92 protein-coding genes, 1 tRNA gene, 1 other RNA gene and 1 riboswitch (1 of these 95 cut by a window edge) are annotated in these 99,210 nt (G+C 64.4%); of the genes, 53 read left to right on the forward strand and 41 right to left on the reverse strand.

Annotated elements, in window-relative coordinates; translation table 11 throughout:
* The 3 genes from QRN45_RS01920 to ssrA form a co-directional block, all read left to right on the forward strand.
* Window positions 1-548 carry the 3' end of a M23 family metallopeptidase gene (locus QRN45_RS01920; RefSeq protein ID WP_284762372.1) on the forward strand. Its footprint begins 808 nt before the window's first position, so the window shows 548 of its 1,356 coding nt (coding positions 809-1,356); its start codon lies beyond the left edge, outside the window; it ends in the stop codon at window positions 546-548.
* A gap of 64 nt (window positions 549-612) precedes the next feature.
* A complete protein-coding gene (smpB, locus tag QRN45_RS01925) occupies window positions 613-1,083 on the forward strand; it encodes an SsrA-binding protein SmpB (protein WP_028264808.1) in 471 nt (156 codons plus the stop codon).
* Between the two features lie 142 nt (window positions 1,084-1,225).
* Window positions 1,226-1,594: a transfer-messenger RNA gene (gene ssrA / locus QRN45_RS01930) on the forward strand.
* A 690-nt stretch (window positions 1,595-2,284) separates the two neighbouring features.
* Here the strand turns inward: ssrA and QRN45_RS01935 are convergent.
* The 3 genes from QRN45_RS01935 to QRN45_RS01945 form a co-directional block, all read right to left on the reverse strand.
* A complete protein-coding gene (locus QRN45_RS01935) occupies window positions 2,285-2,758 on the reverse strand; it encodes a DUF3237 domain-containing protein (RefSeq protein ID WP_284762299.1) in 474 nt (157 codons plus the stop codon).
* Complete coding sequence (locus QRN45_RS01940) at window positions 2,755-4,506, reverse strand: CocE/NonD family hydrolase (protein WP_284762302.1); 1,752 nt, start codon at window positions 4,504-4,506, stop codon at window positions 2,755-2,757. The genes QRN45_RS01935 and QRN45_RS01940 overlap by 4 nt, the downstream gene beginning before the upstream one ends.
* A 72-nt stretch (window positions 4,507-4,578) precedes the next feature.
* On the reverse strand, window positions 4,579-5,949 hold the full coding sequence (locus QRN45_RS01945) for an MFS transporter (protein WP_078108422.1): 1,371 nt from the start codon (window positions 5,947-5,949) through the stop codon (window positions 4,579-4,581).
* A 175-nt stretch (window positions 5,950-6,124) separates the two neighbouring features.
* Here QRN45_RS01945 and QRN45_RS01950 point away from each other — a divergent pair, with 175 nt between their 5' ends.
* Window positions 6,125-7,051 (forward strand): PaaX family transcriptional regulator, encoded by a 927-nt coding sequence (locus QRN45_RS01950; protein ID WP_284762304.1) that lies wholly within the window; start codon window positions 6,125-6,127, stop codon window positions 7,049-7,051.
* Between the two features lie 42 nt (window positions 7,052-7,093).
* Here QRN45_RS01950 and menE read toward each other — a convergent pair whose 3' ends face one another.
* Genes menE through QRN45_RS01980 form a run of 6 tightly spaced genes read right to left on the reverse strand, consistent with a single transcriptional unit; the run spans window position 7,094 to window position 13,658 of the window.
* Window positions 7,094-8,653: an o-succinylbenzoate--CoA ligase gene (menE, locus tag QRN45_RS01955; RefSeq protein WP_284762305.1), complete on the reverse strand. Its 1,560-nt coding sequence runs from the start codon at window positions 8,651-8,653 to the stop codon at window positions 7,094-7,096.
* Between the two features lie 40 nt (window positions 8,654-8,693).
* A complete protein-coding gene (locus QRN45_RS01960; protein ID WP_284762306.1) occupies window positions 8,694-10,058 on the reverse strand; it encodes an MFS transporter in 1,365 nt (454 codons plus the stop codon).
* Between the two features lie 44 nt (window positions 10,059-10,102).
* On the reverse strand, window positions 10,103-10,558 hold the full coding sequence (locus QRN45_RS01965; RefSeq protein ID WP_241709263.1) for a MaoC family dehydratase: 456 nt from the start codon (window positions 10,556-10,558) through the stop codon (window positions 10,103-10,105).
* 35 nt (window positions 10,559-10,593) lie between these two features.
* On the reverse strand, window positions 10,594-11,817 hold the full coding sequence (locus QRN45_RS01970; RefSeq protein WP_284762307.1) for an acyl-CoA dehydrogenase family protein: 1,224 nt from the start codon (window positions 11,815-11,817) through the stop codon (window positions 10,594-10,596).
* Window position 11,818: 1 nt separating this feature from the next.
* Window positions 11,819-12,712, reverse strand: coding sequence for an amidohydrolase family protein (locus QRN45_RS01975; RefSeq protein WP_284762309.1), 894 nt, complete (start codon window positions 12,710-12,712; stop codon window positions 11,819-11,821).
* 1 nt (window position 12,713) lies between these two features.
* Complete coding sequence (locus QRN45_RS01980) at window positions 12,714-13,658, reverse strand: SDR family NAD(P)-dependent oxidoreductase (RefSeq protein ID WP_284762311.1); 945 nt, start codon at window positions 13,656-13,658, stop codon at window positions 12,714-12,716.
* A 122-nt stretch (window positions 13,659-13,780) separates the two neighbouring features.
* On the opposite strand from QRN45_RS01980, the gene QRN45_RS01985 reads away from it, so the two are divergent.
* Together QRN45_RS01985 and QRN45_RS01990 are read left to right on the forward strand one after the other, a co-directional pair.
* Window positions 13,781-14,251, forward strand: a complete 471-nt coding sequence (locus QRN45_RS01985) for a MarR family winged helix-turn-helix transcriptional regulator (protein WP_284762314.1) — start codon at window positions 13,781-13,783, stop codon at window positions 14,249-14,251.
* Window positions 14,252-14,377: 126 nt separating this feature from the next.
* Window positions 14,378-15,376 carry a S1C family serine protease gene (locus tag QRN45_RS01990; RefSeq protein ID WP_284762316.1) on the forward strand — a complete coding sequence of 333 codons (999 nt, stop codon included), beginning with the start codon at window positions 14,378-14,380 and terminating at the stop codon, window positions 15,374-15,376.
* 65 nt (window positions 15,377-15,441) lie between these two features.
* On the opposite strand, the gene QRN45_RS01995 is transcribed toward QRN45_RS01990, so the two are convergent.
* Together QRN45_RS01995 and QRN45_RS02000 are read right to left on the reverse strand one after the other, a co-directional pair.
* On the reverse strand, window positions 15,442-15,582 hold the full coding sequence (locus QRN45_RS01995) for a hypothetical protein (protein WP_171983543.1): 141 nt from the start codon (window positions 15,580-15,582) through the stop codon (window positions 15,442-15,444).
* A gap of 120 nt (window positions 15,583-15,702) precedes the next feature.
* A complete protein-coding gene (locus QRN45_RS02000; RefSeq protein WP_241707371.1) occupies window positions 15,703-16,077 on the reverse strand; it encodes a hypothetical protein in 375 nt (124 codons plus the stop codon).
* A 102-nt stretch (window positions 16,078-16,179) separates the two neighbouring features.
* On the opposite strand from QRN45_RS02000, the gene QRN45_RS02005 reads away from it, so the two are divergent.
* The gene (locus QRN45_RS02005; protein WP_241707372.1) at window positions 16,180-17,625 is read left to right on the forward strand and encodes an MFS transporter; all 1,446 of its coding nucleotides are present in this window, start codon (window positions 16,180-16,182) and stop codon (window positions 17,623-17,625) included.
* Window positions 17,626-17,657: 32 nt separating this feature from the next.
* On the opposite strand, the gene QRN45_RS02010 is transcribed toward QRN45_RS02005, so the two are convergent.
* The 7 genes from QRN45_RS02010 to QRN45_RS02040 all read right to left on the reverse strand — a co-directional run bounded on the left by QRN45_RS02010 (window position 17,658) and on the right by QRN45_RS02040 (window position 24,866).
* Window positions 17,658-18,371 carry a metal-dependent transcriptional regulator gene (locus QRN45_RS02010; protein WP_078108433.1) on the reverse strand — a complete coding sequence of 238 codons (714 nt, stop codon included), beginning with the start codon at window positions 18,369-18,371 and terminating at the stop codon, window positions 17,658-17,660.
* A gap of 29 nt (window positions 18,372-18,400) precedes the next feature.
* Entirely contained in the window at window positions 18,401-19,177 is a 777-nt protein-coding gene (locus QRN45_RS02015; RefSeq protein WP_284762319.1) for a class I SAM-dependent methyltransferase, read from the reverse strand.
* A 50-nt stretch (window positions 19,178-19,227) separates the two neighbouring features.
* On the reverse strand, window positions 19,228-20,652 hold the full coding sequence (locus QRN45_RS02020) for an aminotransferase class V-fold PLP-dependent enzyme (protein ID WP_241707375.1): 1,425 nt from the start codon (window positions 20,650-20,652) through the stop codon (window positions 19,228-19,230).
* A 35-nt stretch (window positions 20,653-20,687) separates the two neighbouring features.
* A riboswitch (SAM riboswitch) is annotated at window positions 20,688-20,800 on the reverse strand.
* Between the two features lie 159 nt (window positions 20,801-20,959).
* The gene (gene hisN, locus QRN45_RS02025; protein WP_078108436.1) at window positions 20,960-21,772 is read right to left on the reverse strand and encodes a histidinol-phosphatase; all 813 of its coding nucleotides are present in this window, start codon (window positions 21,770-21,772) and stop codon (window positions 20,960-20,962) included.
* Between the two features lie 59 nt (window positions 21,773-21,831).
* Window positions 21,832-22,947 carry a ribosome small subunit-dependent GTPase A gene (gene rsgA, locus QRN45_RS02030; protein WP_284762322.1) on the reverse strand — a complete coding sequence of 372 codons (1,116 nt, stop codon included), beginning with the start codon at window positions 22,945-22,947 and terminating at the stop codon, window positions 21,832-21,834.
* Between the two features lie 2 nt (window positions 22,948-22,949).
* Complete coding sequence (gene aroA, locus QRN45_RS02035) at window positions 22,950-24,344, reverse strand: 3-phosphoshikimate 1-carboxyvinyltransferase (protein ID WP_284762323.1); 1,395 nt, start codon at window positions 24,342-24,344, stop codon at window positions 22,950-22,952.
* A 6-nt stretch (window positions 24,345-24,350) separates the two neighbouring features.
* Window positions 24,351-24,866, reverse strand: a complete 516-nt coding sequence (locus QRN45_RS02040; RefSeq protein WP_284762325.1) for a DoxX family protein — start codon at window positions 24,864-24,866, stop codon at window positions 24,351-24,353.
* Window positions 24,867-25,084: 218 nt separating this feature from the next.
* On the opposite strand from QRN45_RS02040, the gene QRN45_RS02045 reads away from it, so the two are divergent.
* Entirely contained in the window at window positions 25,085-25,924 is an 840-nt protein-coding gene (locus QRN45_RS02045; protein ID WP_502870688.1) for a sigma-70 family RNA polymerase sigma factor, read from the forward strand.
* A complete protein-coding gene (gene rsrA, locus QRN45_RS02050) occupies window positions 25,921-26,178 on the forward strand; it encodes a mycothiol system anti-sigma-R factor (RefSeq protein ID WP_028264789.1) in 258 nt (85 codons plus the stop codon). The genes QRN45_RS02045 and rsrA overlap by 4 nt, the downstream gene beginning before the upstream one ends.
* A 79-nt stretch (window positions 26,179-26,257) precedes the next feature.
* Here rsrA and QRN45_RS20985 read toward each other — a convergent pair whose 3' ends face one another.
* From QRN45_RS20985 to QRN45_RS02070, 5 genes are all read right to left on the reverse strand, one after another.
* Entirely contained in the window at window positions 26,258-26,332 is a 75-nt protein-coding gene (locus tag QRN45_RS20985; RefSeq protein ID WP_369299106.1) for a 50S ribosomal protein bL37, read from the reverse strand.
* Between the two features lie 127 nt (window positions 26,333-26,459).
* Window positions 26,460-27,074 carry a PadR family transcriptional regulator gene (locus tag QRN45_RS02055; RefSeq protein ID WP_284762328.1) on the reverse strand — a complete coding sequence of 205 codons (615 nt, stop codon included), beginning with the start codon at window positions 27,072-27,074 and terminating at the stop codon, window positions 26,460-26,462.
* Window positions 27,074-27,922 carry a DUF4097 family beta strand repeat-containing protein gene (locus tag QRN45_RS02060; RefSeq protein ID WP_284762329.1) on the reverse strand — a complete coding sequence of 283 codons (849 nt, stop codon included), beginning with the start codon at window positions 27,920-27,922 and terminating at the stop codon, window positions 27,074-27,076. Before QRN45_RS02060 ends, QRN45_RS02055 begins: the two co-directional genes overlap by 1 nt.
* Before the next feature lie 116 nt (window positions 27,923-28,038).
* Window positions 28,039-28,638: a GDSL-type esterase/lipase family protein gene (locus QRN45_RS02065; RefSeq protein WP_241707379.1), complete on the reverse strand. Its 600-nt coding sequence runs from the start codon at window positions 28,636-28,638 to the stop codon at window positions 28,039-28,041.
* Window positions 28,639-28,773: 135 nt separating this feature from the next.
* The gene (locus QRN45_RS02070; RefSeq protein WP_241707380.1) at window positions 28,774-32,571 is read right to left on the reverse strand and encodes a multifunctional oxoglutarate decarboxylase/oxoglutarate dehydrogenase thiamine pyrophosphate-binding subunit/dihydrolipoyllysine-residue succinyltransferase subunit; all 3,798 of its coding nucleotides are present in this window, start codon (window positions 32,569-32,571) and stop codon (window positions 28,774-28,776) included.
* 543 nt (window positions 32,572-33,114) lie between these two features.
* Here QRN45_RS02070 and QRN45_RS02075 point away from each other — a divergent pair.
* The 5 genes from QRN45_RS02075 (at window position 33,115) to QRN45_RS02095 (ending at window position 38,598) form a co-directional block, all read left to right on the forward strand.
* A complete protein-coding gene (locus QRN45_RS02075) occupies window positions 33,115-34,578 on the forward strand; it encodes a hemolysin family protein (protein WP_241707381.1) in 1,464 nt (487 codons plus the stop codon).
* Complete coding sequence (locus QRN45_RS02080) at window positions 34,575-35,645, forward strand: hemolysin family protein (RefSeq protein WP_241707382.1); 1,071 nt, start codon at window positions 34,575-34,577, stop codon at window positions 35,643-35,645. The genes QRN45_RS02075 and QRN45_RS02080 overlap by 4 nt, the downstream gene beginning before the upstream one ends.
* A gap of 66 nt (window positions 35,646-35,711) precedes the next feature.
* Window positions 35,712-36,725: a metal ABC transporter solute-binding protein, Zn/Mn family gene (locus tag QRN45_RS02085; protein ID WP_284762331.1), complete on the forward strand. Its 1,014-nt coding sequence runs from the start codon at window positions 35,712-35,714 to the stop codon at window positions 36,723-36,725.
* Between the two features lie 121 nt (window positions 36,726-36,846).
* Window positions 36,847-37,680, forward strand: coding sequence for a metal ABC transporter ATP-binding protein (locus QRN45_RS02090; RefSeq protein WP_372489614.1), 834 nt, complete (start codon window positions 36,847-36,849; stop codon window positions 37,678-37,680).
* Window positions 37,681-38,598: a metal ABC transporter permease gene (locus tag QRN45_RS02095; protein WP_284762333.1), complete on the forward strand. Its 918-nt coding sequence runs from the start codon at window positions 37,681-37,683 to the stop codon at window positions 38,596-38,598.
* On the opposite strand, the gene QRN45_RS02100 is transcribed toward QRN45_RS02095, so the two are convergent.
* Window positions 38,595-39,077, reverse strand: coding sequence for a Fur family transcriptional regulator (locus tag QRN45_RS02100; RefSeq protein ID WP_284762334.1), 483 nt, complete (start codon window positions 39,075-39,077; stop codon window positions 38,595-38,597). The genes QRN45_RS02095 and QRN45_RS02100 overlap by 4 nt on opposite strands.
* 108 nt (window positions 39,078-39,185) lie before the next feature.
* Here QRN45_RS02100 and QRN45_RS02105 point away from each other — a divergent pair, with 108 nt between their 5' ends.
* Window positions 39,186-39,842: an MBL fold metallo-hydrolase gene (locus tag QRN45_RS02105; RefSeq protein WP_241707387.1), complete on the forward strand. Its 657-nt coding sequence runs from the start codon at window positions 39,186-39,188 to the stop codon at window positions 39,840-39,842.
* Window positions 39,843-39,860: 18 nt separating this feature from the next.
* Here the strand turns inward: QRN45_RS02105 and cds1 are convergent, their stop codons facing one another.
* Window positions 39,861-40,949 carry an L-cysteine desulfhydrase Cds1 gene (gene cds1 / locus QRN45_RS02110; protein ID WP_241707388.1) on the reverse strand — a complete coding sequence of 363 codons (1,089 nt, stop codon included), beginning with the start codon at window positions 40,947-40,949 and terminating at the stop codon, window positions 39,861-39,863.
* 115 nt (window positions 40,950-41,064) lie between these two features.
* Here cds1 and QRN45_RS02115 point away from each other — a divergent pair, with 115 nt between their 5' ends.
* The 3 genes from QRN45_RS02115 (at window position 41,065) to QRN45_RS02125 (ending at window position 43,604) form a co-directional block, all read left to right on the forward strand.
* Window positions 41,065-41,919: a sulfurtransferase gene (locus QRN45_RS02115; protein ID WP_284762335.1), complete on the forward strand. Its 855-nt coding sequence runs from the start codon at window positions 41,065-41,067 to the stop codon at window positions 41,917-41,919.
* A 78-nt stretch (window positions 41,920-41,997) separates the two neighbouring features.
* Window positions 41,998-43,179 (forward strand): NAD(P)-dependent alcohol dehydrogenase, encoded by a 1,182-nt coding sequence (locus QRN45_RS02120; protein WP_284762336.1) that lies wholly within the window; start codon window positions 41,998-42,000, stop codon window positions 43,177-43,179.
* Window positions 43,176-43,604 carry an HIT family protein gene (locus tag QRN45_RS02125; RefSeq protein WP_284762337.1) on the forward strand — a complete coding sequence of 143 codons (429 nt, stop codon included), beginning with the start codon at window positions 43,176-43,178 and terminating at the stop codon, window positions 43,602-43,604. Before QRN45_RS02120 ends, QRN45_RS02125 begins: the two co-directional genes overlap by 4 nt.
* Before the next feature lie 136 nt (window positions 43,605-43,740).
* On the opposite strand, the gene hrpA is transcribed toward QRN45_RS02125, so the two are convergent.
* From hrpA to QRN45_RS02140, 3 genes are read right to left on the reverse strand one after another with little or no spacing between them, the layout of a single operon-like run.
* Entirely contained in the window at window positions 43,741-47,739 is a 3,999-nt protein-coding gene (hrpA, locus tag QRN45_RS02130; RefSeq protein ID WP_284762338.1) for an ATP-dependent RNA helicase HrpA, read from the reverse strand.
* A gap of 13 nt (window positions 47,740-47,752) precedes the next feature.
* Window positions 47,753-48,739 (reverse strand): helix-turn-helix transcriptional regulator, encoded by a 987-nt coding sequence (locus QRN45_RS02135; protein WP_284762339.1) that lies wholly within the window; start codon window positions 48,737-48,739, stop codon window positions 47,753-47,755.
* A 60-nt stretch (window positions 48,740-48,799) separates the two neighbouring features.
* The gene (locus QRN45_RS02140; RefSeq protein ID WP_241707394.1) at window positions 48,800-48,967 is read right to left on the reverse strand and encodes a hypothetical protein; all 168 of its coding nucleotides are present in this window, start codon (window positions 48,965-48,967) and stop codon (window positions 48,800-48,802) included.
* 81 nt (window positions 48,968-49,048) lie between these two features.
* On the opposite strand from QRN45_RS02140, the gene QRN45_RS02145 reads away from it, so the two are divergent.
* Complete coding sequence (locus QRN45_RS02145; protein ID WP_284762341.1) at window positions 49,049-50,017, forward strand: GlxA family transcriptional regulator; 969 nt, start codon at window positions 49,049-49,051, stop codon at window positions 50,015-50,017.
* On the opposite strand, the gene QRN45_RS02150 is transcribed toward QRN45_RS02145, so the two are convergent.
* From QRN45_RS02150 to QRN45_RS02175, 6 genes are all read right to left on the reverse strand, one after another.
* Window positions 50,014-50,337: a protealysin inhibitor emfourin gene (locus QRN45_RS02150; protein ID WP_078108459.1), complete on the reverse strand. Its 324-nt coding sequence runs from the start codon at window positions 50,335-50,337 to the stop codon at window positions 50,014-50,016. The two genes, QRN45_RS02145 and QRN45_RS02150, sit on opposite strands and share 4 nt — an antisense overlap.
* A 33-nt stretch (window positions 50,338-50,370) precedes the next feature.
* Complete coding sequence (locus tag QRN45_RS02155; RefSeq protein ID WP_284762373.1) at window positions 50,371-51,387, reverse strand: M4 family metallopeptidase; 1,017 nt, start codon at window positions 51,385-51,387, stop codon at window positions 50,371-50,373.
* 235 nt (window positions 51,388-51,622) lie between these two features.
* Window positions 51,623-51,695 (reverse strand) — tRNA-Arg (locus QRN45_RS02160).
* Window positions 51,696-51,782: 87 nt separating this feature from the next.
* Window positions 51,783-53,303, reverse strand: a complete 1,521-nt coding sequence (locus QRN45_RS02165; RefSeq protein ID WP_284762344.1) for an FAD-dependent oxidoreductase — start codon at window positions 53,301-53,303, stop codon at window positions 51,783-51,785.
* Window positions 53,300-54,172 (reverse strand): FAD:protein FMN transferase, encoded by an 873-nt coding sequence (locus QRN45_RS02170; RefSeq protein ID WP_284762345.1) that lies wholly within the window; start codon window positions 54,170-54,172, stop codon window positions 53,300-53,302. The genes QRN45_RS02165 and QRN45_RS02170 overlap by 4 nt, the downstream gene beginning before the upstream one ends.
* 4 nt (window positions 54,173-54,176) lie before the next feature.
* Window positions 54,177-54,596, reverse strand: a complete 420-nt coding sequence (locus QRN45_RS02175) for an FMN-binding protein (protein WP_078108462.1) — start codon at window positions 54,594-54,596, stop codon at window positions 54,177-54,179.
* A gap of 219 nt (window positions 54,597-54,815) precedes the next feature.
* On the opposite strand from QRN45_RS02175, the gene argS reads away from it, so the two are divergent.
* From argS to QRN45_RS02225, 10 genes are all read left to right on the forward strand, one after another.
* Window positions 54,816-56,465, forward strand: a complete 1,650-nt coding sequence (gene argS / locus QRN45_RS02180; RefSeq protein ID WP_241707399.1) for an arginine--tRNA ligase — start codon at window positions 54,816-54,818, stop codon at window positions 56,463-56,465.
* A 5-nt stretch (window positions 56,466-56,470) separates the two neighbouring features.
* On the forward strand, window positions 56,471-57,940 hold the full coding sequence (lysA, locus tag QRN45_RS02185) for a diaminopimelate decarboxylase (RefSeq protein WP_284762348.1): 1,470 nt from the start codon (window positions 56,471-56,473) through the stop codon (window positions 57,938-57,940).
* A complete protein-coding gene (locus QRN45_RS02190; RefSeq protein ID WP_241707401.1) occupies window positions 57,933-59,249 on the forward strand; it encodes a homoserine dehydrogenase in 1,317 nt (438 codons plus the stop codon). Before lysA ends, QRN45_RS02190 begins: the two co-directional genes overlap by 8 nt.
* Entirely contained in the window at window positions 59,250-60,356 is a 1,107-nt protein-coding gene (gene thrC / locus QRN45_RS02195) for a threonine synthase (protein ID WP_078108465.1), read from the forward strand. It abuts the gene before it with no gap.
* Between the two features lie 2 nt (window positions 60,357-60,358).
* Window positions 60,359-61,333 (forward strand): homoserine kinase, encoded by a 975-nt coding sequence (gene thrB / locus QRN45_RS02200; protein WP_241707402.1) that lies wholly within the window; start codon window positions 60,359-60,361, stop codon window positions 61,331-61,333.
* Window positions 61,334-61,634: 301 nt separating this feature from the next.
* Window positions 61,635-63,749, forward strand: a complete 2,115-nt coding sequence (gene rho / locus QRN45_RS02205) for a transcription termination factor Rho (RefSeq protein WP_241707403.1) — start codon at window positions 61,635-61,637, stop codon at window positions 63,747-63,749.
* Window positions 63,750-63,926: 177 nt separating this feature from the next.
* Window positions 63,927-65,000: a peptide chain release factor 1 gene (prfA, locus tag QRN45_RS02210; protein WP_028264759.1), complete on the forward strand. Its 1,074-nt coding sequence runs from the start codon at window positions 63,927-63,929 to the stop codon at window positions 64,998-65,000.
* 18 nt (window positions 65,001-65,018) lie between these two features.
* Window positions 65,019-65,891, forward strand: coding sequence for a peptide chain release factor N(5)-glutamine methyltransferase (gene prmC / locus QRN45_RS02215; RefSeq protein WP_284762349.1), 873 nt, complete (start codon window positions 65,019-65,021; stop codon window positions 65,889-65,891).
* A 12-nt stretch (window positions 65,892-65,903) separates the two neighbouring features.
* Window positions 65,904-66,731 carry an L-threonylcarbamoyladenylate synthase gene (locus QRN45_RS02220; protein WP_284762350.1) on the forward strand — a complete coding sequence of 276 codons (828 nt, stop codon included), beginning with the start codon at window positions 65,904-65,906 and terminating at the stop codon, window positions 66,729-66,731.
* Entirely contained in the window at window positions 66,728-67,525 is a 798-nt protein-coding gene (locus QRN45_RS02225) for a WecB/TagA/CpsF family glycosyltransferase (RefSeq protein WP_284762351.1), read from the forward strand. Before QRN45_RS02220 ends, QRN45_RS02225 begins: the two co-directional genes overlap by 4 nt.
* Here the strand turns inward: QRN45_RS02225 and QRN45_RS02230 are convergent.
* Entirely contained in the window at window positions 67,522-68,418 is an 897-nt protein-coding gene (locus tag QRN45_RS02230; protein WP_078108471.1) for a glycosyltransferase, read from the reverse strand. The genes QRN45_RS02225 and QRN45_RS02230 overlap by 4 nt on opposite strands.
* 213 nt (window positions 68,419-68,631) lie before the next feature.
* Here QRN45_RS02230 and QRN45_RS02235 point away from each other — a divergent pair, with 213 nt between their 5' ends.
* The 14 genes from QRN45_RS02235 to QRN45_RS02300 all read left to right on the forward strand — a co-directional run bounded on the left by QRN45_RS02235 (window position 68,632) and on the right by QRN45_RS02300 (window position 82,116).
* Window positions 68,632-69,741, forward strand: a complete 1,110-nt coding sequence (locus QRN45_RS02235; protein ID WP_078108472.1) for an MraY family glycosyltransferase — start codon at window positions 68,632-68,634, stop codon at window positions 69,739-69,741.
* A 128-nt stretch (window positions 69,742-69,869) separates the two neighbouring features.
* Complete coding sequence (locus tag QRN45_RS02240) at window positions 69,870-70,358, forward strand: Cg1360 family ATP-synthase-associated protein (protein WP_284762352.1); 489 nt, start codon at window positions 69,870-69,872, stop codon at window positions 70,356-70,358.
* On the forward strand, window positions 70,345-70,683 hold the full coding sequence (locus tag QRN45_RS02245; RefSeq protein WP_241707406.1) for a hypothetical protein: 339 nt from the start codon (window positions 70,345-70,347) through the stop codon (window positions 70,681-70,683). The genes QRN45_RS02240 and QRN45_RS02245 overlap by 14 nt, the downstream gene beginning before the upstream one ends.
* Before the next feature lie 81 nt (window positions 70,684-70,764).
* On the forward strand, window positions 70,765-71,565 hold the full coding sequence (gene atpB / locus QRN45_RS02250) for a F0F1 ATP synthase subunit A (protein WP_078108475.1): 801 nt from the start codon (window positions 70,765-70,767) through the stop codon (window positions 71,563-71,565).
* 81 nt (window positions 71,566-71,646) lie between these two features.
* Complete coding sequence (atpE, locus tag QRN45_RS02255; RefSeq protein ID WP_028264751.1) at window positions 71,647-71,865, forward strand: ATP synthase F0 subunit C; 219 nt, start codon at window positions 71,647-71,649, stop codon at window positions 71,863-71,865.
* 54 nt (window positions 71,866-71,919) lie between these two features.
* On the forward strand, window positions 71,920-72,480 hold the full coding sequence (locus QRN45_RS02260; RefSeq protein ID WP_241707407.1) for a F0F1 ATP synthase subunit B: 561 nt from the start codon (window positions 71,920-71,922) through the stop codon (window positions 72,478-72,480).
* On the forward strand, window positions 72,480-73,307 hold the full coding sequence (locus tag QRN45_RS02265; protein ID WP_241707408.1) for a F0F1 ATP synthase subunit delta: 828 nt from the start codon (window positions 72,480-72,482) through the stop codon (window positions 73,305-73,307). Before QRN45_RS02260 ends, QRN45_RS02265 begins: the two co-directional genes overlap by 1 nt.
* An 83-nt stretch (window positions 73,308-73,390) precedes the next feature.
* Complete coding sequence (gene atpA / locus QRN45_RS02270) at window positions 73,391-75,028, forward strand: F0F1 ATP synthase subunit alpha (protein WP_078108478.1); 1,638 nt, start codon at window positions 73,391-73,393, stop codon at window positions 75,026-75,028.
* Between the two features lie 93 nt (window positions 75,029-75,121).
* Window positions 75,122-76,009 carry a F0F1 ATP synthase subunit gamma gene (locus QRN45_RS02275; RefSeq protein ID WP_078108479.1) on the forward strand — a complete coding sequence of 296 codons (888 nt, stop codon included), beginning with the start codon at window positions 75,122-75,124 and terminating at the stop codon, window positions 76,007-76,009.
* Between the two features lie 86 nt (window positions 76,010-76,095).
* Window positions 76,096-77,550 carry a F0F1 ATP synthase subunit beta gene (gene atpD / locus QRN45_RS02280; RefSeq protein ID WP_078108480.1) on the forward strand — a complete coding sequence of 485 codons (1,455 nt, stop codon included), beginning with the start codon at window positions 76,096-76,098 and terminating at the stop codon, window positions 77,548-77,550.
* A 1-nt stretch (window position 77,551) separates the two neighbouring features.
* Entirely contained in the window at window positions 77,552-77,836 is a 285-nt protein-coding gene (locus QRN45_RS02285; protein ID WP_059387616.1) for a F0F1 ATP synthase subunit epsilon, read from the forward strand.
* 10 nt (window positions 77,837-77,846) lie between these two features.
* Window positions 77,847-78,278, forward strand: a complete 432-nt coding sequence (locus QRN45_RS02290) for a DUF2550 domain-containing protein (protein ID WP_078108481.1) — start codon at window positions 77,847-77,849, stop codon at window positions 78,276-78,278.
* A 5-nt stretch (window positions 78,279-78,283) separates the two neighbouring features.
* Window positions 78,284-79,555, forward strand: a complete 1,272-nt coding sequence (locus QRN45_RS02295; protein ID WP_284762356.1) for an alpha/beta hydrolase — start codon at window positions 78,284-78,286, stop codon at window positions 79,553-79,555.
* Between the two features lie 68 nt (window positions 79,556-79,623).
* A complete protein-coding gene (locus QRN45_RS02300) occupies window positions 79,624-82,116 on the forward strand; it encodes a bifunctional lysylphosphatidylglycerol flippase/synthetase MprF (protein ID WP_502870690.1) in 2,493 nt (830 codons plus the stop codon).
* A gap of 142 nt (window positions 82,117-82,258) precedes the next feature.
* Here the strand turns inward: QRN45_RS02300 and QRN45_RS02305 are convergent, their stop codons facing one another.
* The 3 genes from QRN45_RS02305 to nucS all read right to left on the reverse strand — a co-directional run bounded on the left by QRN45_RS02305 (window position 82,259) and on the right by nucS (window position 84,791).
* Window positions 82,259-82,462 carry a cold-shock protein gene (locus QRN45_RS02305; protein ID WP_028264741.1) on the reverse strand — a complete coding sequence of 68 codons (204 nt, stop codon included), beginning with the start codon at window positions 82,460-82,462 and terminating at the stop codon, window positions 82,259-82,261.
* A gap of 321 nt (window positions 82,463-82,783) precedes the next feature.
* The gene (gene nagA / locus QRN45_RS02310) at window positions 82,784-84,031 is read right to left on the reverse strand and encodes an N-acetylglucosamine-6-phosphate deacetylase (RefSeq protein ID WP_284762358.1); all 1,248 of its coding nucleotides are present in this window, start codon (window positions 84,029-84,031) and stop codon (window positions 82,784-82,786) included.
* Window positions 84,032-84,095: 64 nt separating this feature from the next.
* A complete protein-coding gene (nucS, locus tag QRN45_RS02315) occupies window positions 84,096-84,791 on the reverse strand; it encodes an endonuclease NucS (protein ID WP_059387620.1) in 696 nt (231 codons plus the stop codon).
* A gap of 57 nt (window positions 84,792-84,848) precedes the next feature.
* Here nucS and QRN45_RS02320 point away from each other — a divergent pair, with 57 nt between their 5' ends.
* Window positions 84,849-85,181 (forward strand): Rv1322 family protein, encoded by a 333-nt coding sequence (locus QRN45_RS02320; protein WP_078108485.1) that lies wholly within the window; start codon window positions 84,849-84,851, stop codon window positions 85,179-85,181.
* Window positions 85,182-85,249: 68 nt separating this feature from the next.
* Window positions 85,250-86,044 (forward strand): alpha/beta hydrolase, encoded by a 795-nt coding sequence (locus QRN45_RS02325; RefSeq protein ID WP_284762359.1) that lies wholly within the window; start codon window positions 85,250-85,252, stop codon window positions 86,042-86,044.
* Window positions 86,045-86,079: 35 nt separating this feature from the next.
* On the opposite strand, the gene QRN45_RS02330 is transcribed toward QRN45_RS02325, so the two are convergent.
* A complete protein-coding gene (locus QRN45_RS02330) occupies window positions 86,080-87,270 on the reverse strand; it encodes an AI-2E family transporter (RefSeq protein ID WP_242598481.1) in 1,191 nt (396 codons plus the stop codon).
* A gap of 299 nt (window positions 87,271-87,569) precedes the next feature.
* Here QRN45_RS02330 and QRN45_RS02335 point away from each other — a divergent pair, with 299 nt between their 5' ends.
* The 8 genes from QRN45_RS02335 to QRN45_RS02370 all read left to right on the forward strand — a co-directional run bounded on the left by QRN45_RS02335 (window position 87,570) and on the right by QRN45_RS02370 (window position 97,155).
* Window positions 87,570-89,381 (forward strand): DUF8094 domain-containing protein, encoded by a 1,812-nt coding sequence (locus QRN45_RS02335; protein WP_284762360.1) that lies wholly within the window; start codon window positions 87,570-87,572, stop codon window positions 89,379-89,381.
* Between the two features lie 36 nt (window positions 89,382-89,417).
* The gene (locus QRN45_RS02340; protein WP_284762361.1) at window positions 89,418-90,383 is read left to right on the forward strand and encodes a tetratricopeptide repeat protein; all 966 of its coding nucleotides are present in this window, start codon (window positions 89,418-89,420) and stop codon (window positions 90,381-90,383) included.
* Entirely contained in the window at window positions 90,383-91,486 is a 1,104-nt protein-coding gene (locus tag QRN45_RS02345; RefSeq protein WP_284762362.1) for an NADH:flavin oxidoreductase/NADH oxidase, read from the forward strand. The genes QRN45_RS02340 and QRN45_RS02345 overlap by 1 nt, the downstream gene beginning before the upstream one ends.
* Window positions 91,487-91,583: 97 nt before the next feature.
* A complete protein-coding gene (locus QRN45_RS02350) occupies window positions 91,584-92,375 on the forward strand; it encodes an ABC transporter ATP-binding protein (RefSeq protein WP_264636593.1) in 792 nt (263 codons plus the stop codon).
* Window positions 92,357-93,928: a transporter gene (locus QRN45_RS02355; RefSeq protein WP_284762363.1), complete on the forward strand. Its 1,572-nt coding sequence runs from the start codon at window positions 92,357-92,359 to the stop codon at window positions 93,926-93,928. The genes QRN45_RS02350 and QRN45_RS02355 overlap by 19 nt, the downstream gene beginning before the upstream one ends.
* A gap of 93 nt (window positions 93,929-94,021) precedes the next feature.
* Window positions 94,022-94,804: a glucosamine-6-phosphate deaminase gene (gene nagB / locus QRN45_RS02360; RefSeq protein WP_284762364.1), complete on the forward strand. Its 783-nt coding sequence runs from the start codon at window positions 94,022-94,024 to the stop codon at window positions 94,802-94,804.
* A 36-nt stretch (window positions 94,805-94,840) separates the two neighbouring features.
* Window positions 94,841-95,179: a DUF3039 domain-containing protein gene (locus QRN45_RS02365; protein ID WP_059387622.1), complete on the forward strand. Its 339-nt coding sequence runs from the start codon at window positions 94,841-94,843 to the stop codon at window positions 95,177-95,179.
* Between the two features lie 197 nt (window positions 95,180-95,376).
* Entirely contained in the window at window positions 95,377-97,155 is a 1,779-nt protein-coding gene (locus QRN45_RS02370) for a DEAD/DEAH box helicase (RefSeq protein WP_264636590.1), read from the forward strand.
* 25 nt (window positions 97,156-97,180) lie between these two features.
* Here QRN45_RS02370 and QRN45_RS02375 read toward each other — a convergent pair whose 3' ends face one another.
* Together QRN45_RS02375 and QRN45_RS02380 are read right to left on the reverse strand one after the other, a co-directional pair.
* The gene (locus QRN45_RS02375; protein WP_078108495.1) at window positions 97,181-97,807 is read right to left on the reverse strand and encodes an isochorismatase family protein; all 627 of its coding nucleotides are present in this window, start codon (window positions 97,805-97,807) and stop codon (window positions 97,181-97,183) included.
* Window positions 97,808-99,136 carry a nicotinate phosphoribosyltransferase gene (locus QRN45_RS02380; RefSeq protein WP_264636589.1) on the reverse strand — a complete coding sequence of 443 codons (1,329 nt, stop codon included), beginning with the start codon at window positions 99,134-99,136 and terminating at the stop codon, window positions 97,808-97,810.
* Window positions 99,137-99,210: the final 74 nt, after the last annotated feature.

The raw sequence follows: 99,210 nt of genomic DNA on the forward strand, positions 1-99,210 counted from the left end.
GCAAGCTCCGTGAAGCCTGGTTGGCTGAGCAGCAGCGAATCGCCGCGGCCGCTGCGGCATCCGCGCAGGCGCAAAACCAGGCACCCCCGCAACCTTTTGTCCCACCAGCGAGCAACCCGCGCTCCAACTTCGGCTTGATCCACCCGGTACCTGCGAACATCCCGATCACCTCAGGCTTCGGTTGGCGTGCGACGCCGCCAGGAACCATCGATTTCTACGGCCAAGGCGGTTACATGCACACTGGCATCGACTTCGGTGCCCCTTGTGGAACGCCCGTATATGCAGCGGCCGCCGGCACCGTATTTTCCGCCGGTTGGGGCAACGACGGCGGTGGCAACCGTGTCAAAATATCGCACGGAGTCATCAACGGGGATTCCCTGACCACGGTCTACTACCACAACACGAGCGTGGTGGTTTCTTCCGGACAGCAGGTGAGCCAGGGCCAGCTCATCGCATATTCGGGCACCACGGGTAACTCCACTGGTTGTCACGTGCACTTTGAAACCTGGGTGAACGGGCAGGCTGTTGACCCGATGAACCTTCTGTAGCCCGCCGGACAGTGTTCTACTGGCGTAGACTAGTGTGATTCTTCGACAACCAAGGAGTTCTACCGTGCCCAAGGAAAGTGGCCGTAAGGTAGTGGCCACCAATCGCAAGGCTCGGCATGACTACCACATATTGGATACCTATGAGGCTGGCATTGCCCTTATGGGAACCGAAGTAAAGTCCCTGCGTGAAGGCCACGCCTCGATGGTCGATGGCTTCTGCACGTTCTACAACGACGAGTTGTGGATGGAGGGCATCCATATCCCCGAGTACAACCAGGGGAGCTGGACCAACCACGCCGCACGCCGCCGTCGGAAGTTGTTGCTTCACCGCGAGGAACTCAACAAAATCTCCGGCAAGATCCGCGAGACGGGGCTGACGGTAGTGCCGCTCCAGCTGTACTTCCTGGACGGGCGTGCCAAGGTGGAGATCGCCTTGGCCCGAGGCAAGAAGGATTACGACAAGCGGCAGACCTTGCGCGAGCAGCAGGACAAGCGCGAATCGCTGCGTGAACTGCGCGAACGCAACCGCCGCTAAGCTGCGTCGTCAAGGACGTCCGCAGCCAAGCGTGTCCCGGAATGTTCGGGTGCTGCGATGCGTTATGATGATTAACCCGGCAGGTTTTTAGGGTGATCGTTTTCGGGCGACCATCGTGCTGCGGGGATTAATAACAAAATACGGGGATGATCGGTTTCGACGATGTTAGTCGCGACAGGTGAAGCGGGCCGAGGATGCAGAATTATCTCGTTAACGCTGTCTGCAAACCAATAAGTGCCAATTCTAAGCGCACTGACTTCGCTCTTGCTGCCTAAGCAGTAAGACAGTCCGTCAGCCCGAGGTTGCTATTGCCCCGGATCCTGGCGTCATTTAGATAGCCACTGCTGCTTGCCTTCGTCATCGAGGCGAGCGGGACTCTTAGATGACTGGGCCCGGATCAGCTACTTGTTCGTACGATAGCTGGGGCCGAGAAAGTCCGACGCGAACTGCGCCCGGAGAAGCCCTGACAACACGACATCGGACGGGGGTTCAATTCCCCCCATCTCCACTTTTGTGATGAGTCGAGACATCCTTCACGGATTGCTCGGCTCATCGGGAACACCCCGGTCTTCGGACCGGGGTGTTTTTCTTTGTCCGGGTGGGTAACCGCGGGCGGGGTCAGTGGTTCGGACTCCGTGCTGCCGGCTCGCCATCCGCACTGTCGACGCCGTCAGGAGGGTTCCCAGGTTCCCCCTCGCGGTGTTTGGCCACGGGTTTGCGGTCAACCAGCCTTCTTCGCTGGTGTCCAAAGACCATCACAACGGCTACCAGTGCGGCTCCGACAAGGACCATCACGACCCATATCCATTGTTGCCCGTCCACGTTCGCCCCAATCTCAGCCCGTCGGCTGGGTCCTGCGTTGTGCTACGAAAGGCCCTCGTTCCGTCGGCCTAGGCTTGGAGGACAGGACCGGTAAGGAGTCAGTCTTTCTCCTGGTGGTTTGCGTAGGCGATGCACCGACCCCGGTTTTCGGAAGGTGGGTTGTCCATTGAGCAAGGCTCCCTGCATATTTTTTCGCTGCGGCCCCTCGCCGGTCTGGACCCAGTCGTGGCCATCCGCCCATCTTTTTTGGCATGAACGCTGTCCGACACGATAGGACTGCGGGCGGTTGCTTTCTTGAGTACCCCCTACTTGTTTTCGGGGACCCCTACGCAAGGACTGCGCCTGTCCCCACAGCGTGATTGTTAACCAGTGGGCGCCGCTAGTCGATCAAAAAGATCCGCACGACCACCTGATCCGGATGGCGTTCGCCGGTTCCGACAGCCAGCCGGTTGTTGAGGTAGGCGAGTCCGGGCGCAGAACTGGTCAGACGCGGCCAGCAGCGAAAGTAGATGCGGTCCGCCGCGACATCTTCGCCGCGGTTCAGCCGTTCGATGTCCTCTGCCGTACCGTGGCGGAGCGCCGTGTTGTGGACGTAGATGCGTTGTCCCGCATCTGTTTCGAGGGCATATCGGGCATCCAGTTCCGTCAGCTCCCGGCTGCGCAGTATCTGGTAGTCGGCGCCGCCGGGGAGGACCTTGCCTGTGACATGGGGGCCGTCGAAAGTGCCTCCGATGATTGGCACTATCCGGCGGTGCCCCTCCGGTGTCGTCCCGACGTCGACCGGCATCCCGACGTCGACGGCCACTTCGGCGAAGAAGGACAGCCCCGGCGCCGCCGTCCGGCCGGTATTCACAGGACGCCAGCGGTCAGGCGGCTCGGGTGCAGCTCGCCGAAGCGGATGCTTTGCCGGGCAACGACTGAGTGGTCGGAGTCGTAGGCGCGCTTGCCGGTGTTCAGGTTCCTGTCCCAGCGCGGGTGGCAACTGGAAGTCACTTGCACACGGAGCCGTTCGCCGGGCGCGAAGGTATATGCCGTCTGCCAGAGGCTCACGGTGTATTCATGGACGCTGCCGGGTTCGACCAGTGAAGGCTGGTGGCCGGGAGAGTACCGTCCGGTGCCCGCGTAGCTATCCCGCCAGGAGGCGCGGACGATCCCGTCCGCCAACGACAAGGATGTTCCGTCGGGTGCTACGCGGCAAAGACGAATGACGAAATCCGTGTCCACGGCGGAAGTCGAGGCGAAGAAGCTTGCGCGCACTTCCCCGAACACTGTCAAGGACTCGGTGAATGCTTCGCTGGTGAACACGAGCACGTCTTCCCGCTCCTCAACGGCTTCCTGCCGGGCCGGTCCTGCGGGGAAGGTGCCGTGGATCATCGTGGCTCCTCCCACCGTGGGCACTGGGTCCAGGGGATCGTAGTCGAATTCGGCAATGCCGTCCGCTTCGGGTTCGTGGGAGAGGGATCCGTCCCGTCCGAAATACCAGGACCGTTCGCCGCTTGGAACCGGGAGTTCTTCGAAGCCGCGCCACTGGTTCTCACCCATGAAGTAGAGCAACACCGGGGGAACGCGGCGCAGGCGCTCCGGGTGGTTCTTGAGGACGGCGTCGAACCAGTCGGTGTGGATCCGGGACAAATCCCCCAGGCCGTTCATCATCCCTGACGCCGCGGCGATCCCGAAGTTGATGTCCGGATAGGCGCCAGTGAAGTTCGTGTGGGTCCAGGGGCCGACGATCAGGCGAGGCGCGGGGGAGCCCTGGGCCTTGCTCAAGTCGAGCTGCTTTTCGTACTGTTCGAAGGTGTTGGGTGCGAAGATGTCGAACCAGCCCCCGATGTGCAGGGTCGGCAGCGTGACCGCTTGTGCTGACGCAGCATCCCACAGTTTGGTGAAGCGGCTGCCCGGATCTTCACCCGCGGAGGGCAGCACATGGGAATTCATGAAAGTTCCGAGTTTCGGGGAGAGCCTGCGCAACGGAAGGGTGTCGAAGAGCGATCCGTCGGCGAATCCGCGGTCAAGGTCGAGCCAGGACCCGAGCTCCTTTTCCCTGCGCTCGGGGTCGTCGTGGAACTCGCGCATCAGTTCGTTCACGGAGATTGAGGCGTGGCCCCAGCCGAGCCGGCTGCCGAGTTCGTGGGCTCCACCCCGGTAGAGCGCGCCGTTGTTCGCATTCCCGCCTGCTGAAATGCCGAGGGCGAGGGCACAAAGGGCGGCTGGCGACAAAGATGCGGCCCGCCATTGTGTCTCGGCGAAATAGGATCGACCCCACATCGCGACGCTGCCGTCGGACCAGGGCAGCCCGGCGGCCCAGGCAACGGTGTCGGCGCCGTCGGAGGCTTCGTGGACGGACGGGGTGAACACGCCGTCCGAGCCGAACCGGCCGCGGCAGTCCTGGAGAATCACTCCATAGCCTGCGGCCGCTACGGTTGCGGGGTTGAAATAGGCGGAATTTACCGAGAGGTCCCTGCCATAGGGAGTCCTGGTGAGCAGGACCGGAAACCGTCCGCCGCCGTCGTCCGCAGGGCGATAGACGGTTGACCGCAGGACGGTGCCATCGGTCATATGGGTTTCGACGTCGGTCTCAATGAGTACGGGGAGCGGGCTCACGTGGGCGGTCCTTTAGCTTGGGGGAGTTCGGTCCGCGGAGAAGGCACGAAGCCGCGCCTCCTCCGCGGAAGCCTAAGACGGGCTGGAGGTCTTCGTGCCCAGGGCTTCAGTAGGTACTTTGTAGGTCTCTTTGACCCAGATGGCTGTCACTGCGGCGGAAACGAGGCAGCAACCCGCGGTGAAGGCCGCGACGGGTACCCACCCGGTGGGGCCCGGCTGTACGATTGCCGCTGCGATGGTCGGCGCGAACCCGGTGACAATCAACCCGAGCTGCGAGGCTGTGGCGGCGCCCGTGTAGCGGATACGGGTTTCGAACATCTCCGCTGTCATGGAGGGGCCGAGCGGATTGACCAAGCCATAGCCGACCGTCATGAACATGATGGCCGTGACGAAGATCAGCAGGATCGAGCCGGCGCTGATGGACCAGAAGAATGCGAAGGCCGAAGCGGCACAGATGATGTTGCCGGCAATGAATACGGGCTTGCGACCGATTCTGTCGGCCAGGACGCCCGCGTATGGCTGGACGACAATCGCGAGGGCCGCGGTCACGATGGTGACGGTGAGCATGACGGCGGCGGGGATCCCGAACTTTCCGGAGTAGGCAAGGGCGAAGGCGGCGAAGACCGAGGACACGACGCTCCACAGGCCAAAGAAGATGACCTTGATGATGGTGGTCCAGTGGTCCCGCAGGACGACTTTCAGCGGCAGTTCCGTGGAGCCATCGGATTCCTTTGCCGATTCGAACACCTCGGACTCGGGAAGGCGAAGCCGGATGTACAGGCCCACCGCCACGACAATGATGCTCGCGAGGAACGGCAAGCGCCAGCCCCAGCTCAGCAGTTCGGCCTGTGGAAGGAGGGACACCGCGAGGAACGCCAGGGAGGCGAGCATGATTCCGGCGACGGCTCCGGTGTTGACCCAGCTCCCATAGAACGCCCTCTTGTTGCTGGGGGCGTGCTCCAACGTCATGGTGACCGCGCCCACCGATTCTCCGGCGGCGGAAGCGCCCTGCAGGGCGCGAAGCAGGACCAGGAGAACAGGGGCTGCGGCGCCGATCGCTGCAGTGGGCGGCAGGCACCCGATGAGGAAGGTGGCAACCCCCATCATGACCAAGGTGAGAACCAGCATCTGGCGCCGGCCAATGCGGTCACCGAAATGCCCGATGACACTCGCGGCCAGCGGGCGGACGAAATATCCGACTCCAATGGTCGCCATGGAAAGAAGGGTGCCCAGTGCCGGGTCGATTCCGGGGAAGAAGAGCTTGTTGAAGATCAGGGCCGACGCCGAGCCGTAGATGAAGAAATCGTAGTACTCGAGCGTGCTGCCGATGAAGCTGGCGGCGGCAGCGCGGCGGGCATGTCCGGTGCCGGCGTGGCTGGGTGAAGGGGCGATGTCAGCGGACGGCGTCAGTGCCGTCGGCGGAACGGTGGGACCAGCGGTCATTGCGGATCTCCTGAGTGTGAAGGGGGCTTGGGGCTCGCAGTGCGGCAGGGACTGAGTTCCGCTGAGAATTGTGGTCTGCATCACTCGTAGAAAAATGGTATGCGACTTCTTCCACGTCCGTCAACACAAGTGCATAATAAATTAATTGCGGCGGGAGGACTGAGAGAATGGGTAGGTGACACCAGCTGCTTCCTCCGCTCCGGGGTTGGTCCCAGATGCCCCTGTGGACTTTCCGCGCCCCTTGAAGGGTTCCTCCACCCAGCACCTGATCACCACGATGCTGGGCGATTTCTGGCAAAACACGGACGAGTGGATTCCCGCAAAGCTGATCGCTGCCCTGGCAGTACCGCTTGGCGTGTCGCCGTCGGCCTGCGCGACGGGCCTCAGCCGCTTGGCGAGCAGGGGTGTTTTGGAGCAGTCCAGCGCTGGAAGGACCTCGCGGTACCGGTTCACCCACCGCGCCCGGGTGCGGCTGCGGATCGGATTCGAGCAAGTGCGCTTGTTCGGCAGCCAAAGCAACGCTTGGGATGGGTCCTGGACCGTGATCGCTTTTTCTGTCCCCGAGTCCTCCAGGGAAATCCGGGACATGTTCCGCTCCCGGCTTCGATGGCGCGGATTCGCCCCTCTTTACGGCGCACTGTGGGTATCGCCGCGCGACCATGCCGAGGAGCTGGAAGAAAACTGCGCGTCTTTTGGCGTCGAGGACTACGTCATCTTCCGGACGGCGGATCGGAGCCTGCGCGGAAAAAGCCTGATCGCGGCGTGGTCGCCCGAGGAGCTGGCTGAGCAGTATGCGCCGTTCATCGAGAGCTACAGTCCGTGGGTGGAGAAGGCGAATTCCGGCCTTGTTACCGCCGCAGAGGCCTTCCGCGTCCGCACGATGGCCATGGACGCCTGGCGCGCCTTTCCCTGGAACGACCCCGATCTGCCCGCAGAGCTCCTCCCCGAGAAATGGCCGTTGGCCGAAGCCCGCAAGGTCTTCGTGCAGGTATACGACGGCCTGGCTGCTTCGGCACTGGCCCACGTGGACGCGATCGTTGCCGACGCCGCACCGTCCCTCGCTGGGTCTGCGTCATGCCTCCCTATCGAGACCGGTCGCTGACCAAGCACCGCGGATACGGCACGCAACGTACCAACCGGTCCCTCAGGAAACGGTGCTTCGGCGAAGCTCGCTCTTGCGGATCTTTCCACTGGCCGTCCGCGGCATGTCGTCCACGAACACCACAGTCTTCGGGATTTTGTAGCGGGCCAGCCTGCCGGCCAAGTGTGCCCTGAGTTCGTCCTCGGTCAAAGTGGCGCCTTCGCGGAGCACCACCACGGCGCGTGGTACCTCTCCCCACTTCTCATCCGGCACGCCGATGACTGCCACGCTCCCTACGGCGTCGAGTTCACTGATCGCTTGTTCCACCTCGGCAGGGTAGATGTTCTCGCCGCCCGAAATGATCATGTCCTTGAGCCTGTCCGAGACGAAGACGAATCCGTCTGCGTCCTTGTAACCCATGTCTCCAGACTTGAACCAGCCGCCGTCTGCATAAGATTCGGCAGTGGCGTCGTGCCGATTCCAGTATTCGTGGATGACGTTGGGGCCTTTGATCTGGATTTCGCCCACCGTGCCCTGCTCAGCAAGGCCTCCGGCGACGTCGGCGATCCGGACGTCGCTGAAAAAGTGCGGGAGCCCGGAAGATCCCGCTTTGTCGCGGGACCTGGCGGCGGGCAGCGTGGTGGCGCCCGGCGCCGTCTCGGTCATTCCGTAGCCGTTGGAGAAGTGCAGTCCGCGCGCCTCGTACGCCTCCAGGACGCGCATCGGAACTGCCGATCCGCCGCAGGTCAGCTTGTTGAGGGATCCTAGGTCCGACGTCGGCCAGGCCGGGTGCTCGCAGAGCATCTGGTAGGTGGTGGGCACCCCGCTGATGGTGGTGGCCCGGTGCTGCTCGATGAGCTCCAGGGTGCGTCGGGGATCGAACCTGGACTCGAGAACCACGGTCCCGCCCTTGAGCAGCGTAGGCAACACCCCCATGTCGAGCGACGCGACGTGGAACATCGGCGAGATCATGAGGGCTACGTCGGTGGAGGAGAAATCAAAGTCGACAATCACGTTGATGCAATTCCAAGTGATGTTGCCGTGGGTCAGGAGCGCTCCTTTGGGGCGTCCCGTCGTTCCGGACGTGTAGAGGATCATGGCCCCGTCATCGAGTCCGACTTCCTCGTCCAGATGCCGGGCCGCTCCGGAGGCGACGACGTCCTCATAGTCTTCCGCCGCCGTCGGGGTTTCGCTACCGGAAGCCGCGCTACTCTCGCCCGGGAGGGAATCGCCGACGACGATCCGCCGGCTCACGCGGGTGCCTTCCGCGCCGCCGGCCCCAAGGCCGTTGAGGCCCGCCGAGTGGATCAGCGCAACGGCACCGCAGTCCGCAAGCTGGAAGTTGATCTCCGGCGGGGCCAACCGCGTGTTGAGGGGTACGAAGATCGCCCCGAGCTGCCCACAGGCAAAAAGCGTTTCCAGGAAAGCCGGATGGTTGTCACCGAGATACGCCACCCTGTCGCCCTTGGCAACGCCCCCGGCCTTGAGGGCGTTGGCCAGCCTGTCGGATCGTTCCGCAAATTCCGCGTAGCTGAGTTGGCGGTCTCCGGAGATCAGCGCGATCTTGCTTCCGGACTTCGGGCGGCGACGCTGCAGCCACGAACCGATGCCAAAATTCTCCATGTCGGTCCTTTCTTCTTTCCAAGCTAGACCCTTCCCGGGCTCAAGGCCGGACGGTCTGCAAATCGTTGTTCTTCGGTTCCCTGGTCAACAGGATGAAGATGATGGAGACGACGGACATCGCGGCAAGGTAGAAGACCACCGAGCCGGTGTCCTGGCCGGAGTCCTTGAAGATCTGGGCCACGATCCCAGGAGTGAAGCCCGCACCGAGGAGCGTCGCGAGCTGGTAACCCAGTGAGGCTCCGGTGTAGCGGGACGTGGTGCCGAACTGCTCGGACACGAATGCCGCCAGCGGCCCGAAGAGGGTTGAGTGGATCATCAAGCCGATGGTGAAGGCGACGAAGACCAAGAGGATGTTGTTCGAGGACAGCAACTGGAACATCGGAATCAGATAGGCGATGAAGAGCACGAGCCCGCCGATCATGACGGGCCTCCGGCCCAACTTGTCGGACAGCCTGCCGCCCAGGATCACGAAGGCGATGGAGATGAAGGAAGCAGCGGCGAAGGCGTACAGCACGCCCTGGCGGTCGGCGCCCTTGGAGACGGCAAAGGTGACCGCGAACGTTGCCAGCACCACTTGGAGGGCGAAGCCGGCAGCCCCGGCGAGCATGGTGAAGATCAAGGTCTTGGGCCGGCGCAGCACCTGGAGGAGCGGGATAACGGCCTTCCCGGCACTGTTGTTCCCGGCGAGGCCGGAGTCCGCGTTCCGGGCCGCCCTTTCCTGTTCGATGGCAGCTTTGAAAATGGGGCTCTCCGAAACCTTGAGCCGGACGAACATGCCCACTGCAAGCAAGACAAACGAGAGCAGGAAGGGAACGCGCCAGCCCCAGGCAAGGAACTGGGAGTTTGGCAGGGCCGAGAAGGCGCCCATGATCAGTGTGCCCAGCACGGCGCCCGACGGCGCGCCCGCATTCACGAACGAGGCAGCGAAGCCGCGTTTCCCCGATTCGGAATGCTCCAACGCCATCAAGGCGGCTCCGCCCCACTCGCCACCCACCGCGATGCCCTGGAAAACCCGGAGCACAACAAGCATCACGGCGCCCCACGGACCGGCCACGGACGCGCCCGGGACCAGGCCGATCAGCGCGGACGCCAAGCCCATGACCAACATGGAGACGATGAGCATCCCCTTGCGGCCCAGCTTGTCGCCGAAGTGCCCGAAGATGACGCCACCCAGCGGGCGCGCCACGTATCCTGCGGCGAAGGTTCCGTAGGCGGCCACGACGCCCACCCAATCATCCATTCCCGAGAAGAAGACTTTGGGGAAGACCACGGCCGCAGCTGTGGCATACAGCAGGAAGTCGTAGTACTCGATGGTGCTGCCGAGGTAGCTGGAAGCAATGACAGTGCGGGCTTCCTTGCGCTTGGTGGCCACGTCCATGGATTGAAGCTGCGATATTTGGGACATCGTTGTTCCTTAAAGCAGGGGTGGGGGAGGGCGGGGTGTAGCGGCTATTTGTAGAAGCGGGCGAGGAATTCGGCCACGACTGCGGGGCGTTCCTGGCCTTCGATTTCGATGGTGTTGGCGACCTTGATCTGGGCGCCGCCCTTGACCTCGGTGACTTCGGCGATGGTGGCTTGCATGCGGATACGCGCGCCCACCTTGACCGGGGAAGTGAAGCGGACTTTGTCCAGGCCGTAGTTCACTTTCGTGGTGACGCCTTCGACGTCGAACAGCTCGCCCCAGAACGGGATGATGAGCGAGAGCGTGAGGAAGCCGTGGGCGATCGGGGCGCCGAACGGGCCGTCCTTGGCGCGTTCCGGATCGACGTGGATCCATTGGTCATCCCCGGTGGCGTCTGCGAACTTGTTGATCTGTTCCTGGCTGATTTCGCGGTATTCGGTGGCGCCGAGATCGGTTCCGGCGAGGGTGAGCAATTTGTCGAAGTCGACGACGAGATTGGGCATTGTTGCCTCCTGTGGTGGTTTTGGATTGTGGCGGGTTAGCGCGCGAAGGCGCTTTCGCCCGCAAGTGCGCGCCCGACGATCAGGGCGTTGATTTCGTGCGTTCCTTCGTAGGAATAGACGGCTTCGGCGTCGGCGTGGAACCGGGCAACATCACTCTCGAGAGTGATTCCATTGCCGCCCGCCAACTCACGGGCCAGGGCGACTGTTTCCCGCATGGCCAGGCAGCTTTCCATCTTGGCGAGCGCGGAATCCTGGTCGCGGTAGATCCCGCGGGCCTGCTGTTCGGTCAGCCTGACCACGAGGGACAAGCTTGCGGTGAGGTTGCCAAGCATGCGGGCCAGCTTCTCCTGCACCAATTGAAAGGAACCCAGCGGGCGGCCGAACTGTTGGCGCTCGCGGACGTAGCGGAGGGCCGCGTCGAAGGCGCCGGCCTGGATGCCGGTGGCGATCCAGGCGACGTCGGAGCGCATGGCCCGGAGCATCGCCGCTACGTCCTTGAAGGAGTTCACCTTGTGCAGGCGCATGGATTCAGGGACCCGCACGCCGTCGAGCGTGATGTGGGCGTTCTGCATCATTCGCAAGGAAGTTTTCCGGTGGATCTTCTCCAAGGTCACCCCGGGCGCTTCGCGGTCCACGAGGAAGGCCTTGACCTGTCCGTCCGCGAGGTCGCGGGCGAAAACGCACAGCACGTCCGCGGTTGAGGCGCCCCCGATCCACCGCTTGGCGCCGTCCAGGACCCAGGTTCCACCGTCGTGGTCTGCTTCAAAGCGTGCCGTAGTAGAGAGACCGCCGGCGATGTCCGAGCCGTGCTCGGGTTCGGTCAGGGAGAACACGCCTTTCAGCGAGAAATCGATCACCCGCGGCATCCACCCGCGCTGCTGTTCCTCGGAAGCACCGACGCGGATTGCGGTGCGGAAGAGGCCGGCTTGCGCCGTGTACCAGGTGGCCAGCGAAGCGTCCGTGCGGGCGAGTTCGAAGATCCTGAAGCCTTGGTAGATGCCCCGGGCGGGACCGTGAACAGTCAGTTCCGCCGGTTCCATCAGGTCCAGGTCGATGAGTGGCCGGGCCAACTGTGCAGGGAACTCGCCGCGCTCCCAGTAGTCGGCCAACAATGGTTTCGCTTCACCGTCCAGGAAGTCGCGCAAGCGGCCCAGGACCCGGCGCTCGTCCTCGGTGAGGAGGGACTCGGCGTCGTAATAGTCGCAGACGCCGTAGAGGCGCTCCTCCGCCGCTGTCTCCACACGGATCTCCAGGCTCATCTCAGCCGTCCAATCCGAGCAGGCGGACGGCGTTGTCCTTGAGGATCTTGGGCCGGACTTCGTCCTTGAGCGGGAGGTCGGCGAAGGCGCCCAGCCATTTCTGCGGGGTGATGAGCGGGAAGTCCGTGCCGAAGAGGACCTTGTCCTGCAGCACCGAGTTGGACATGCGTACCAGTGACTCCGGGAAGTACTTGGGGGACCAGCCGGAGAGGTCGATGAACACGTTGGATTTGTGGGTGGCGATGGAGTTGGCCTCGTCCTGCCAGGGCACGGAGGGGTGGGCCATGATGATCTGCAGATCGGGGAAGTCAGCGGCCACGGCGTCGAGCAGGAGCGGGTTGGAGTAGGCCAGCTTGATGCCGTAGCCGCCGGGAAGGCCGGCGCCCATGCCGTTCTGGCCGGTGTGGAAGATGGCCGGGAGGCCCAGTTCCTGCAGGGTCTCCCAGAGCGGGTAGAACTGTTCGTTCGAGGGGTCGAAGCCCTGCAGGCTCGGGTGGAACTTGAAGCCGCGGGCGCCCAGGTCGATGGCTTGGTGCTTGGCACCCTGGATGGCTTCGGTACCGGTGCGGGGATCCACGCTGCCGAATGGGATCAGCACGTCGTTGTTCCTGGCGGCTCCGGCGATCAGCTCGGGGATACTGTTGGGCTCGTGCTTGAGTTGCGTGCGGGCGTCCACAGTGAAGACGACGGCGGCAATATTCAGTTCGCGGTAGACCTCGGCGATCCGGTCCAGTGAGGGTGTGCGGTCCTCGGCCTTGAAGTACTTGGCTGAAGCTTCCGTCAACGCATGGGGAAGGGATTCGTGGCCGTGGCCGTCGACTTCGAGGTGGACGTGCATATCGATCGCGTCAAGCTTTGAGGCATCGATGCCCAGCTCGTAACGCCGCAGGGCCATGTCAGCGGACCTCTGCAGCCGAGGCGGCTTCGGGCTGCAGTTCCTCGGGCAACGGCAGGAATTCCTCGCCGACGCTTTGCAGCTTGTCGCCGAACAAGAGGCCGAAGTTCTCCAGAAGGTCCTGGTAGCCCCAGCCGCCCTCGCGGTACTCGGTGACGGCTGCTTCGGGGTGGGTCCAGAGCTGCAGGCGGTCTCCGCCGGCGCCGATGGCCTGTCCGGTAATGCCGGCCGCTTCGTCGGAGGCGAGGAAGGCAATGAGCCCGGAGACGTCGTCGGCCGTTCCAAAGCCGAGCTCGTGGCGGAAGAAGTGCGGCATGGCCTCGCCGCGCTCGTCCGCCTCCACAGCTTTTCGGAAGTACGGGATGGTCTTGGTCATCGCCGTAGCGGCTACGGGGATGACGGCGTTGGCTGTGACGCCCGCTTTCTTCATTTCCAGTGCCCAGGTCCGGACCATGCCCACGATTCCGGCCTTGGCTGCGGCGTAGTTTGTTTGCCCGAAGTTGCCGCGCTGCCCGGTCGGGGAGCCGATGGCGATGATACGGCCTGCGATCCCGTTTTCCTTGAAGTAGCCGAAGGCCTCGCGGGCGCACGTGAAGGTGCCGCGGAGGTGGACGTTGATGACCAGGTCGAAGTCCTCGTCCGTCATCTTCAGCAGGCTCTTGTCCCGCAGGATCCCGGCATTGGTGACCAGGATATCCAGGCGGCCAAATTCCGTGACAGCCGCTTCCACCAACTGCTTCGCTACTTCGGTGCTGCCGACGGGAGCGACGAAGGCGACGGCCCGGCCGCCGTCGGCTTCGATGGTCCGGACCGCTTCGCCGGCCACCTCGGCGTCGACGTCGTTGATGACCACCGCCGCGCCCTGACGGGCGAGTTCCCGCGCGTAAGCAAGCCCCAGTCCCCGGCCGCTTCCGGTGACAATCGCTACTTTTCCTGACAGGCTCATCGCTGCTCCTTTGCTCGATCCCGTGCATCCAGGCCCTCGGCGTGGGATGCTGTTCTGTATCCATGAGAATACGTATAGTTGAAAATGTCAACGATTGATTTTGAAGATTATTGGAGTTTGTTATGACGATCGAGGCGCAGGACGAGCAACAGGCTGCCACGAAGGACCGGCTGGTCGCCGCTCCGATCAGCCAGGACGTGGGTTTCCTGCTGGCAAAGCTCCATGCCGGCGGCTCGGTCCTGAACAACCGGGCGCTGGCCGAGTTCGACCTCAAGGAGAGGTCTTACTCGGTCCTGATCCTGGCCAACAGCGGCCTGGAGCCCACCCAGCGGGAATTGGCGGACTTCCTCAGCCTTGACCCCAGCCAGATCGTCGCCTTGGTGGACGAGCTTGAAAAGCGGAAGCTCGTGGCCAGGGCACCAGGCAAGCAGGACCGCCGGGCCAAGACGGTGACTGCGACGTCGAAGGGGAGCCAATTGCTCGACCAAGCAGCCATTGCGGCCCGTCTTGCGGAATCCGAAGTGCTGGCGGCGTTGGACGACGGGGAAGCCGCCCAACTCAAGGCGCTGCTGCGAAAAGCGTTGTGGGGTTGAGCGTCGAGGAGTTGGGTTCCCAATCATCAGTGGCGTGTCAGAGTTCACCCATGGCGTAGGGCGGAACGGACTAACCGAAGCAGTGTATTCGTTGATATAGACACCACCGGTTACAGGAGGTGCACGATGAGTACGTTGCCGGAACAAGTTTTTCCCGAGGACATTCCTGACGCCCCGTCGGATGACGAAGCCTTGGACGCCTACTCACGGACAGTGATGCACGTAGCAGAGACGGTCACGCCGCATGTTGCAGCATTGGAGATGAGAAGCGCACGCAGGAACGGCCAGGTCAGCATCGGAAGCGGGTCCGCCGTCGTGTTCACGGGCGACGGCTATTTGCTGACCAACGCCCATGTGGTTTCGGGCCTGCGCTCCGGGCGGGCGATCTTCGTCGACGGAACCCAGACCGACGTCGAACTCGTCGGAGCGGATCCCTTGTCCGATCTCGCCATTGTCCGCGGGCACCACACGCCGCCGCCTGCCATCCTTGGCAACGCGGAGTCGCTGCACGTCGGCCAATTGGTGATCGCCGTCGGTAATCCGCTGGGGCTGGCCGGATCGGTGACGGCAGGCGTGGTCAGCGGACTCGGGCGCTCCATCCCGGTCAGGTCCGGCCGGCACAGCAGGGTGATCGAGGATGTCATCCAGACCGACGCCGCGCTGAACCCGGGCAATTCCGGGGGAGCCCTGGCCGACACCAAGGGTCGGATCGTGGGAATCAACACTGCAGTGGCCGGCTTGGGCCTCGGACTCGCAGTGCCGATCAACACCACCACTCAACGGATCATCGCCGCCCTGCTGAAGGACGGCAGGGTCCGGCGGGCATACCTTGGCTTGGTGAGCACACCTATTCCGTTGGACGCGAGTGCGGTGGTCCGGACGGGCCAGAAGGAAGCGCTCCGCGTCGTGGAGGTCATCGCGGGATCTCCCGCGGAGCGGGCAGGAATGCTCGCGGGCGACCTGGTCCTGAGTGCGCAGTCGCGGGCAGTATCCAGTGCCGAGAGCCTGCAAAAGCTCTTGTTTTCGCAGGCCATCGGTGAGCCGTTCCTCCTGACGGTCCTGCGCGACGGAAAGATCCACGCGATTGTCGCAGTGCCCAGCGAAATGACCGACGCGGATTCATGAGGAAGCACCCCACGGTGGAACCAGTCCGCTAAAAAGCCGGGGCCACAATGGCTCCGGCTTTTTTGCTACTTCTTCCTCATCCTCAAGTGGGCCACCGGATCGGCAGCGGCGTCGGATTCGTGCTTGGCACGCTTCACTGCCCGTTTCTCCTTGATGGACTTCATACTCTTCTTCGCCTCGTGCTGGTGCGGCGCTTTGTCAGGCATGTCATGCTCCCTAACTACGGATCTTCCGTGAAGATCCTGCAAAGAGGGTCCTGAAGGGCCCTCTCTTTGTAAGCTACGCCTGTTTCAGGCGAAATCAACCGGCCCCCAAACGCCCAGTATTTAGGCTTCGGACGCCGGAACGTCAACGATACCCACGAACCGGGAGCCGATTCCCTCGTACTCGCTCCGGACCTCTCCAGGCAGGATTCCGGGAACCTCGCTGTTCCGGTGGTGGCCACAGAAGACGTAGGTGAACTCGGGCCACCATTTCTTGGGACGCGCGGCCTCGGTGTAGCCGCACACCACGCAGCTGAGGTGCACCCACACGGGACGCTTGCCGGTGCGGTTGGCGCGGGATTGGACGAGCCATGGCGGTGGATTGTCTTGCAGCTCCCTCAGCTCGGCTTGTGAAAGCCTGGAGGGGATGCCGTGGCGTTGGGCCATTTCCATCGGGATATCAAGGGCCAGTGCGGCGTCACGTCTGCTAATCACCATTCAACGATACGGGACTTTCGCCGTGGCAGAACTGCGGCAGAACCGCCGCAGGACCGGGCAGGAATCCGGACGGCGAAGGACAAGCAGGCGTAGGCTGTGCTCATGACCGACGCAGCGGCCCTGCTGCCAAGCACCCCGCTTCAAAAGCGGGTCCTTGTTGTGGCTATTGTGGCTTCCTTCATCGCCATTTTGGATGGCTTCGTGGTGAACCTCGCGCTCCCCGCGATCGGCCGCGAACTGGGTGGCGGCCTCGTTATCCAGCAATGGGTGGTGGATGCCTACCTGCTGACCCTGGGCGCGCTGATCCTGGTGGCCGGATCCCTGTCCGACCACTTCGGCCGCGCCCGCATCCTGGAATGGGGACTCGCCGGCTTCACCCTTACCTCCGTCACGTGCGGCCTCGCCTGGAACGGCGAGGTGCTGGTGGTTTCGCGGGCTCTCCAGGGGATTGCCGGGGCCTTGCTCGTCCCGAGTTCGCTTGCCATGATCGTCACGTTCTTCTCCGGGCCCGCGCAGTCCAAGGCAATCGGCCAATGGTCCGGTTGGACCAGCGCGGCCGCCATCGTCGCTCCGCTGATCGGCGGCGCGTCGGTCGATCTGCTGTCCTGGCGCGTGATCTTCTTCATCAATGTGATTCCTGCCGTTGCAGTCTGGCCGATCCTCGCCGGGCTGCGGAAGTCCGATGCCGCCGTGGACAGGAGCAAGAAGATCGACTACCTCGGCGCGTTCCTGGCCATGGTGGGCCTGGGCGGTCCGGTCTACGCCTTCATCGAACAGGGGCGCATGGGCTGGAGCAACATGGTCGTCTGGATGCCGCTCGCCCTCGGGGCCGTAGGGTTGGCCCTCTTCCTGGTCCACGAAGCCAGGACCCCGGAACCGATGCTTCCCCTGCGGCTCTTCGGCATCCGCAATTTCGGCTGGGGAAACATCGCCACGCTCGCCATTTACGGCGCCCTGTCATTGGGCTTCTTCGCCGTAGGCATCTACTTGCAGCAAGTGGGAGGGATGAAAGCCACCACCGCGGGCATCGCGTTGCTTCCCGCGACTGTCCTCCTGATGCTCACGGCTTCATTCTTCGGGGGACTGGCGGGCAAGTACGGTCCGCGGTGGTTCATGACGGCCGGTCCGTTCATCTGCGGGGTCGGGTTCCTCATGACCTTGGCCGTCCAGGAGCCCTTGAACTACTGGACCCAAGTGTTGCCCGGGCAGATCGTCTTCGGGATCGGCCTCAGCACCTTGGTGGCGCCCCTGACCGCGGCCATCCTCGGCGCGGTACCGACTCAAGAGGCGGGGATCGGTTCCGCTGTGAACAACGCCGTTGCAAGGATCGCAGGCTTGATCTGCATCGCGTTTGCCGGGCTCATCATCGGTCCTGTCTTCAGCCGCCAAGGCCTCATGAATGCCGTGGTGGTCACCGCCTCGCTGTTCTTCCTCGGCGCGGTGGCATCCGCCGTCGGGATCCGGAACCCGGTGGTGGGCGCGGCGGTAGTGGACTCGTCGCAAGGTCCAGCCCCCGACGACGGCGGGACGGCTGCCCAGCGCGCCTGAACAGTGCGCTCCAAGACGCTGTGACGGTTCCGTCAGCTTTCCGCGAGGACGCAGCCTTCGTGTTCGACGTCGGTGGCCACCCAGAGCGCGGAAGCGACCTCGTCCGCGAGATCGTAATCGCGGCTTCCCGGGCCCTTCCCGATCCGGACCACCAGCGCACCGCCGAACGGCTTGCGGCCAATCACCTCGATGCTGGCGTCGAGGTCGATTTCCTCGGCTGAAAGGTAGCGCAACAGCTCAGGGTTTTCGTCGCTGATCCGGGTGATCTTGCCGGAATGGCCGTCGTCGAGCTCGATCATCCGGTGCGCGTGCGGCAGGCTCACCGAACCGTCCGCGGCGGGGATGGGGTCACCATGGGGATCGCGTCCCGGGTTGCCCAATTTGGCGGCCATGCGATCGATGAAGGTGTCCGAGACAGCGTGCTCGAGCATTTCGGCCTCGTCATGGACTTCATCCCAGCTGTAGCCCAACTCCCTCACCAGGTAGGTTTCGATCAGGCGGTGCCGGCGGACCATGCCCAAGGCAAGATGCATTCCTTGGGGGGTCAAAGTGATGGCGCTGTACGGCTGGTGGTCCACCAGGCCTTGGTCCTTGAGCTTGCGGACCATCTCCGAGACGGAGGAGTTGGCGACACCGAGCCGCTGCGCGAGCTGTGAGGACGTGATGGGTTTGTCCTGCCACTCCGTAAAGGAGTAGATGACCTTGACGTAGTCCTCGATGGAGGAGGAGGGCGCACTGGTCTTCACGGTTCCAAGCCTATCGTGTGCCGGCGGCATCAGGCTTTGCGCGCCCGCCAGCTCTGCGTGAGATAGGGCAGGGGGATGACCTTGTCCTCTGCATGGCCCAGATGTTCGAAGAGATACCACCGGAGATTGCCCATGACCTTCGCCCGGGTGGCATCGTTCGCCCTGAGATAATAGCTGCGCGACTTCACGAGTTCGAGGATGTCTGCCGGAGCCAAGGGATCCTCCCAGCGCGTGACGTGGTTTTCGAGGCCGGTGAACTCGGGGCCCACCACAGGCCGGAAGTCCGGTTTGTGGACATCGCCGGCATGCATGATGCGGGACAGGCGATGGACCCAGGGCACCGAAGTGTCCAATTGGTTCCAGATCAAGCCGATGACGCCGTGGGGTCGGAGGATCCGGGCGATCTCAGTGCTCGCGGCGAGCGGATCGCACCAGTGCCAGGCTTGGGCAACGCTGACGACGTCGAATGCTGAGTCCGCCAGCCCGGTTGCCTCTGCCGTGCCCTCCAGGGCGATCACCTGTGGATACGCTGTGCGCAGCTGGGTGAGCATGTCCGTGGAGGGGTCCACTGCCGACACTGCCAGCCCCCGCTCGACGAGCAGCGAGGTGAACTTTCCGGTGCCTGCGCCGATGTCTGCCGCGTCCCGAGCCCCCTCCGGCAGCAGCCAGTCAGCTGAGTCCGCCGGGTAGCCCGGCCGGACCCGCTCATAGTGTTCTCCGCCGTCCTGGAAACTCCGACCGAGTTCGAGTCGGCGTTCCTGATAAAGCTTGGGGCCGGCTGAGGTGCCTTTGGGTCGCGGGGCCACGCGGGGACTCCTTCGTAGGACAGGAAAAATACCCTACGAATCTATCGCAATCAGTCGGTGCTGCAGGGTGCGGCGCCTGCGGTCCCGGGAGTATTGGGAGCCCACTCCGGGTAGCTGCGGTGATCGTTCGCGGGCACCCAACGGCCGGCATCCACCACGTAGTCCCAGCCGAGGCCGTTGCTTTTGAGGGCCTGGATGCCCGCGATGAGCCGGGTGGCGTCTTCCAAACGCGACCCCACGCCGAAGCTGGCTCGCAGCGATCCGGAGGGAAGGCCAAGGCGCTTGAGCAGGGGGTGGGCGCAAAAGCGTCCGTCCCGCAGGCCGATGCCGTGCTCGGCCGCGAGATAGGCCGCGACGAGTCCGGCGTCGTAGCCCTGGAGCGAGAAGTTCACGACGCCGATCGTGTCCTGGGGATCCGTGTCGCTGAAGATCTGGTGCACGGTCACGCCGTCGATTTGCTTGAGGCCCTCGACCAGGTGCGAGCGGATGGCGGCCTCGTGGGCGTGCCATTCTTCGTGGTCGAGGCTGGCAATGACCTGTGTGGCCCGGGCCAGGGTGGCCGCGCCGAGCACGTTCGGAGAGCCCCCTTCGTGCCTTGCCGGCCCCGTGGCCCAGCTGACGGAATCAAGGCGTGCCTCGCGGACGGCGCCGCCTCCTGCCAGGTGCGGTGTGCCGGCGTCGAGCCAGTCGGGGCGCCCCACCAGGACGCCGGCACCGAACGGTGCATAGAGCTTGTGCCCCGAGAAGACCAGGTAGTCCACCTCCGCGGCGGCGATATCGATCCGGCGATGAGGGGCGAGTTGCGCCGCGTCCACCACGATCCGCGCCCCGAATTCGTGGGCCAAGGCTGCGAGGTCCTTGATGGGCAGGATCTCGCCGGTCACGTTCGACGCGCCGGTGACCGCCAGAAGGCTGACGCCACCCTGGGAGAGTGCCGTGCGGACAGCGGCAACAGTCTCGGACAATGTTCCGGCGGCAACGATGCTGCGATGGGGGACACCTTGCCATGGGAGCAGATTGGCGTGGTGCTCGATGTCCAGGTACAGGACTTCGCCGGTATGCCTTCCGTCCTCAACCGGCAAGCAACCCGCCAGCAGGTTGAGGGAATCGGTGGTGTTGCGCGTGAAAATGACGGAATCGTCCGGCCTGCCGCCAACGAAGTCACGGACGATGTTACGGGCGTTCTCGTAGACCGAGGTGCTGATTTGCGAGGCATAGCCGGCGCCGCGGTGGACGCTCGCATAGTACGGCAGGATTTCGTTGAGGTATGCGGAGACCACGGTCAGTGCAGGCGCGGAAGCGCCGTAGTCGAGGTTTGCGTAGCGGATCTGGCCGCCCTGGATCAAGGGCGCCTGCAGCTCCGCTCCAGTGACGGCGGCCAATGGGCGCGATGCCGGAGTCCGGGACTCACCGTGCCGCTGCGCAGGATCATGGTGCTGCGAAAGAGCCGTGGAAGAAATTGTGGCTGTGCTCATGGGACCTCACTCAAGAGGGACCCCTGCGTGCAGGGGGTCCGCGCTTGCCGCATCCGTTCCGGACCGGCCCGGTCGTCACCCGGGGCACCCCGCCGCGATGGAGGGTTGCCGGCCAGCAAACCGGGGTTTCGCGCTGGCACTCGTGACCTGTAAAGAGAGTAGGACACCGGCAAGGCCGGTTCCAATGTGACCGCGATTGTTAAGCGGATTGTTACACCGCCCGAAAAATGTGCCTTCCGCCGAAGAAAAAGCAGCGGACGCCCCGGAAAGGGGGCGTCCGCCGTCGTTTGTTCAGTGAATGGGCGGATTAGAGGAGGTCGTCGAGTTCGGGGTTGAGCCTCTTGAGGACCTCGGAGTGCAGGATCGAGTTAGTGGCGACGGCGTTTCCGCCGAAGGGGCCATCCGCGCCATCCAGGGACGTGAAGCGTCCGCCGGCCTCGGTCACGATCGGCACCAAGGCGGCCATGTCGTAGACCTGGAGTTCCGGTTCGGCGGCGATGTCCACGGCGCCCTCGGCCACGAGGCAGTAGGACCAGAAATCCCCGTACGCACGGCTGCGCCAGACATCGTTCTCGAGGCCCAGGAAGTTGTCCAGCTTCCCGTGCTGCTTCCACTCGGAAAGCTCGGAGTAGGAGAGCGAGGCGTCTTCGAGCCGGGACACGTTGGAAACTTTCAAGCGGGTGGCCGCGGCCAGCGACCGGCCCATGTAGGCGCCCGAGCCCTTGGCCGCCCACCAACGCTTGCCGAGCGCCGGAGCGCTCACGAGCCCCACCACTACCTCGCCCTCGTCCACGAGGGCGATCAGCGTTGCCCAGACGGGTACGCCACGCACGAAGTTCTTGGTCCCGTCGATGGGATCGATGATCCAACGCCTCGAGCCGTGGCCCGTGCTGCCGAATTCCTCCCCGAGGACGGCGTCACGGGGGCGGGAACGGGAAAGCTGCCCGCGGATCGCTTCCTCGGCGGCTTTGTCGGCATCGGTGACGGGGCTCAGGTCGGGTTTGGTCTCCACCTGAAGGTCCAGCGCCTTGAACCGCTCCATTGTCAGGGAATCGACGGAGTCGGCCAGGACATGTGCCAGCCGCAGGTCGTCGTTGTAGCTCGAATCGGGTTGGGTCATGGTTCCAAACTACCGTCTCTTCGCCGGTGAGCCGGGGAGGTAGGACGGCAGCGGCGCAGTTAGTTGACTGTACCCAGTTCCTTGGTTTCCTGTGCTTCCATGCGCGGGTCCGCGCCGAGGAGCCGGCGCAACGATGCCAAACGGGCCGGGCCCGACTCGCCAGCGTGGCCATCGGCGACCCACGAATCCAGGCCGCACCGAACAGCGTTGGCATCGTGCTTGCAGCCCCGCTCGCACATTTCGGTCCCGGGTTCGAGGTCCGGGAAGGCATGCAGGATGCGGTCCGGGTTCACGTGGGCGAGGCCGAAGGAACGGATGCCGGGCGTATCGATGATCCAGCTTCCGCCGGGGGCGTCGCTGAGCTTCAGGGCAAGGGCAGACGACGAGGTGTGCCGTCCGCGCCCCGTCACCGCGTTGACCCCGCCGGTGGCGCGCTCGGCACCGGTCAGGGCATTCACCATGGTGGATTTCCCGACGCCGGAATGGCCCAGGAGCACGGTGACCTTGCCGTCGAGGTAGTCCCGCAGCTGGCCGACGGCGTCACTGTCGAGGCGTGCCGACAAACCGTCGTCCGAACGGGCGTCGATGCCGGAGGCGCCTGCGTCGGCCGTCCGGCTGATGATGATGGGAAAGCCAAGGCTCACGTAGTTGGCGAGCAGTTCCGTCGGATCCTTGACATCCGCTTTGGTGACGAGCAGCAGCGGCTCGATTCCGGCGTCGTACGCTGCCACGAGGGCACGGTCGATGAATCCGGTACGGGGTTCCGGGTTGGCGGCCGCCACCACCACCACGAGCTGGTCGGCGTTGGCGACGACGGCGCGTTCGATCGGATCGGTGTCGTCGGCACTTCGACGCAGGAGTGTCTTGCGCACCTCGACCCGCACGAGGCGGGCGAGGGTGTCCGGGGCTCCTGAAACGTCGCCGACGAGGGCGACGAAATCCCCTGGGACCACGGGGGAGCGCCTCAGTTCCCGGGCACGGGCCGCAATGACAATGCGCTCGTTGTCCGAGCTTTCATCCACGATCGCGGTGTAGCGGCCGCGGTCGACGGTGACGATGCGCCCGATCACGGCGTCGTCGTGGCTGGGGCGGTCCTTCGTGCGGGGGCGTGTGCCCTTCTTGTTGGGGCGGATCCGGACGTCGGACTCATCCCAGGAGCGTGCGTCGCGGGCCATCGTCAGTTGCTTGTCTCCGTTGAACCGGTGTCCGCGGCCGCTGGCCCTGCACTGAGCATCGACGTCCAGATCTGCGGGAATTCGGGCATGGTCTTGGACGTCGTCGCGATGTCTTCGACCTGGACACCCTCGACGGCGAGCCCAAGGATGGCGCCCGCGGTAGCCATGCGGTGGTCGGCGTAGCTATGCACGACGCCGGAGTGCAGCGCTGCGGGCCGGATTACCAGGCCGTCGCTGGTTTCCTCGGCGTCGCCGCCAAGCCGGTTGATTTCGGCGACGAGCGCGGCCAGCCTGTCCGTCTCGTGTCCGCGCAGGTGCGCGATGCCGGTGAGCCGGGAAGGGCTGGTTGCCAAGGCGCACAATGCCGCTACCGTGGGGGCGAGTTCGCTCGTTTCGTCGAAGTCCGCGCCCAGGATTTCGGAACCGCCGGTGACTGTCAGGGTCCCGTTGTCCAGCGTGACGGTAGCGCCCATGGTGGCAAGAATGTTCCGCCAGAGATCTCCGACTTGCGTGGTGCTGGCAGGCCAGTTGGGGATCCGCACGGTTCCCTTCGTGGCGAGCGCCGCGGCGAGGAAGGGACCCGCGTTGGAGAGGTCCTGTTCGATTCGCTCGTCGAACGCCTGGATGGCGCCGGGGGAGACTCGCCAATGGTTCGGCACGGAGTCATCTACCTGGACTCCAACCCCGCGCAGGACCGCCACCGTCATGTTGATGTGGTCGAGGCTCGGCACGGGCTTGCCGACATGCTCGAGGTGCAGGCCCTCTTCGAAACCGGCACCGACGAGCAGCAGGGCGGAGACGAACTGCGAGGAAGCGCTCGCGTCGATCACCAAGTGGCCACCGCGCACGGAGCCCGTGCCGGAGACCTTGAACGGCAAGGAGCCCGGCGCCTTCCCGTCCATGGCGCTGACGTCCACTCCGAGGGTCCGGAGGGCTTCGATGATGGTGTCCATGGGACGCTGGCGTGCGTGCGGATCGCCGTCAAACACCGAAGCGCCGTTGCGCAGTGCCGCAAGCGGCGGCACGAAGCGCATGACCGTGCCGGCCAGGCCGCAGTCGATGGCGGTCTCCGATGCCGCCGCCGCAGGGTCGATCGGGGTGACTTCAAGGTCCGGTCCGTACTGTCCATCGCCGGGAACCTCTGTAATGGTGGCGCCAAGCCGGCGCAGGGCCTCGACCATCAGCGCCGAATCGCGCGAATGCAAGGGTGCACGCAACCTGCTGGGGCCGTTGGCCAATGCCGCCAGGACCAGATAGCGGTTGGTCAGCGACTTCGAACCAGGAACCGTGACCGTGGCATCCACAGGGTGGCTGGCGAAGGGTGCGGGCCACAGGGGAAAAGCGGAAGCTGTGCTCGTCCCTGAATCGTCTGTCTGCGTGGCGGGGGTTCCTGGCATGCTTCCTTATGCTCCAACTGCGTTGTCTACGGCCTTGCGGACGGCCCGGTCTGTCTTCTTGAACTGCTTGCCTGCGGCCTTCTTGGCGTCGATGGCGAGGTGTTCGGCGCGCCATGCGAGGCTCGGTTTGCCGGCAGTGTCGACGGCGGCAAGGAGAACCCCGCCGGTCAGGGAAATGTTCTTGAGCAACTGGGCGCGACGGGCGAGCCGGCCTTCCTTCGTGCTGATGTCGGCAGAACGCCACTCAACAAAGGTGTTCAGCACCGAGATCCCCGCAAGCAGCGTTGCCGAGAACCGGGAGCACTTGCCGAGGGCGAGCAGGGCGCCTGCCCCCACCTGGGTGCCGCCAATGAGCCGCGCCAGCATCTTCTCGTTCGCCGGGAAAGGTAGCGACTCGGAAGCGCGGCGGAGCAGCGGAGAGAGCTGCTTGGCTGTGTCATCCGCATTCTTGAGCTTGTCCAGCCCTGCGACGACAAAACTGGAAGCCAACATTGGCCTGGCGAGAAAACGGACGAGGGACATGTCTTTGCCTCCTGGATGGCTTGCCACGGTGTTCAGGTGGTGCTGCGTTGAAGTGGTGCGGTGTTCACGGGGTGCAGTCGGATCTAGTCTTGCATCTTTGCGGAATATTTGCCCGGAGCTTGCCGTTGTCAGAAGAAGGTGCGGTTTGGGCCGGACCTTGGATTGTGGCGTGTGCGTTGTGCCGCGCTTAGTCGTGTCGTTTGAGTGGAGATGGTTTTTTGGCCTTGGTTAAGGACCGCGAAGGACGCTTCGCGCGTGCGCGGGAGCTGCCACTGGACTCCCGGCGGGTGACAGTAGACTTGGATGCAATGAGCACCATGGATCCGGCCGCAGCGGCCATGTACAAAGCAGCGACGGAAGTCACGGACGCAACGTCCGACGGCGACGCAACTGTTGAGGCCGACGTCGAGATGGCAGTGGACTTCGCAAGCGAGACGCCCGAACAGCGGAGGGCCCGCTTCGAACGGGACGCCATGCAATATGTCGACCAGCTCTATTCGGCTGCCATGCGCATGGCCAGGAATCCGTCAGACGCCGAGGACCTGGTCCAGGAGGCCTACACCAAGGCATTCTCGGCCTTCCACCAGTACAAGCCGGGTACCAACCTCAAGGCGTGGCTGTACCGCATCCTGACCAACACGTACATCAACCTGTACCGGAAGCGGCAGCGCGAACCGTTGCAGTCGAATTCGGACTCGATCGAAGACTGGCAGCTGGCGCGGGCGGAGTCCCATACATCCGCGGGGCTGCGCTCTGCGGAGGCGGAAGCTCTGGATCATTTGCCCGACTCGGACGTGAAGAGCGCGCTGCAGTCCATTCCGGAGGAATTCCGGCTCGCGGTGTACTTCGCTGACGTCGAGGGCTTCGCATACAAAGAAATATCAGACATCATGAATACCCCGATCGGCACGGTCATGTCCCGGCTTCATCGCGGCAGGAAGATGTTGCGCGATCTGCTGGCGGATTACGCCGCAGAACGGGGAATCAACGCCGGCGCGGAAGAAAAGGCCTTGGCCGTGGGCGCGGCCACAAGCAAAAAACAGGAGAAAAGGAAATGAGCTGCCAAGGATTGGGCGACTGCGACGATGCTCGGATGCAGCGTATCTACGAGTACCTCGATGGTGCGTTGACCCGCGAGGACATCGCGGAGATCAAAGTTCATCTGGAAGACTGCCCGGAGTGCACCGAGCAATACGACCTTGAGTGCGTCATCCGTACTGTGGTGAAGCGCTCCTGTACGGAAGCGGCTCCTGAGAATCTCAAGAACTCGATCCTGGACAGGATCCACGCTATGAAGTCCGTGGACGTCTAAGAGCCTGGAACGGCAAGGGCCCCGGAAACCTGATGGTTTCCGGGGCCCTCCGCATTAAGTCTTACGCTAAGCCGCTGGCTTAGGTGTTGGGACGCTTGCCGTGGTTTGCGCCGCCGCGCTTACGGTCACGACGCTTACGTGCACGCTTGCTCATAGCTGGCCTCCTTAGATTCTTGATACTCAATAAAGCTGCCCTCCAGTCTCCCACATCCGGGGGCCGCCCCGCGAACCGCGGGCTGGGACCCAAGGGAAAGAGGGCTGCCCCAGCAGAAAGCCCGGGCCTAGCCCCGCAGGGAATTCCGGATGGAGATCCTGGCCTGGTCCAGGACCGTCCGCACGGTCTCAAGGGCGATCGGAGTCAAGGCCTTGGAGCCGGCGTGCTGTCGCAACTCCACGCGGATGTCGTCGCGGAAGGACTGGACCATCATTTCGGCTTCCTTCAGGATGCGGTGTCCCTCCGGAGAGTAGCTTCCGGCCCACGACTGGAATTCCGCGGACTTCGCGTTGGCTCTGGCGGTTTCGGCGGTCGCGGCGAGGTCTGCGCGCAGGCCGCGCATGTTGCTGCGGATGTCGTCGCGGAGGTTATCGGCCAACCGTCGCACGGAGGCCGAGATGTTGTCCTCGACGTCGGCGAGTTCCTGCCGCCGGCTGTTGAGTTCCGCCAGTCCCGCCGCGGTGATGGAGTAGTTGGTGCGGCGCCCGTCGCTGCTCGTCGCTACCAGTCCCTCCTCCTCGAGTTTGCCAAGGCGCGGGTAGATGGTTCCGGCGCTGGGGGAGTAGGTCCCCCCGAAGCGTTCGCCGAGGGCCTTGATGAGCTCGTAGCCGTGCTTGGGGCCCGATTCCAGGAGCGCCAGCAGATAGAGCCGCAGGGCTCCGTGGGCGAAGACGGGCGGCATCAGACTTCCTCTTCTCCGGAGACCGAGTGCGTTGTTCCGGGTGTTGGCGCACCGCCATGGATGATGGAGGTCTTTCCGGATACCGAATTGGTGCGGGCCACCATGAGCCGCTGGTCGGGGCCGGCGATGGTCTGGACCTTTCCGCCGGACTGGGCGTACAGCTGGTCGTCGATCATCACGGTGCCGCTCGCCGTTTTGGCGACGATATCCACGCCGACGTCATGCGGGAGGCGGATGGTGAGGTCGCCTGAAACGGAATTGGCTCCGAAATCCTGGGTATAGCCGTGAAGGTCGAAGCTGAGGTCTCCGCTGACAGTATTGGCCCGGATGTTCTTGAAGCGGCCCGACGCCGTGACTTCGCCCGAGACGCTCTTGGCTGTCATGACGCCGTCGTGGTTGCGGGCGATGACTTCGCCGCTGACAGTGTTGACGTGAAGCTCGCCCCGCGTACCGTCCGCGAGGACGGACCCGGACACCGTGTTGAGGCGGATATGGCCGCTGACGCCGGAGACCATGCCGTCACCGCCCACGGTTCCCGCTTCGACATCGACGCCGGCGGGCAGTGCGATGCTGATGGCGATCGTGTTGGTGCTGGTGTTGTTGACGGTCCCCATGAGGTTGCGGAACCAGCCCTGCGGGCCGTGCAATTGGTGGCGGACTTCGAGCCGGCCGTCAACGAGGCTGACGCTCAATGGGTCGCCGGCGATTTCCGAGACTTCGATCCGGGTGATTGCTTCGTCGTGCGTGACGACGTCGAAACGGCCCTTGACGATCCCCAGCTTGAGTGAGCGGACGCCGTCGACGTCGATGGTCTGCGGACCGGTAACGGTCCAATTCTCTTCTGTCATGACCCCTCCAATGGTGCGCCACTAGTTGCGATATATCGCGTATGGAAATCAAGATATATCGCGAATCCCATCGTGGCAATGGGTTCTGCTGGAGGAGGGGTGTTTCTTCGTCCCGGTTATTCCGGCTGGGCGATCCTCAGCCATTGGAACCAGCCGCGGTGCAACACAAGCCACGCCATGAGCCCGTAGCCGGCTTGGCCCGGCGTGCCGCCATTCGCGGCGAGGTCGGTGCGCCATTGTTCGTGGTTGATCAACGGCGAGAACGTGTCGACATACTGGTGGTTGCGGCGGGTGGTGACGTCGGCGAAAGCGGCATTGAGTTCCGCGATCCGGCGGTTCTTGGCCGGGTCCAGCGTAGGCGGCGGGCCGACCACGAATACTTCGATGTTGCTTTGGGACGCCCCATCCAGGATGTTGGCCAGATTGAGGCGGCTGCGCGCGGTGGAAAGGCCGAATTCGATGTCGCGGCCGGATAGGCCGATCACGAGGCGGTTTTCGTGGACGTTGCTGAATCGCCTTCCGGCTTCGTCGAGCCAGCGCGCCGCAAGGCCTTCCGTTCCCTCCATGGGGCAGGGAAGAGAGTAGCTCTCCACGAGGACGGAGTCCTGGGGAGTCCGCGCGAGAACCCTTCCGAGCCAGCCCAAGGCCCTGGGGTCACCGAGCCCGGCGAGTAGTTCATCACCAACAGCTGCGATGCGCAGCTTCCTGTCTTCCACGGTTACCTCTTCACCAAACGTTGCGGTCCTTGCACTGTGTCCGGCCGGGCGGCTTGATCACCGGACACTTGTTCCATTAAACAGAACTGCCCGGCTGGAAGCGGGTATTGAACCTCCAGCCGGGCAGCCGCCGTCTTACTTGCGTTCGAATGCCTGCTTGAGCAAGGTGGCCTGCTCGGCGCTGTGGCGCTTCATGGAACCGGCCGCCGTGGAGGCCGATGCCGGACGCGAGACGAGCCGGACCGTGCGGTCCAGTGCCTGCGGCAGGTTCAGGCCGATGAACGGCCACGGACCCTGGTTGGCGGGTTCGTCCTGCGCCCAGACGATATCGGCGTTCGGGTACTTGGCCAGTTCCGCCTCGAGCTGGGCCTGGGGCAGCGGGTACAGCTGCTCCAGGCGGATGATCGCCGTCGAGGTGTCGCCGGTCTTCTGGCGGTTGGCCAGAAGATCGTAGTAGAGCCGGCCGGAAACCAGGATCACGCGATCGACGCTCTGGGCTTGAAGGGACTCGTGCTCGCCGATGACCGGCTTGAACCCGCCCGTGGTGAAGTCCTCCACCGCAGAAGCCGCACCCTTGAGGCGCAGAAGCTGTTTCGGGGTGAAGATGATGAGCGGCTTGCGGGGACGGCTGTAGGCCTGCCGGCGCAGCAAGTGGAAGTGCGAGGCAGCGGTGGTCGGGTTCGCCACGATCATGTTGTCTTCGGCACAAAGCTGCAGGAACCGCTCGATGCGTGCGGACGAGTGGTCCGGTCCCTGGCCTTCGTAGCCGTGGGGCAGCATGAGCACGAGCGAGGAACGCTGGCCCCACTTCTGCTCGGCAGAGGAGATGAATTCGTCGATAATGGTCTGCGCACCGTTGACGAAGTCACCGAACTGGGCCTCCCACAACACCAAGGCGTCCGGGCGTTCCACGGAGTATCCGTATTCGAAGCCCATGGCTGCGTATTCCGACAACAAGGAGTCGTAGATCCACAGCTTGGCCTGATCGTTGCTCAGGTTGCCCAGCGGCATCCATTCGCTGCCGTTCGCGCGGTCGTGGAAGACGGCGTGACGCTGCACGAAGGTGCCGCGACGGGAGTCCTGGCCGGCGAGGCGGACGGGGACGCCCTCCATGACGAGCGAACCAAAGGCTGCGATCTCGCCGAAGCCCCAGTCGATGCCGCCTTCGCGGGACATCTGCTCACGCTTCTCAAGGAGCTGCTTGAGCTTGGAGTGGACCGTGAAGCCTTCCGGAATATCGAGGTGTGCCTGGCCGATCCGCTGCAGCATTTCGGCTGAGATGGCGGTGGTGGCAGGCGCGTTGGTGCCGAAGTCCGCCTGCTGGGCGATGGGACGCTCGATGTCCGAGACCGCAGCGGAGTCCGCCGTGATGATCGGGATAGGCGAAGTCTGTGCGGCATGGGTCTCCGCGAAGACGCGCTCGAGGCGTTCCTGGTAGTCGCGCAGCAACTGTTCGGCTTCGTCCTCGGTGATGTCGCCACGGCCGATGAGGGATTCCGTGTAGAGCTTGCGGACGGAGCGCTTGGCTTCGATGAGGTTGTACATGAGCGGCTGCGTCATCGAGGGGTCGTCGCCCTCGTTGTGTCCACGGCGGCGGTAGCACACCATGTCCACGATGACGTCCTTGTGGAAGCGCTGGCGGAACTCGTAGGCCAGCTGCGCGATGCGCACGACGGCCTCGGGGTCGTCGCCGTTCACATGGAAGATCGGGGCCTGGATCATCTTGGCCACGTCGGTGGAGTACGTCGAGGAACGCGACGACGACGGCGCGGTGGTGAAACCGACCTGGTTGTTCACGATGATGTGGATGGTTCCACCGGTGCGGTAACCACGCAGCTGGGACAGGTTGAGCGTCTCCGCCACAACGCCCTGGCCGGCAAAGGCAGCGTCGCCGTGGACCATGATGGGCAGCACGGGGAAGTCCTCGCCCTGGTCCAGGCGGTCCTGCTTGGCCCGGACGATGCCCTCGAGCACGGAGTCCACCGCTTCAAGGTGGGACGGGTTGGCGGCGAGGTAGACCTTGGTCTCATTGCCGTTGTCCGAAGTGAAGGTGCCCTCGGTGCCGAGGTGGTACTTGACGTCGCCCGAACCCTGCACGGAGCGGGGGTCCTGGGTGCCTTCGAATTCGCGGAACACCTGGGCGTACGTCTTGCCCGCGATATTGGTGAGCACGTTGAGGCGGCCGCGGTGGGCCATGCCGATCGCGACCTCGTCGAGTCCGTCGTCGGCGGCGTCGGAGATGATGGTGTCCAGCAACGGAATCAGGGATTCCCCGCCTTCGAGGGAGAAGCGCTTCTGGCCCACGAACTTGGTCTGCAGGAAGGTCTCGAAGGCCTCTGCAGCGTTGAGCTTGGAGACGATGCGCAGCTGCTCTTCGCGGCTCGGCTTGGAGTACGGGTGCTCCACCTGGTCCTGGAACCACTTGCGTTCTTCAGGCTCCTGGATGTGCATGTATTCAATGCCGGTGGTCCGGCAGTAAGCGTCGCGGAGAACGCCCAGGATGTCGCGGAACTTGAGCATCGGCCTGCCGCCGAAGCCGCCGGTGGGCCACTCGCGGTCCAGGTCCCACAGGGTGAGGCCATACGTCAGAACGTCGAGGTCCGGGTGCTTGCGCTGCACGTACTCAAGCGGGTTCGTGTCTGCCATGAGGTGGCCACGGACCCGGTAGGAGTGGATCAGCTGCTGGATGCGGGCAACCTTGTTGATCTCGTCAGCCGGGTCGACCTGGAGGTCGGGGCTCCAGCGGACGGGCTCGTAAGGAATGCGCAGCGCTTCGAAGATCTCGTCGTAGAAGTTCTGGGCGCCCAGGAGGAGCTGGTGGACGAGCTTGAGGAACTCGCCGCTTCCGGCGCCCTGGATGACGCGGTGATCGTAGGTGGAAGTCAGCGTGAGGATCTTGCTGATGGCGTTCTGGGCGATGATCTTCTCGCTGGCGCCTTGCCATTCAGCCGGGTAGTCGAGGGCTCCGACGCCGATGATGGCGGCCTGGCCCTTGGAGAGCCGGGGCACGGAGTGCACGGTGCCGATGCCACCCGGGTTTGTGAGGGAAACGGTAGTGCCTGCGTGGTCGTCCGCCGTGAGCTTGCCGTTGCGCGCACGCTTGATGAGGTCTTCGTAGGTGTGCCAGAACTCCGCGAAGTTCATGGTCTCGGCCTTCTTGATGTTGGGAACCATCAGGAGGCGCGTGCCGTCGGGCTTGGGCATGTCAATGGCGATGCCGAAGTTGACGTGTGCGGGCTGCACGGCAACCGGCTTGCCGTCTACTTCGTCGTAGTACACGTTCATCGACGGGAACTGGGACAGGGCGCGGACCACTGCGTAGCCAATGAGGTGGGTGAAGGAGACCTTGCCGCCACGGGCGCGGGCAAGGTTGGAATTGATGACGACGCGGTTGTCGATCAGGAGTTTGGCAGGAACGGCCCGGACGCTCGTGGCGGTGGGAACCTCAAGGCTCATGACCATGTTGGAAGCGATGGCCTTGGCCGGACCGCGGAGGACGGACACGACGTCCTCTTCCGGGGGAGTGGGGGCCTTGGTGCTCTTGGGAAGCTGCGCCGGGATCGGCCGGGACTGGCTGCCGTCCGATGGTTTCTGCGCGCCGTCCTTGGCGACAGTGGCCGGAGCCTTCTTGACCGGCACCGCAGGAGCGGCCGGAGCAGGGGCAGCTGCCGGGGCAACCACGGGAGCAACCGGCGTCATTGCCGATGCGGCGGCCTGTGCCACGACAGGAAGTTCGCGAGTGGGAGGGTTTGCAGGGGCTGCGGATGTTCCGTTGGAGGAAGTGCCGTCAGCGGTATCGAAGGACTCGAAAAGCGGCCACCACTTGGCGTCGACCGAATTCTTGTCCTGCTGGTACCGCTCGTACAGTTCGTCAACGAGCCACTCGTTTCCGCCAAATTCCTCGGGTAGACGGTGGCTTGGCTGCTCTGGCACTTGAAATACGCCTCTTCCGTGAGTGTTGATTTCCAGCTGGCCCGGGAAACTGCAAGGGGTGCAAAGGCGAGCCAGGGTCTGGGTCCCGCGAACTCAGACCCTAGCCAGTCTAGTGACGAGCGGCGGCTATCTGCCAATAGTGGTGACCTAAATCATGTTGATCCCGATATGGCTCGGCCGCCGCTCGCTGAGAGGGTTCTTCTTCCCCGGGTTCTTCCAGCCGTTTGACGCCTCGGGAACCTTGCCTCCGCGGGGTGAAGCCGCGTGAAGTCGCGCCGCGGCCGGACTGTAGACTTGAATTCTTATGGACAGTAATTCTAGGTGCCGGCCTGGGAGCTGCAGGGGACGCCGTTCGGCAATCTCCGCGCAGCGCACCCGCCGAGCCGGCAATGCCCGTACACATGCCCATCGCACACCGGAGCTCCAGGCCGGCCGGTCGGCGGATCGCTCATCCGCAGCGTCCGACCAACCCCCGCCGGGTCAACCAGCCCATAGCCCTTCCGGTGCCTTGCGCCAGCCGTTCGCTCCATCCGGCGGCCTCTGATGGAGTGGCTCTTCCTTCTCGCCGGCGTGCTCCTGATTCTGGGCACCGGCTTCTTTGTCGCCGTCGAGTTCTCCCTCGTGGCGCTCGACCAGTCAACGGTCCAAAGAGCGGTCGACGGCGGCGACCACGCCGCCGCGGCGTTGCTCAAATGCCTGAAATCCCTTTCCACCCAGCTCTCGAGCTGCCAATTGGGTATCACCCTCACGACCTTGCTGACCGGCTTCGTCATGGAGCCGTCCGTCGGTGCCCTCTTGCACGGACCGCTGCTCTGGGCAGGACTGCCTGAGGCTGCCGCGCAGTCCGTGTCGCTCGTCCTGGCCATGACGTTCGCCACCGCCCTGTCGATGCTCATCGGTGAACTCGTCCCCAAGAACATGGCCCTGGCCTTGGCATTTCCGCTCGGCCGCGCGCTGGCGCGTCCGCAACTGGTGTTCACTGCCGTGTTCAAGCCCGCAATCGTGGTGCTCAACGGCTTCTCCAACAAAATGCTCAACCTCGTGGGGCTGGAGGCCAAGGAGGAGATCTCCGGTGCCCGCTCGCCTTCTGAACTGGCGTCCCTGGTGCGCCGTTCCGCGGAGCTGGGAACCCTCGACGCCGGGACGGCCAACTTTGTCGCCCGGACGCTGAACTTCTCCGCGCGTACGGCGGCCGACGTGATGACCCCGCGCATCCGCATGGAGACCATAGATGCCGATCAGCCGGTGTCGGACATCATCGAAGCAGCCCGGCGGACCGGCTATTCGCGCTTCCCGGTCATCGGCGAATCGGCGGACGACATCCGGGGCGTGGTGCACATCAAGAAAGCCGTGTCCGTCCCGTCGGAACGCAGGAGCCGTCTTGAGGCCGGAGCCATCATGTCCGAGGTCCTGAGCGTTCCCGAGACCATCCACCTTGACGCACTGCTTCTGGAACTCCGGGAGGGCAACCTGCAACTCGCCGTCGTGCTTGATGAGTACGGCGGAACCGCGGGGATCGCCACCCTTGAGGACCTCGTGGAGGAGATCGTCGGCGAGGTGGCGGACGAGCACGACAAGGTCCGGCCTGGATTGCTGCAGAGCGCCTCGGGGGACTGGTACTTCCCTGGACTATTGCGTCCGGACGAGGTCAGCGAACAGATCCCGGGCCTCACCGTTCCCGACGACCCCGCCTACGAAACCGTGGGCGGTTACGTCATGAGCCAACTTGGGCGGATCGCGATTGTGGGCGACGTCGTCGAGGCCGGCGGCGGCACCCTGGCCGTCACCCGCATGGACGGCCGCCGGATCGACCGGATTTGCTTCCACCCCGCGGCGCCCGACACACATGATGATGAAGACGATAAAGGCACTGCCGAAAGCGACTCAAGCGGATGGCAAAGCAGGAAGCAGGCCAACAAGCGGCTGAGCAAGGGCTCGGGCGGTTCGGCAGGCGATGCAGTCGGCAACCCCGTGGCCAAAACCAGCCGTAGAGGACGTGCGGCATGAGCGACTGGGCAGGAATCCTGTGGCTCGTGGTGCTGTTGATCGGCAACGCCTTCTTTGTCGGCGCCGAGTTCGCTGTCATGTCTGCGCGCCGCAGCCAGATAGAGCCTTTGGCCCAAAGCGGGTCCAAGCGCGCGCAGACCACCCTGTATGCGATGGAGCACGTCTCGCTGATGCTGGCGTGTGCCCAGCTCGGCATTACCGTGTGTTCCTTGCTGATTCTCCTCGTGGCCGAGCCCGCCATCCACCATTTGCTGGGGGCGCCGCTGGAGTCCGTGGGCATCCCGGTCGAATTGTCGGACGTCATCGCGTTTGCGGTTGCCTTGCTGGCGGTCACGTTCCTGCATGTGACCTTCGGCGAGATGGTGCCCAAGAACATCTCTGTTTCCGTGGCGGACAAGGCGGCCTTGCTGCTGGCGCCGCCGTTGGTCCACGTCGCCCGTTTCGTGAAGCCCGTCATCTGGACGTTGAACTGGCTGGCCAACCGCATCCTGCGCTTGATGAAGATCGAGCCCAAGGATGAGGTCACCTCTTCCTTCACGCTTGAAGAGGTGCAGTCCATCGTCCAGGAATCGACCCGCCACGGGCTGGTGGACGACGACGCCGGCCTGCTGAGCGGCGCGTTGGAGTTTTCCGAGCACACCGCGGCGCACATCATGGTGCCGCTCGGCAAGCTCGTGATGCTCAAGTCCGGTTCCACACCTCGCGAACTGGAGAAAGCGGTCAGCCGCACCGGATACTCCCGGTTCCCGGTGTTGGACGACGACGGCGAGTTGACCGGGTACCTGCACATCAAGGACGTGCTTTCCATCCCGGAGGAAGGCCGACGCTATCCGATCGCGGAAAGCCGGATCCGGTCCCTCGTGAACCTCGCACCCGAGGACGAGATCGAGGATGCCATGGCCGTGATGCAGCGGACCGGCTCGCATCTCGGCCGGGTTGTGGGAACGGACGGCGCGACCCTGGGTGTGTTGTTCCTGGAGGATGTTATCGAGCAGCTTGTGGGCGAGATCCGTGACGCCACCCAGGCGCGGGGAATCCGGCGGCTGGGCGGACCCGAATCGGTGTGACCTCTTGCCGGTCCCGCGGGGCCGGCAAGAGCCGCCGGGAATTCTAAATAGGAATCATTCCCATTTATGGATACACTCATTGAGTCCCCTGTTGTGCTTGATTCGGTAGATCCGAGGTTTCCCGTGCGTCGTAGTGCCGCCCGTCCTTCCCTGACCGCTTTGCCGGCCGCGTGCGCGGCGTTCGCCGTCCTGCTTGCCGGGTGCGCGGCACCCGCAGCGACGGCGCCGTCGTCGTCCTCCGGGGTGATCGACGTGGTCGCCTCCACCAGCGTGTATGGCGATATCGCCAAGAGCGTCGGCGGTGACAAGGTGTCCGTCACCTCCATCATCAGCAAGACGAACCAGGATCCGCACTCCTACGAGGCAAGCACCCAGGACAAGCTGGCAGTCTCCAAGGCCCAGCTGGTGATCGACAATGGTGCGGGCTACGACGACTTCTTCAACAAACTGGCCGATGACAGCAAGGTTGCCGCGGATAAGACCATCACGGCCGTCAGTGTGTCCGGGCTCCTTCCTGCGGCGACCACGGGTGCATCTCCCTCCGCGGTGCCGGAAGGGTTCAACGAGCATGTTTGGTACAACTTCGGTGCGATGGCGAAAGTGGCCGATGCCGTGGCTGCGAAGCTTGGAAACCTGAACCCTGCCGATGCCAAGACCTTTGCGGCCAACGCTGACAAGTTCAAGTCCTCGCTGACCGGGCTCAGCGCCAAAGTGGCCGAAATCAAGGCCTCCAAGGCTTCCGCTCCCGTAGCCATCACGGAGCCCGTCCCTGGCTACCTGCTTGAAGCCGCCGGCCTGGAGAACAAGACCCCCGAGGAATTCAGCCACGCCATTGAGGTCGGCTCGGATGTTCCGCCCGCAGCCGTCAAGGAAACGAGCGATCTGATTACCTCGAAGTCCGTCCGCTTCCTCGCCTACAACGAGCAGACCGCGAGCGCCGAGACCGAAAAGCTGAAGTCCGAGGCAACCGCAGCCGGTGTCCCGGTGATCGGGTTCACCGAGACACTTCCCGAGGGCAAGGACTACGTCGCCTGGATGACGGACAACGTGGGCAACGTTTCTGCTGCCCTGAACAAGTAAGCGGACCCAAAAGGCGAAGAACAGGCGGGCCCCGCAATCGTCCTAAGATGTACAGGGCGGCTGCGGGGCCCTCTCCGTTCATCCAAGCGCCGGCCGCCAGCTTCATAGCTTCGCGAACCCCATGGATCGAGGAATCTTTTTGACACCGGTAGTGAGCCTTCGCGGCGCGGGCCTCCAGTTCGGCCAACGGGCCCTCTGGAAGGACCTCGACGTGGACATCCAGGCGGGTGAGTTCTTCGCTGTGCTCGGTCCGAATGGCAGCGGCAAGACCAGCTTCCTCAAAGTCCTCCTTGGACTGCAGCAGCTTCACTCGGGGACGGTGACCGTGGCCGGACATCCCGTGGAACGCGGCAGCCGGAAGATCGGTTACATACCGCAACAGAAGTCGTTTGCCCCGGACACGCCCCTGCGTGCCAGGGACCTGGTTTCCCTCGGCGTCGACGGTCACCGCTGGGGTCTGCGTATCAAGGCGAAAGCCGTCAATGAGCGCGTCGACGCGCTCCTGGACTTAGTGGGGGCGAGTGACTATGCCCGCGTGCCGGTTGGTCAATTGTCCGGCGGAGAGCAACAACGGCTGCGTGTTGCGCAAGCCCTCGCCGCGGAACCTGAACTCCTGCTCTGTGACGAACCGCTGCTGTCCTTGGACCTGCACCACCAGCAGGCCGTGAGCTCCCTCATCAACCGGCAATGCCACGAGCGCAACAGCGCCGTGGTCTTCGTGACCCACGAGATCAACCCGGTCATCGACTACGTCGACCGTGTGCTCTACCTCGCCGGCGGCAGGTTCCGCGTGGGAACACCGGAGGAGGTCATGACCACCGAAGTCCTCTCCGAGCTCTACAACAGCCGCGTTGAGGTCATTCGCGCGAACGGCCGGATCGTCGTCGTCGGGCTTCCGGACGCCACCACCCACTATCACGATGACGCCCACGCCGGTGTGGAAGAAGGCCACTAAATGGATCTCGGCAGCATCCTGCACACCATCTTCAACTTTGAAAACTACGGCGAACTGCTGGCGCTGGTCCAGAATTCCGTCTTGGCCGGTGCGGTCCTCGGCCTGCTCGGCGGCCTCATAGGAACCTTTGTCATGAAGCGGGACCTCGCTTTCGCGGTGCACGGCATTTCGGAGTTGTCCTTCGCCGGTGCCTCTTTTGCCCTGCTCATCGGGGCGGACATCATTTTCGGTTCGCTCGCTGGGTCCGTCGCGGCTGCGCTGCTTCTGGGACTCATGGGTGTCCGGGCCCGGGACAAGAACTCGATCATTGGCGTCATCATGCCGTTCGGCCTGGGCCTGGGCATCTTGTTCCTGGCCCTCTACCAGGGCCGGGCGGCCAATAAGTTCGGGTTGCTGACGGGCCAGATCGTTTCGGTGGACACGGTCCAGCTCCAGGTCCTGGCCGGCACGGCCGTGGTGGTCATGCTCGCGCTGGCCGCGATATGGCGCCCGCTCAGTTTCGCCAGCGTGGACCCCGAGATGGCGGAAGCCCGGGGAGTTCCTGTCCGCGGACTGGCGATTGCCTTCATGGTGTTGCTCGGCGTCAGCGTTGCCTTGTCCATCCAGATTGTCGGCGCGCTTCTGGTGCTGGCACTGCTGATCACGCCCGCAGCCGCTGCGCTGCGGGTGACCACTTCGCCGCGGCTCGTGGTCTTGTTGAGCGTGGTCTTCGCGATCACTGCCACGGTGGGCGGGATCCTCCTGGCCCTGGGCAGCAGGATTCCCATCAGCCCGTATGTCACCACGTTGTCGTTCCTGATCTATGTGGTGTGCCGGATCATCGGCAACGTACGCGCCAACCGGGGAATCAACGGCAGGATTGTCCGCCCCGGCGCGGCCATGGGCCAGGCAGCGGAAGACCAGGCGGTAGCCGGCTAGAGCAGGCCCGCTGCCTTCTTTGCGGTGCACTCCGGGCAGAGCCCGAAGATCTCCACGGTGTGCGCCACCTCGGTGTAGCCGTTTTCGGCGGCCACCCGTGCTGCCCACGTCTCCACGGCCGGAGCTTCCACCTCGACGGCCTTCCCGCAATTGCGGCATAGCAAATGGTGGTGGTGGCCGGTGACCGCGCAGCGGCGGTAGACGGCTTCGCCGTCGGCGTTTCGCAGGACATCGATGAGACCGTCGTCGGCAAGCGACTGCAGGATGCGGTAGGCCGTGGCCAGGGACACCGAGACACCTTGGTTCTGGAGGAGCCGGTACAGTTCCTGCGTGCTCACGAAGTCGTCCAGTTCGTCCAGCGCGGCACTGACGGCCAGTCGTTGCTTGGTGACGCGCTGCTCCCTGACGGCGGGATCCTTCGCGGCCGGAAGCGGCTCGGCTGCGGGCCCGGACGTGGCGGCATTGGCGCCCTGTGACATTCGTGGACTCATTTCGATATGGATGTTCGCAAACACCAACGTTACCAGCCGGCGGTCCCCGGATGTCGGTTCGTGGACACCATGGGAGGCCCGCCCTAGGCTGGCTGCATGAAGCTCACCAAGTTCACCCATGCTTGTGTCCGCCTGCAAAAGGACAGCCAGGTCCTCGTGATTGATCCCGGGACTTTTTCCGAGTCCGAGGAAGCCCTCGCAGGGGCCCACGCCGTGCTCATCACGCACGAGCACGCGGACCATGTGGACGCCGACGCCGTCGTCGCGGCACTCAAGGGAAACCCCGGACTGCAGGTGCATGCGCCCGCGGGGCTCGCATCCGATCTGGCCGCGAAGGCGGGCGACGACGGCGGGCGGGTACACGCCGTCGAACCCGGCTCGTCCTTTGACGCAGGGGGCTTCGCGATTCGTTCCTTCGGAGGGCAGCATGCCCTCATCCATCCGCAGATTCCGGTCGTGGCCAACATCGGCTACCTCGTGGACGCAAACGTCTTCCACCCTGGCGACTCGTTCGTCGTCCCGGACGGCATCGAGGTGCAAACCCTGCTGGTGCCCATCCACGCGCCCTGGTCGAAGATCGGCGAGGTGGTTGACTTCGTGATCGCGGTCCGCGCACCCAAGGCCTACCCGGTCCACGATGGGCTGTTGAACGAACTCGGGCGCGGTCTGGTGGAAGGCCACGTGACCCGCATCGGCGCGAAGTACGGTACCAGCTATGCGAGGTTGTCGCCGCGGGAATCGGTGGAGGTCTAGCTCAGTCCGCCGCGCCGCCTATATGCTGCCCGGCCACGTGCCTGTCTCGAAGAAGTCGGCCAGGACGGCCTCGTACGGGGCGGGGTCCAGGCCTCGCTCGGCGATCCAGTCCGGATTGTAGTAGCTCCCCGCGTAGCGATCGCCGGCATCGCACATGAGCGACACGATGCTGCCGCGCTGTCCCCGGGCCACCATCTCGGCGACCAGCTGGCAAACACCCCAAAGGTTGGTTCCCGTGGAAGGCCCGGCATGCAGCCCGGCCAGCCGGCGCAAGTGCCGCATCGCGGCGACGGAGGCGGCATCGGGAACCTGGATCATGGTGTCGATGACGGCCGGGACGAAGCTGGGCTCCATGCGGGGCCGGCCAATGCCTTCAATCCTGGACGGCATTCCCGTGGAGTAGTCCGGCACGCCGTCGCGCCAGCCGGGATAGAACGCCGAGTTTTCGGGATCGACCACGGCCAAGCGGGTGGAGTGGCAGTGGTACCGCAGGTACCGGCCGATGGTGGCGCTGGTTCCGCCGGTGCCGGCGCCCACCACGATCCACTCGGGCACCGGATGCTCCTCGAGGGCGAGCTGCTCGAAGATTGATTCCGCGATGTTGTTGTTGCCCCGCCAGTCGGTGGCGCGCTCGGCAAAGGTGAATTGGTCCATGTAGTAGCCGCCGGACGTCCGGGCAACCTCCTCCGCCATGGCGTAGACCTCCGAGGCGTGGTCCACGAGAAGGCAGGCGCCGCCGAACTCTTCGATGAGGGCGATCTTCTCAGGGCTGGTGGTCCGGGTCATCACGGCGATGAACGGGAGCCCGATCAGCCTGGCGAAGTACGCCTCGGACACTGCGGTGCTCCCGCTGGAGGCCTCCACGATGGTGGTCCCTTCCGTGATCCAGCCATTGACCAGGCCGTAAAGGAAGAGCGAGCGCGCCAGTCGATGCTTGAGGCTGCCGGAGCGGTGCGTGGACTCGTCCTTGAGGTAGAGCTGGACACCCCAGTGTTCGGGGAGCGGCACCGCGTAGAGGTGCGTGTCCGCCGAGCGGTTGTTCTCGGCCTCGATGCGTCGGATTGCCTCGCTGGCCCATGCCCGGTCCTGGTTGCGTAGAGTGCTCACCGATCCAGCCTACCGGCGGCGGCTGCCGCCCAGGGATAGGCTGGTAGCCGGTTGGCAGCTGCACGGCAGCAGCTTCGACGTCGTTTGGTAGAAGCAGCAAAGCGAAGGAGATTTGATGGCCACCCTCATTGACGTAGCCGCGCTCAAGGACCGCATGGATGCGGGCAAGCGGACAGTCTTGCTGGACGTCCGTTGGGTGTTGGGCGACCCGCACGGCCATTCGCACTTCCGCCAGGCCCACATTCCCGGCGCAGTCTATGTGGACCTGCATCACGAACTCGCCGATCCCACGGCCGAGGGCCAAGGCCGGCACCCGTTGCCGCCCACCGCGGCGCTGCAACGGAGCGCCCGAGCGTGGGGCATCAACGACGGCGACACCGTGGTTGCGTACGACGACAGCGGCAGCACCGCAGCGGCGCGGTTGTGGTGGCTGCTCCGTGACGCCGGTTTCCATTCCGTCTTCCTGCTCGACGGCGGATTGGGCGCCTGGCGCACGGCCGGCTATCCGCTGGCGCAGGACGAACAACCGCCGGTTCCGGGCGACGTCGTGCTTGGACACGGCCACATGGATGCCATCGGCATGGACGAGGCGGCGGACTGGCACAGCCGTGGAATCCTTCTCGATGCCCGGGCGGGGGAGCGCTACCGTGGCGAATTCGAACCCATTGATCCCCGCGCGGGACACATTCCCGGCGCGCTGAGCGCTCCCACTGCCGGAAACCTCGGACCGGACGGCACGTTCCTCCGCGCAGCGCAGCTCCGCGACAGATTCGCTGCCCTGGGCATCGACGAGGGCAGCAAGGTGGCGGTCTATTGCGGCTCCGGGGTCACCGCAGCCCATGAGATCGCCGCCTTGGAGATCGCAGGATTCAGGGCAGCCCTCTTCCCAGGCTCCTTTTCGCAGTGGTCCTCGCTCGAGTCCAATCCCGTCGTCACCGGAGCAGCGCCCCTGGGCATTCCGGATCAATGAGTCTTGGCGTGCCGTGAAGCCAGCGGGCGTGGCGGCGCAGAGTGGCAAAAAATCAGCCCGCAGGGGTAGCGTCGAGGCATGACTCCCGGACGCCCCGTTCCTCCGCCCCTTGGCAAGCCGCTCGTCGTGGATGACGCGACGGCGGATACCTCGCCGTCAACGTCCGCAGCTGCGAAGGGAACGCCGACCCTCGCGGCCGCCTACGGCGCCACGTCGGCCCACAGCGGCCTTGTCCCGCTGACCGTGGCCCGCCGCGTTCCCAAGGAAGACGACGTCGAGATCGAGATCGATTTCTGCGGCCTCTGCCACTCCGACGTCCACGCGACACGGGGCGAATGGGGCGCCCAGAACTATCCGCTGGTCCCGGGCCACGAGATCGTGGGCCGGGTCCGCCGGGTGGGCTCCGCCGTCGACGACTTCGCACCCGGAGACCTCGTGGGCGTCGGCTGCTTGGTGGATTCCTGCCGCGAATGCGGCAGCTGCCTCGAAGGCCTGGAGCAGTACTGCGAACGCGGAAACGTCGGAACTTACGGGGTGAAGGACGCCCGGAACGGCGACTCCATCACGCAGGGCGGGTACTCCACTTCGGTGGTGGTCGATCGCCGCTTCGTGCTGCGCGTGCCCGAGGGCCTCGACCCGGCCGCCGCGGCGCCGCTGCTGTGCGCGGGCATCACCACCTACTCGCCGCTGCGTTACTTCGACGTCAAGGAGGGCGACGTGGTGGGCGTCGTCGGACTCGGCGGACTGGGCCACATGGCGGTCAAGATTGCGAAGGCCATGGGGGCGCGCGTGGTGGTATTCACGACGTCGGACGCCAAGTTTGAGGCGGCAATCGAGCTCGGTGCCGACGAGGTGATCCTCTCGAAGGACCCCGAAGCCATGGAAGGCGCCAACCGTACCATCGACGTCATCATCGACACCGTGGCTGCGCCGCACGACCTGAACCCGTACTTCCGCACCTTGCGGCTGAACGGTGCCCTCTTCCAATTGGGGCTTCCTCCCACCGACATGCCTCCGGTCAGTCCCGGCGCGCTGATCCGGCGCCGGCTCTCCTACGCGGGTTCGTTGATCGGCGGCATCGCCGAAACCCAGGAAATGCTCGACTTTTGTGCCGAGCACGGCGTAGTAAGCGACGTCGAGGTCGTCACCGCCCGCCAACTCAATGAAGCCTACGACCGCATGGTTGCCGGCGACGTCAAATACCGTTTCGTCCTCGATACCAAGACCCTTCAACCCGCGTCGGAAAAGGCAGACATATGAGCACCCTGTTCACCAAGATCATCAACGGCGAGATTCCGGGACGCTTTGTCTGGAAGGACGACGACGTCGTTGCCTTCCTGACCATCGCCCCGCTGACTGATGGCCACACGCTCGTGGTGCCCCGCGAAGAGGTGGACCGCTGGACCGACGTCCCCACTGGGCTCCTCAACAAGGTCATGTCCGTCGCGCAGGCAATCGGCAAGGCGCAAGTGGAGGCGTTTGGCGCGCCACGGGCAGGACTGTCCGTGGTGGGCTTCGAAGTGGAGCACTTCCACGTGCACGTCTTCCCGGCAACCTCGCTGGCCGATTTCGACTTCGGGACCGTAGAGCACAACCCGGACCCTGCCCGGCTCGACGCGAATGCGGCGAAACTCCGGGCAGGCCTCGCCGCCGCAGGACACCGGGAGTTCGTTCCCGCGGATTGAGGGCGCGACGATGTGCAGGAAGGTTTCGGTTTAGATCCCGTCATGAGTGCATGAGGGTCGACAGAATGACCGCTATAAGTGAGCGGGCGTTGGGGTTTGGGGGCAGATAGGTGAGCGGGCGTTGGAACCGCCGCGTCTACGCGGGGGCCAGCGCCTGGTTGAGAACCGTCCGGATGCGCTTTTCCGAGACCGAGTAGGCCGTGCCGAGCTCGACGGCGAAGAGGCTGACGCGCAGTTCCTCGATCATCCAGCGCACCCGTGTTAACTCGGCTCCTGCCCGTCGGCCGGGCAAGAGCGCGGAGACGGCGTCGTCGTAGTCGTCCTCCAGTGCCTGCACGACCGACATGTTCAGCCCGTCGCGCTGGACATTGTTCGGGAGCTTTTCGAGGCGCTTCTCGATTCCGGCCAGATAGCGCGGCAACTGGCTCAATTGGGCGTAGCCCGTCCGTGCCACAAATCCGGGGAAGACGAGCTGCTCCAGTTGGCTCTTCATGTCATTGAGCGCACTGATCAGGGCGAGGCTCGTGCTGCCCTTGAGTTGCTTCTCGATCCGCCGGGTGCTCCCCAAAATGCGTTCGACGACGGCGGTCACCGTGAAGACGGTGTCGATTAGTTCCGCGCGGACCAGCTCGTACAGGGCATCGAACGCCGTCTTGTCCCAGGGAAGTTCGGCGGGAGTCAGCTTGTCGATGGCCGCCAGGACGCAGTCCGCGATCAAGGCGCTCACCGAACCATGGGGATTCTGGCTGAACGTCAACTTCTCGGTGTTGTTCAAATGTTCCAGCACGTAGCGGTCCGGCGCGGGAACCCGCAGGGCGAGCAGCCGGATAACACCGCCGCGCATTGCCGATTCCTGCTCCGCCCGGGTCTGGAACACGCGCAACGCAACGGTTTTGCCCTCATCCACGAGAGCTGGATAACCGGTGACATCGTGTCCTTTAACCGTCCGCGTCACGTGGCGCTCGATAGCCCCGAAAGTCCATGCGGTCAGCCCGGTTTGCTCTGAGAGGAAACCGGCTCCCTGCGGGGTCGTCCCGCCGCCGTTTCCGCCGGAGGCTCCGGCACCTCCGGCACGTGGGTCGTCCTTCGGACCTTGGGCGCGTGCGGTCGTCGCGGGTGTTGCGCCCAGGGATTCCGCGATGGCCCGGCGGGTGGCGGGGGCCAGCTGCTCCTGGAGGGCGGCGAGGTCCTTGCCTTCGTCGAGCACCTTGCCGCGGCTGTCCACTACCTTGAAGCTGACGCGCAGGTGCGCCGGAACGGCGTCCCAATTCCAGGATCCCGGAGGAATGATGTGTCCGCGGATACGGCGCAGCACCAGCTCGAGCGAGGCCTCGAGATCGTCCGAGGCGGGGTCGAAGTCGCTTTCCAAGGCAGCAGCAGCCTGCCGGGCCACATCAGGGGCCGGCACGAAGTTCTTGCGGAGATGTTTGGGCAGCGACTTGATCAAGGCCGTGACGAGCTCCACCCGCTGGCCGGGTATCTGCCAACGGAAGGGTGCGTCGTCGAGCTGGTTCAGGAACAGCACGGGTACCTCGGCCGTGACGCCGTCCGAGGGATTGGGCGGCGAGCCGGGCGCCACGGGATGGAACTCGTAGCTCAGGGGCAGCTCAAAGCCCTTGTGAAGCCAGGTCCTCGGGTAGGCGGAATCATCCAGGGCTTCGGCGTCCTCGCTGATGAGCAGCGATTGGTCGAAGTCCAGCAAGGTGGGATCCTGCTGGCGGGCTTCCTTCCACCATTTGTCGAAGTGGCGTTCGGAGACCACGTCCTTGCCGACCCTGGCATCGTAGAACTCGAAAAGCGCGTGGTCGTCCACGAGGATGTCGCGGCGGCGCATCCGTGTCTCGAGTTCCTCGATTTCGTGGAGCAAGGCGCGGTTGCGGTGGAAGAATTTGTGGTGGGTTTTCCAGTCGCCCTCTACGAGCGCATGCCGGATGAAGAGTTCGCGGGAGAGTTCGGGATCGATCCTGCCGTAGTTGATGCGGCGGTTCGGGATGATGGGAACTCCGTAGAGCATCACCTTTTCATGGGCCATGACCGAGCCCGTCCGGGTGGACCAGTGGGGCTCGCTGTAGGAGCGCTTCACGAGGTCCGGTGCAACCTGCTCTGCCCACACAGGATCGAACTTCGCGGCCACCCGGGCCCAGAGCCGGCTTGTTTCAACCAGTTCCGCGGCCATCACAAACGCTGGCGACTTCTTGAACAAAGCCGAGCCCGGGAAGATGGCGAAACGGCTGCCTCGTGCTCCGGCGTATTCGCGCTTGCGTTCATCCAGCATGCCGATGTGGCTCAGCAGTCCTGAGAGCAGGCTGATGTGGATTCCCTCGTTGTTGCCAACAGGGTCGGCCTCGCGCTTGTTGTCGATCGTGATGCCCAGCGGCTTGGCGAGCTGGCGCAATTGCTGGAAGAGGTCCTGCCATTCCCGGACGCGCAGGTAGTTGATGAACTCGTTCCTGCACAGCCTGCGGAATTGCGTGGAGGAGAGCTCCTGCTGTTTCTCCTGGATGTAGTTCCACAGGTTCAGGAATCCGGTGAAGTCCGAGTTCTCGTCCCGGAAGCGTGCGTGCTTCTCCGCCGCAAGCTGCTGCTTGTCCGTCGGGCGCTCGCGCGGATCCTGGATCGTCAAGGCCGCCGCCAGGATCATGACTTCCTTGACGCAGCCGCGCTTGCCAGCCTCGACAATCATCCTGCCGAGCCGGGGGTCCACTGGGAGCTGCGCCAACTTCTGCCCGACGGCGGTCAGGCCGCCGCGGTTGTCCGCGCCGCCCCCGCGCGTGTTTCGGCCGTCGACGGCTGGGGGAGCGCCGCCGTCGCCCGTGCGGGCAGCGCTCAAGGCGCCGAGTTCGCGCAGCAGCGTGACGCCGTCGTTGATGGCACGGGAGTCCGGCGGCTCGACGAAGGGGAAGTTCTCGACGTCCTTGGGGCCGCGGGCAACGCCCATGGCAGTCATCTGCAGGATGACCGCGGCAAGGTTGGTCCTCAGGATTTCGGGATCAGTGAACGGGGGGCGGGACTCGAAATCCTCCTCGGAATAGAGCCGTATGGCGATACCCTCTGACACGCGCCCGCAACGGCCGGAACGCTGGCTTGCCGATGCCTGCGAGACGCGTTCAATCGGCAGCCGTTGCACCTTGGTGCGGTGCGAGTATCGCGAGATGCGGGCCGTGCCGGTGTCGATGACGTACTTGATCCCGGGCACCGTCAGGGACGTTTCGGCGACGTTGGTGGCCAGGATGATCCGCCGCTTGCCGCCCGGGTTGAAGACCCTGTGCTGCTCCTGCAGGCTCAAACGGGCAAACAACGGCAGGACCTCCGTGCCCGCCAGCCTGCGGTTGGCTTGGATCCGGCCGTTCAGGGCTTCCGCGGCGTCACGGATCTCGCGCTCGCCGGAGAAGAACACCAGGATGTCTCCGGGAGCCTCCAGCGCGAGCTCGTCGACGGCGTCGCACACGGCGTCGAGGGGGTCGCGGTCTTCCTCGAGCTCGTCGTCGGAGGCGTCCTCATCCTCGCCGGAAGCGCCGCCGGCCGGCTGGGACAGCGGCCGGTAGCGGATTTCCACCGGGTAGGTCCGGCCCGATACTTCGATGATCGGAGCAGGTTCTTCTTCGCTGCCGAAATGCTTCGCGAAACGCTCGGGGTCGATGGTGGCCGAAGTGATGATGACTTTCAGGTCCGGCCTTTGCGGCAGGATCCGCTTGAGGTAGCCCAGGATGAAGTCGATGTTGAGGCTGCGCTCGTGTGCCTCGTCGATGATGATGGCGCTGTACTTCCGCAGCAGCTTGTCCCGCTGGATCTCGGCCAGCAGGATGCCGTCGGTCATCAGCTTGATCTTGGTAGCCTTGCTGACCTCGCCGGTGAAACGGACCTGGAAGCCCACTTCCTGCCCGATCTCCACGCCCATCTCGAAGGCGATGCGTTCCGCAACGGTGCGCGCGGCAAGGCGACGCGGCTGGGTGTGGCCGATCAGGCCCTTGTCCCCGAGGCCGAGTTCCAGGCACATCTTGGGGATCTGCGTGGTCTTGCCGGAACCTGTTTCGCCGGCGATGATGGTCACCTGGTTTGCGGCGATCGCCGCCATCAAGTCCTCGCGGCGCTCGGAGACGGGCAGCTCTGCGGGGTAGGAAATATGAAATGTCATGGCTGCTGACAGTCTACTGTGGCGGCGCGCCGCCTTGCAGTGCATGGGTCCCTGCGGCTTTTTCCAATCGCCCTGCCAGGGTGCGGGCGTACTCCTTGAATTCCTCGGGAGAAATGATCTCAAAGTCCATGTCCAGCGCTGCGAGGTGTGCCGCCGGCTGCGCCAGGCTGTCCCAACCGGCGCGGAGCAGGGTGGCCTTCCCGCCGTCGTCGCTCAGGCTCGCGAGCTGTGGGCCGACGACGGCGGCCACCTCGCCGATCGGGGCATGGAGGCGCACGACGACGTCGTAACGGTAAGGCGAGCGGGTCACGGAGCGCTGGACATAGTCCGCGAGGTCCTCGGCAGGCAGGGGGCGCGGCACGTACTTCTTCCGTTCCGCCGGAAGCGTGGCGATGCGGTCGGCGCGGAACGTGCGCCAGTCTTCCCGGTCCACATCCCACGCGACGAGGTACCAGCGCCGCCCGGTGTCCACCAGCCGGTATGGCTCCACGAGACGCCGGCTGGCGTCGCCGTCAGCCTTGACATAGTCGAAACTGAGTTGCCGCTTGTCCGTGATCGCCGCGGAGACCACCGTGAGCTGCTGGGGGTCTACCGACGCCGCGTTGCTGGGCAGTGTGGTGACCGCGGCCTTGAGCATCGCGAACTTCGGGCGGAGACGTGAGGGAAGCACCTGTTCGAGCTTGGCAAGCGCGCGAACCGATGCTTCGCCGATACCGGCCACGGGACCCGCCGCCACCGAGTTCAGCCCCAGGGCGACGGCGAGAGCTTCATTGTCGTCCAGCAGCAGCGGCGGGAGCTGCGCCCCGGCGCCCAGTTGGTAACCGCCGGCTATCCCTGGCGAGGCGTGGATGGGGTAGCCCAGGTTCCGGAGCTTGTCGATATCGCGGCGGACGGTGCGCTCCGTGACACCCATCCGTGTGGCCAATGCCGGGCCGGTCCATTCACGCCGGACCTGCAGCAAGGACAACAATTGCAGCAGCCTCGCGGACGTCTGGATCATGCCATTGAATCTAGCCCAGGATGCGGACAAAAGTCGTCCGTGTTGAGGGACAGGCTGTGGTTAGTACGAGCGCAATGTCCAGCATGAGTTGTCAGGCAGGTCCCGCGCGGTCCAAGGCTCCGAACGGTCGGGGGGAAGGTGGCCGCGGCCGTCCCGAAGGACCGCTGAGATGGAAGCGGCTGCGGTGATGATGAGGATGATGAACAGCAAGGCTCCGATGAATTCCATGACTCCATCGTGTTCCGGGTTAACCTCAAGAAACAGTGGCAGAAACGACTCATTTAGGCAATTTTCTGCCACACTGGATCTATGTTGAAAACGGTGGCCATCATTGTTGTTCCCAACTTCTCGATCTTCGAATTCGGGACTGCCTGCGAGGTCTTCGGCATTGACCGCGCGGACCGGGGGAGTGGCGTTCCCGCCTTTGACTTCAGGGTCTGCACTCCCGTCCCTGGAGACGTGAAGATGAAGTCCGGCCTGTCGATGAACGTCGAACTGGGTCTGGAGGCTACGGCCGATGCCGACCTGGTCATCATGGCCCCGTACGGACGGGATGAGGACGTGCCGGAGCCCGTGTTGGAAGCTCTGCGGGCGGCGCATGAACGGGGTGCCTGGGTCATGTCGATCTGCTCCGGCGCGTACGCGCTTGCGCGCGCAGGGCTTCTGGACGGGCGCCGCTGCACCACGCATTGGCACTATTCACAGGACCTCGCCAACAGGTATCCGAAGATTCACGTCGACGAAAATGTGCTCTACGTCCAGGACGGAACGATCATTTCAAGTGCCGGCACCGCCGCCGGCATCGACGCCTGCCTGCATCTGATTCGCGTCGAACTTGGCGCCAACGTTGCCGCAGCCATCGCCCGCGACATGGTGGTTCCTCCGCACCGCGACGGCGGCCAGGCCCAGTTCATCGAGCGGCCCATGCCCACGTGCGGCTCCGCGCCCATGGAAGCCTTGCTGCGCTGGATGGTGGAAAACCTCGAGCACGACCACAGTGTCAACGAATTGGCGGCCCGCCTGCACATGTCTGCCCGGACGTTCGCACGCCGTTTCCGTGCAGAAACCGGGGCCACACCGGCGGCGTGGCTCAACTCGCAACGCGTGCTCCGGGCGCAGGAGCTTCTGGAAACCACCGAGATGAACATTGACGAAATTGCGCGCGAGGCCGGATTCGGACATTCCGTGCTGCTGCGTCACCACTTCGCCAAGGTCCTGGCCACGAGTCCGCAGTCGTACCGGAGGGCTTTCCGCGGCCAGTTGGCGGAGGTTGGCTAGCGGCGGAGGGTCTCGTGTCCCTCTACCTTGGCGTTCTCCACGAGGGTGTGCCACGGCCCCGTGACTTCGGTCTCGGGAAGCGTGGCCCGGTGTTGTCCGGCGCGGATTGAATACATGAACCTGTCGGCTTGCCCGGCTGCTTTCCCGGTTGTCCGCGCAAGCGCTTGTTCGCTGGCGCGACCCCGGGATGGCACCTGGTCCCAAGGACAGGCCTCCACGATTGGCATCCAGCGCTGCTTATCTTCCGAGGTGGCGGCATCCACGGTCCAGACGCGGGTGATCGCGGCGACGCCACCGCTGCGCTGGACAGTGATTTTCATGTTCTGCGGCTTCCACTGCTCTGGAGGGTGTTGCTAGAGCTTTACCTTCACAGTTTCCCATGCCTTACGGACTGCGTCATGCTCGCGTGAACCGTCGCCGAAGAGTTCCTCCGCCGACGCGGCCGTGGCTTTCGCAAAGCGGCCGAACGTGCAGGTGGCGGGCAGTGAGCCGCTGGTCAGCGTGTTGTACCAGATCTGTCCCGGAGCTTCCCAGGCATTGCCACCCAGCTCCAGGGCAAGAAGGGAGAACGCCCGGTTGGGGATGCCCGAATTGATGTGGACACCGCCGTTGTCCGCGGTGGTGCGGACGTATTTGTCCATGGAGTCCGGTTGCGGATCCTTGCCGAGAACGTCGTCGTCATACGCAGTACCGGGTGCTTTCATGGACCGGAGGCCGGTGCCGTGGACGGCGTCGGTGAACAAGCCCTCGCCGATCAACCAGCTGGCCTCGGCAGCAGTCTGCTTCCTGGCATACTGCTCCACGAGTGCCCCGAAAACATCCGACATGGATTCGTTGAGCGCTCCGGCCTGGTTCTGGTAGGCGAGTGCTGCCGTGTACTGGGTGACGCCGTGGGCGAGCTCGTGTCCGATCACGCTGAGCGACTTGGTGAACCTCTGGAAGATCTCGCCGTCGCCGTCACCGAAGACCATTTGGCCGCCGTTCCAGAAGGCATTGTCGTACAGCTCGCCGTAATGGACGGTGGCGTCGAGTTTCAGGCCGGCGCCGTCGATCGAATTCCGGCTGAACGCTTCCGCATAAAGGGCGTGGGTTCCGCCGAGTCCGTCGTAGGCTTCATCGGCGGCGGCGTCGCCCGTCGCCGGGCCTTTCTCCTTGCGGACCGCCTTGCCCGGCAAGGCTTCGGTGGAGCCGGCGTCGTAGATGGTGCGCTTGGGCGGCCCGGGCTTCGCCTGGCGCGCAGTGGGCACCGGGGCCGGCACCGGAAGCGAGCGGACCGCTTGGAGGTTCTTGATGTGGAGCAGGGATTCCTTGGCCGCCCGCGCAATAACGCGCAGGCGGGGCTCATGTTGGGCCGCCAGCCTTCGCAGCATGTACGGCGGAACGATGGAACAGATCACGGCGAACCCTTTCGTACCTCGTGGACGGGTACGAACAGCTTAGGAGCGGCCACCGACTTTTTAGCCGGCCCGCTGCGGCATGTCCCGGATCACGACGGCGGGTGGGCCCCGTGCGGGCACGCCGACTGGTCTGTAACCCAAAACCGGCAACGCGGCCGGGCAAAGAAAAAACCCCGCCGGTTCCTTGAACTGGCGGGGTTTTCTGTTGTGCCCTCGATAGGATTCGAACCTACGGCCTTCTGCTCCGGAGGCAGACGCTCTATCCCCTGAGCTACGAGGGCATCCGGGGCTCCCGTCCGTTGCCGGAGGGACGTCCATGAGCTTAGCAGGTCACCGCGCCGCAACGGAAAACGGGTGCGGGCGAGCCGTCAGTAGCCCGCGAAAGCGTCCACATGGATTCGTCGGGCTCCGGCGTGGCGGGCGGCTGAGCGAAGGGCGTCCACGTTTGCCGGAGACCCGGAGACGTACACGTCCCGTTCGGCCACATCGGGGATGAGCGCCCGCAGGGAGTCGCCATCGATGCGGCTCCGCCCGGCGTCGTGCATGAACGACGGCGGGAGGGAACCGTCCGAAAGCCGGGCGATGACCCGTGCCCCCGAGGCCTCGAGGACATCGCACCCGGCGAGTTCGGCGGCGCTGGGGGCGAGATACAGCACGATGATGTCCCTTCGTGCTGAGTCGCCGGCAGCCAGCTGGGAAAGGAAAGGTGCAATCCCGATTCCCGCCGCGATGAGCAGCAAGGGTTTGCCGGCGTCGGGCGGGAGGACGAAGTCGCCGCCCACGGCGGTTCCATGGACGCACTGTCCAGGCTCAAGCGCGAGCAACACGCGCTTGGCTGCCGAGACGGGTTCCGCCGTGCCGACGCCGAAGGTCATCTCGGGCGAGTCAGGCGCGCTGGTGATGCTGAACACCCGTCGCCGCCCTTTGCCGTCCGAGCGCGAGTGCGGAAGGTTGAGCTCCATGAACTGCCCCGGAAGGAAGCGGACGGGCCGTCGTGGCTCAAAACGGAACTCGGTGGTGAAGGGGGTCAGGGGACGCGAGCCCTTGAACGTCAGCACGATTCCGCCCCGCTGCCCCACAAGGAACGCGAGGAGGTTTCCAATGAGCAGAGCGAGTTCCGGCGAGTTGGCGACGCCCGCCACGTTGTAAGGCACCGCGAACAACAAGGCCACGACGGCGGCCAGCGCCACCTGCTGCCAACGGCGGGGAGGCAAGGTAAGCGGTTCGGTGAGCATGAAGCCGACGAAAAACAGAAGCGGCTGCTGCGCGATCGGTTGCCACACGGCGGGTCCGAAGGTCATGCCGCCCCGCAGGAGCAAGACGCACACCACCGAGACCGCCACCACCAGGAAAGTGCAGGCCATGAGCACCTTCAGCGTCCGGTACAGCACCAGCAGCACGCCGGGCACCAGGAGCCACAGCATGGCCGGGGTTGCTGCCCACCACGTGGCGATGTTCAAGCCGGTGAGCCCCGCGATGAAGGCGCCCGCGGCGGCGGGATTGAAGATGTGCCGCCCGCGGAAGGCCAATACATACTTCGATGCCGAGGCCAGGACGCACGCCACGGCGACTCCGGCGAGATCGAGGACCTGGACCGAGGGAACCAGCTCAGTGGGCCAGAACAGGAAGTACAACAAAAGGCCTGTGATCAGCGAGGACTCCGAATGCGGCCGGACCTTGAAGAGCATGGCCACGAGCCGGTTGGACGCGTACGTCAGGCCCAGGCACAGCACAAGGTGGACCAGCATTTCAGGCAGCCCGAAGGTGAGCCAGCCCAGCGCGTTCAGCACCAGGCTGTACACCGCAAGCACGCCAAGGACCCAAAGAATCAGCCGGTACATCGTGAAATGGCCGAGCCAGGCATCCACGCGCGCTTTGATGGCAATCATGTGAACAGTGTCCCTTCGAAGCCGGCCGAATAGGCGGCATGTCCGTCCGAATAGACCTTGAGCCAGGAGAATTCGAATTCTGTCTCCAGCACCGGCGGATCAACCATGAAGAGTGCTGTGGCCAGGGCATCGGCTTCCATTGCCGTCGCAGCCATGGTCCACGTGGCCACGACCGTCTCGATGGGGCGCCCGGTGGCGCCGTCGAGGACATGGTGCAGGCCGTCGCCCCACGTCCGGCGGTTGGCGGCGGAAGCGCACAACGCGCCGTCGCGCAGTTCGACGACGCCGATCGCCTGGGTGGGGTCGTAGGGGTGTTCGAGGGCCACGCGCAATGGTTCCGTGCCGGAATGGAGCATGTCGCCGCTCGCATCGACCAGGAACTCCTCGGTTCCCGCTCCGCGCAGGACCGAGGCCAGAAGGTCCACCAATTGGCCCTTTCCCGTAGCGCCGATGTCCAGGACCACGGGAGCGGAAGCGGAGATCGACGTGCCGCTCCATACGAGGACGTCTTCCCAACGCGGCGCCGGCACCGGATGGCCGAGGGGCCGCAAAGCGTAGTCTGCGCCATAGCCCAGGCGCTCGAGGCTGCTGCCAATGAGCGGAGTCATGGCACCGTTGCTGAGGTGGTATAGCTTTTTGAAAAGCTGTTCCAGCTTGCCGGCCCCGGCCGGAAGGGTGACGGTGCCGGGTTCACGGGCGAGCACTGCAATCAGGGAGTCGTCCCGGAAACGCGAGTAGCTTCGGTCGAAGTCCTCCACGACGCCGAGCAAGCCGGCGCGCACCCGCTCCGGGAGGTCCTCCGGCGTCGAGATTTCCCACGTGGTCCCGATGCCGTCGAAGCTGAAAACGCTCCAGCCCGTGAGCGTCATGCCGCTATTTGGCCTCGGACTTGATGGTTTCCACGGCCTTGTTGAATCCTTCGCTCGTCAGGGAGGAGCCCGCTACTTTCGAGACATTGATCTCGTCCAGTTTCTTGCCGACAACCTGCGCGGCGATGCCGTTCTTGAACTGTCCCTGGAACTCCTGGGTGTTCGGGTTGTTGGCATGGACGGTGATGTCCACAGCGGAAATGGTGTTGCCGGCCAAGGTCAGTTGGACGCCGACGGTTTCGCCGCCGTTGGGTGAAATGTAGTCACCGTCCGCACTATAGGTTCCGTCCTTGTACGGGCCGGAAATCGAGGAGGTCTTCTGCGGGGTGCTGCCTTGGGCCGAAGGGGCGCAAGCTGCCACCGAACTGGCGAGGGTGAGGCCGGCGGCGCCTACCAAGAGGCCCTTGCGGAGTGGCGTAGTCATGGTTCTGCTCGTTTCAACTGGACTCGAAAAGGGTCAATGCATAGTGCTCCAGGCCGTGGGCCGATCACACGATTGACGTTGATTTCAGCCTATCGGTTCAGTCTGGGAGCTCTACTGGGCGAAGCTGGGCGTCGGCTGGGTGCGCGCTGGTGCCCGCATGTGCGCATTGCCAAGCATAAGAATTCCACCAGTTGCAAGCCCCACCGGTAGGCTAGACGGGTGACTCCCGAAGAACTCTCAGCCGCCATATCCGCCTGCCTGAAAGACGCTGTCGCCGCTGGCGAGCTTGCGCTTTCCGAATCTGCCCTCCCCGAGGACGTGCGCGTGGAGCGACCCAAGAACCGGGAGCACGGCGACTGGGCCACCAACATCGCCTTGCAGCTTGCCAAGCAAGCCGGGACCAACCCGCGGGAATTCGCCACGATCCTGGGCAAGCGGCTCGAAGCGATCGACGGCGTCACCGCCGTGGACATCGCTGGCCCCGGCTTCCTTAACATCACCGTGGACGCGGCCACCGCCGGCGCGCTGGCCAAGGTCATCGTCGAGGCGGGAAGCTCCTACGGAACCAACCAGGCGCTCGCAGGCCATGTAGTCAACATGGAATTCGTCTCGGCCAACCCCACGGGGCCGCTGCACATCGGCCACACGCGATGGGCCGCGCTGGGCGATTCCATCGCCCGCGTCCTCCGCGCCTCCGGTGCGGACGTCACCGCGGAGTACTACATCAACGACGCCGGCTCGCAGATGAACGTTTTTGCGAACTCGGTGCTCTCCCGCCTGCACGGACGCGGCGTTCCGGAGGGCGGCTACCCGGGCGAGTACATCCGGGAGCTCGGCGACGAGGTCCTCAAGGCCCACCCGGCAATCCGCGAGCTGACCGACGAGGCAGCGCTGCCGGTCATCCGCGCCGCCGCCTACAAGGCCCAGATGAAGGACATCAAGGACACCCTGGCCGGATTCGGCGTGGCTTTCGACGTCTTCTTCTCCGAGCAGGAACTGCACGACGGCGGCGCGATCGAATCCGCCGTCGCCCGCCTCCGGGAGCAGGGCCACGTGTTCGACGACGGCGGGGCAGTCTGGCTGCGCACCACGGACTTCGGCGATGACAAGGACCGCGTGATGATCCGTGCCAACGGGGAACCCACGTATTTCGCTGCCGACGCCGCGTATTACCTGTCGAAGAAGGACCGCGGCTTCACGGAGAAGATCTACCTGCTCGGGGCCGACCATCACGGCTACATCAACCGGCTCAAGGCCATCGCCGCCTGTGCGGGCGACGATCCCGAGGTCAACATCGAGGTCCTGATCGGACAGCTGGTGTCGGTCAACGGCGCCAAGCTGTCCAAGCGCGCCGGCAACATCATCGAGCTCAAGGACCTTATCGAGTGGCTCGGGAAGGACGCTGTGCGTTACTCGCTGGCGCGCTTCCCCGCGGATTCGCCGCTGACACTGGATCCGGAGCTGCTGAAGAAGAACAGCAACGAAAATCCTGTGTTCTACGTGCAGTACGCGCACGCCCGTTCCCGGGGAACGGCACGCAACGCGATCGACGCCGGCGTGGACCACAGCGCGTTCGACGCGTCGCTGCTGGACCACGCGACCGAAAACGAGCTGTTGTCCTACCTCGGCAGCTACCCGTCCATCGTGGCCAAGGCCGCGGAGCTCCGCGAGCCGCACCGTGTGGCCCGCCACCTCGAGGTTATCGCAGGTGCCTACCACCGCTGGTACGACGCCTGCCGCGTTTCGCCGCTGGGCGATGAAGCCGTCCAGGACGTCAACCGCACGCGGCTGTGGCTCAACGACGCCACAAGCCAGGTGCTGGCGAACGGACTTGAACTCCTCGGCGTTTCAGCTCCGGAACGGATGTGATCAGCGTGCAGAACAACGCCCCCGCCTCACCCCTTGCGCCCGGATGGCTCGCCGTGCCGGAAGACCTGAACGCGCTGCACGCGCCGATGTGGGCCGAAGGTGTCCGGAGGAACGACGACGGCGAACTCGCCATTGATGGCGTTCCCGTCAGCGAACTCAAGGCTCAGTTCGGCACCCCGCTGTTCGTCATGAGCGAAGGCGATTTCCGGGCCCGTGCCCGCTCCTTCAAGCATGCCTTCGACGAAGCTTTCGAGGACATCTGCGGGGGAGTGGATGTCTATTACGCCGGAAAGTCCTTCTTGTGCACTGCCGTGGCCGCCTGGGTGGCGGAAGAAGGCCTGCGCCTGGACACGTGCTCCGGGGGAGAACTCGCCGTCGCGGCGCGCGCCGGCATCAACGGTGCCCATCTGGGGCTGCACGGCAACAACAAGTCCGACGCCGAAATCAACCGCGCACTGGACATGAAGCTCGGCCGCATCGTGGTGGACAGCCTCGATGAGCTTGAGCGGGTTGCCAAGATAGCCTCCGGCCGCGGCGAGACGGCGAAGGTCATGCTGCGGCTGACTCCCGGCGTCCACGCCCACACCCACGAATTCATTGCCACGGCCCACGAGGACCAGAAATTCGGTCTCTCCATGGCCGGGGACACTACCGAGTCGGCCGGCCTTTCGGCCGCCGAAGAAGCCGTCGCGGCGGCCACCTCGTACTCCAACGTGGAACTCCTGGGCCTGCACTGCCACATCGGTTCCCAGATCTTCGAGCCCGACGGCTTCGCCCTGGCAGCCGAGAAGCTGCTGGGATTCCTCGCAGCGATGCAGGCGAAGTACTCCATCGTCCTGCCGGAACTGGACCTGGGCGGCGGCTACGGCATCGCCTACACCCCGGTGGACACCCCCCGCCCGCCTGCCGAGATCGCGCAGGCGATGGCCGCCGTCGTACGCTCCACGTGCGCTGGGCTGGGGATCACCCCGCCGCGCATTTCGATCGAACCGGGCCGCGCGATCGTGGGCACCAGCACGTTCACCTTGTACGAGGTGGGAACGCTGAAAACTGTTCGAGTGGACGCACCCGCGGGTGCCGGGGCCAAAGAAAACGTTACGTTCCCTCGCCGCTATGTGTCGGTGGACGGCGGCATGAGCGACAACGCCCGTCCGGTGCTGTACGACGCGGATTATTCGGCCATTCTCGCCTCGCGGGCCTCGGGTGCCGCCCCGGAGTTGTCCCGAGTAGTGGGCAAACATTGCGAGAGCGGCGACATAGTTGTTAGAGATGTATATCTGCCCGAAGACGTGGCAGCCGGTGATCTGCTCGCTGTACCGGGAACCGGCGCTTACTGCTGGGCCCTCTCAAGCAACTACAACTATCTGGCCAGGCCTGGCGTTGTCGCTGTGCGCAATGGATCCGCCCGGCTGATCGTCCGCGGGGAAACCGAAGAAGATCTCTTGAACCGCGACATGGGAGTGGCGAATGTCTGAAGTGCGAACCCTGAAGGTGGCCCTGCTGGGCTGTGGCAATGTCGGGGCCCAGGTAGCGCGGATTCTCCTTGACGACGCCGACGCCCTTGCGGCCCGCACCGGCGCGCGCTTGCAGTTGTCCGGCATCGCCGTGCGAAACATCGATTCAGAGCGCGACGTCGAACTGCCGCGCGAACTGTTCACCACCGACGCCGATACCCTGGCCAAGGACGCCGACCTGGTGATCGAGCTCATGGGAGGCATCGAACCGGCCCGTTCGCTCATCCTGACTGCCATGCAGAATGGTGCCTGCGTCGTGACCGGGAACAAGGCGCTCCTGGCACAGGATGGCCCGACGCTCTACGAAGAAGCCGACAAGGCCGGCGTCCAGCTCTCGTATGAGGCCGCCGTCGCCGGAGCCATTCCGATCCTGCGCCCCATCCGCGACAGCCTCTCGGGCGACCGCATCACCCGGGTCCTGGGCATCGTCAACGGCACCACCAACTTCATCCTCGACCAGATGGACAGCACCGGTGCGCAGTTCGCCGACGCGCTGGCCGAGGCCCAACGCCTCGGATACGCTGAAGCCGACCCGACTGCCGACGTCGAAGGCCATGACGCCGCGGCCAAGGCCGCCATCCTTGCGTCGTTGTCCTTCCACACGCGCTTCGCGCTCGAAGACGTCTACTGCGAAGGCATCACCAAGGTCAGCGCGGCTGACATTGCCGCCGCGAAGGAAGCGGGCTTCGTCATCAAGCTTCTCGCCATCGCCGAGAAGATCACCAGCGCAAACGGCGACGACGGCATTTCGGTCCGCGTCCACCCCACCCTCCTGCCCCGCGAACACCCGCTCGCAGCAGTCCGTGGTGCGTTCAACGCAGTCTTCATCGAAGCCGAGAATGCCGGCGAGCTGATGTTCTACGGCCAGGGCGCCGGCGGAACCCCCACGGCGTCCGCCGTCCTGGGCGACCTCGTTTCGGCCGCCCGCCGGGTGGTGCTCGGCGGTCCCGGCCGCACCGAGACCACCACCGGCTACGTGCCCGCGCTGCCGATCGACGCCTCCACGACGAGCTACTACATCGGCCTCGACGTCGCCGACCAGGCCGGAGTGCTGGCCCGGATCACCCACATCTTCGCGGAGAACGGCGTGTCGATTGAGATCATGCGCCAGACAATCCACCGCGACGCCGGCTCGAAGGTTGAGTCGGCCGAGCTGAAGATCGTCACCCACCGCGCATCCGAAGCCGCACTCGCGGCAACCGTCGAGGCCGTCAAGGGCCTGGACGTCATCAATTCTGTGACATCCGTCCTGCGGGTAGAAGGGGTCTAAGTGGCTCACCAATGGCGCGGAGTAATCCGCGAATACGCTGATCGTTTGCCTGTGACGGAAGCCACGAAGGTCATTACCCTCGGCGAGGGCGGAACCCCGCTGGTCCACGCGCAGAAGCTCTCCGAACTCACCGGTTCCACGGTCTACCTGAAGGTGGAGGGCATGAACCCCACCGGATCCTTCAAAGACCGCGGCATGACGATGGCCATGACGGCGGCTGTCGAAGCCGGCGCCAAGGCCGTTGTCTGCGCCTCCACGGGCAACACCTCGGCCTCCGCCGCGGCCTACGCCACGGCCGCCGGGCTGAAGTGTGCCGTGCTCGTCCCCGAAGGCAAGATCTCCATGGGCAAGCTCAGCCAGGCGATCGCGCACGGTGCCACGCTCCTGCAGGTGGACGGGAACTTCGACAATTGCCTGGACATCGCCCGGAAGCTCGGCGAGTCCTACCCGGTGTTCCTCGTGAACTCCGTCAACCCGGCGCGCATCCAAGGCCAGAAGACCGGTGCCTTCGAAATCGTCGACGCCCTCGGAGACGCTCCGGACATCCACGTCCTGCCGGTCGGCAACGCGGGCAACATCAGCGCGTATTGGAAGGGCTACAAGGAGTACTCCGCGCCCTTCGAGTCCGCAACGGCCGGCACCCTTCCCGCCGTCTCCACCAAGACTCCGGCCATGTGGGGATTCCAGGCGGCAGGCGCGGCACCGTTCGTGGCAGGCCACCCCATCACCGAACCGGACACGATCGCCACGGCCATCCGCATCGGCAATCCGGCATCCTGGGACACTGCCATCGCGGCACGCGATGAATCCGGCGGCTTCATCGACGCCGTGACCGACGAGGAAATCCTCGATGCCCACCGCTGGCTCTCCGCCAAGGAAGGCGTCTTCGTGGAACCCGGTTCCGCCGCAGGCGTCGCCGGCCTCATCAAGAAGCACGCGGCCGGCGAGGTTCCCACCGGAAAGACGATCGTCATCACGGTCACCGGTCACGGACTCAAAGACCCGCAGTGGGCCCTCCGCACCGAAGACGGAAGCGACGTCCAGCCGGTCAAGGTACCGAACGACGTCGTGACCGTGGCATCCGAACTGGGACTGGAAGAAAACTAAGAGTGGAAACCACGCAGCCCACCGCGACGGGTCTCAAGCTTGTCGCGGCAGGCCAGCAGCTGACCGTCAGGGTCCCGGGCACCAGCGCCAACCTGGGCCCGGGCTATGACAGCCTCGGCCTGGCATTGTCGATCTACGACACCCTGACTGTCGAAACGCTCAGCACCGGAGAGCTCGAGTTCGAGCTCTCCGGCGAGGGATCCGAGTCCCTCCCTCGCGATGGCAGCCACCTCGTAGTGCGTGCGCTCACCATGGCCCTGGAACGCCTCGGTTTCCGGCACAGCGGCCTCAAGATCACCGCGGACAACGTCAATCCGCACGGCCGTGGACTTGGCTCCTCGGCGTCGGCCGTGGTTGCGGCCGTTACCGCTGCCAACGCCTTGGTCCCCGAATCCGCCCAGCGCGACCGCGAATGGATCCTGCAGCTCACGAGCGAGATGGAAGGGCACCCGGACAACGTCGCACCCGCGATTTTCGGCGGACTGGCCTTGTCGTGGCAGGACAGCGAGCAGTACAGCAGTACCCGTGCGGAGGTGGTCCCGGCGGTCATCCCGATCGTGGCCGTCCCCGACTACGAACTGTCCACGGAAACCGCCCGCGGGCTGCTGCCCGCTTCCGTCGGCCACCACGCGGCAGCGATGAACGCAGGGCGTGCCGCCCTCCTGGTCCACGCCTTGACGTCCGATCCCCGTTTCCTGCTTCCCGGGACCGAGGACTACCTGCACCAGAGCTACCGCGCAGAGGCAATGCGGCCAAGTGCGGCGCTGATCAAGGCATTGCGGTCTGCGGGACATGCGGCTGTCGTTTCGGGAGCGGGTCCCACCGTTCTGGCGCTGGCCAACGGCGCGGACGAAGCCGGGGCGGTTGCCGAATTGATTAAAACGTTCACCGCGGACAACACACCGGACGTTGCGTGGCGCGTGATGACACTGGCAGTGGACGTTGAAGGTGCTAGAGTGGACTTGCACCGGCGGTAGAACCGCGGGCAGTTCCCTGACATTGGATCCCGGCTAGATGCCGTTCCCGTCTCCTACTGTGTCGAAGTCTGCCGGTGTCGTCTCCTTATCGGCCTGTCGCAGGTGCCACAGAACCCTTTCTGTTACCCGGACCGTCAGCCCGCGCCCCGCCCGCCGGAGCATCGAAGACGTATTAGTATCCGGCCCTGCTGAAACTAAACCGGCAAGACCGAAATCACGGCTGCAGATCTGAACTGCAGTCCAGAACAAATCATCGCGTCCAGCTCCAGGTCTGGACGCCGTCGAGGGGGAAGGATCCTTCGTGACAGAAACCACTGAGCTGGCTTCAGCTGTGGACACCACATCTTCTGCAGCTGAATCAACGGCCGCAACCGCTAAGAGCAGCGGCCTTGCAGGCCTCAAGCTCGCGCAGCTCCAGGCTCTCGCCAGTCAGCTGGGCATTTCGGGCGGATCCCGGATGCGCAAGGGGGACTTGGTTTCGGCTATCTCGGCCCACCGCGCCGGTGCAACCACCAGCAAGGCTCCTGCCGCGGCCAAAGCCGTGGCAGCGAAGGCCGCGCCTGCATCCCCGGAAGCCGAGACCCCTGCCGCACCTGCCGCAGCATCCACCGAAGCCGCCGCGCAGGATGGCACCCGGGCACGTGGCCGTGGCCGTAGCCGCCGCGCCACGAGCGACGGCGTTGTTGCCGCTCCCGCCGCCGCGGAAGCCGCGGACGCTCCCGCCGTCGTCGTCGAGGCTCCTGCAGCTCCTGCCGCCGAAGCAAGCGAGGCCGCCGGCGAACGCCGCCAGCCGCGCACGCGGAACCGTCGTCGTGGCGAGGCCGTTGCTCCCGTGGAGGCCGGTGAAGCCGGCGAGACCCGCGCTGCCGAGCAGCCGCAGGCCGAACAGCCCCGCACAGAACAGCGCCAGGCAGAACAGCGCCAGCCCGAGCAGCGCCAGGCCGAGCAGCGTCAGGCACAGCCGCGCCAGGGCGAACAGGCCTCGGCCGACGCCGGGGAATCCGGCCAGCGCGAACGCCGCGACAACACCCGTACGCGCCGCGAAGACACGAACGACGGCGATGACAGCGGCAACCGTCGCAATCGTCGCAATCGTCGCGACCGCAACGACCGTCCGGGTCCGCAGGACAACCGCGACAACCGTGACAACCGCGATGGAAACACCCGCAGCGACCGCTTCCGCGACCGCAACGAGCGCCGCCGGGGCCGCGGCCAGGGCCCGGACGTCGACGACGTCGAGGTCACCGAAGACGACGTCCTGCTGCCGGTTGCCGGCATCCTGGACGTACTGGAGAACTACGCGTTCATCCGCACCTCTGGCTACCTGCCCGGTGCCAACGACGTGTACGTGTCCCTCGCCCAGGTCAAGAAATACAACCTGCGCAAGGGTGACGCCGTCGTCGGCGCCATCCGCGCCCCGCGTGACGGCGAGGACCGCAACCAGCAGTCTGCGCGCCAGAAGTTCAACGCGCTCGTCCGCGTCACGTCGGTCAACGGCAAGACGCCCGAAGAGCTCAAGGACCGTGTCGAATTCGCGAAGCTCGTCCCGCTGTACCCGTCCGAGCGCCTGCGCCTCGAAACGGACCCCAAGAAGATCGGCCCGCGCGTCATCGACCTCGTGGCCCCGATCGGCAAGGGCCAGCGCGGCCTGATCGTCTCCCCGCCGAAGGCCGGTAAGACGCTCATCCTGCAGTCCATCGCGAACGCGATCACCACCAACAACCCTGAGGTCCACCTCATGATGGTGCTGGTTGACGAACGTCCCGAGGAAGTCACGGACATGCAGCGCACCGTCAAGGGCGAGGTCATTGCCTCCACCTTCGACCGTCCCGCCGACGACCACACCACGGTTGCCGAGCTTTCCATCGAGCGCGCCAAGCGACTCGTGGAAATGGGCATGGACGTGGTGGTCCTCCTGGATTCCATGACCCGCCTGGGCCGCGCCTACAACCTGGCAGCGCCGGCCTCCGGCCGTATCCTGTCCGGTGGTGTCGACTCCGCTGCGCTCTACCCGCCGAAGCGTTTCTTCGGTGCTGCGCGCAACATCGAAAACGGTGGCTCGCTCACCATCCTGGCAACCGCGCTCGTGGAGACCGGTTCCAAGATGGACGAGGTCATCTTCGAGGAGTTCAAGGGCACGGGCAACATGGAGCTCCGCCTGTCCCGCCAGCTGGCGGACAAGCGCATCTTCCCGGCCGTGGACGTCAACGCTTCGGGTACCCGTCGCGAAGAGAACCTGCTTTCGGCCGAAGAAGTCAAGATCATGTGGAAGCTGCGCCGCGTCCTGTCCGGACTCGAGACCCAGCAGAGCCTTGAACTCCTGACCAACAAGATCCGGGAGACCGGGAGCAACGTCGAGTTCCTCATGCAGGTACAGAAGACGACTCTTGGAGCCAAGTCGGATAACGACAAGTAGCTGTTTCAGGGGCGGGCGCTGGTTCGTTCGTGCGGTTGATTCCGCGCGGATGTTCAGCTCCCGCCCTTTCCCGTTGCAACGCGGGGTCACTTACGGCCCATGCCGGGGGTCAAGATGGGCCGGAAGTGACCCCGCGTCGCAGTTATTAGACTTGTAGAAGTCGAAAGAGGTTTGAAAATGTTTGAGTCCGTACAGGGATTGCTTGACGAACATGCCGCCATCCAGGCGCAGTTGAGTGATCCTGCCGTTTATGCCGACCAGGCTTTGGCCCGCAAGTTGGGGCGGCGCTCGGCCCAGTTGCAGGGCATCGTTGAGGCGTACAACCGTTGGCGCGGGCTCATGGACGATCTCGAAGCAGCCAAGGAAATGGCTTCCGAGGACGCCGAATTTGCTGCCGAGGTAGACGAAATCGAGGCGAAGCTTCCGGCAGCGCAGGAGAAACTGCGCAGGCTGCTGATCCCGCGCGATCCCGACGACGCCCGCAACGTCATCCTTGAGGTCAAGGGCGGCGAAGGCGGCGACGAAGCTGCGCTCTTCGCCGGAGACCTGCTGCGCATGTACATGCGTTACGCGGAGTCGCGCGGCTGGAAGACCGAACTCATCTCGGCCACGGAATCAGACCTGGGCGGCTACAAGGACGTCCAGATGGCCGTCAAGGGCAACTCGAACGATCCCGCAGAAGGCGTCTATGCCCGCTTGAAGTTCGAGGGCGGCGTGCACCGCGTCCAGCGCGTTCCCGTCACCGAATCGCAGGGCCGCATCCACACTTCCGCCGCCGGTGTACTCGTGCTCCCGGAAGTGGATGAGCCCGAAGAGCTCGAAATCAACCAGAACGACCTGAAGATCGACGTCTACCGGTCCTCGGGCCCCGGTGGCCAGTCCGTCAACACCACAGACTCGGCAGTCCGCATCACGCACCTCCCTACGGGCATCGTGGTGGCCATGCAGAACGAAAAATCCCAGCTGCAGAACCGCGAAGCCGGCATGCGCGTCCTCCGTGCCCGCATCCTCGCCCACCAGCAGGAGCAGATCGACGCCGAGAACTCGGCCCAGCGCAAATCCCAGATCCGTACCATGGACCGTTCCGAGCGCATCCGGACGTACAACTTCCCGGAGAACCGGATTGCCGACCACCGTACCGGCTACAAGGCCTACAACCTCGACGCCGTCATGAACGGCGACCTGGAACCGGTCATCCAGTCGGCCATCGAAATGGACGAACAGTCGCGCCTGGATGCCCTGGGCGAGTAGCAGCCTGCAAGGATCCTGATGACGCTCTTTCCGGGCCAAAGCCTCGCCGACGCCGTCCGCGAGGCAACAACCATCCTGTCCGACGCCGGAGTCCCCACTCCGCGCGTGGACGCGGAACTTCTAGCGGAACATCTCCTGGGTGTCGGCCTCGGGCGGCTACGCGCCATGTTGCTCGGTGACACCGCAGCTCCGGAAGGGTACGCGGACCTGGTGGCCGAACGGGCACAGCGCGTTCCGCTCCAGCACATCACCGGCGTCGCGCATTTCCGTTACCTCACGCTTGCCGTGGGTCCGGGCGTGTTCATTCCGCGGCCCGAAACGGAATCCGTGGTCCAGCTGGTCATCGACCACCTCCAGGGTCTCCCGCACCCCAAAGTGGTTGATCTTGGCACCGGGTCGGGTGCCATTGCCGGTTCGATTGCCCACGAAGTGCCCGGAGCCGAGGTCCACGCCGTCGAATTCAGCACCTTCGCCCACGCGTGGGCCACCAAGAACCTGAAGCCGCTCGGGGTGAAGCTCGTGCAGGGCGACCTCCGCAATGCCTTGCCCGAACACGACGGAACGTTCGACGTCGTCGTTTCCAATCCGCCCTACATCCCGGCTGAAGCCGTTCCGAACGAACCCGAAGTGGCGCTGCACGATCCGCCCGAGGCACTGTACGGCGGGGGAGCGGACGGAATGGAGCTCCCGACGGCGGCTGCGGCCTCGGCTGCCCGGCTCCTCAAGGACGGCGGCTTCTTCGTGATGGAGCACGCTGAGGTGCAGGCAGGGTGGATTTCCGAACACCTGAAGTCGGCCGGCTGCTGGACCCAGGTCACCACCCACCTCGATCTCAACGGCAAGGAACGTGCCACGAGCGCAGTGTTGGCAATCGCTGCCTCCGGGAAATGAAAGAATAACGCTGTGACCACAAGCTACAACTGCACGTCAGAGGAACAACGCGCCGAAGGCCTGGAGCATGCGCAGCGCGCCATCAGCGAGAAAAAGTGTGTCGTCATGCCGACGGACACCGTCTACGGCATTGCCGCCGACGCGTTCTCGCCGCAAGCCGTGACCATGCTGCTTGTCTCAAAGGGCCGCGGCCGCCATATGCCGCCCCCGGTGCTGATCCCGCGGATCAATGCGCTCGACGGGCTGGCGACCGATGTATCGGAAGAAGCCCGGAAACTGGCGGAAGCCTTTTGGCCCGGCGGCCTGACGCTGATCTTCCACGCCCAGCCGTCCTTGGACTGGGACCTGGGGGAGACCCGCGGAACCGTCGCTCTTCGCATGCCGGACGACGCGATTGCGCTTGAACTGCTCAACCGCACCGGGCCGCTGGCAGTGTCCTCGGCCAATCGCACCGGCCAGGCGGCCGCGCAGACAGCAGCCGAGGCAAGGACCCAGCTTGCCGAGTCGGTCGAGGTGTACCTTGAGGGCGGATTCCGGCCGGTCGAAGGAACCGGGTCCGTGCCGTCCACGATCGTCGACGCCACCGCCTTGCCGCTCCTCGTAGTGCGCGATGGTGCCATTTCCCTGGAACGCCTCCGCGAAGTCGTGCCCGGAGTGCTGGCCCTCGGAGAAACCGCGCCGGAATCTGAACCGGAGCCGGAAACCGCGCCTGAGGCCGCCGTGCAGCAGGAGACGGCGCCGGATGCGCAAGCTGAGACCCCTGCGCCTGAGACCCCTGTTCAAGCCGAGACCCCTGTTCCTGGCGAAAATGCTGTCCACACGGAGACCAGGGCCGAATGAGCCTGGTCCGGGATCGTGTTCCCCTTCTGGACGTAGACGTCACCGCCTTGTGCGCCGACGAACTTATCGAGGCCATCAGCGGGTACGTTTCGGACGGCACCACCAAGGTTATCCTCGGACACAATCTCCACAGCGTGACGTTGTTTCATTCGAGTCCGGACTTCCGTCGTCTGTATGAACGCAGCGATGTGGTGCTCATGGATGGCGCGCCGGTCGCGATGCTTTGGGGACTTGGGCACCGCGGAGGTTCACGTGACGATGCTGCCGGGTTGATGGAATACCGTTTGGGTTCCACTGACTGGGTGCCGGCGCTCGGCCGCGTCGATGGACTGCGCCGGATCGCCGTCGTCGGCGCTGGTCCCGAAGCCAACAGCAAGACAGTGGAACGCCTCCGCGACATCGTGCCCGGCGCCGTGGTATCCGGGCGCCCCGGGGAGAATTGGAACGATGCCGGCGAAGAGGCCGCCGTCGCCTGGTTGGCGGAATTCCGCCCCCAGCTCGTCCTTCTTGGCCTGGGAATGCCGCTGCAGGAATCGGTCCTCCACCGGCGCCTGGACGAGCTTCCCCCTGCCGTCTACTGCACAGTCGGCGGCGCTATCGAGCAGCTGGCCGGCCTCCAGAAGCTCGCTCCACGCTGGCTGGGCCGCCTCGGACTTGAATGGGCTTGGCGACTTGCCCTGCACCCGGGACGCGTCGCCTACCGGGTCTTCGGCGAGCCGTGGGTGCTCCTCGGCCTGCTGGTACGACGTCGGCTTTCCTCCAAGAACCGCGAGGCCGGAACACCACGCCTTTAGAACTTTTGGTCCTCCAGCGGACCGAAGCCCTTGTCCCGCAAACCCGCGGAGAACGCCCGGAACCACTCAGCGAGCCCGCGGAAGTCACCTCGGGGCAGGAAATAGCCCAGGTAGCCCCCGACGTCGGCCACCATCGACTTCCCGCGACGGTAGCGGCGGATCAAGTAACCCCGGTTGCGGTAGTAGAAGTACCGCTTGAACGCTGAATCGGGCACGATCACATGCCAGCGGGCGCCGAAGACGTGCTTTGTCTCGGAAAACGCGTGCGGGTGGGTGATCCATGCCGTAGCGACCGTGCCGAAGCGTATCCCGGCTTTCCTGAGGCGGATCATGAAGTCCACCTCGTCGCCGCGGATGAACAGCCGGATATCCGGCACTCCCACCTTGAAGAAGACGTTCGAACGGATGAGCGCCCCGTTGAAGAAGTGCCCGACGTCGGGCAGGAACCCCGCCTTTTCGACTTCGGCTCGGTCGTGGGTCACCTTGCCGTCAATCCGGAAGAAGAACGAGAGCTTGTCCGGATGCCCGGGAGCGACGACGAGCGGGACAACGGCATCCAGTCCGCGGGCCTCCGCTTCGCGAACGAGGGTTTCGAGGCATGCGGGATCGCCGGGCTCGGCGTCATCGTCCATGATCCAGACCCATTCGGCACCGCTGGCCACCGCCTTGAGGATCGCGAGGGCGAAGCCGCCCGCCCCGCCCAGGTTCGCCTCCGAGCGGACGTAGTCCACCTTCGGATGGCTCGACGCGAGCTCCCGAGAAGGGGTGGTTCCGCTGTCCACGAGGCAAATCGTGTCCACGGGCATGGACTGTTTGTTGATAGCGTCGAGCAGGACTGCTAGCTCTCCGGGGCGGTCAAAAGTCACAGCCGCAACGGCAACGGAGACAGTCATGTAGGGTTCCTTCCGGGCAGTGGCGGGGAGGTCTTCCCGGCTCGCCCTAGGGGCGCGTGAAACGGAGCAAAGCCGCCGTTGCCGCTAGTATCTTGACAGAGTCCAACTGTAGTACAGCAAATATTCGGCGGTGCGCAGAGGTGCTGCGGGTGTTGTGCCGGCAGCTAGTCGCCAGGGACAAATTCCACCACCACCGCCAACAGGAGCCGCCACGTGATCATGTATTCGCTCATGATGCTCACGGCTGCCGTCGTGTCGTATCTCGCTACGTGGGTAGCCCGCCAGATGGGTAACAAACTCCGGCTCTTTGCCCCCATCCGCAGCCGGGACATGCATTCAGTCCCGATTTCCAGGCTTGGTGGCCTGGGACTCTTCGCGGGCTTTGCCATCGCCCTCGTGGTGGCCAGCAATTCGTTCTTCGTGAAGGACATCTTCCACGGGAACAGTGCACCGTGGGGGATCCTGGCAGGTGCCCTGGTGATCGTCGCGGTCGGTGTTGCCGACGACGTGATGGACATCCGCTGGTGGGTCAAGCTGATTGGCCAATGCACGGCGGCGACGATCGTTGCGGTCTGGGGCGTGCAGATGTCCGTGGTTCCCTTTGTTCCGGAGCCCATACGGATCGAAGCGGAACCGCTGCGGATCGTCCTGACCGCACTCGCGATTGTGACCACGATGAACGCGGTCAACTTCATCGACGGACTTGACGGCCTGGCTGCCGGAGTTGCAGCCATTGGCGGCGCTGCTTTCTTCCTGACGGCGTACTGGGTCCACCGCAATGCCACGCTTACCGACCGCTCGGACCTGGCCGCGCTGCTGATGGCCATCACGGTGGGTTGTTGCATCGGGTTCCTGCCGCATAACTGGTTCCCGGCCAAAATCTTCATGGGCGACTCCGGCGCCATGCTCCTGGGCCTCGTGATGGCTTCGGCCGGTGTCGTTTCCACGGGCCAGATCAGCTCAGGGCTTTACGACCGCGCCAACGGTATTCCAACCATCGTGCCCATCCTGTTGCCGTTCGCGATCCTGTCGCTACCGTTGCTGGACCTCGGCCTTGCGGTGTTGCGGCGAACGGCACGTGGCCAATCGCCTTGGTCGGCGGACCGGGGACACTTGCACCACAAGCTCATCGAACTCGGCCACACCCACCGCACGGCGGTGCTGATGATGTACGTGTGGACCTGCATTCTGGCGTTTGGAGGCCTTGCCTTTGCCATCTTCCCGTGGCAGATGGTCCTCACGGTCGACATCGTCGCCGCGCTCATCATGGCCGCAGTGACGGCATGGCCGTACTTTGCCCGCAAAGGGCGCGCCGCCCGGTAGACGGTGTGTGACAATGGCGTTAACATCACAGTTCTATCTCATGTAGAATTCTAGGGCGGACAGTCACTCGCCCGCGCACCCACCCTTTTTGAGAATTCGGCATTTTTGCCACGACGATTGGCATCCCCATGACCTCCAACGCCGGCGGACAGCAGTCCGACTCGAGCGGCGTTGCTGCCCCCCGCTCCACCTCCTCGCTGTGGCTGCGGCTTCTTTTCCTCAGCTCGACGACGGCGGTAGCGGCCCTCGCGGCGACGTCCGTTGTCGCGGTGGTCATGAACGGTGGCTTAGGCGTGCTTTCCGCTGTATTCGGCGGGGCGCTGGTGATGGCCTTTTTTGCCATCAGCCTCCTGATCGGCCACTTCGTCGGGCGGGATAACCCTTCCGGCGCGGTCGGCCTCTTCGTTGCCAGCTACTTTGTCAAGGTCGTCGGCTTCGCGGTGGTGCTGTTCGTCTTGGGCGCCCCCGCATGGCTGCACGGACGCTGGTTCGTGATCGGCGCCGTCGTCACGGTTGTCTCGTGGCAAGCCGCCGAAATCTACGGCTTCAGCAAGGCCCGGCTCCAGCTCTACAACGACCCCGCAGCAGGCAAAGGCGGCGATGATGTTCACTCCTAGGAACAAGCGACGCTCCACCACACTCAACGCCGCAAAACCCGGCGATTCCGCTGGGCAAGCGAGCGACGGAAACGACGGCGGATACAACGCCGGCATTGCCGTCTTCAGCTACATTGTTGGCGGAATCATAGTCTGGAGTTTGATAGGCTGGGGTCTGGATAATCTGTGGGGGACTCGCTGGATTGTGCTCCTTGGCGCTCTGCTTGGAGCCGCAGGAGGGTTCTATCTTTCCCATATGCACGGCCTCACCAGTCATCGCTCGTCTTCCGGTGAGAGCAAAGCAGACAGTGGTCCGTCCCAGGACGGGAACAGTAATGCCAAATAATTTCACACGGGAAATGGCTGCAGGAAACGCGGCCGGATCCTCAACAACGCCCAATGATGGACACTGCAGAGAGGAAACGCGTTGATCGCGCTTGCGCTCCCGGCCCAGGATTCAGGGACCTTCACTCCTCCCGGAATCGACCAAATGCACCTGCCGGCTATCCTGCCGTGGGGTGCGAGCGATGGCTTCTCCAAGCAGATGTTGCTGGTGATCCTGTCGGTCGTCCTTATCGCTTCATTCTTTATCGCCGCTGCACGCAAGCAGCAGCTGGTTCCCGGCAAGTTGCAGTTCGCAGGCGAGATGGCCTACGGCTTCGTCCGCAACAGCATCGCCAAGGACATCATCGGCGGCCGCGACTTCATGAAGTACGTACCGCTCCTGTTCACGTTGTTCTTCTTCATCCTGGTGAACAACATCTACGGCGCCATTCCCGTGATCCAGCTTCCGAGCTTCTCGCACGTCGGCGGGGCCTATGTGCTGGCCGCGGTCGTATACGTCACCTGGATCGGCATCGGCATCAAGAAGAACGGCCTGAAGTACTTCAAGCTGGCCACCGTTCCTTCGGGCGTCCCGTGGTTCATCCTGCCGATCGTCGTACCGATCGAAATCATCTCCAACTTCCTGGTCCGCCCGGTCACCCACAGCCTCCGTCTCTTCGCGACCATGATGGCAGGGCACCTCATTGTCATGATCGCCGGCTCGGGTATCGAGTTCCTCGTCATGCAGGAAAACGTGCTTCTCAAGGGCGCGTCTGTGCTCGTGCTCGTTGGCGCCGTCGCCATGTACATGCTCGAAGCCCTGATCATGGTGCTGCAGGCATACGTCTTCACCCTTCTGACTGCGATCTACATCGAAGGCGCACTCCACGCCGACAGCCACTAGGCACAACCCTCAATCTTCCCCTTCGGGGGTTGAAGCAAACCAAACAACCTGCCGCGACTGCGGCATCTTGAAAGGAATACAATGAACGGCGACATCAACGGCTCCCTCAACCTCATTGGCTACGGTCTCTCCGCCATCGGCGGTGGCATCGGTGTGGGTCTCGTATTTGCTGCTTACATCAACGGTGTTGCACGTCAGCCGGAAGCCCAGCGCGTGCTCCAGCCGATCGCGTTCCTTGGTCTGGCTCTGACGGAAGCCCTCGCCATCCTCGGCCTGGTCTTCGCTTTCGTTCTCAAGTAAACCGCTAAGAACCAAGCGAACATTCAGAACCGAGTAGATAAGGACGGGTGAAACATGAATCAGCAGATCATCTCAGCCGCCGCTCAAGGTGCCGCCGAGTCGGCTAATCCGCTCGTTCCCAACGTCTGGGAAATGGGCGTCGTCTTCGCCGGCTTCGTGGTCCTCTTGTACATCGTGGTCAAGTTTGTTGTCCCGATGTTCGAGAAGACCTTTGCCGAGCGCGCAGAGGCGATTGAGGGCGGCATTGCCAAGGCTGAAAAGGCCCAGGCTGAAGCTTCTGCAGCTCTCGAAGAGTACAAGCAGCAGCTCCACGACGCCCGCGCCGAGGCCAACCGCATCCGCGAAGAAGCTCGAGCCGAAGGTGCCCAGATCCTCGCGGAGCTGAAGACCAAGGCAGCAGCCGAGTCGGCTCGCATCACCGAGCAGGCATACGCCCAGATCGAATCCGAGCGTCAGGCAGCTGTTGTCTCCCTGCGTTCCGAGGTGGGCACCCTGGCCACGACATTGGCAGAGCGCATCGTTGGCGAATCGCTCAGCGATGACGAGCGTGCCGCCCGCGTGGTGGACCGCTTCCTCGCAGATCTGGAGACCCAGAGCGCAGGTGCAGCTAAGTAATGGCAGGTGTATCGAGCGAATCGCTGACCAAGGCGCTGGAGCAGTTGGAAGCCACGCTTCCGACCGCCTCGCTGCAGTTGGCTAAGGACCTCTTCGGAATCCTGGGAACGGTGGACAGCTCGGCTGGCTTGCGCCGCGCCCTGACTGACCCCTCCCGCAGCGGAGAAGAAAAGTCGGCGCTGGTCAAGCAGCTGGTTGGCGGGAAAGTCTCCGCTGATGCTGCGGAAATCGCGAGTGGACTGGCCAGCTTGCGCTGGGCATCGGCACGCGATATCGGCGATGCACTCGAGACTCTTGCCGCCACGGTGGTCATTGCCGTGGCTGAAAACAAGTCGGCCGTTTCTGCCTCCGGAATCACGGGGCTGGAAGAGCTGGAAAACGATCTGTTTGCTTTCAACCAGATGGTTGCTTCCAGCCACGAGGTACAACGTGCTCTGGGAGAGTCGCAGGCAAGTGCTGCGGCCAAGATCGGTCTGGCGGAGAAGCTGGTTCCTGGTGCAAGCCCGGAAGCCCAGCTCCTCATCGGCCAGGCTGTGTCGCAGCCGCGCGGCGTCAAGCCGAGCAAGCTCATCGACAACTTCGCCAAGCTTGCAGCCAAGCGCCAGCAGCGCTGGATCGCAACTGTCCGCGTTACCCGTCCGTTGACGGATGCGCAGGCCAGCCGTCTGCAGGGCGGGCTTAATGCCCTCTACGGCCGCGAGCTGAAGGTCAACGTCAGCGTTGATCCGACTCTGATCGGTGGAATCCGGGTCCAGGTGGGAGACGAAGTGCTTGATGCTTCCGTTGTAGCCCGCCTGTCCGAGCTCCGCCGGCAACTCGCCGGCTAGCCGGAAAAGCACAACTTAACTGATACAAAACCCGGTCATCGTGAGCAACGATGATCACGAAAACAGGAGAGCAGGGACTGCAGATGGCCGAATTGACCATCAACGCCGACGACGTCCGTAATGCGTTGAACGAGTTCGCGGCGTCCTACGAACCCGGAAACGCAGAGCGCGTAGAGGTCGGCCGCGTGACCGCCGCAAGTGACGGCATCGCCCGTGTTGAGGGCCTTCCCTCGGTCATGGCGAACGAGCTGCTTCGCTTCGAAGACGGCACCCTGGGCTTGGCCCAGAACCTCGACGTCCGCGAAATCGGCGTCATCATCCTCGGTGACTTCACCGGCATCGAAGAAGGCCAGGAAGTCCACCGCACCGGTGAAATCCTGTCCGTCCCGGTAGGCGACGCCTTCCTGGGCCGTGTAGTTGACCCGCTGGGCCAGCCGATCGACGACCTCGGCGAGATCAAGGCCGAGACCACCCGTGCACTGGAACTCCAGGCTCCTGGCGTAACCCAGCGCAAGTCGGTCCACGAGCCCATGCAGACCGGTCTCAAGGCTATCGACGCCATGATTCCGATCGGTCGTGGCCAGCGCCAGCTGATCATCGGTGACCGCCAGACCGGCAAGACCGCAATCGCCGTGGACACCATCATCAACCAGAAGGCCAACTGGGCTTCCGGGGATGTCACCAAGCAGGTGCGCTGCGTTTACGTCGGCGTCGGCCAGAAGGCTTCCACCATCGCTGCTGTCCGCCAGACCCTTGAAGACCACGGCGCGCTGGAATACACCACCATCGTGGCTTCTCCGGCATCCGACCCGGCCGGCTTCAAGTACTTGGCTCCGTACGCCGGCTCGGCCATCGGCCAGCACTGGATGTACGGCGGCAAGCACGTCCTGGTGATCTTCGACGACCTGTCGAAGCAAGCCGAGGCCTACCGTGCAGTGTCGCTGCTGCTCCGCCGCCCGCCGGGACGCGAAGCGTACCCGGGTGACGTTTTCTACTTGCACTCCCGCCTCCTGGAGCGTTGTGCCAAGCTCTCCGACGAGCTGGGCGCAGGCTCGATGACCGGTCTTCCGATCGTCGAAACCAAGGCAAACGACGTCTCGGCCTACATTCCGACCAACGTCATCTCCATCACCGATGGCCAGATCTTCCTTCAGTCGGACCTCTTCAACGCCAACCAGCGCCCCGCTGTTGATGTCGGTGTGTCCGTGTCCCGTGTCGGTGGTGCGGCACAGGTGAAGTCCATGAAGAAGGTCTCCGGTACCTTGAAGCTGGACCTGGCCCAGTACCGCGACATGCAGGCGTTCGCGATGTTCGCGTCCGACCTGGATGCCGCTTCACGCCAGCAGCTGACCCGTGGCGCCCGCCTGATGGAACTGCTCAAGCAGGGCCAGTACTCGCCGTTCCCGGTCGAGGACCAGGTTGTATCCATCTGGGCCGGTACGAAGGGCTACTTGGACGATGTTCCGGTTGAGGATGTCAGCCGTTTCGAGTCCGAGTTCCTGGAGCACCTCAAGCACAAGTCCTCCATCCTGACCACGCTGGCGCAGACCAACGTCCTGGACGACGACACCGCTGAAGCGCTGAAGTCCTCGATCATCGACTTCAAGAAGGGCTTCTTCGGAGAAGGCGACAACCGTCTGGTTGGCGCCGGCCACGAAGAGCACGAAGCGATTTCCGGTGGCGAAGTCGACCAGGAAAAGATCGTCAAGCAGAAGCGCTAGAGCATTGGTTCCCGGGCCTGCGGTATCCGCAGGCCCGGGGCCTTCGCCAAAGCCTTAGCCGCTGATCCATCGGGATCTTAGGAAAGGAAATGTATGGGAGCCCAGATCCGGGTCTACCGCCAGAAGATCAGCTCGACGACGTCGATGCGCAAGATCTTCAAGGCGATGGAACTGATCGCTACCTCGCGCATCGGTAAGGCCCGCGCCCGCGTTGCAGCTTCGACGCCCTACGCAAACGCGATTACCCGTGCTGTTTCTGCTGTCGCAAGCCAGAGCGAAATCGATCACCCGCTAGTCACCGAGCCGGAGCAGATCCGCCGCGCCGCAGTCCTGGTCATCACCTCGGACCGTGGCTTGGCTGGCTCTTACTCCGCAAGCGTGCTCAAGAAGGCCGAAGGCCTCAACGAGCTTCTCCGGGCAGAGGGCAAGGAAGTCAAGACCTACCTGGTTGGCCGCAAGGCGCAGGCATATTTCGACTTCCGCAGCCGTTCGTACTCCCGCGTGTGGACCGGCGGAACCGACGCACCGGAATTCGAGACTGCCAAGGAAGTCGGCGCCGCTCTTCTCGAAGAGTTCGCCAACGACTTCGCCGAGGGTGGCGTGGATGAGATCCATGTCGTTTACACCCGCTTCAAGTCGATGGTGACGCAGGAACCCACGGTTGTCCGTTTGCTGCCGCTCGAAGTTGAAGAGCAGGCGGTCACTGAGTCCGAGCTTCTGCCGCTGTACGAGTTCGAACCGGAATCGGAGCAGGTGCTTGACGCACTGCTTCCGCGTTACATCGAGTCCCGCATCTTCGCAGCAATGCTGCAGGCAGCAGCTTCCGAGCTCGCCGCCCGCCAGCGCGCCATGAAGTCGGCAGGCGACAACGCGACCGAATTGATCAAGAAGTACACGCGTCTGCGCAACACGGCCCGCCAGGCTGAGATCACGCAGGAGCTTTCCGAAATCGTGGCCGGCGCCGACGCCCTGAACGCGTAGTTGCCGGTGCATGGTTCGGCGCAAGCCACACCTGCACCAAATAGATAAACTTAACCCCACGCCATCTACTGAGTGAAGTGAGAGAGATGACTGCCACCGCTACCGAGCACGCAGCCGCAACGGCCGGCGCCACCGGCCGCATTGCCCGCGTCATCGGCCCGGTTGTCGACGTCGAATTTCCGGCTGACGCAATCCCGTCGATCTACAACGCACTCACCACCGAGGTAACCCTCAACGGTGAGACCAAGACCATCACGTTCGAGACCTCCCAGCACCTGGGTGACAACCTCGTCCGTGCCATCTCCCTGCAGGCTACTGACGGACTTGTCCGCGGTACCTCCGTGCAGGACTCCGGCTCCCCGATCTCCGTGCCTGTCGGCGACGGCGTCAAGGGCCACATCTTCAACGTTCTCGGCAAGCCGCTGGACGTCGAAGAGTCCGAGATCAACGCTGACGCTTACTGGCCGATCCACCGCAAGGCTCCGTCCTTCGCGTCCCTCGAGGGCTCCACGGAGATGCTCGAGACCGGCATCAAGGTCATCGACCTCCTCACCCCGTACATCAAGGGTGGAAAGATCGGCCTGTTCGGTGGCGCCGGTGTCGGCAAGACCGTTCTGATCCAGGAAATGATCACCCGTGTGGCCCGCAACTTCGGTGGTACTTCGGTATTCGCCGGTGTTGGCGAGCGTACTCGTGAAGGCAACGACCTCTGGGTTGAAATGGAAGAGGCAGGCGTCCTCAAGGACACCGCCCTTGTTTTCGGCCAGATGGACGAACCGCCGGGAACGCGTCTGCGCGTGGCACTGTCGGCACTGACCATGGCGGAATACTTCCGCGATGTGCAGAACCAGGACGTGCTGCTCTTCATCGACAACATCTTCCGCTTCACCCAGGCCGGTTCCGAGGTCTCCACACTGCTCGGCCGCATGCCGTCCGCTGTTGGTTACCAGCCGAACCTCGCCGACGAGATGGGCCTCCTCCAGGAGCGCATCACCTCGACCAAGGGCCACTCGATCACGTCGATGCAGGCCATCTACGTGCCTGCTGATGACTACACCGACCCGGCTCCGGCAACGACCTTCGCACACCTCGACGCGACCACGGAACTTTCCCGTGAAATCGCCTCCCGTGGTCTGTACCCGGCTGTTGACCCGCTGACGTCGACGTCCCGCATCCTGGACCCGCAGTACATCGGCAAGGACCACTACAACACGGCTGTCCGCGTGAAGCAGATCCTGCAGAAGAACAAGGAACTCCAGGACATCATCGCCATCCTCGGCGTTGACGAACTGTCCGAAGAAGACAAGATCGTCGTGTCGCGTGCACGCCGCATCCAGCAGTTCCTGTCCCAGAACACCTACACCGCCAAGCAGTTCACCGGCGTCGAGGGCTCCACCGTCTCCATCAAGGACACTGTGGAAGGCTTCACGGCGATTTGCGACGGCGAGCTTGACCACATCGCAGAGCAGGCGTTCTTCAACGTCGGTGGCCTGGATGACGTCGAGCGCCAGTGGGCCAAGATCCAGGAACAGACCAAGTAGTATGGCTGAGCTCGAGGTTGAGATTGTCGCAGCGGACCACTTCGTGTGGTCCGGTGCGGCCAAGATGGTCAAGGCCCGCACCAGCGATGGTGAAATCGGGATCCTGCCGGGCCACTCGCCGCTCCTCGCCATTCTGGCCGCGGGCGAGCTGGCCATCGAGCCGGTTACCGGAGACCGCCTGGCAGTAGTTGTGGACGGCGGATTCTTCTCCGTCGACAACAACCGCGTGGTGATCGTCGCTGACAACGCCCAGTTGGGCGATTCAGCTACTGCGGGGATCCGATAGCAAGACCTTGATGGACGATTCTGCTCTTCCGTTCATCGCCTTGGCAACGGCGTTTGCGTTGCTCATCTTTACACTGTGCCTCGTCGGGGTGCGCCGCTTCAATTTGCGGCGCGCCCTGGGCACGGTCGACGCCTCCATTTGCACGGCTGGAAACAGCTGGCGGATGGGGGTTTGTCGTTATCAGGACTCGGAGCTTGAGTGGTTCCGCCTGCTGTCCCTCAGCTTCCGTCCCAAACACAGCTTCCGCCGCAGTTCCTTGGAGCTCCTTGGCCGGCGGAAGCCAACGGAGGAAGAACTGACGAGGCTCCAACCCGACGTCGTCGTCGTCGAACTCCAACATGAAGGCCAGCGGTTCATGCTGGCCATGAGATTTGATGCCTACGCCGGGCTGTCGTCCTGGCTCGAGGCCGGCCCTGTGGTGGGCGTCGGCACCTGGCGCTGAGGCCAGTGGACTTCCTCTACAACGTGAGGCTTGTTGACGGTCCGTTCTACTGGACCGTCGTTGGTGCCGGAGTTGCCGGGAGTGTCTTCCTCCTCCTGCGACGGGACCGGGGCTGGTTGCTTTCCATCGTCCTTTCGCTTGCCGCGGCGAGCGGAGTTGTCGCCGTCATCCACTGGCTGCTCGTCAATGCCCTGACCGTGTTCCCCGAGGACCTCCCCATCGATGTCCTCGTGGGGTCGACGGTTGCTTTCTCTGCGTTGGCCCTTTTCCTTTTCCGGCTCCGTGGTTCCTCGTGGCGCGGCAGGAGCGCCGCAGGGATTTCGTTCGTCTCCGTGCTGCTCCTCTCCGCGCTTCAGATCAACAGCTACTTCGGACTCAACCACACGGCTGCCGATCTCTTCGGCCACTACGTGGGACGGATCCCCGAGCTTGAGGCAGGATTCAAAAGGGGTGTTTCCGGTACCACCCCGGTGGCTGCGCTGGAGGGAGGTATTGTCCGCAGGGCGTCGATTCCCGGAATTGAATCCGGATTCACGGCCAAGGACGCTTTCATCTACCTGCCGCCGGCCTACCTGGCTCCCGACCGCAGCCAGCTACCCGTCCTGGTTCTCTTTGCCGGCCAACCGGGAAGACCCGCCGATTGGCTGACGGGCGGACTGCTGGAGCAGAACATGAATTCCTTCGCCGCACGGCACGGAGGCGTGGCACCCGTCGTCGTGGTTGTCGATCCAAACGGTTCCGATACCGCAAACACCATGTGCATGGATAGCCGGATCGCACGTGCCGACACCTACCTCGCGATCGATGTTCCGCGCTGGATCAACTCGACGCTCGAGGTTTCCGCCGATCCAAGAAAGTGGGCCGTCGGAGGGTTTTCTTTCGGTGCAACCTGCGCCGTGCAAATGACCACGCTGCATCCTGAGACCTACCCTTCCTTCATCGCCTTCTCGGGAGAGCGGGAGCCTTCGCTTGGTCCTGACCGCGGGCGGACCATCCAGACCGCATTCGGCGGCGACGCTGCAGCCTTCGACGCCCTGACGCCGTTGACCTTGATGAAGCAACGTAGCTATGACGGCCATGCCGGCTACTTCGCCGTCGGGGCCGCGGACAGCGAATTCGTCCGTTTCGCCCGCGAGCTGGCGGCGGCCGCACGCATGTCCGGGTTCGACGTCAGGCACGCTTCGGTTCCCGGAGCCGGACACTCGTGGGCCGTTGCCGTTCAAGAGCTTCCCTCGGCGATGGAATTCCTGGCCCCTCGATGGGGACTCGTTCAATGAGCACCCAGGAAGCCCAGTTGTCCAAAGAACAGGCGCCTGACTCCGAAGATGCCAGGCCCGCCCGGAAGATGGTGGCAGTCCTCGCCCGGGCCATGCTGGGCAACGTGGCTGCCCACATCGGCGCGATCCCCTTCACCGTGATTGTGCTCGCGCTGTACCTGCTCACTCCGGCGATCTTCGACCCCGATCTCGGCTACGGTCCGGATGCGCTGCGGCATCTCTCGAGCGTGAGCGGTGGGGGATTGAAGGCGGGGGACTGGTGGTCCATCTGGACATCCATGTTTTTCGCCGCAAACCCCTTTGACTACGTCATGAGCTCGTTGTTGTTCGTTGTGCTTTTGGGTGCTTCAGAGCGGAAGCTGGGGTGGTTCCGCACGGCCGTGGATTTCGTTGGCGGCCAGTTTGGGACGGTCACCGCCTTTTTGCTCGTGGTCCAGTTGGCAGCCTACGCCGGCGACGGCTGGCTGGGGCGGATGATGGATGCCGGGACCTCCGGACCGCTTCCGGCAACCCTCTTGGTCTCGATGGCGGCAAGTGGCCTCCTCCCGACTCTGTGGCGTCGGCGCCTGAGGGCGACGGTCGTATCTTTGGCGCTCCTCTTGGTCCTGTATGTAGGCGATCCATCGGCTGTCATGGCCCTGACCGGAGCGCTGCTTGGACTGGGGACCGGTCTGTGGCTCCAACTCGACCACGGCATTCAACCAAGCCACCGTGCCACCAGGCGTGAAACGCGAAACCTGCTGTCGCTCATGGTGGCGATTTTCGGCGTCGGGCCTCTGGTGGCGGGCGCCGTGAGGAGCCCGGCGGGGCCGCTGGCGCTGCTCCGCGAAATGGTCCTGAACCCTGTACCGACGCTCAACCAATTGCAGGCGAACTGCGGTGGAACCGTGGATATCAGCTGCCTGGAACTCGGACGCCAGGGCTATCCCGGGCCGGCCGGCGTCGCCCTCGCAGTGGTACCCGCGCTGCTTCTCCTGATCTGTGCGGTGGGCATGCGCCAGGGAAGGCGCTTGGCGCTGAAGATCGCCATCGGCGTGCAACTTGGCGTGGTGGCTCTGTCCTTCGCCTACCTGGTGTTGTTTGCCAGCATTCCGCATTTTCCAGGCAGGGGCCGCACCGTCGTCATGGGCTCCGCGGTGTTCCACATCCTGACCCTCGCCTTGGTTCCCCTGATCCTGGCAGTTCTGCTTTTCCTGTTCAGGGGCAATTTTGTGGTCGGCTCGAGGGCTCCGCTCCGCCGGAAGATGGCGTGGCTGGTTGGCAGTACGTGGCTCATCTTGGCGAGTGGATACACCGGGGCCTGGCTCGGCTCGGGCGGTCTGGCGCACGACGGCGGCATCCTGGGTCTCGGTGCGGAACTCGCCCGGCAGTACCTTCCCTTGCCCATACCCACGGCCTTCGGCCGCGTGTTCGCGGACCGAAGTGCCGCCGAGTCACTGCTGTTCGCGTGGTCGGGAATCATCTTCTGGCTTGTGGCACTGGCAGCGGTGTGGACGCTGCTTCTCAAACGGCAGCACGGTCCCGACGGCGATGATCCCGCTCGACTGGCGGCCAGGGATCTGGTCAAGCGGGGCGGGGAGTCGCTTTCCTGGATGGCGCTATGGGAGCCGAACAAGTTCTGGTTCACTCCCGGAAAGGACGCCGGAATTGCCTACCAGCAGCATGGAAACGTCGCACTGACCCTCGGCGGACCGTTCGGTGATCCCGCACAAGCCGCTGCCGCGACCGAGGGTTTTCTGGACTACTGCGCGCACCATGCATTGGTGCCGTGCCTCTACTCCTGCACGGAGGAATTGTGGCCGATGCTGCAATCCGCGGGATTCCGCAGAATTGCGGTCGCGCAGGAAACCCGGCTATCGATCCGCGACCTCGAATTCACGGGCAAAGCATGGCAGAACGTGCGCACGGCCAAGAACCGTGCGCTCAAGGCCGGCGTTCTGGCCCGGTGGGGGCGCTATTCGGAGTTCCCGCAGTACATTCGCTCCCAACTCAGCGAGGTGTCCGAAGAGTGGGCCGCCCGGAAAAAGGTACCCGAAATGGGCTTTACCCTGGGTTCCCTCGACGAGTTGATGGACGATGAAGTGCTGTGCTGCGTCGCCGTCGACGGCAAGGGGTTTGTCCACGGGGTCACCAGCTGGCTCCCTGTGTTTCGGGATGGCCAGGTGATCAGCTGGACATTGGACTTCATGCGGCGGCGCAGCGATGCCTTTCCCGGCCTCATGGAATTCATGATTGCCTCGGCTGTCCACCAGTTGCGGCAGGGTGTGGAGGTCATATCCCTGTCGGGCTCGCCTTTGGCGGGGGAGGCCGAGGAATTCTCCAGCGGAGAAGCCGGCATGGCGGGCATTCTGGACCTCGTCGGCAGGACCTTGGAGCCTGTTTACGGATTCCGCTCGCTGGCCCGCTTCAAATCGAGGTTTCAGCCGGAGTACCGGACTTTGTATATGTACTACCAGGACAGCCTGGAGATTCCCGCGATCGGCGCTGCCCTCAGCCGGGCATATTTGCCGGGGCTGTCCGTCCGGCAAACTGCGAGGCTTCTCCGCACCCTCGTCGCCTGAACACCAAACTGACTCGCATTTGTTGTCGTTTTGACGCGCCATAGCGACAACAAATGCGAGTTAGTTGGGAAGGGAAAAGGGGTCCCGCAGCCTGTGCGGAACCCCTTCCCTGAATCTGCCAGGCAGAATTCAAGCGGTAAAACTAGACGGCGGTGACGCCGGTGGCCTGCGGGCCCTTGGCGCCCTGACCGATCTCGAACTGAACACGCTGGTTCTCGTCGAGGGTGCGGAATCCGCCGGTCTGGATCTCGGAGTAGTGGACAAAGACGTCGCCTTCAGCGTCGTCCGGGGTAATGAAGCCGAAGCCCTTTTCAGCGTTGAACCACTTGACGGTGCCCAGTGCCATTTTTGTTTCTCCTCATTGTGGAACTTTTAAGTCCGGCACACCGCGTGCCGGCCTCGGTTACTCCGCGAGAAGACCTGGTTTTCCGTCCAAGCAAGGCTTGGTTGGCTTCGCAGGAGCTTCACGCTCGCAACACGTCTTGCGAGCATGAATCACACCTACACAAAGACTGCTACAACACTTTCATGGCCGAAACTGGAGGTCAACGGTCTGCTGGGGAATTCCGACAAATTTTAAGTAAAAAGAAGGTAACGGAAGAAAGCGCGGCCACGACAGGATCCGCCATTGGGTGCCTGCGAATTCGGCCTATGCGAGCCAATCTCCCTAAGCCAGCCAATCACCATTGCGCAATACACCCGCGAGCTGCAGTTCCTTGTCGACGACGACGAGATCGGCCCGCAGGCCGCGGCGAAGGCCGCCAAGTTCATCGGAGAGGCCGAGGACTGCGGCGGGAACCGCCGTCGCCGAGGCAACCGCGTCGGCGAGCCCGACGCCGGCCGCCACGGTGCGCCTGACGACGTCGAGCATGGTGGCGGTGCCACCCGCGATGGATCCTGTGGCATCCAAGGTAGCGACGCCGTCCGTCACGGTCACCGGCGAGGGGCCCAGCATGTAGTTTCCGTCGGAGAGCCCCGCCGCCGCCATTGAATCAGTGACGAGGACAACGTTTGAGGCGCCCACCAGCTGAAAGACGGTCACGACGGTGCTGGGGTCAAGGTGCGTGCCGTCCGCGATGAGTTCAACCACGGCCTTGCCTTCCTGGGCCGTGCGAAGGGACGCGGCCACGGGGCCAGGGGAGCGGTGGTGCATGGGAGGCATGCCGTTGAACAAGTGCGTGACAGTCGGCAGCGAGCTGATGCCGTCGAAACCGGCGGACTCCAAGCCCTCCCGCGCCGCCGTGAGGGAAGCAGCCGCCGTCGCGTCGTCGCAATCCGTGTGGCCCAAAGACGGTGTTACCCCGTGGAACGTCATCAGGTCCACGAGTGCGGCGGCGCCGGGAAGCTCGGGGGCATAGGTCATGGTGGCGAGCTTGCCGGCAGCGGCTTCAACCAGCTCGGTCATGAGGTCCAGGTCCGGCTCGAGCAGATAGGCGGGGTTCTGCGCGCCGCAGCGGGCATGCGAGAGGAAGGGGCCCTCCAAGTGGATTCCAGCCACGAGTCCTTCATCGGCCAAGCGCACGAAAAGCTCGATGCCGCGAAGCAAGTCCTCCCGGGGCGCCGTGACCATGCTGGCGAGGAGGGTGGTGGTCCCGGAGCGGTGCAGGAAATCGATGGCCTTGCGCGCCGAGGATTCATCGCCTCCGGGGAAGTCGCCCCCATTGCCGCCGTGGCAGTGGACATCCACGAATCCGGGAACGATGTACCGTTCCGCAGGGAAATCGGTCCGGGGAGTTTCCTCGAACCCTTCGAAGGCTGCCTCGTGGAATTCGGCGGCCGGTCCGGCGAAGGCGATCCGGTCGTCCTCCACCGCCACCAGGCCATCTTCGATCACCGCACCGTCGCTGACGATGGTTCCGGTAATCAGGTGGCGCACAGGCGCAGGAGAAGATGCAGGCCGGTCTGGGACAGTCATGCTTTGATTCTAGTTGCCGGGGGCCGCACGTGACCCGGGTTACCCGGGATGAAGGCCCGGACAACTAGAACAGGCGCGACTCGCTGTCGTCCACGCCACGCATGGCGTCATAGTCCAGGGTGACGCAATCGATTCCGCGGTCGTTGGCAAGCACCTTCGCCTGCGGCTTGATCTGCTGGGCGGCGAAAATGCCCCGCACCGGCGCGAGAAGCGGATCCCGGTTGAGAAGTTCGAGGTATCGCGTAAGCTGCTCGACGCCGTCGATGTCGCCGCGCCGCTTGAGTTCGACGGCGACCGTCCTGCCGTCGCCGTCCCGGGCGAGGATGTCCACCGGGCCGATGGCAGTGAAGTACTCGCGCCGGATCAGCGAATAGCCTGCACCAAGGGTTTCGATCTGCTCGGCGAGCAGTCGCTGCAGATCCGCTTCGACGCCGTCCTTGATGAGTCCGGGGTCCGTGCCGAGGTCGTGGGACGTGTCGTGGAGGTGCTCATAAATGTTGATGATGAGCCGGTCATCGGTCTTGGCAGACTGCACGGTCCACTGTTCCACCACGCCTTCTTCGACCTCGGTCTCCTCCGGCGTGGTCACTCGCAACGTAGCGGGCGGGCTCATCCAGTTCAGCGGCTTGTAGGAACCGCCGTCGGAGTGGACCAGCACGGAACCATCGGATTTGACGAGCAAAAGCCGGGTGGCAAGCGGGAGGTGGGCCTTGAGGCGGCCAACGTAATCAACGGAACAACGGGCTATGACGAGTCGCACCCGCTCCACTTTACTTCCTCTACCGCGCGCAACCAGCGACTGGGGCAGAATGGAGTCATGCCCCGCTCCAACCGCCCCCGACGCACCGAATCAGCCAAGGCAAGCTGGAAACGGACAGGCGAGTCGCCGGAACTGGATCTGGAACGTGCCCGTTCGGGCATTGCCCGCAGGGAAAGCGCCCCCGACGGCGACTGGATGGTCCGGACGATGACCGCACGGAACGCCGAGAAGACCTACGTCTGCCCCGGTTGTTCGATGGCCATCATGCCGGGAATCGCCCACTTGGTGGTGTGGTCCGAAACTCACCTCTTCGGCGATGCCGCAGGCCTGGCGGAACGCCGGCACTGGCACAACAACTGCTGGACCGGCCGAACCTACAGGTACCGCTGAGGACTGAAGCCGCAGCTCCGGCCCCTCTGCGCGTCGCACGACGGCGCCGAGCACTTAAGCTTGGAAGCATGAGTTTCGATCCTGCTTCCCTAGTCTTCAGCCAGCCGGAGTCTGCCACGGACATCAGGGCATCCACGGTATTGCCGGCGCGGCGCGAGAACGTGGAGTTCCTCACCGAGGACGGCAAATTGCTCGTGGGTGAGCTGGCATTGCCGGAATCCGGCGAGATCTCGGCGACGCTCATCACGCTGCACCCCTTGCCGACCCACGGCGGCTTCATGGATTCGCATGTCTACCGGAAGGCGTCCTATCGCCTTCCCGCGCTGGCCGGCGTCGCGGTTCTGCGCTTCAACACACGGGGGACCCATTCGCCACGAGGTACCAGCCAGGGGCAGTTCGACGAGGGAATCGGTGAACGCTACGACGTCGAGGCTGCCGTTCGCTTCGCAGTGGAGCGCGGGCTTCCGAACCGCTGGTTGGTGGGATGGTCCTTCGGCACCGAGTTGGCCTTGATGTACGGCGCCATTGAGCCCGTCGCTTCCCAGGTAGAGGGCGCCGTCCTGCTGTCCCCGCCGCTGCACCGGGCCACGGATGTGCATTTGAAGGAATGGGCTGCCTCGGGGAAACCGCTGACGGTCCTCGTTCCGGAGCACGACGACTATCTTCAGCCCGCCGAAGCCGCCGAACGATTCAGTGTGGTGCCCCAGGCCCGGGTCCTGGGGATCGACGGCGCCAAGCACTTGTGGGTCGGAGAGAAGTATGCGGCGCGGGTTTTGGACGAGATCGTCGACGACGTGACGGAAGCAGGCGCCGGACCGGAGGGCCTGCCGCGCCAATGGTCCGGTCCAGTGGCGACGGCCTAGCGGCGGTCAAGTGGCCGCCGTCCAGTGGCAGCGGCCTAGTGCCGGTCCTGGCGGGCGATGAAGACTTCCTTGAGCAGCAACATGATGGCCGCCGCGGTCGGGATGGCGATCAAGGCACCGAGCACGCCCAGTAGGCTGCCGCCCGCGATCACCGAGATCACGGCAACAGCACCCGGGACGGCAACGGCTTTCTGCATGATGCGCGGGGAGATGAAGTAGGCCTCGAACTGCAGGTAGGCGAAGTAGCAGATGGCGTAGATGACGGCGGTCTGCCAGCCCGCCGTCAGGGCCACCAGGATGACCACGACCGCGGCAATCAGGCCGCCCACCAGCGGGATGAACGCAAGCAGGGCAACCACGAAGGCCAGCAGGACGCTGAACGGAATGCCCAGGATGCTCATGACGATGAAGGCGAACAAGGCATTAAGCAGGGCCACGCACACCTGGCCGATCACGTAGTTGCCCACCGAGCGGGTGATTTCCTCGGAAAGCGCCTCCACCCGGGGCCTGCGCGACCGCGGAGCGAGCCGGTATCCCCATCTCTTCATGGCAGGCAGGGCCCCGAGGAAGTAGAGACTGAGGACCAGGACGATCAGCGTCCCGAAGACCCCGTTGGCCACCGTGGATCCGAAACCAACGACGCCGCCGAAGATGCCGCCCATCGCGTCGGGATTCTTGACGAACTTGTCGAGTTCCTGGCTGATCTTGTCGCGGACGCCGAATTGGCTGTCGAGGGAGCGGAAGAAGTCGGAATCCACGAAGCTGCGGATCCAGTCCGGCGCTTGCCGCACGATCTGCGAGACCTGTTCCACGATGGTGGGGATGAGGGTGGCGAAAAACGCCGCCACTCCGGCCACGAGGACTCCGACGGCGATGACGACGCCGGCAGGGCGCGGCACCTTGCGCTCCTCGAGCCCGCGCACTACCGGGTCAAGTCCCAAGGCAATGAACAGGGCCGTGACGATCCACAACAGCAGCTGTGCGGTGTTGGTGCCGATGTAGTACAGCATGAGGGCGACCCCGACCCCGGCCGTGCCCATGAATCCGAGGTATAGCGGATGTTGCGCGGACATCCTCGGGCCGGGGGAACCGAAGCGCGGACCGTCTGTGTCATCCTGAGCGGGCTCGGTTGCCGCGTCGTGCTCAAGCTCGGGAGGCATTTCGAAACGGAGCCGTGGCTGGGCGCCCGGAATGGGCTGGCGTAGGCGGCGTACGAAGGACGCCATCAGGCCCTCGCCGTGATCCTTGCCGTCCTGGGCAGGCCCGTTGGCCAAGCCGTCCGGGCCAGTCCCCGGTTCTTGTTCCGCGGGAGTGGGATCCTTGCGCTCTTTCACGTGTTTCAGCTGCCTTTTCGTTCCGTGGTCAGGCTCGAGGAGTGCTCGATGCCATGTTGTTCGCCACACTATCAGCAGGCCGGAATTGGCGAATTCTAGAGGTTGAGCCGCGCGTCGGGAAGTCCTTGGGGAGGACCCCGAACTGACTCTTTGGTAACAAAACCGTTACCCTTGAAGTTCAACGACCGCTGATGATTGGTATTCCTGTGCGATTGAAGACTGCAGTTTCGCTGGTGCTGCTTGGCCTGCTGACACTGTTGGCCGGCATTGGCCAGCTGACCTTTTGGGCCCCGGCCGAGACCGTAACCGCGTCCGCTCCCGGCGGCTCCAAAGCCGCTCCGCTGACCGTGATCACCCAAGACGTGTTGACCCACCAGGGTGGTCCCAGACAAATCAACATCAAGGGCGACGGCAAGTTCGTGGTGGCCGTCGGACGTCCTGATGACGTGGATGCGTGGGTCGGCAAGACCGCCCACAACAGCATCACCGGAGTCTCCGCGGACGGCAAATCACTCCAGGTTGCCGGCACCGACGGCGAAGCAACCGCTCCGTCGCCTGCCGGATCGGATATGTGGGTGCAAACCGAGAACGCCAACGGACAGTTGGACTACACCTTTACACCGCCTGCGAGTGGCAATTGGTCGCTCCTCCTGGCAAGCGACGGAACCAAGCCGGCGCCGTCGTCGGTCTCCATCACATACGCCAACGATGCCACCATGCCGTGGGCCGTCCCGCTGATCGTCATTGGCGCCATCCTCATTGTCGCGGGTGCGGCGTTGCCGTTCGTCAGCAAGTTCACGAGGGGCAGGGGCCCGCGCCGCAGCGGTCCGCGAGGCGGCGGCAGCACCGGAGCCGACAGGGACTCTATCGGCGGGGACACCCCCAAGGACTCCGAGAAGCCCCTCATCGGCGGGGACGCCTCTGCCGGGGACACCAACAAGGGCACGGCCGGGGGGCCCGCACTTCGCATTTCGCTGATAGCAGCGGCCGTTGTGACCGCCCTCGTGGGTGGCACCGCCGCAGGCGCCCAAGCGGCCGGGACTCCTTCTCCTTCCGGATCGGCGACGACGGGCTCCGGATCCGCGACGGCGAGCCCGGCTGGGGTCGCCGCTGCGCCCGCTGTCCCCGTGCTGGTGGACGCGCAGCTCAAGCGCATCCTGGACCAGGTGGCCGGCGCCGTGACCGCCGGGGATGCCGCACGCGATGCCTCCAAACTCGCTCCCCGGGTTGACGGCACCGAGCTGCAGGTGCGCACGCAGAACTACAAGATCCGGTCCCAAGTCGCCACGCATGAGGCGCGGATGCCGGTCCGGTCCAGCAAACTGCTGGGCAGTGTCATCTCCACCCAGCGGACCTGGCCGCGCACCGTGATTGCCCTGACCCAGGGCGATGGCAACGTGGTTCCCCAGGTGCTGACCCTCGTGCAGGCCTCGCCGCGCGAGAACTACAAGCTGCAGAGCACTTCGCCGCTTCAACCGGGAACATCCTTCCCGGCGATCCCCTTGGGCGGAACCGCGCAGCTGGCGGCCGGAGACAAGACCGGACTGCAGTACAGCGGGACCGAAGCAATGGCAGCCCTGGGCGATCGCTTGACCAAAGCTGATTCGGCGTTCAAGGACAAGCTCGTGGAAGGCACCAATTCGCCGTACATTGCCGATGTCCTTGACTACCAGGCGAGCACGGTCAAGTCCGGCACCAATGGCGACTTCACCTTCACGCACACGCCCTCTCCGGCGGATACCGCCGTGTTCCGGACCTCCGACGGCGGCGCAGTAGTGGTGGGAAAGCTGGACTTCAATTTCACCAGCAAGCCCAAGGCCGACGGCGACACGTTGACCGTGGACAAAGCCGCGGCAGTGCTCGCGGGCGGGGATTCCACGAAAGTCGGCCTCGTGCAGACCTTCTCGGAGTCGGTGGCCATTTACATTCCACCGGCAGGCTCCACCGCTCCCATGAAGCTTGTTGCCGCGGTCCGCGGTCTGGTGGGAGCCAGCTTCCAGTAGGCAAATGCTGTTGGCGCAGCGGCTAGAGTGGACGGTATGAGTTCGCCAGGATCCCGTCCCGTCTCTCCAGCCGCTGCCAGCCAGCTCAACCTGCGCGGCGCCGTCGACCTCTCTGCATTGCGGCGCCCTGCGCCGGCGGCACCGAGCGGTGCCCCGGCTGCGTCCGGCGGCAGCCCCGGAAGCGGCCAGCCGCTTCGCGTCGATGCCACCGAGGCCAATTTCCAGGACCTCGTCCAGCTGTCCGCGCAGATTCCCGTCCTTTTCCTTTTGTGGTCAAACCGCTCCTTGGAGGCTTCGACCCTCCTGCATAGCCTTGAAGGCGTCGTCGAAAGCTACGGCGGCAAAGTGGTGCTGGCCGCGGCGGATGTTGACGCCTTCCCGCAGCTTGCGCAGGCATTCCAGGTCCAGGCCATCCCCACCGCGATCGCGGTCCTGAAGGGCCAGCCCGTGCCGCTCTTCGAGGGGCCCGCTTCGGACCAGGAAATCCGCAGCCTCATCGACGAACTCCTCAAGGTGGCCGAAGCCAACGGCGTCACAGGCAGCATCGGTACAGGTGACGCCGGCGCGGAGGCCCGTCCTCTGCCGCCGCTGCACCAGGCCGCCTTCGACGCCATCGAAGCCGGGGATTACGCCGCTGCCGCCAGGGCTTACCGCCAGGCGCTCGCCGAGAAGCCGGCGGACGCCGAGGCCAAGGCAGGACTCGCCCAAGTGGAGTTGATGGGCAGGCTCGAGCTCCTGACGGCAACGGAAGCCGAAACCATGCGCCAGCGGGCGGCAGAGGAGCCGGACGACATCGACGTGCAGCTCACGGTGGCCGACCTCGACATCTCGGGTGGACACATCGAGGACGCGTTCAACCGCATCATCGCGTTCATTGGCCGCAACTTCGGTCCCGAGCGGGAAACGGCGCGCGTGCGCCTGCTGGAGCTGTTCGACGTCGTCGGCATTTCGGACCAACGCGTGGCCAAAGCCCGTCAAGGTCTGGCGCGGGTCCTCTTCTAATGACTCAGCCGGCGCTGTTCAGTCCGCTCTCATTGCGCTCTCTGACGTTGCCGCATCGTGGCTGGGTTTCCCCGATGTGCCAGTATAGTTGCTCGCCCGACGGCGGGGGAGGCGTACCCAACGATTGGCACCTGGTGCATCTTGGAGCTTTTGCGACGGGAGGCGCGGCCCTCATCCTCACCGAGGCGGCGGCGGTCAGTCCCGAGGGCCGGATCAGCCCGCGGGACGCCGGAATGTACACGGACGAGCAGGCGGCGGCGTGGGAACGGATCGTTGACTTCGTCCACCGCAACAGCGCCGTGGGCGGTAAGATCGGCGTCCAGCTGGCCCACGCCGGCCGCAAGGCTTCCACGTACTGGCCCTTCGCGGACGAGAGCGGATCAGTGGCGGAGTCCGACGGCGGGTGGGTGGCCCGGGGTCCCGGGTCTGAGGCCTTTGCCGGGCTTGCACGTCCGCTTGCCATGAACGAGGCGGATATCCACGCCGTGATTTCGGATTTCGCGGCGGCGGCTTCACGGGCGGTGGACGCCGGCTTCGACACGGTGGAGATCCACGGTGCGCATGGCTACCTCCTGCACGAATTCCAAAGCCCCCTCATCAACACGCGCAACGATGCGTGGGGCGGCAGCGAGGCCGGCCGAAACCGGTTGATGCTCGCGGTCGTCGACGCCGTCCGTGCTGTCATCCCCGATTCGATGCCGTTGTTGCTGCGGATTTCCGCGAGTGATTGGGCTGAGGGCGGCGTCGACATCGATGCCTCCGTGCGGCTCGCGCGGGCGGCGTCGGAGCATGGCGTGGACTTGGTGGACGTCTCCAGCGGGGGCGCTGTGGCCCACCAGCGGATCAAGGCCGGCCCTGGGTACCAGACGGGATTCTCGGAGCAGATCCGGCGCGAAGCGGGGGTTTCCACCGGGGCAGTCGGCTTCCTGACGTCCTCGGGGCAGGCAGAACATACGGTGGCCACGGGCCAAGCCGACGGCGTGTTCATGGCACGGGCTGCCCTCCGCGATCCGCGCTGGTGGCTTCGCGCGGCTTTTGAACTCGGGTTCCCCCTGGATTGGGCGCCGCAGTATCAGCGTGCGGTTCCACGGCACAGCTTCTAGGCGCTAGTCCTTTGGGATGAGGCGGCTCCCGAAAGGCGCTCCGTAGTTCCCCCTCCGGGACGACCCCTGGAAGCGTGCCCGGGGCTAGGCTGGCTGCATGACTGTCCAGCTTCCCGGTTCTCCCCTAAACTCCCCGGTGCCCGCCTTGGCCCTGCGCGGCCTGGCGAAACGCTTCGGTGGCAAGATCGCGGTCGACGGGATCAGCCTCGACGTTCCCGCCGGCTCCTTCTACGGGGTTGTTGGTCCCAACGGGGCGGGCAAGACGACAACGTTGTCCATGGCCACCGGGCTCCTGCGGCCGGACTTCGGAACGGCACATGTGCACGGCGTGGACGTGTGGGCGAAACCGCTCGAAGCCAAGAAACTGATGGGAATACTGCCCGACGGCGTTCGCCTCTTCGACCGCTTGACGGGTGAACAGCTCGTCACCTATGCCGGCTTGCTCCGCGGCATGGACAGGGACGTCGTTGCCCACAGGGTGGGAGAACTGATGGCCGCGCTGGACCTGAGCGGCGACGCCGGCACCCTCGTGGTGGACTACTCCGCCGGCATGACAAAGAAGATTGCCCTCGCCTCGGCCCTCATCCATGCGCCCAGGCTGTTGGTACTGGATGAGCCCTTTGAGTCCGTCGATCCCGTGTCGGCAGCCAACATCAGGGGAATTCTTGACAACTATGTGGCCTCGGGAGGGACGGTCATCGTCTCGAGCCATGTCATGGACCTGGTGCAGCGCATGTGCGACCACGTGGCCGTCGTGGCTGCCGGCAGGGTCCTCGCCGCCGGAACCGTCGACGAGGTCCGCGACGGCGCCTCTCTCGAGGACCGCTTTGTGCAGCTCGTGGGCCGCGGAAACCAGACGGGAGGCCTCGAATGGTTGCGCACCTTCTGAGCCTGAAGTGGCGGCTCCTGCTGAACGGTTTCCGCCGCAGTCCGGCCCAGCTTGTGGGAATCGCGATCGGCGGACTCTATGCGTTGGGTGTTGTCGTGACCCTCGTGGTGACACTCGTCGCCCTGCGGTGGGCCGACGCCGAGACGGCCCACACCGCCGTCGTCCTCGGTGGCGCAGCCGCGATCGTTGCCTGGGCTGTGGTGCCGCTGATGGCTTCGGCCGCGGACATGACGCTTGACCCTTCCCGCTTCACCACGTCGACGGTTCCCATGCGCCAGCTACTGACCGGACTTGCCCTCGCCGGATTCATCGGATTGCCGGGCCTGTCCACAGTGATTGTGGCGTTGTTCACGGCGGCAACATGGTGGCGCAGCGTGCCGGCGGTGCTGGGCGCACTGCTGGGCGCCGTGCTCGGCGTGCTGAGTTGCGTGGTCTTGTCGAAAGTCATCACGACGGCGACTGCCGGCCTGGCTGCCTCCCGCCGCTTCAAGGATGTGAGCAGCATTGTGGTCTTTGTGCCGCTCGTGCTGATGGGACCGATTGTTGCCGGCGTCTTCAGGGGAGTGTCCGGTTCCACCGGCTATCTTCCCGAGCTTGCCCGGATGGTCTCCTGGACTCCGCTCGGTGCTTCCTGGTCGCTTGGCGGCGATCTCGCGTCGGGAGATGTTGCGGCTGCCGGCCTGAAGGCCTTGATCGCCCTGGCAACCCTCCTCGTGTTGTGTGCCGCGTGGAATGCCTTGCTCAAGCGGGCACTCGTCACTCCGCCGTATTCCGGTGGCTCGGGGAAACGCGGCGGAAAACTCGGCTTGTTCGGGCTGCTGCCGGCAACTCCCACGGGGGCCGTGGCTGCGCGGTCCCTCAGCTACTGGATCCGCGACCCGCGCTACGCAGCGTCGCTCATCGTGGTCCCGTTGTTGCCCGTGATTTTCCTGTTCCAGTCCGGGCAGTCCGGAAGCTATTCGATGCTGGTGATCCTGGGGCCAATCGCTGCGTTTATCCTCGCATGGTCGATCGCCGCTGATGTTTCCTATGACAACACCGCATTTGCCTTGCATCTGGCCACCGGGGTCCGCGGCATCCATGACCGGCTCGGCCGGGCCTTGGCCTGCCTGGCATTCGCCCTCCCGGTGGTGGTGATCTTCGCCGTCGGGCCCTTCTTCCTGACGCGGGATTGGAACTGGTCACCCGGTGTCCTGGGCCTTTCCCTGGGCGTCCTGTTTTCGGGCCTTGGCTTGGCCTCCATCGTGTCGGCGCGCTACACGTCCAACGTGCCGTTGCCCGGTGACAGCCCCTTCAAGAAGCCGCCGGGAAACGTTGCCCAGACGCTGGCGGTCCAGTTCGGGGGGATGGCGGTGCTGTTCCTCTTGGTGCTTCCTGAACTTGTCCTGGTCATCGTCCAGTCCGTCACGGGCGATCCGCTGTGGGGATGGATCAATCTGGCCATTGGTACGGTTCTCGGGGTGGCCTTGTTTATGGCCGGTGTCCGGATCGGTGGCCGCTGGCTTGACCGCCGCGGGCCGGAGCTCTTCGCGCAATTGAGCGTCAACCGTTGATTCCATGACCAACAATGATAATTTATAGGACATGGGATAACCTCGAGTTTGAACCAGTCGATCCGGGAAACACAGCTAGAAAGGTCGTGGACGATGGAAGTTGTCATCCTTCCGGGAAGCAAGCAGATCGGGGTGCTCGCCGCGGACGCCATCGAGGCGCTGCTCCTCCGAAAGCCGAACGCCGTCCTGGGCCTCGCCACAGGGTCCTCTCCGCTCCCCGTTTACGACGAACTGGCGCGCCGCCACCAGGAAAGAGGCCTCGACTTCAGTCAGGCACACGCCTTCGCCCTTGACGAATACGTCGGGCTCAAGCCGGGGCATCCCGAGTCGTACCGTGAAGTCATCCGCCGTGAATTCACGGACCGGGTTAATATCGACCCTGCCAATGTCCACAGCCCGGACGGTACCGCGGCGGACCTTCCCGCAGCCTGCGAAGCGTACGAAGACTCCATGCGCGCACTCGGCGGCGTTGACCTTCAGATCCTTGGTGTGGGCACCGACGGCCACATCGGGTTCAACGAACCCGGCTCCTCGCTCGCTTCGCGGACCCGGATCAAGACGCTGATCGAGCAGACCCGCAAGGACAACGCCCGCTTCTTCAAGAGCATCGACGACGTTCCGCACCACGTCGTCACACAGGGCTTGGGAACGATCATGGACGCCCGGCACGTGGTCCTGATTGCCACCGGGGCGCAGAAAGCCCAGGCGGTCAGGGACTTCGTCGAGGGACCGGTGGCGGCCATTTGCGCGGCATCCGTGCTGCAGATGCACCAGCACGCCACCATCCTCCTCGATGAAGCTGCCGCGTCTTCGCTCAAGCTCGCCGACTACTATCGCCACACCTATGACAACAAGCCGAAATGGCAGAGCATCTGACACGGTGCATCTGATCGCGAAGCATCAGCGGCTAAGATGGATGGCATGACGACGCTGCCTCCGGACCCATTCGAAAACGATCCCATGCGCGAGCTTTCCGGAGCCGGAACTTCCACTGCAACCATTGAGCGCGAGGAATTGCGCCAGGAAGTGGAACCCGGTGACCGGGAGCGTTTCTCGCACTACGTCCGCAAGGAAAAGATCATGGAGTCTGCCCTCACGGGCGAACCCGTGATTGCACTATGCGGCAAAGTGTGGACCCCTGGCCGGGACCCGCAGAAGTTCCCGGTCTGCCCCGAGTGCAAAGAAATCTATGAAGGACTTCGCCCCGGTAACGACGGCGGAGACAAAGGCGGCTCGGGCGGCTCCAAGTAGCGAGCAAGCCCCAGTAGTAAGAAATCCCTGGTAGTCGGGTATTTCCTGGTAGTAGGCGGAGGAGTGCTTTTCCCTGCCTGTGTGCTGCCCCGCGTGATTCGGCGCATCCGGAACAGATTGGTGTCTTTTGTGGTTATTTGGGCTTCGCTGGCTGCAGCGGCCTTGCTTGGAATCGTTGCTGGTCGGGGGGAAACCGCGTGACTGAAACGCTCTTCGGCGGCCCCGCGCTGCCCCCGGCCTATCCGGAACGCGCAGCCTGGGGAACCGCCCCGAAGTTGCGCGCCTGGCAGCAGGAAGCGCTGGACCTGTACCTGAACGCCAGCCCGCGCGATTTTCTCGCCGTGGCAACCCCGGGCGCCGGTAAGACCACCTTCGCCTTGCGGATTGCGTCGATGCTCCTTGACAGTGGAACCGTGAACCGCGTGACGATCGTCGCACCTACGGACCACTTGAAACGGCAGTGGGCGGACGCCGCGGCCAAGGTGGGCATTGCCATCGATCCGAACTTCAAGAATGCGGACGGCCAGCACGGCAGGGGCTTCGTCGGCGTCGCGGTGACCTATGCGCAAGTGGCCAGCAAGCCCATGCTCCACCGGGCGAAGACCGAGGCCGCCCGCACCCTGGTCATCCTCGACGAAATCCACCACGGCGGCGAAGCGTTGTCCTGGGGCGATGGATTGCGCGAGGCCTTCGATCCCGCTGCGCGGCGCCTGGCCCTCACGGGAACGCCTTTCCGTTCCGACACCTCACCCATCCCTTTCGTGGAATACGCCGAAGACCGGGACGGCATCCGCCGCTCGAAGGCGGACTACACCTACGGCTACGGCAATGCGTTGAGGGACCACGTCGTCCGGCCCGTGCTGTTCATGGCGTATTCGGGCCAAATGCGTTGGCGTACCAGCGCCGGAGACGAAATGGCGGCTTCCCTTGGCGAGGCTGCCGTGACCAAGGACATCACCTCCCAGGCCTGGCGTACTGCCCTGAACCCGAGCGGCGAATGGATTCCCGCCGTTCTTGCCGCCGCCGACAAGCGCCTCAGCGAGGTCCGCCGTACCGTGCCCGACGCCGGCGGCCTGGTGATCGCCACGGACCACGACGACGCCCGCGCCTACGCCGGTCAGCTCAAGAAGATCACGGGCCAGTCGCCCACGGTGATCCTGTCCGATGATTCCAAGGCTTCGCACAAGATCGAGGAGTTCACGGCGAGCGACAAGCGCTGGATGGTGGCGGTCCGCATGGTGTCCGAAGGCGTTGACGTCCCCCGGCTTTCGGTCGGCGTCTACGCGACGTCCACCTCCACGCCGCTGTTCTTCGCCCAAGCCGTGGGCCGTTTTGTCCGTGCCCGCAAACGGGGGGAAACGGCGTCGGTCTTCTTGCCGTCCGTGCCGCCGCTCATGGCCTTGGCGAACTCCATGGAAGCCGAGCGGGACCACGCACTGGACCGGCCCGAGAAGGAAGACGCGGACGGCCTCTTCAACCCCGAAGAAAACCTGATGGCCGAGGCCAACCGCGAAGAGAAGGCCTCTGACTCCCTGGAAAAGGGTAAATTCGAGGCCCTCGATTCCCAGGCATCCTTTGACAGGGTGCTGTTCGACGGCGGCGAATTCGGTACGGGAGCAGACATCGGCTCCGAGGACGAACTGGACTTCCTCGGGATCCCCGGGCTGCTCGACGCCGAACAGGTCGGAACGTTGCTCCGGCAGCGGCAGCACGACCAGCAGTCGAGGAAGAAGCGCCAGTCTCCGTTGGCCACCGCCGCGGCGCCGGCGGTTCCGGACCACCGCATGCTGATGGATCTGCGCAATGAGCTCGCCAAAAACGTCGCAGCATGGTCGGCCCGCACCGGCACCCCGCACGGCGTGGTCCACAACAAGTTGCGCGAGGTGTGTGGCGGACCGGCCGTGGCCCAGGCAAACGAAGAGCAATTGCAGTCGAGGCTGCGCAAGCTCCAGGATTGGTTCATCGGCCGGAAGTAGCTCTGCCTGGCAAGGCTACTGGCGCTTAGCGCTGCCCGAGTTCGACGCCGTTCTCTTCCAACTCGGCGTAGGTCTCGTCAAGATCCTCCGCGATGCCGGCGGTGAGCTCACCGATCACGGTCACGGAGTAGCCCGCCTGCACGGCGTCGAGCGCGGTGGCCCTGACGCAGTAGTCCGTGGCAATGCCGACCACCACCACTTCTTCCACTCCGTGGCTCTGCAGCCAGTCATCGAGCCCGAGGGCGTCCTCGTCCAGCTCGACGGAGGGGACGGCGCCGGGCGCGAGCTCGCCCATGGGCACTTCGTCTTCGGGTGCCAGGACTCCTTCGAACCCCGAATAGGCCGCTGTGTACTGTCCCTTGCGGAAGTACGCCTGGATGTACTCGGCGTCGAGATCCGGATGGAGTTCGGCGCCTTTGCTCCCGGCGCGGCAATGCGGCGGCCAACTGTCCACGAGGTCCGGTGTCTCCGAAAAGTGGCTGCCGGGATCCACATGCCAGTCCTGCGTGGCAACAACGTGGTCGAAGTGCTGGTGGTTGGCGTCAAGGTATTCGCTGATGGCGGCGGCGGTGGCTGCGCCACCTTCCACGGCGAGGGACCCGCCCTCGCAGAAATCATTCTGGACGTCCACGATAATCAGGGCACGGGACATTCAGTCCTCCTCATAGACGGTGGGGATCGCGGGCTCGCCGCGCTGCAACCTCCGGACTACCGGCGGGAGTTCGTTCATGGTGGCAGCGTGGCGTTCCTGTGCCCGGACCACGCCCTCAGGGCCTGTCCATCCAGGGAGCAGTTCGCCGTTCTTGATGAACTGCTGGAGCAGCGGGCGATCGTTGCCGTCGTCTTCCGGCCGGTGTCCGATGCCCACGATCTCGTGGGTCGCGATGCCGAGTTCGTTGAGTTTGCGCAGGGCGTATTTGCGACCACCCACGCTGGCCTTGTTCTTGGCTACTTTGGCCACGGGAACGAATTCGCCGGCGTCGTTGGTCCGGCTGACGAGCTTGTACACCATGCTGGCCGTCGGAGCTCCCGATCCGGTGACCAGGGAGGTGCCTACGCCATACACGTCCACCGGTGCCGATTGCAGGGCCGCGATCGCGAATTCATCGAGATCCGAGGTGACGACGATCCGGGTGTCGGTGTTGCCGAGGTTGTCCAGCAGATCGCGGACCCACTGGGCCTGGGCCACGAGGTCGCCGGAATCAAGGCGGACGGCCCCGAGCTTGTCACCCGCGAGCTCCACCGCGGTGCGTACCCCGACCTCGACGTCGTAGGTGTCTACCAGGAGCGTGGTCCCCGGTCCGAAGGCGGAAATCTGGGCTTGGAAGGCTTCGCGCTCGGTGTCATGCAGGAGCGTGAACGAATGGGCGGCCGTCCCTACGGTCTTGATGCCGTAGCGGCGGCCGGCCTCGAGGTTGGAGGTGCTGCCGAAACCGGCGATGACGGCGGCGCGGGCTGCCGCCGTCGCGGATTCCTCCTGGGTGCGTCGGGAGCCCATCTCGATGCACGGCCGGTTACCGGCCGCGCTGGTCATGCGGGAGGCAGCCGAAGCAATCGCGGTGTCGTGGTTGAGCACGGACAAAATGTACGTTTCCAGGATGCACGCTTCCGCGAACGTTGATTCGACGATCAGGATGGGGGAGCCGGGGAAGTAGGCTTCGCCCTCCGGATAGCCCCAAATGTCGCCCGAAAACCTGTAGTCCGCGAGGAAGTCCAGCGTCTGCCTGTCAACTACTTTGTGTTGATCGAGGAACGTGAGTTCGGCGTCTCCGAAACGGAAGTCCCTGATGCCCTCAAGCAGCCTGCCCGTGCCGGCGACGATCCCGTAGCGGCGGCCATCGGGCAGGCGCCGGGCGAAGGCCTCGAAGACGGAGCGCCGGTGTGCCGCGCCCGAATGGAGGGCAGCTTCGAGCATTGTCAGCTCATAGTGATCGGTGTACAACGACGTGCGGGGGTGGTCCCAGGCGACGGATCTGCTCACGGATTCACTCTAGTCCCCGGCGGCTCCCACGTCTCGCTGCGCTCAACGCGGGGCCCTCGCCGCCGTGGGCCCAT

Source organism: Arthrobacter sp. efr-133-R2A-63, assembly GCF_030209795.1.
Lineage (GTDB): Bacteria > Actinomycetota > Actinomycetes > Actinomycetales > Micrococcaceae > Arthrobacter > Arthrobacter bambusae_A.

Bases quoted from the DNA above. Each gene is read 5' to 3' on its own strand.
- QRN45_RS01945 (WP_078108422.1), bottom strand. From the start codon at position 5,949: ATGACCGCTGGTCCCACCGTTCCGCCGACGGCACTGACGCCGTCCGCT.
- menE (WP_284762305.1), bottom strand. From the start codon at position 8,653: ATGGAGAATTTTGGCATCGGTTCGTGGCTGCAGCGTCGCCGCCCGAAG.
- QRN45_RS01960 (WP_284762306.1), bottom strand. From the start codon at position 10,058: ATGTCCCAAATATCGCAGCTTCAATCCATGGACGTGGCCACCAAGCGC.
- QRN45_RS01965 (WP_241709263.1), bottom strand. From the start codon at position 10,558: ATGCCCAATCTCGTCGTCGACTTCGACAAATTGCTCACCCTCGCCGGA.
- QRN45_RS01970 (WP_284762307.1), bottom strand. From the start codon at position 11,817: ATGAGCCTGGAGATCCGTGTGGAGACAGCGGCGGAGGAGCGCCTCTAC.
- QRN45_RS01975 (WP_284762309.1), bottom strand. From the start codon at position 12,712: ATGGCCCTGCGGCGTTACGAGCTGGGCATCGATGCCTCAAAGCTTGAC.
- QRN45_RS01980 (WP_284762311.1), bottom strand. From the start codon at position 13,658: ATGAGCCTGTCAGGAAAAGTAGCGATTGTCACCGGAAGCGGCCGGGGA.
- QRN45_RS01985 (WP_284762314.1), top strand. From the start codon at position 13,781: ATGACGATCGAGGCGCAGGACGAGCAACAGGCTGCCACGAAGGACCGG.
- QRN45_RS01990 (WP_284762316.1), top strand. From the start codon at position 14,378: ATGAGTACGTTGCCGGAACAAGTTTTTCCCGAGGACATTCCTGACGCC.
- QRN45_RS01995 (WP_171983543.1), bottom strand. From the start codon at position 15,582: ATGCCTGACAAAGCGCCGCACCAGCACGAGGCGAAGAAGAGTATGAAG.
- QRN45_RS02000 (WP_241707371.1), bottom strand. From the start codon at position 16,077: ATGGTGATTAGCAGACGTGACGCCGCACTGGCCCTTGATATCCCGATG.
- QRN45_RS02005 (WP_241707372.1), top strand. From the start codon at position 16,180: ATGACCGACGCAGCGGCCCTGCTGCCAAGCACCCCGCTTCAAAAGCGG.
- QRN45_RS02020 (WP_241707375.1), bottom strand. From the start codon at position 20,652: ATGAGCACAGCCACAATTTCTTCCACGGCTCTTTCGCAGCACCATGAT.
- hisN (WP_078108436.1), bottom strand. From the start codon at position 21,772: ATGACCCAACCCGATTCGAGCTACAACGACGACCTGCGGCTGGCACAT.
- rsgA (WP_284762322.1), bottom strand. From the start codon at position 22,947: ATGGCCCGCGACGCACGCTCCTGGGATGAGTCCGACGTCCGGATCCGC.
- aroA (WP_284762323.1), bottom strand. From the start codon at position 24,344: ATGCCAGGAACCCCCGCCACGCAGACAGACGATTCAGGGACGAGCACA.
- QRN45_RS02040 (WP_284762325.1), bottom strand. From the start codon at position 24,866: ATGTCCCTCGTCCGTTTTCTCGCCAGGCCAATGTTGGCTTCCAGTTTT.
- rsrA (WP_028264789.1), top strand. From the start codon at position 25,921: ATGAGCTGCCAAGGATTGGGCGACTGCGACGATGCTCGGATGCAGCGT.
- QRN45_RS02055 (WP_284762328.1), bottom strand. From the start codon at position 27,074: ATGCCGCCCGTCTTCGCCCACGGAGCCCTGCGGCTCTATCTGCTGGCG.
- QRN45_RS02060 (WP_284762329.1), bottom strand. From the start codon at position 27,922: ATGACAGAAGAGAATTGGACCGTTACCGGTCCGCAGACCATCGACGTC.
- QRN45_RS02075 (WP_241707381.1), top strand. From the start codon at position 33,115: ATGGAGTGGCTCTTCCTTCTCGCCGGCGTGCTCCTGATTCTGGGCACC.
- QRN45_RS02080 (WP_241707382.1), top strand. From the start codon at position 34,575: ATGAGCGACTGGGCAGGAATCCTGTGGCTCGTGGTGCTGTTGATCGGC.
- QRN45_RS02085 (WP_284762331.1), top strand. From the start codon at position 35,712: ATGGATACACTCATTGAGTCCCCTGTTGTGCTTGATTCGGTAGATCCG.
- QRN45_RS02090 (WP_372489614.1), top strand. From the start codon at position 36,847: ATGGATCGAGGAATCTTTTTGACACCGGTAGTGAGCCTTCGCGGCGCG.
- QRN45_RS02095 (WP_284762333.1), top strand. From the start codon at position 37,681: ATGGATCTCGGCAGCATCCTGCACACCATCTTCAACTTTGAAAACTAC.
- QRN45_RS02100 (WP_284762334.1), bottom strand. From the start codon at position 39,077: ATGTCACAGGGCGCCAATGCCGCCACGTCCGGGCCCGCAGCCGAGCCG.
- QRN45_RS02105 (WP_241707387.1), top strand. From the start codon at position 39,186: ATGAAGCTCACCAAGTTCACCCATGCTTGTGTCCGCCTGCAAAAGGAC.
- QRN45_RS02115 (WP_284762335.1), top strand. From the start codon at position 41,065: ATGGCCACCCTCATTGACGTAGCCGCGCTCAAGGACCGCATGGATGCG.
- QRN45_RS02120 (WP_284762336.1), top strand. From the start codon at position 41,998: ATGACTCCCGGACGCCCCGTTCCTCCGCCCCTTGGCAAGCCGCTCGTC.
- QRN45_RS02125 (WP_284762337.1), top strand. From the start codon at position 43,176: ATGAGCACCCTGTTCACCAAGATCATCAACGGCGAGATTCCGGGACGC.
- hrpA (WP_284762338.1), bottom strand. From the start codon at position 47,739: ATGACATTTCATATTTCCTACCCCGCAGAGCTGCCCGTCTCCGAGCGC.
- QRN45_RS02135 (WP_284762339.1), bottom strand. From the start codon at position 48,739: ATGATCCAGACGTCCGCGAGGCTGCTGCAATTGTTGTCCTTGCTGCAG.
- QRN45_RS02140 (WP_241707394.1), bottom strand. From the start codon at position 48,967: ATGGAATTCATCGGAGCCTTGCTGTTCATCATCCTCATCATCACCGCA.
- QRN45_RS02145 (WP_284762341.1), top strand. From the start codon at position 49,049: ATGTTGAAAACGGTGGCCATCATTGTTGTTCCCAACTTCTCGATCTTC.
- QRN45_RS02150 (WP_078108459.1), bottom strand. From the start codon at position 50,337: ATGAAAATCACTGTCCAGCGCAGCGGTGGCGTCGCCGCGATCACCCGC.
- QRN45_RS02155 (WP_284762373.1), bottom strand. From the start codon at position 51,387: ATGCTGCGAAGGCTGGCGGCCCAACATGAGCCCCGCCTGCGCGTTATT.
- QRN45_RS02165 (WP_284762344.1), bottom strand. From the start codon at position 53,303: ATGATTGCCATCAAAGCGCGCGTGGATGCCTGGCTCGGCCATTTCACG.
- QRN45_RS02170 (WP_284762345.1), bottom strand. From the start codon at position 54,172: ATGACGCTCACGGGCTGGAGCGTTTTCAGCTTCGACGGCATCGGGACC.
- QRN45_RS02175 (WP_078108462.1), bottom strand. From the start codon at position 54,596: ATGACTACGCCACTCCGCAAGGGCCTCTTGGTAGGCGCCGCCGGCCTC.
- QRN45_RS02190 (WP_241707401.1), top strand. From the start codon at position 57,933: ATGTCTGAAGTGCGAACCCTGAAGGTGGCCCTGCTGGGCTGTGGCAAT.
- prfA (WP_028264759.1), top strand. From the start codon at position 63,927: ATGTTTGAGTCCGTACAGGGATTGCTTGACGAACATGCCGCCATCCAG.
- prmC (WP_284762349.1), top strand. From the start codon at position 65,019: ATGACGCTCTTTCCGGGCCAAAGCCTCGCCGACGCCGTCCGCGAGGCA.
- QRN45_RS02225 (WP_284762351.1), top strand. From the start codon at position 66,728: ATGAGCCTGGTCCGGGATCGTGTTCCCCTTCTGGACGTAGACGTCACC.
- QRN45_RS02230 (WP_078108471.1), bottom strand. From the start codon at position 68,418: ATGACTGTCTCCGTTGCCGTTGCGGCTGTGACTTTTGACCGCCCCGGA.
- QRN45_RS02240 (WP_284762352.1), top strand. From the start codon at position 69,870: ATGACCTCCAACGCCGGCGGACAGCAGTCCGACTCGAGCGGCGTTGCT.
- QRN45_RS02245 (WP_241707406.1), top strand. From the start codon at position 70,345: ATGTTCACTCCTAGGAACAAGCGACGCTCCACCACACTCAACGCCGCA.
- atpE (WP_028264751.1), top strand. From the start codon at position 71,647: ATGAACGGCGACATCAACGGCTCCCTCAACCTCATTGGCTACGGTCTC.
- QRN45_RS02260 (WP_241707407.1), top strand. From the start codon at position 71,920: ATGAATCAGCAGATCATCTCAGCCGCCGCTCAAGGTGCCGCCGAGTCG.
- QRN45_RS02265 (WP_241707408.1), top strand. From the start codon at position 72,480: ATGGCAGGTGTATCGAGCGAATCGCTGACCAAGGCGCTGGAGCAGTTG.
- atpA (WP_078108478.1), top strand. From the start codon at position 73,391: ATGGCCGAATTGACCATCAACGCCGACGACGTCCGTAATGCGTTGAAC.
- QRN45_RS02275 (WP_078108479.1), top strand. From the start codon at position 75,122: ATGGGAGCCCAGATCCGGGTCTACCGCCAGAAGATCAGCTCGACGACG.
- atpD (WP_078108480.1), top strand. From the start codon at position 76,096: ATGACTGCCACCGCTACCGAGCACGCAGCCGCAACGGCCGGCGCCACC.
- QRN45_RS02285 (WP_059387616.1), top strand. From the start codon at position 77,552: ATGGCTGAGCTCGAGGTTGAGATTGTCGCAGCGGACCACTTCGTGTGG.
- QRN45_RS02290 (WP_078108481.1), top strand. From the start codon at position 77,847: ATGGACGATTCTGCTCTTCCGTTCATCGCCTTGGCAACGGCGTTTGCG.
- QRN45_RS02300 (WP_502870690.1), top strand. From the start codon at position 79,624: ATGGTGGCAGTCCTCGCCCGGGCCATGCTGGGCAACGTGGCTGCCCAC.
- QRN45_RS02305 (WP_028264741.1), bottom strand. From the start codon at position 82,462: ATGGCACTGGGCACCGTCAAGTGGTTCAACGCTGAAAAGGGCTTCGGC.
- nagA (WP_284762358.1), bottom strand. From the start codon at position 84,031: ATGACTGTCCCAGACCGGCCTGCATCTTCTCCTGCGCCTGTGCGCCAC.
- QRN45_RS02320 (WP_078108485.1), top strand. From the start codon at position 84,849: ATGCCCCGCTCCAACCGCCCCCGACGCACCGAATCAGCCAAGGCAAGC.
- QRN45_RS02325 (WP_284762359.1), top strand. From the start codon at position 85,250: ATGAGTTTCGATCCTGCTTCCCTAGTCTTCAGCCAGCCGGAGTCTGCC.
- QRN45_RS02330 (WP_242598481.1), bottom strand. From the start codon at position 87,270: ATGGCGTCCTTCGTACGCCGCCTACGCCAGCCCATTCCGGGCGCCCAG.
- QRN45_RS02335 (WP_284762360.1), top strand. From the start codon at position 87,570: ATGATTGGTATTCCTGTGCGATTGAAGACTGCAGTTTCGCTGGTGCTG.
- QRN45_RS02340 (WP_284762361.1), top strand. From the start codon at position 89,418: ATGAGTTCGCCAGGATCCCGTCCCGTCTCTCCAGCCGCTGCCAGCCAG.
- QRN45_RS02345 (WP_284762362.1), top strand. From the start codon at position 90,383: ATGACTCAGCCGGCGCTGTTCAGTCCGCTCTCATTGCGCTCTCTGACG.
- QRN45_RS02350 (WP_264636593.1), top strand. From the start codon at position 91,584: ATGACTGTCCAGCTTCCCGGTTCTCCCCTAAACTCCCCGGTGCCCGCC.
- QRN45_RS02355 (WP_284762363.1), top strand. From the start codon at position 92,357: ATGGTTGCGCACCTTCTGAGCCTGAAGTGGCGGCTCCTGCTGAACGGT.
- nagB (WP_284762364.1), top strand. From the start codon at position 94,022: ATGGAAGTTGTCATCCTTCCGGGAAGCAAGCAGATCGGGGTGCTCGCC.
- QRN45_RS02365 (WP_059387622.1), top strand. From the start codon at position 94,841: ATGGATGGCATGACGACGCTGCCTCCGGACCCATTCGAAAACGATCCC.
- QRN45_RS02375 (WP_078108495.1), bottom strand. From the start codon at position 97,807: ATGTCCCGTGCCCTGATTATCGTGGACGTCCAGAATGATTTCTGCGAG.